The following is a 112,742-nucleotide window of genomic DNA, read 5'->3' as shown; positions in this document are numbered from 1 at the left end:
CACCACGGCGGCGCACCGCCGGGCCTGCGGCGCGGGCTTGAGCACGACCCCGCTGCCGGCGGCGAGTGCGGCGAGCACTCCCCCGGCCGCGATGGCGACGGGGAAGTTCCACGGGGGCGCGACCACGGTCACCCGGGCCGGGGTGAACACCGCTCCCGCGACGCGGTCGAGTTCCCGAGCGGTCGCCGCGTAGTAGTTCGCGAAGTCGATCGCCTCGCTCACCTCGATGTCAGCCTCGGCGAACACCTTGCCCGTCTCGGATGCGGCGACCTCGATGAGCGTTCCCCGACGCGCGGCGAGCACGCGGGCGGCACGGGCGAGAACCTCGCCCCGTTCTGCCGCGGGGCGCGCGCTCCATGCCGCCGCCGCATCCCGCACGCCCTCGATGACGGCGTCCAGTCCTCCGGCGTCGTCCACCCGCGCAGCCTGCACCGCGGCGTCACCGGCGGTCGAGCCGGCGACACGGGCGAGGATCGCCGCCGCCCATTCGCGGTTGGCCGGAAGCGCGGGATCGGAGTCGGCCGCGTTCCGGAATCCCGGAGCGCCCACCGCATCGGCCGTGCCCTCGCGCTCGGAGAACACCGCCGTCTCGACGAACGCCTCCCCGCCGAACAGCACCTGCGCGGGGCCGGTGTCGGCCGAGCGCGCGATCCCGAGGACGGCCTGCGTGAGACCTTCCTCGGCGGCGGGCGGGTCGCGGAGGATGCGGGGCGCATCCAGGTCGGGATCGGACTGGCGCTCCTGTTCGCGGTTCGAGCCGAGCGGCAGGCGCGGGTCGATGGCGCGCTCGAGAGAGGCGACGTACCGGTCGCGTTCCCGCGAGAGCAGCTCGGGATCCTCGGCGAGGTCGAACGCGGCGGAGAGGAAGTTCTCGCCGGACGCGTTCTCCTCCAACCGGCGCACGAGGTAGCTGATCGCCACGTCGAACTCGTCGGGGCGGACGACCGGCACGTACAGGAGCACGCGCCCGACTTCGCGCGCAACGGCGGCGACCTGACTCTGCGCCATGCCGAGGAGCATCTCGAACTCCACCGCGTCGCGGACGCCCCGCTCCCCGGCGAGCAGCCACGCGTGCGCGATGTCGAACAGGTTGTGCCCGGCGACGCCCACGCGCACGGCTGCGACCGACTCGGGCCGGAGGGCCTCGTCGAGGCAGCGCAGGTAGTTCGCGTCGGTGTCGAGCTTGCTGTCGTAGGTGGCCAGCGCCCACCCGTGGATGACCGCATCCACTCGCTCCATCGCGAGGTTGGCGCCCTTGACGAGGCGGATCTTGATGCCGGCTCCGCCCCCGGCGACGCGCTGCCGCGCCCAGGCGGTGAGCTGGCGGAGCGCGGGGAGCGCGTCGGGGAGGTAGGCCTGCAGCACGATGCCCGCGTCCAGGCTCGTCAGGCGCGGGTCTTCGAGCAGGCGCGTGAACACGGCGATGGTCAGGTCGAGGTCGCGGTACTCCTCCATGTCGAGGTTGACGAAGGTGCCGTCCGCGGCCGCGCTGAGGTAGAGCGGCAGGAGGCGCTCGGCGATACGGTCGACCATGTCGTCGAAGGCCCACAGCGACAGATGCGACGCGATCGCCGACACCTTGACCGACACGTAGTCGACGTCGGGGCGTCGGATGAGGTCGTGGATGCCGTCGAGCCGGCGCTTCGCCTCCTCCTCGCCGAGCACGGCTTCGCCGAGGAGATTGAGGTTGAGCCGCGCCCCCCTCTCGCGCAGCTTCGCCAGGGCGGGCCCGAGCTTGTCGGGTCGCGCGTCGACGACGAGGTGGCCGACCATGTCGCGCAGGGCCCGTCGCGCGATCGGCACGACGGGCGCCGGCAGCGCCGGGGCGATGATCCCGCCCAGGTGCACGGCCCCGCGCAGGTACCAGGGCAGGAAGTCGGGGACGAGCGGAGCGATGCGATGCAACTGGGATGCGGCGGCCGCGAGGCTCTCCGGCCGCATGACGCCATCGATGAACCCGACCGTGAACGGCAGCCCCTGCGGGTCGCGGAGCACACCCGCCAGCCGTGCGGCCGACGGATCGACCGGCTCGGCGGCCGCCTCGGCGACCCAGCGCTGGGCGAGCTCGACCGCGCGATCCGCGAGATCCGGAGGCAGCGCGGGCGCAGTCGTGCTCATGCCGATCAGCCTAGGCGCGGTCTCTCGCGCATCCCCGGATTCGGGCGCCGTGGCCGCATTCGGATGCTCGCCGCCATCCGAATCCGCGGTGTCCGATCACACGTCCCAGACGCTGGGTGCCGGGCGCCGTGTGGAGGGGAGAGCCGACCCTGCAGCCCAGTCGTGCACCCACGGCTCGACATCCGGGAGGCCGTCCGGCTGACCCATGGCGGCGAACAGCTCGTCGTGTGCGACCGTTCCGCCCTCGCGCTTGAGCATGCGCGCACGGATGATCGCGCGGGCGTAGATCTCGCCGCGGACCACCGCGCGGTGCTCGAGGTACAGCGCACGGTCGTCGTGCCCGAGGAGGCGGGTCTCCAGCTCGAACCGCTGCCACAGATTCAGCGACTTGCGGAACGTCACCGTCTCGCTGGACACCACCGGATACCAGCCCTGCTCGCGCATCTTGTCGGAGATGCCGGTGCGAACCATCAGGTCCCACCGGCCGAGGTCGAACAGCGACAGGTACCGGCCGTTGTTCATGTGGCGCAACAGGTCGATGTCGGTGGGCAGCGTCGTGAGGCGGATGCGGCCGACCTCGGTCAGGCCGAGGCGTCCGCCGGGACGGCGGGCGCGACGGCGGGCTCGGGCGAGGACGAGGAGGGTGCGCCAGAGGAGATTCACGATCCGCGATCGTAGCCGCCGGGCGCCAGGATGCCGCATCCGTTGGGCAGCTTCACAGCCCGCACCGACCTCGGCCGCCCCGAGGCTTCACCCGGCACAGGTCAGGCGACCGCGACGTCCAGCTGCACGACGGCCCAGGACAGCCGCGGGAGCGTCGCGCGCAGCACGCCGTCCTCGAGCCCGACGGAGCGCAGGGGCACGAGGCCCACCGAGTCCGGGGCATCCTGCGTGTTGGCGGTGTGCCGGTCGCCGCCCTCGGGGAGGGTCAGCACCTCCGCGTCGCGCACGCCGGTGACACCGAGTCCGCGCAGCTCCAGTGTCACCGCGGCGTCCTCGTCCATCGACCGGTTCGCGAGGAACAGCGCCACGCGACCGGACTCCTCGTCCCACGTGGCCGCCGCGTCCACCGCATCCACGTCTCCGAACTTCGCCGTCGCGACCTGCGTCGACTCGACGGCCAGGCGCAGGATGCGTCCGCGGGCGAGTTGCGCGATCCGCGCGAACGGCCAGAAGATCGTCTGCCGCCACGCGGGGCCGTTCTCCTCCGAGCGGATGGGCGCGATGACGTTGACCAGCTGCGCCTGGTTGGCGATGCGCACGCGGTCGCCGTGGCGCAGCAGGCTGTGCAGGAAGGTGCCGACCACGACCGCGTCGGTGACGGAGTACGTGTCTTCGATGAGACGCGGATGCTCCCGCCACTGCCGAGCGACCAGGTGCGGCTGATCCTCGCTCTGCAGCCCCTCCTGGTACCAGACGTTCCATTCGTCGAAGGAGATGTTCACCTGCTTGCGGTGCTTGCCGGCGGCCTTGACCGCGTCGATGGTGGACACCACGCCCTCGATGAAGGCGTCCATGTCGACGGCTTCGGCCAGGAAGGAGGCGGAGTCCTCGTCGCGCTCCTGGTAGTACGCGTGCATCGAGATGTAATCCACCTCCTCGTACGCGTGGGTGAGCACGGTGTGCTCCCATGAGCCGAAGGTCGGCATCTGCCGGTTCGACGAGCCGACGGCCACCAGTTCCAGGTCGGGGTCGACGAACCGCATCGCCTTCGCCGTCTCCTGCGCGAGCCGGCCGTATTCGTGCGCGGTCTTGTGGCCGATCTGCCACGGTCCGTCCAGCTCGTTCCCGAGGCACCACAGGCGGATGTCGAAGGGTTCGGATGCTCCGTTGCGCCGACGGAGGTCCGACCAGTACGTGCCGCCGGGGTGGTTGGCGTACTCCACGAGCGCCCGGGCCTCCTCGACCCCCCGGGTGCCGAGGTTGACCGCCTCCATCACCTCGACGTTCGCCTCCTTCGCCCAGTCGACGAACTCGTGCAGGCCGAACGCGTTGGTCTCGACGGTGTGCCACGCACCGTCCAGCCGCCGGGGGCGGTCGGCGACGGGACCCACGCCGTCCTCCCACAGGTACCCCGACACGAAGTTGCCCCCCGGATAGCGCACCACCGTGGGACCCATCTCCTTCACGAGCGCCAGCACGTCGCGGCGGAATCCGCGCTCATCCGCTTCGGGATGCCCCGGCTCGAAGATGCCCGTGTACACGCAGCGGCCCATGTGCTCGACGAACGAGCCGAAGAGGCGCCGGGGTACGTCGGCCACGGTGAAGTCGCGGTCGATGACGATGCGGGTGCGGGGCATGGTTCTCCTGTGCGGTGAGCGGAAAGATCTGTGCGGTGAGGGGAAAAAGGGGTCAGGTGCCGCCGAAGCCGGTCGTCGCGACGCCGCGGACGATCTGCTTCTGGAAGATCAGGAACAGGACGATCAGGGGCAGCGAGGCCAGCACCGCCTGCGCCATGATCTGGGCGTACTGCACGCCGTACGCGCTGATCACGGTCTGCAGACCCACGGGGAGGGTCATGAGGTTGGTGTCGTTGATGATGAGGAACGGCCACAGGAAGTTGTTCCACGCCGTGATGAACACGAAGATCGCGACGGCGGCGAGGATGCCGCGGGACAGCGGCAGCACCACCGACCAGAACACCCGGAGCCGCCCCGCGCCGTCGACGCGGGCGGCGTCCTCGAGCTCGATGGGCACCTGGTCGAAGAACTTCTTCAGGATGAAGACCATCGCCGGTGCGACCACCTGCGGGAGGATCAACCCGAGGGGCGTGTCGACGAGGTTGAAGGCGAGCATCTCGTAGAAGAGCGGGATGATCAGCACCTGCGGCGGGACCACGATCGAGGCGATCACCACGCCGTAGAGGAAGCTCTTGCCCCGGAACTCGAGGCGGGAGAACGCGTAGGCCGCCAGGGCCGAGATCGCCAGGGTGATCACCGTCACCGCCGCGGAGGTCCACAGGCTGTTGAACGCCCACACGTAGACGTTCCCCTGCGCGAGGATCGCCTCGTACGCGGCGGTGGTCGGTCCGGACGGGCCGATCCAGCTGCCGCCGGACGCCGCATCCGTCTCCGTCATGAACGAGGTGGCCGCCGCCCACAGGAAGGGCAGGAGCCAGCCGATCGCCATGAGGACGAGCGCGATCGAGGCGAGCACGTTGAGGGGCCCGAACCGGGTCCGGCCGGGCGGCCGGGGCCGACGGGGCTCGGTGCCCGCACCCTCCGGAGTGGCGAGAGGGGTTCTGACCTGAGCGGTGGTGGTCATGACTGCTCCCCTCGGCGGCGCAGGGCGAAGGCCTGGATGACTCCGATGATGACGATGATCGCGAAGAAGACGTAGGAGATGGCGGCGGAGTACCCGAAGCGGTAACCCACGAAGCCCGCCTCGTAGATGTACTGCACGATCGAGCGCGTGGTGTCGCTCGCGATGCCACCGAGCATCTGGTACGCCTGGTCGAACAGCTTCAGCGACGCCAGGATCTGCAGGATGACGATGAGCACCGTCACCTGCCCGAGCTGCGGGAGGGTGATCGACCACAGCTGCCGCCAGGGCCCGGCGCCGTCGAGGGCTGCCGCCTCGTACTGCTGGGCGGGGATGTTCTGCAGGGCGGCGAGGTACAGCAGGAAGTTGAAGCCGACGGTCCACCACACCGTGGCGATGACGATGCCGTACATGTTGGTGTCGGGATTCTGCAGCCAGGCCAGGGGTTCGAGGCCGAACCACGCGAGCACCCTGTTCGCGGCGCCGATCTGCGGGTTGAAGATCCACACCCAGATCTGCGAGATCACCGTCGAGGCCAGCAGGAACGGCATGAAGAACGACAACCGCCACAGCCACTGCCCCGGAAGGCCATGGTGCACCAGCAGCGCCATCACGAGCGCGAGCAGCACGAGCGGCACCGTGGACAGGACCGTGAACCAGGCCGTGTTCCCGAGAGAGCGCCACATGACCGGGTCGGTCAGCGCCTCGGCGTAGTTGGCGAAACCGACGAAGGCGCCGCCCGCGCCCGTGAGCGACTGATCGGTGAAGCTGAGGTAGAGACCGTGCAGCAGCGGCCACACCAGGAAGAGGGCGAAGGCGACGAGGAACGGCGCGAGGAACCCCCACGCCACCGCCTGTCCGCGGCGCTCGCCGGCGTGCTTGCCCGTGCCCGCGCTCGCGCCTCCGGTCACGACGGTGGTGGTCGACGTGGCCGGTGCTGTCGCGGTCATGCTGTGCCCCCCTGCGGATTGGCCGGGTTCGGCGTTCTCAGCTGCGTGTCGAGGCGGGAACGGAAGCGGTCGATCGCCGCGGACGGGTCGTCGCCGCTCAGCAGCACGTTCTGCACGGCCGAGCCGAACTCGGCCTGGAACCGGGAGCCGGAGCCGGTGAACCAGGCCGGCGGGTCGTAGCGGACGTACTCCGCGGCCTCGGCGTAGTGGGCCTGTGGGAGAAGGTCGGCGTACTCCGGGGCCTCGATGACGGGAAGGTAGGCCGGAATATGGCCGGCGCCGGCCCAGTCGGACGAGCCCGTCAGGATGTCGGCGACGAACCGGTAGACGAGGTCTCGGGTCTGCGGGTCGGGCGCGCTCTGGTGGGGCAGGGTGAACGCGTGCGAGTCGGCGTAGACGCTCGGTGTGCCGAACAGCGTCGGGATGACCGTGGCATCCAGAGGCAGGTCCTGCTCCTGGAGCGAACGCAGCTCCCACACGCCCGTGAGGAAGAGGCCGCTTCGCCCGGTGGCGAACTCGGCGATGGCCGACTGGTAGTCGTTCTCCCGGGCGGCGATCTCTCCGTCGAGGAGCTGCTGCATGAAGGTCAGCGAGGCGATCGCCGCGTCATCCTCCATCCCGGCACTCCCGCCCTCGGGAAGCTCGATCTCCAGTCCGTGCTGGGTGTAGAGCGTGTAGAAGAGCCGCCACATCTGCGGCCCGTCGCCCAGGTACCCGTAGGAGAGGCCGTGGCCTTCGGATTCCGCGGCCACCGCGCGTCCGAGTTCGAGGAACTCCTCCGGGGACGACACCGGACGCAGTCGTCCCTGACTGTCGAGCACCCCCGCCCGCTCGCAGATCTCCGTGTTGTACATCAGGACGAAGGGGTGGGAATCCAGCGCGACGCTGTACAGCCGGTCGCCCATGAACCCCTTCTCCCAGATCGCGGTCGAGAAGGTGCTCTCGTCCACGCCGAGTTCGGCGAGCCGGCCGATGTCCCACGAGTCCAGCAGCCCGCCGGGCGCATAGCCGGCGACGCGCGACGCGTGCATGACCGACACGTCGGGCGCCCGCCCGCCCGCCGCAGCCATGGCGAGCTTGGTGTAGTACGGCTCACCCCACGACAGGACGGTCGGGCGAACGGCGTACGTGCTCTGCGCCGCGTTCGCGGCGTCGATGAGGCCGGACATCGTCACGCCGTCCGCTCCGCTGAGCAGGTGCCAGAACTCGAGCGTCCGCGCGCCGGAGCCGGTGACGGCACCCGGGGTGCACGCTGCGAGGGCGGCCGTGCCTGCCAGGGCGGTTGCCATACCGAGGAATTGCCTTCGCGAGAAGGCGGGGGGTGCCGTCATCGCCACTCCTTCGTGACCTGTCCGTGCTGAGGATGACAGCATCCTTACATCGATGTAATGGTCGTGGCAAGAGGAAGTTGGGGCTGTCGGCCCTACTCCGGCGCCGGCGTCGTGCGGCCGGTCGAGCTCTCCCGCTCGACGACGCGATGCGGGACCGTCACGGCGTGCACAGGGTCGCCCGGGCGCTCGATGCGCTGAGCGAGAAGCCGCAGCGTCTCCTCCGCGAAGATGCGCCGATCGAAACTCACGGTCGTCAGCGACGGTGTCGTGAACCGCGCCATCTCGACATCGTCGAATCCGGCGATCATCACGTCCTCGGGTACGCGCATCCCGACATCCGACAGTTCACGGGCCGCCCCGACCGCGAGCGAGTCGGTGAAGGCGACCACGGCGTCGAAGGCCACCCCGCGGCCGAGGAGCTCCCGCATGGCGATCGCCCCGCCGCCCATGCTCCACGGCAGCACATTGACCTCGAGCGCGGGGTCGCGGGTGACCCCGGCCTCGGCGAGCGCGTCGCGGAACCCGGCAAGGCGCAGGCGACTGGTCGCCGTGGCGTTCCCGCCGCGATCGTCGCCGCCGATGGCCGCGACCGAACGCGCACCTCGAGCGATCAGCGAGAGCGTCACATCCTTGGCCGCCTGCCGGCTGTCGATGAGGACGTGGTCCGTGCGGTGGTGCTCGACCTCGCCGATCAGCACCACCGGCGGGAGGTCGTCGGACCGGTCGATGACGCTGTCTTCGAGACGGATGGGGTTGAGGATGAGACCGTCCACGAGGTGCGCGCGGGCGCGCGAGAGGAGGTCGCGCTCGCGCTGGGGGCGCGCGGCCGTCTCCTCGACGTGCACTGCGAAGCCCCGCTCGTGCGCGGCCTCGACGAGGTAGTGCAGGAGGTCGGCGGAGAAGGCGGTGGCAAGATCCGGGAGGGCGACGGCGATGACCCCCGAGCGGCCGCTGCGCAGCCCCCGCGCGCTGAGGTTGGGAACGAAATCCAGCGCGCTCATGGCCTGCTCGACGCGCGCACGCGTCTCCGGGCGGACGTGCACCGTCCCGGTCAGCACGTTGGATACGGTCTTCGGCGACACGCCGGCGAGCACGGCGACGTCTTTGACGGTCGCCCGGGGCGTACGCATCTGCTCAGGATAGGACCGCGACAGCGACGGGATGCTGCGCACACACGGCCCCCCGTTCACCTCTATGCTGACGCCGTGGACTCGGGGGAGCCTCAGGGCGAGGGCGGCACGTCGCCGTCCTCCGCGCCGGTCGGCCGGTTCCGGTGGGTGCACGCGGCCGCCGACCGCGTGCCCACCCGATGGTTCGGCGGGATGGGGGTGGCGGCGTTCCTCACCGCGAGCGCCGCGTTCGGTGGCCTGGCGACGGTGGCGGCCGAGCCGATCGCCGAGCTCTCCGCCGGGGACGAGCACGTCAACGACCAGCTCGCCATCACCGTGCAGCGGGCGGTGCTCATCGATGACCTCCCTGAGGCCGGCGTCGACGTCGAACTGTGGGAGCGGGTCCTCGTCGTGGTGGTCTCCGTGGAGAATCGCTGGACCGAGCCGCTCGCCACCGCAGGTGACGCCAGCGTGTCGCAGGCCCTGCGCATCCCGGAGCTCGGCGAGCGTGCACCGGACGCGGTCGTCCGCTTCGACGACACCACGCAGTCGCCCTGGCTGCAGCCGGACGTGCCGGCCGAGCTCGCCGTCGTCTGGACGGTCTCGGCGGGCCGTGTTGCGGAGGGGGACGAGCTCCTGCTGGACCTCCGCGACGCGAGCTTGCACACCGGCTCGTTCGTCACGGCCGGTCAGTCGTGGATCGATCCGGTCCTGGCCGCGCGCGTATCCGTCCCGGTGACCGACGTCGGCGCCGGCTCATCGGCGGGAGACGGGGAATGAAGCCGTGGCTCGCGTGGGCGATCGGCGTGGCCCTGCTCGCGGCGGCCTGGATCATCACGCTGGTGACACCGCCGGACGACGCGGCCGAAGCCCCCTTCCCCGTCGTGGCGACGATCGGCGAGGAAGTCGCCGCTCGCACGCTCGACGCGACGATCACCCAGGCGCGCGTCGCCGATGGCGTCACGGCAGGCGGGTGGCAGGCGGAGGGGACGTGGCTCGTCGTGGATCTGGAGATCGCCGCGCGCATCGACGAGCAGGGCGCGCGCCTGGGCGGTGCCACGCTCACCATCGACGACCGCACCTTCCGCGCCAGCGAGCGTCCGCCGTCGCTGTTCCAGTCCCCCCTGTCGGTCGGCATCCCCCTCTCCGGCAGCCTCGCGTTCGAGCTGCCCGCGGATGCCGCGGACGAGGTGGCGGTCCTGCGTCTGTCGGAGGATTCGGAAACGCGGCTCGATGCCCTCATCGAGGTGACCCTGGACCTGGCCTCTCTCGAGCACGTTCCCGGCGCCGACCTGCTCCCGACGGGGTGGGCGCGGTCATGACCTCCTCCTGGCTGCGCCGCAATGCGCTGGCCCTGACAGCGGCCGCTGTCCTCGTCCCCGCCAGCGTCCTCGTCATCGGCGGCAACGAGTGGTGGGGGTATTACTCCGGCCGCGAGGTGTTCCCCGTCACGGTCGAATCCGGCGAGACCGCCGACTTCGCCGGAGCGGTCTACGGGCCCGCACTGGTCTCCGAGGTGGCGGACGAGCCGGACTGGGAGCTGCCTCCGGGGGTGAAGGTCCTGGCCGCCGAGGTTCCGGTGCGACCCGGCGGGGAGCCCGCGCGCTGCGGCATGCCCACGCTGCGCGAGTTGTCCGGCGACGGCCGCCGCTGGCGAGAGGCGACGCGCACCGTTGATCTGCCGGACGATGACGGTGCACGGTGGTCATGCGACCCCGAGCGGACCGGCTCCTACACCGTCACCGTTCCGTTCCTCGTGCCCGACGACGTCTCCGGCCGTCTCGGCCTCGACTTCACGGTCGTGGACGAGCTCCCGCGCTTCCTGCGACTCGTCGTCGACGTGCCCTGACGACACCACCGGCGCGCCGATCAGAGCGCCGACCGTGGCGTCGTAGGCGCTGGCGACCAGGACCGCGCGCAGCGGCTCGATGACCAGCGGCACCGCGAGGAGGACGAGGGTGTCGGCCACGATCCAGAACGAGTAGAAGTCGTGCGGGCCCAGCGCGCGCGTGATCCCCAGCGTCAGGAGCTGCTCGCCCAACAGGAGGACGGTGTACAGCAGGACGTACCCGCCGACGAGGATCGGCCCTCCCCGCCACATCAGCACGAGCGCCCGCCAGATCGGCTGGAACCGCGAACCCAGGCCGGAGCCGATGTCGGCCAGTCGCCGGCGAAGGCGCTGCGGCAGGCTCGTGTACCGCCCGCGCACCTTCTCCACCACGGGCGCCCGGAAGTCGAGTCCCCGCGGTGACACCGCCTGCCCGTAGACCACTCCCGCGATCGTCAGCCATGCCAACGGCAGGAGCACGATGCCGCCGATCTGTCCGATCAGCCACTCGATCCCGTCCCACGCCCACGCGACCGGGGCCACCGCATCCGCCAGCCACCCGCGGATGTCGGCGAGCCACGCCATCGCCTGTCGCGTGTCGATCCATCCGGTCACCCAGCCGATGGCGTCGGACAGGAGGAACAGGGTGAGGAAGACCCACACCGCCTCGAGGTAGACCGCGGCGACCGCGGCCCCCCGCGGGAGGCGGGACGCCCAGCGCTTCCACGCCCATCTCCCCGCGAACGCCAGCACGATGACCGCGAGGGTCCACGGCTCGAACGCCAGTTCGAGCACGGTGCCGCTCGTGTCGATGTCGGCGCCGCCGGCCAGGCGGGTCACGATGATGCGTTCGGACTGCACCTCCAGGGCTCGACTCATATACGCCGTCACGTCCTCCCGCAGGAAACCCCACGCGGCGTAGACGGCGAAGAACGGCAGGATCGACGCCAGCAGAGCGTCGCGGAAGGCGATGCGGCGCGCTGCCCGCTCGGGCGGCACGGGCGCGAGCGCGGCGAGGCGGGCCATCCCGTCGCGCAGCACCAGGAACATGGCGACGAAGCTGATCAGGCGGGCCAGGCTCGCCAGCGGCAGGAGCAGAAAGCCGCCGATCGCGCTGTAGGCGCCGACGAAGCCGGCGACCTCGATCACGAGATAGCGGCCCAGGATGCCGGCGAGGAACCAGGAGATCAGGGCCGGCCAGTGGGCGGCGAGCAGCCGGCCACTCGTCGCCACGACCCTCCGCACGCACTCACAGTAGCGCCCGGCGCACCGGCGTGCGCAGTGTCCGACAGCGTCGAAATCATCGGCACTTCCCCCCGCGGCAACTGATTTCGCCCGCCGCAGTCGCGCGCGTAGAGTCTGGCCATGGATGCCGAAATGCAGACCGACATCGTCGTGCGGCCCGTCCGCGACGTGGATGCCGAAGCCCTCGGACGTGTGCACGCCACGTGCTGGCACGAGACGTACGACCATCTGATCAGCAAGGCCGCGCTGGAGAAGATCTCGCCCAAGCGCATGGCCGAACTCTGGACGCACTGGGCCGTCCAAGGACCGGATTTCACGATGCGCGCCGCGCTGGTCGGGGGCGAGATCGTCGGTTTCGCCGGCTCCGGGCCGGCGCGCGACCGGGATGCGCCGCGCAACCGGGAGCTGTACTTCATCTATCTGCTCGACGCGTGGCACGGCACGGGCATCGGTCAGCAGTTGTTCGACGCCGTCGTGGCCAAGGATGAGCCCCTCTACCTGTGGGTCGCGGAAGACAACCCCCGCGCGCACCGGTTCTACGCCCGCAACGGGTTCGTGCTCGACGGTGCGACGCACACCGAGCCCTTCCTCGGCGAGCAGCTCACCGAAGTCCGATTCATCCGCTGACGTGCTGCAGGTCTGGGCCCTGGAGGGCATCGGGGAGATCACGCCGGGGGTGGACCTCGTGTCGGTGATCGCGGCTGCGGCCGGAGGCGAACTCGTCGACGGCGACATCGTCGTGGTGACGAGCAAGATCGTGTCGAAGGCAGAAGGCCGCTTCGTCGTGGCGGATGACCGCGAGAACGCGATCACCGCCGAGACGGTGCGGCTCGTGGCGGCGCGCACCGCGCCGGACGGACAGGTCACCCGGATCGTGGAGAACCGTCTCGGGATGGTCTCCGCCGCGGCGGGGGTCGATGCCAGCAACACCCCCGCGGGAACGGTGCTGCTGCTGCCGGAGGACCCGGATGCGTCGGCACGCGCACTCGCGGCAGGCCTGCGGGAACGCACCGGCGCTCTCGTGGGCGTTCTCATCTCCGACACCCTCGGCCGCGCGTGGCGCGAGGGGCAGACCGACGCCGCGATCGGGGCGGCCGGGGTCCTCGTGTTCGAAGACCTCCGCGGACACGTCGACGCCGAGGGCCGCCCGCTCGTGGCGACGATGCCGTGCGTCGCCGACGAGCTGGCGTCGGCCGCCGACCTCGTCAAGGGCAAGGCCGCGCGCCTCCCGGTGGCCGTGGTGCGGGGCCGTGGCGACCTCGTCGGCTCCCTCGACCTCCCCGGTGCGCGCTCGATCGTGCGCCCGGCCGAGCGCGACATGTTCCGCCTGGGTGCCGACGAGGCGTACGCCGCCGGATTCGCCGACGGCGCCGCATCCCGCTAGATGCCGGCAGCGCGGAGCACTGCGCCGGAGGCGACGAAGTCGGTCGCCGCGGCGATCTCCGGGGCGAGGTAGCGGTCGGGGCCTGGGCCGGGCACGGTCTCACGCAGTGCCCCGACAACGCGAGCGGTGGCAGGGGCGGCGCCCTCGCCGCGCATCTCGATGCCGCGGGCCGCGGTGAGCACCTCGATCGCGAGCACCGTGGTCAGCCCCTCGATCGCCCGGCGGAGCTTCCGGGCCCCGTTCCATCCCATCGACACGTGGTCCTCCTGCATCGCACTGGTCGGTATCGAGTCGACGGATGCAGGCGCCGCGAGCCGCTTGAGTTCGCTGACGATCCCGGCCTGGGTGTACTGCGCGATCATGTGCCCGCTGTCGACGCCCGGGTTATCAGCGAGGAACGGGGGCAGCCCGTGGCTGCGCGTGCGGTCGAGGAACCGGTCGGTGCGCCGCTCGCTCATGCTCGCGACATCCGCCGCGGCGATCGCCAGGAAGTCGAGCACGTAGCCGATCGGGGCACCGTGGAAGTTCCCGTTGGACTCCACGCGATCATCGAGCGTCACGACGGGATTGTCGATGGCGCTGGCGAGCTCGCGGTCGGCGACGAGCCGCGCGTGGTCGAGGGTGTCGCGTGCTGCGCCGTGCACCTGCGGAGCGCACCGCAGCGAATACGCATCCTGCACGCGGGTGAATCCGGTGGTGCGATGCGCGGCGATGACCGGCGACCCGTCGAGCATCGCGCGCATCACGGCGGCGGAGGCTGCCTGCCCGGGATGAGGGCGGAGCGCGAGGAGGTCGGCGGCGAAGACGCCGTCGGTGCCCGCGAGGCCCTCGACGCTCATCGCCGCCGCGATGTCGGCGGTGTGGAGGAGCGCGTCGAGATCGGAGATCGCGAGCGCCAGCATCCCCAGCATCCCGTCGGTGCCGTTCATGAGCGCGAGGCCCTCCTTCTCCTGGAGCACGAGCGGGGCGATTCCAGCCTCGGCGAGGACGGATGCGGCGTCCCGGCGCGTGCCGGAGGAGTCGTGCACCTCGCCCTCGCCGATGGCGGCCAGGGCGCAATGCGCGAGCGGCGCCAGGTCTCCGGAGCATCCGAGCGAGCCGTACTCGCCGATGATCGGGGTGATCCCGGCGTTCAGCATCGCGGCGTACGTCTCCGCGACGATCGGGCGCACTCCGGTACGGCCGGTGGCCACGGTCGCCAGCCGCAGGAGCATCGTGCCGCGGACGACCTCCCGCTCGACCTCGGGACCGGCGCTGGCGGCGTGGCTGCGCACCAGGGAACGCTGCAGCTGCCGGCGGTCTTCGGCGGGGATGTGGCTGGTGGCCAGGGCGCCGAACCCGGTCGAGACGCCGTAGTGCGGCAGCGGGTGGCCGGCGAGACGCTCGATGACGGCGCGGGTGTGCCCCATCCGGCCCCGCGCGTCGGGGTCGAGGCGCACCGGCGCCGCGTCGCGCGCCACGGCCACGACATCGGCGATGCGGAGGGCACCCGCGCCCACGGAGACATCCGGCATGCCCTCAGTGAAGCCGCACGATCGCGGCGGCGCATCGGCTGCCGGCGGTATTATGTCTGAAATCTCAGACACGGAGGAGGGTCGTGGCGCACGTGCCGGCCGCCCGCAGCGCACTGCGGATGCTGCGCCTCCTCGCCGAGCGCACCGGCCCGGTGCCCGCATCCATCCTCGCGCGGGAGCTCGGCATCCCGCGCTCCTCGCTCTACCAGCTGGCGCGGGCGATGATGGATGAAGGGTTCCTCGTGCACTACCCCGAGGAGCGGGCCTACGGCCTCTCCGCTCTGGTGGCGGAGATCGGCGCCGGATCGCTGCAGACCGACCGGCTCCGGCGAATGGCGCACCCGCTGCTGGAGCGGCTGGTCGGTGCCGCGGCTGTGCCCGTCGTCGGGCACCTCGCGGTGCTGACCGGCGCGGAGGTGACCTACGTCGACCGCGTTTCCGCACCCCGCGCGCCGACGACGGTGTCGAACGTCGGCGTCCGCCTCCCGGCGCACCTGACGGCGACCGGCCGCGCCGCGCTCGCGGTGCTGTCGACCGACCAGGTGCGCGCGCTGTACCCGCACCGCCAGGCGCTGTACCGCCCCGTCGGGCCCGGGCCATCCACCCTCGGGGATCTCGACGGGCTGCTGCGCGCCGCTCGTCAGCGCGGCTGGGCCGACGAGGACGGCGACATCACCGCCGGGTACGCCTCGGTCGCGGCCGCCGCGGTGGACCGCAACGGCTACCCCGTCGCATCCGTCGGTGTCACCTTCCGCAGCCTCGCGGACGGGGATGCCGTGGCCCTCCTGGGCGCCGCCGCGCGGCAGGCCGCCGCCGCTCTCACCGCCCGCCTCGCCGGCCACTGACGCGCGCGGAGCCTGGCCGTGAGGTCGGACGATCGCGCCGATGTCGGAGCCTCTGGGGTGGATCCTCCGACGAGGGCGCGATGTTCCGACGGCGCATCGCGTGACGCCGTGGTCGAGCCGGGCTCAGCGGCCGCGGATGTCGCCGAAGAGGCGAGCGATGGGTGCGAGGATCAGCGGGCGCGCCGCCACCCAGGCCGCCGCGGTGACGGCGATGGAGGCGATGAAGATCCAGAACCCGGTCCAGTTCACCGCATCCTGCGCCGCGTACATGTGGTTGAGGTTGCGGAGGGCACCCGTCGCGAACACCAGCGCCACGTGGGCGATGATGAACAGGACGAAGTAGATCATCACCGGGAAGTGGATGCGGCGCGCCCACTCGAGCGGGTAGATCCGGTTCAGCGTGGTCGCATTCGCCGGCCAGATGCCGCTCATCCGCACTCCGGTGACGATGGCGAGCGGCGCCGCGAGGAACACGGTCGCGAAGTAGGCCAGCTGCTGCAGCGAGTTGTAGTTGACCCATCCGTTCTCGGTGGGCCAGTTCAGCGACACGTACTGCAGGCCCGCCGAGATGGCGTTGGGGAACACCTCCCATGACGTGGGCACGATGCGCATCCACTGCCCCGTGACGAACAGCAGCACGACGAAGATCACGCCATTGGCCACCCACAGGATGTCGAGCGACTGGTGGAACCACAGGGCGAGGCTGATCTTGCGCTTGGAGTCGCCGCGCGGAGACCAGAACACCGCGGGGCGCTTGTCTCGGCGCACCTGCAGGCCCGATCGGATGATGAGAACGATCAGGAACGCGTTGAAGAAGTGCTGCCATCCCAGCCACGCCGGGAACCCTACGGGGGCGCCGGAGGGCAGGTGGTACTCGCCGGGGTAGGCCGCGAGGAATCCGGCACCCCACTCGGTCGACAGCAGCCACCGCACGAGCGCGACAGCCATCCCCGCCGCAACCAGCAACCCGCCGCCGGCCACGATGACCGCGCCCGCCCACTGCACGCGGGTGAAAGGTCCGTACCGCTTCGGCTCCGGCCGCGGGGCGCGCGGCCCGGATGCCGCAGCGCCCGGCCACACCGCCGCAGTGAACGGCAGCGGCGGGCGCGGGCTCGCCGGCTCGACCAGGGCGGCGGTCGAGGGGGCCGGGGTGGGCGCGGAGGCCGAGGGGGGCGGGGTGGGGGCCGAAGCGGACGCGGGTGCAGCCGCATCGGTGGTGAACCGCGCAGGTGCGGGCGCGGGTGCGGACGGCGCGGCGGCGGCAGCGGTGGTGGACATGGACGGCGCGGGCTCGGTGGTGGATGGTACGGGCACGGTCGCGGACGGCGCGGGCGCGGCACCGGTCGACGCCGCGTTCACCACGGTGGAGACGGGAGGCCACGGCTCGCCGCCGGGCTCGCGCGGGAGCCCCCGCCGCACCGTCACACCCGCGGCGGACTCCAGCGCGGCCGCGCCGCGACTCGGGGCGGAATCCGTGCCCTGGGGCGGGATCGTCTCGCCCCGAAGAGCAGAATCCGCTCCAACCCCGACAGCCGGAGCACCCCGAAGCGGCTCCGGCGCAGGCGCCGCGGTAGCCGCGACGGTCGCTGCCGCAGCCGACACGGACGCCGCGGGTGCGGGTGAGGCGGCACCGGCCGCGGGTGCGGGTGAGGCGGCACCGGCCGCAGCGGCGGGCGGCCACGGTTCCCCGCCGGAGACGCGCGGGAGCCCGCGCCGCAGCATCGGCCTCGCCGCCGACGGCCTATCGGGGTGTGGGGCGGACCCGCCCGAACCTGCCGAACCCGCAGGCCCCGCCGACACCGCAGTCCCTTGCGAACCCGGCGAACCCGGAGTACCCGGGGAGCTCGCCGGGACCGGAACCGCAGGCTCACCCACAGGCGCGGCACCGACGGCACCGGTGACACCGGCGACACCCCCGGGCGCGGACTCCCCCGCCGCGGCACCGGTGACATCGGCGGCACCGCCGGGTACGGGGATATCCGCGGGCGGCCACGGCTCGCCGCCGCGGACGCGCGGCAGCCCACGACGAAGGGCGCGGGTCTCACTCACAGGCGGCCTATCCCTTGCGCTGCTCGAGCGCGGCGATCAGCTGCGGCACGACGGTGAAGACGTCGCCCACGACGCCGAAGTCGGCGATGGAGAAGATCGGGGCATCCCCGTCCTTGTTGATCGCGATGATGGTCTTGGCCGTCTGCATCCCCGCGCGGTGCTGGATGGCGCCGGAGATCCCCAGCGCGACGTACAGCTGCGGCGACACCGAGACCCCGGTCTGTCCGACCTGCGCCGAGTACGGGATGTATCCGGCGTCGACGGCGGCGCGGGATGCTCCGACCGCGGCGCCGAGCGCGTCGGCGAGCTGCTCGACCAGGACGAACTTCTCCGCTGATCCCAACCCGCGGCCCCCGGACACGACCTTGACCGCACCGCGCAGCTCCGGGCGGGACGATGTCGCCACGGCAGCCTCGTACCCGTGGACGGATGCGGCGGGCACGCCGGATGCGGGCACCTCCAGCCGTTCGATCAGCGGCTCCGCCACGGCCTCGGCCCTGGCGTCGATCGCGCCCTGCCGTACCGTCACCACGAGCGTGCCGAAGGTGGTGGCCGACTCGGTCGTGTAGGCACCACCGTAGACGGAGTGCTGCGCGAGAACGCCCTGCTCGTCACGGGTCACCCCGACCGCGTCCGCGGCGATCGCGAGCCGCAGGCGGGCGGCCAGCCGGCCGGCGATGTCGCGGCCCTCGATCGAGTTGGCCACGAGCACCGCGTCCGGTTGCATCGCGGTGACGGCCGCGGCGAGGGCGTCCACCACCGGCACCGTCAACTGCGAGGAAGCCGTGTCGAGTTCGGCGACGAGCACCCGCCCGGCGCCGAGGGAGGACGCCTCCTGCGCGGCCGCGTCCCCAGAACCGGGGCCGGTCACGACCACGGCGACGGGGTCGCCGACCGCTGCCGCAGCGCCGAGGAGGCCCGCAGCGGTGGAGACGACCGTGCCGTCGGGGGTGGTCTCGATCAGGACGAGGATCGGGTTCGAAGTCATGTGCGTCTCCTCACGCGAGCCGGTTGGAGATGAGGAACTCGGCCAGCTGCGTGCCCGCGTCACCCTCATCGACGATCTTCATGCCCGCCGCCCGCGCCGGTCGCTCGGCGACGGTCACCAGGATCGACCGGGGCACCGAGAAGTCCTCGGGGTCCACCCCGAGATCCGTCACCGTCACCGTCTCGTACGGTTTCTTCTTCGCCGCCATGATTCCCTTGAAGTTCGGGAAGCGCGCATCCGGGAGGGCCTCGGTGATCGAGATCACCGCCGGAAGAGGCGCTGACACCGACACCGCCCCGGCATCGGAGGCCCGGGTCCCCGACACGGATGCGTCGGCGATCTCGACACCGGTCAACGCCGTCAGTTGCGGCATCCCGAGGTGCTCCGCGAGCATGGCCGGGATCACCCCGCCGGTGCCGTCGGTCGAGAGGTTTCCTGTGATCACCAGATCCGGTTCGGCACGGCGCACCGCCGCCGCGAGCACTTCCGCGGTCAGGGACATGTCCGCGCCCCGCAGCGCGTCATCCGTGACATGCACCGCCGACGTCGCCCCCATCGCGAGACCCTTGCGCACCGTGGTCACCGCCGATGCCGGCGCCATGGTCACGAGGATGACCTCGGTTCCGGCATGCGCGTCGGCGTAGGTCAGCGCGACCTCGAGAGCACGTTCCCCGATCTCGTCCAGGACCGCGTCACTCGGGCCGCGATCGGCCAATCCCGTCTCCAGGTCGAGCTTGCGATCCCCGTACGTGTCGGGAACCTCCTTCACGAGCACCACGATTCTCATCGGTTCCGCTCCTCACGTCGGGTCGAGTCTAGGCGGCGCGCCCCCCGCGCCTTCGGCTCGCCCACCACGGACGGATACCGTGGCGGGGAGGGAGGCGTGATGCCCAGACGATTGCAGATGGACCCCATTGCCGAGGCCAAGCGCCAGTGGCATGCGCACGGGTGGGACGACGCGGCGGACGGGATGACCGCGGTCCTCTCCCTCATCCGCGCGCAGCAGTTGGTGATGGCGCGCATCGACGCGACGCTGCGCCCCCTCGGCCTCACGTTCGCCCGGTTCGAGCTGCTGCGCCTCCTCGCGTTCACGCACGAGGGGCGGATGCCGATGGGAAGCGCCGTGGCCCGGTTGCAGGTGCACGCCACCAGCGTCACCAACACGGTGGAGCGCCTGGCGCGCGACGGGTACGTCGTGCGCGAACCGCACCCCACCGACGGGCGCGCGGCGCTTCTCGTCCTGACCGACACCGGTCGCACCCACGTGGAGGAGGCCACCCGCGCGCTCAACGCGGTGTTCGCCGATCTGGGGTTCTCGGCCGACGACCAGGTCGAACTCGCGCGACTCATCGCGCGGTTCCGCAAGAACTCGGGAGACTTCTCCGACCCGGCGCCGCAGCCCGAGCCCCTCTGATCGGCGTCACCGGCCCGTGAACTCGGGGGCACGCTTCTCGCGGAAGGCCGCCATGCCCTCCTTCTGATCGTGCGTGGAGAACAGCGCCGAGAACGCGGCGCTCTCGTAGCGCAGGCCCTCACTGAGCGTGGTCTCCAGCGCAGCATCCAACGCCGCCTTCGCGGCGTAGAGCGACGGCAGCGACCTCGCCGCGATCGTGCCGGCGACCTCCTCCGCGACCGCGAGGAGGTCCCCCGCCGGGACGACGCGTGAGACGAGCCCCGCCCGCTCCGCCTCCTCCGCGGGCATCCGGCGCCCGGTGAGGACGAGGTCGGCGGCCTTGTAGTACCCGAGTGCGCGGACGAGCCGCTGCGTTCCGCCCATCCCGGGGATCACGCCGAGGCCGATCTCCGGCTGACCGAAGGCGGCCGTGTCGGCGGCGAGGATGACGTCGCACATCAACGCCAGTTCGCATCCACCCCCGAGCGCATAACCGGAGACCGCGGCGATGACGGGCGTGCGCACGTCGGCGAACCGGCGCCAGGCACCGAAGTGGTCATCGAGCACCATGTCGACGGAGGTCTTCCCCTCCATCTCCTTGATGTCGGCGCCGGCGGCGAACGCGCGTTCCGACCCGGTCACCACGATCGCTCCCACGCCGGGGTCGGCGTCGAACGCCTCGGCGGCTGCCACCACGTCCCGCATCGCCTGGGTGTTCAGCGCGTTGAGCGCGTCGGGGCGGTTCAGAGTGATCCATCCGACCCTTCCGCGCTGCTCGGTGAGGATGGTGTCGTAGCTGGTCACATCGGGCTCCTTACGGTGCACTGCCGGACGGATCGAGGGGTTGATCCCGGAGAAATCCTGCCCGGCGCCGTCGCCCTCTGCGAACTCTTTGTAGATTTCCCGCTCATGCTGCCGTCCCCAGGACGCTGCGTCCGACGACGAGGCGCATGATCTCGTTGGTGCCCTCGAGGATCTGATGCACGCGCAGGTCGCGCACGATCTTCTCGATGCCGTACTCGCTGAGATACCCCTACCCACCGTGCAACTGCAGCGCCTCGTTGGCGCGGCTCGCTCCTCGTCGCTGATGGCGACCGGTTCGAGCACCGGGACAGGGTGGCGTCCATGGCTCTCCTTCGTGCGGCGGCGTCGCTGCACACGACAGCTTAGTAGGGCTTCCTACTATTTCGATGGGCGTGCATGAATTGCTGCCCTCCGTCCCGCGTCCCTGCCTTGCACCGGCGCGCACGGGTCAGGCCCACGCTCCGCAGGAGTATGCGCAAGGCGTGGCCGTGTCAGCCGTCCCAGCGGCGGAGCAGCGCCGCCAGCGCCTGACCCCCGCCGATGCACATCGTCACGACGGCGTACTCCAGGTCGCGTCGGTGCAGATCCATCGCCGCACGCAGAGTGAGGATCGCGGCCGTCGCGCCGACCGGGTGCCCGAGGGCGATGGCGCCGCCGTAGGGATTCGTCTTCGCCGGGTCCAACCCGGCATCGCGGATGACGGCGACCGCCTGGGACGCGAAGGCTTCGTTGAGCTCGATCGTGTCCACGTCGCTCGGCGACATCCCCGTCTGCTGCCACAGTCGCTCGAGCGCGATCACGGGGGCATAGCCCATGATCTCCGGCTCGATGCCCGCGGTCACGACCGCCTCGATCGTCACCAGCCCCTTCAGCCCGCGCTCGCGGACATCGGACTCGCGCATGAGCACGGTTGCCGCGGCTCCGTCGTTGATGCCGGAGGAGTTGCCGGCCGTGACGCTGCCGCCCTCCGCGAACGCCGCCCGCAGTCCCGCGAGCACCTCCACCGTCGTGCCGGGGCGGGGATGCTCGTCGAGCGAGACCTCGAGCGGCTTCCGGCCCCCGGTGGTGACCGGCACGATCTCCTCCGCGAACGCCGCCCGCGCCGCATCCGATGTCGCCCGGCGCTGGCTCTCGGCCGCGAACTCGTCCTGAGCCCCCCGGCTCACGCCGTAGCGCGTGGCCACCGTTTCGGCGGTCGTGCCCATGTGCCGACCGGTGAACGGATCGGTGAGGATCGCGAGCGTGCCGTCCAGGAGCTTCCGGTCGCCCAGACGCGGGTTGGACCGCGCCTGGAAATCGAGGAAGGGCGTCCGCGACATGCTCTCGTCGCCGCCGGCGACCACGACGTCCACACCGCCCCACAGCAGCTCCTGCGCGCCTGACCAGATGGCCTGCAGGCCCGAGCCGCACAGGCGGTTGACCGTGAACGCGGGGATGCGGGGATGCAGCCCGGCCGCGAGCGCCACCCGCCGCGCGTTGTACGCGTCGGGGCCGTTCTGGGCGATGCATCCCATGACGACCTCCCCCACGTCGTCCCCGGAGACGCCGGCCCGCGCGAGCGCCGCGGTGACCGCGGTCGCGCCGAGCTCGTGTGCGGGGACGCTCGACAGCGACCCGGCGAAGCTGCCCACCGGCGTCCGCGCACCAGCGAGGAGCACGACCTTCTCGGACATCACCCCGCCGCCTCCTCCGGGCGCTCGGCCACGTCGAGCACCGCGGTGTCGGGCACATAGCCGGGGATGTGCCGCTCGTCCGGACCGTTGTACTCCGACAGCGGGCGGATCAGGGCATTGGATGCCTGCTGCTCCATGATGTGCGCGGTCCACCCGGTGATGCGGGCAGCGACGAACAGCGGCGTGAAGGTGAGGACGTCGAACCCGATGAGGTCGTACGCCGGCCCCGACGGGTAGTCGAGGTTCGGGTAGATGCCCTTGCGCTCCACGAACTCGCTCTCGAGGGTGTTGTAGAGCTCCGCGACGTCGGGCCGGTCGTAGTGGGCGACGAGGGTGTCCAGGGCGGCTTTCATCGTCGGCACGCGCGAGTCGCCACGCTTGTACACGCGGTGACCGAAGCCCATGATCTTGCGCTTCTCGGCGAGCGCCGTATCCAGCCACGGCCCCACGTTCTCGGCGGTGCCGATCTCCTCGAAGATGTGCAGCACGGCCTCGTTCGCGCCACCGTGCAGCGGCCCCTTCAAGGCTCCGATCGCCCCGACCACAGCCGAGTAGATGTCGCTGAGGGTCGAGGTGATGACGCGGGCGGTGAAGGTCGAGGCGTTGAAGGAGTGCTCGGCGTAGAGGATCATCGAGCGGTTGAACGCGTCGATGACCACCGGGTCGAGCGCGTCAGCGAAGGTCTGCCACAGGAAGTTCGCGGCGTAGTCCAGGTCGTCCCGGGGCTCGACGAGCTCCAGGCCCCGGCGACGGCGCTGCCCGTAGGCCACGATCGCCGGCAGCTGCGCGAAGAGGCGGATGCTGCGCTCGAGGTTCTCCTCGGGGGTGCCCACCGCATCCATGACGTTCGCGATCCCGGCGGTGTCCTGGGCGCCGATGACGCTCACGGCCGTTCGGACCTCGTCCATCGGGTGTGCGCTGGTGGGCAGGATGTCGATCGCCGCCTTCACGTCCGGATGCAGCGCCCGGTGCTGCCGCTCCGTGGCGCGCAGCTCCGCGAGCTGCTCCTCGGTGGGCAACTCGCCGTGCCACAGGAGATACGCGACGGCTTCGAACGGCTGGGTCGCCGCCAGCTCGTGCACGGGGTACCCGCGGTAAAGCAGGCTGTTGGTCTCCGGGTTGACCTTGCTGACGGCCGTGTAGTCCACGACGACGCCGGCGAGGCCCTTCTTGATGTCGGTGTCGGTCATTTCTCTCCTTCGAGTACTCCATGTCTCACTTTCCGCAGGTTTTGCTGATATTCCTGCGGAAAGTGAGACATGGATGGCGGGAACTGAGACATGGAGCGCGCGTCAGCGGTCGATCTGGAAGTTGAAAACGCTCGTGTCGAAGTGGTTGTAGCCCTCGTAGTCCATCAGGTCATAGAGGTCTGCGCGATGCTGCATCTCGTCGAGTTTCGAGGTGAGGTGCCCCTCGTCGACGAGAGTGTCGAGCGCACGGCCGGCCGCGCCCATCGCCATGCGCAGCAGGGAGACGGGCCAGATGACGATGTTCACCCCGACGTCGCGGAGCGAGTCGACGCTGAACAGGTCGCTCTTGCCGAACTCGGTCATGTTCGCCAGGATCGGCACGTCGACGGCTGCCCGCACGGCGGCGAACTCCTCCAGGGAGCGCATCGCTTCGGGGAAGATGGCGTCGGCCCCGGCATCCACGAGCGCCTTGGCGCGGTCGATCGCCGCATCCATACCGTCGATGGCACGGATGTCGGTGCGCGCCATGATGAGGAAGTTCGGGTCGCGGCGCGCGTCGACGGCGGCGCGGATGCGCTGGATGGCGGTGTCGGCATCCACGACCTGCTTGCCGTCCAGGTGACCGCACCGCTTCGGGTTGACCTGGTCTTCGATGTGGGTGCCGGCAAGCCCCGCATCCTCGAGGGTCTGGATGGTGCGGGCGACGTTCATCGGCTCGCCGAAGCCGGTGTCGGCGTCGATGATCGCCGGCAGCTCCGTCATCCGCGCGATCTGCTGCCCGCGGCCGGCGACCTCCGTGAGGGTCGTGAGGCCGATGTCGGGCAGGCCGAGGTCGGCCGACAGCACGGCACCGGAGATGTAGACGCCCTCGAAGCCCTTGCGCTCGATGAGCCGGGCCGACAGCGGGTTGAAAGCTCCGGGGAAGCGCAGCAGCTCGCCCGAGGCGAGGCGCTCGCGGAACAGGCGGCGCTTCTCGGCCGCGGGAGTCTTGGCGTACAGCATCAGAGTTCCCTCTTCCTCTCCGGTTCAGAATTCAGGAGACACGCCGCGTCGGCGCCGCTCCGGAGCATCCATCGGCCGGTTCGTCCTGAGTTTTGAACAGCCCGAGTCATCAGAACAGGCCCTTCGGGGCGGGGGCCATCGCCAGAACGCCGGGCTTCGCGGTGATGTTCAGCTGCAGCACCTCGGCGGCGGTCAGGTCGGGCAGGCGCTGGGCCAGGTCGAGGAACCGCTCGATCTCCTCCGGCAGCAGCACCGGCTCGGCGAGCAGGCGGAACTTGCGGATGTAGTCCTCCCGCGCGAACGGCCGCGCCCCCAGCGGGTGGGCGTCGGCGACGGCGATCTCGTCCTCCACCGTCGAGCCGTCGGTCAGCGTGATCACGACGCGACCGCCGAAGGCCTTCTCGTTCGGGTCCTCCGAGTGGTAGCGGCGGGTCCACTCGGCGTCCTCGGCCGTGGTGACCTTGCGCCACAGCTCCACCGTGTCGGGCCGGCCGGCCCGTTCGGGCGTGTACGACTCGACGTGGTGCCATGCGCCGTCCTGCAGGGCGACGGTGAAGATGTACGGAATCGAGTGGTCGAGCGTCTCGCGCGACGCGGTCGGGTCGTACTTCTGCGGGTCGCCGGCGCCCGAGCCGATGACGTAGTGCGTGTGGTGGCTCGTGTGCAGCACGACGGATGCGACGTTGTGCGGGTCGCGAAGGGCGGGATGCTGCGCCCCGAGCCGGCGCGCGAGGTCGATCCAGGCCTGGGCCTGGTACTCGGCGGAGTGCTCCTTCGTGTACGAGTCGAGGATGCCGCGCTTGGACTCCCCCTCGCCCGGGAGCGGTACGTCGTACGCGGCATCCTTGCCGTCGAGCAGCCACGCGATGACGCCGTCTTCGCCCTCGTAGATCGGGGACGGGCTGGTCTCGCCGCGCATCGCGCGGTCCACGGCCTCGACGGCCATCTTCCCCGCGAACGCGGGAGCGTGCGCCTTCCACGTCGAGATCTCGCCCTTGCGGGACTGCCGGGTGGCCGTGGTGGTGTGCAGCGCCTGGCCGATGGCCTGGTAGATCGTCTCGGTGTCGAGGCCCAGGAGCGTGCCGATCCCGGCCGCGGCCGAGGGGCCGAGGTGGGCGACGTGGTCGATCTTGTGCTTGTGGAGCGAGACGGCGCGCACCAGGTCGATCTGGATCTCGTAGCCGGTGGCAAGGCCTCGCAGCAGAGCCGCGCCGTCGCGCCCCGTGTGCTGGGCGACGGCGAGGATCGGCGGGATGTTGTCGCCCGGGTGGGAGTACTCGGCGGCGAGGAACGTGTCGTGGTAGTCGAGCTCGCGGACGGCGACCCCGTTGGCCCACGCCGCCCACTCCGGGCTCGAGCGCCGCTCCAGCGCGCACCCGAACACGGTCGCCCCGACGCCGCCGATCGACACGGCGTGGTCCAGCGCCTGCTGGCGCGCGGCGCTGACCGGGCGGCGGGTGAGGGATGCGGCGGCCACGGCCGCGTTGTCGATGACGCGGTTGATGATCATGTCGGCGACGTCGGGATCGACGGGGACCGGATCGGCGGCCACGCGCGCGATGGCCCAGGCCAGCTGCCCTTCCCGGGGGAGGTTCTCGTCGCTGCGGTGCACGCGGACGTGGTGGGTGATGGTCATGGCTGTTCCTCCGGGAGGGACTCGAGGATGGTCGTGAGGGCGTTGTGCAGGTGCACGTGGGTGGCGTGCGCGGCCAGCTCGGCGTCGCCGCCGGCGATCGCGCGGGCGATCAGTTCGTGCTCCCGCGCGGACTGTTCCAGCCGCACGGGATTGTCACGCGCCATTCGGCGTACCCGCACGAGGTGCGTACGGACAGTGCGCAGAGCGGACGTCAGGTAGTCGTTGCCGAGAGCAGCGTCGGTGGCCGCGTCGAAGCGCGCGATCAGCGCGTAGTAGGCGTCCGAACCGTCGGCCACGTCCGGGTCTGCCCGGGAGAACTCTTCGGCGAGGGCAGCGAAGGCATCGGCGTCGCCCCGCTCGGCGGCGATCCGGGATGCGGTCTCCTCGAGCGCGCGTCGGAGTTCGAAGAGCGCCCGGATGTCATCCGCGTCGATGTCGCTCACCACCGTGACGCGCGGGGAGAGCTGGGAGACCAGTCCGTCGCCGGCGAGACGGCTCAGCGCTTCGCGCAGCGGTGTGCGGCTCACGCCGAGGCGGGTGGCCTGCTCCACCTCGCCGAGAACGGCTCCGGGACGGAGGGCCCCATCCTGGATCTCGCGGAGGAGGGTCGCGTAGGCGCGATCACTGGCTCGCATCCTTCACCTCCTCGTGGTTCCCCTTATTGTATACATAGATTGGGAATGGCGGCATAATCTCCGGCATTGCGTGGCTTGTGGTATACATCCGGCGGAGCCGCAGAAGGGTACTGCGGCCACACCGTCATCGGCGTAGCGTCCCGCCTATGGAAGCTGTCATCCGTACCCGGGGGCTGCAAAAGCGCTACGGCCGCGTGCGGGCGCTCGATGGCCTCGATCTCGACGTGGCGCCCGGCGAGATCCACGGGTTTCTCGGCCCGAACGGCGCCGGGAAGTCGACGACGGTCCGGATCCTCCTGGGGCTCGCGCGCGTCGGCGGCGGCGAAGCATCCGTGCTCGGCGGCGATCCGTGGCGCGACGCGGTCCGGCTGCATCGCCGCATCGCGTCCGTGCCGGGCGACGTGAACGTCTGGCCGAACCTGTCCGGCGGCGAAGCGATCGACCTCCTCTGCCGCCTTCGCGGGGGCGGGCGTTCCGCCGCCTATCGCGACGAACGGGCGCGGCTCCAAGCGGCGTTCCAGTTCGATCCTCGCAAGAAGGGCCGTGCGTACTCCAAGGGCAATCGGCAGAAGGTCGCGCTCATCGCCGCGTTCGCCGTCCCCGCCGACCTGTACATCCTCGACGAACCGACGAGCGGGCTGGACCCACTGATGGAGGTCGTGTTCCAGCGCGAGCTGATGCGCGTGCGGGCGGCCGGAAGTTCCGTGTTGCTGTCGAGCCACATCCTGTCGGAGGTCGAGCAGCTGTGCGACCGGGTCAGCATCATCCGCGCCGGCCGTGTGGTGGAAAGCGGCACCCTGCGCGAGCTGCGCCACCTCACCCGCACGGACGTCTCGTTCGCCGAGCTCGACGGGGGCGTGCTCCCTCCCCTGCCAGAGGCTCACGACGTGGTCGTCAGCAACGGACGGGTGCGCTTCACCGTCGACAGCGATCGCGTGGCAGCCCTGCTGCCCGCTCTGGCCGATGCCCACGTTTCGGGGCTGCGCATCGAGCCACCCTCACTCGAGGAGCTCTTCCTCCGTCACTACGGTGACGACGTGACGGACCCCGAGGCGCTGCCGTGACGGGATTCCTCCTGCTCGTGCGGCACCGCGCGCGGCGCGACGTGATTCAGCTGGCGCTGTGGATTCTCGGCACGGCAGCCCTTGCTGCCGCCGCCTACGCCGGCGTGCGCGAGACGCTCGGGACCGAGCAGGATCGCACCGCGTTGCTCGCGACCGCGATCGCCAATCCGGTCATCCTGCTCTTTCGCGGACTGCCGTCGGGTTCCGCGGAGGGGTCGTTCATCGCCTTTGTCATTCTGCCGTTCCTCGCGCTTCTGGCAGCGTTGATGAGCAGCTTTCTGGCGGTGCGCCACACGCGAGCGGATGAGGAGTCCGACCGAGCGGAGCTCGTCGCGGCCACGCCCGCCGGACGCGTCGTTCCACTGGTCGCGACGGCGGCCCACGGCGTCGTGGCCAACCTGGTCCTCGCAGCCCTCGTGTGGGTCGTGCTGGTCGCGCTGGGCCTCGGCGCGAAGGGAAGCCTGCTCGTCGGCGCGGCCAGCGGCGTCACCGGCATCGCCTTTCTGGGCGTCGCGCTTCTTGCGGCGCAGCTCGTGCGCACTGCCCGCTCGGCAAACGCCCTGGGGGTGTGGGCGATCCTCCTCACCTATCTGCTCTGCGGCTTCGGCAACGCCGTGGGAACGCCCAGCGCCGACCTGCAGCGGGTGACGAGCGCACCACTCGCGTGGTTCTCACCGTTCGGGTGGGCCGAGAACACGCGGCCCTTCGACGCCGACGATCCGCGCCCGCTGGTGCTCGGCGCGCTGCTCGCGGTGGTGTGCGCCGCTGTGGCCGTCGCGGTGCAGGCGGGGCGCGACCTCGGTGGCAGCCTGCTGCCCGAGGGGCTGGGCCGCTGCACCGCCACCGTCGCCCTCTCCGGCCCGTGGGGACTGACCTGGCGATTGTCCCGGGGTGCCATCCTGGGGTGGGCCGTGGGCGGGCTGGTCGTCGGGGTACTGTCGACGCGCCTTTCCGATGCCATCTCGCAGATCGGTGACAGCATCCCCTCGGTGGATGCCCTCCTCGCCTCACTCGGCGCCGGTGGGAGCCTCGAGGAGGACACCGTGACGATCTTCTTCACCCTGGCGGGCGTCCTCGCCGCGTGCGCTGGGGTCCAGACGGTCGTCCGCGCACGCCACGAAGAAGTTCGTGGCACGGCGGAACCGGTGCGTGCGTCCGCCGTCGGCCCGGTGCGGTGGCTGGCGGGCTACCTTGCCATCGCGGGGGTCGGGATGCTGGCCACCCTGGTCAGCGCGATCGTCGGGGCGATCCTCGGCCTGTGGTCGCTGCCGGACCCGGATTGGTCGCTGGTGGACGTGACCCTCGTCGCGGGAGTCGGTCAGTTGGCTGCCGCGGCGGTCTTCCTGACGGCGGCGGCGGTGATCTTCGTCGTCGCGCCCCGCCTGACCATCGCCGCAGGATGGACGCTGATCGCGCTCGGGACCACCCTCGGCCTGTTCGGGCCGCTCTTCGGCTTTCCCGACGCCGTCGTGAACCTGTCGCCGATCGCCGTGACACCGACCCTGTCGGGGGGCGACATCGACCTCCGGGGGCTCTGGTGGCTGGTGCTGACCACCGGCGTCGGAATCAGCGTAACCCTCGCTCTCATGCGGCGACGGGAGCTGGCCCCCGCCGAGTGACCCACCCCGCGCGGTCGACTCGCCACAAACCGTCGCGATACGCGCCGAAACACAACGATTTGTGGCGAGTCGACGGCGTTTAGAGGGCCGTGAGGTGCGAGACGAGGGCATCCAGGGCGGGGCGCTGGCCCTTCACGAGTCGCTCGCGCGCCTCGTCGGGCGTGCACCACTCGACCCGGTCCACCTCGGGGAAGCGCACGGTCTTCCCCGAGCGGGGCGGCCACTCCAGGTCGAACTCGCCGAAGTCGAACTCCGTCTCCGTGAACGCCGCGCCGTCGCCGACGAACACGACGATCTTCTTGCCCGACGAGTACGGAAAGGTGCCGAGCTCGGCGTAGTCGACCTCGGGCGCGCCCACTCCGAGCTCCTCGCGGAACTCGCGGCGTGCCGCATCCAGTGCCCCCTCGGTATCGGGGTCGTACTCGCCCTTCGGGATCGACCACGCGCCGACGTCCTTCGACGCCCAGTACGGTCCGCCCATGTGGGCGAGAAGCACCTGCACCTTCCCGGCGCCGTCGAGGCGGTAGAGCAGGATGCCGGCGCTCCTCGCCGCCATGTCAGGCCGGCCGACTCTTCGGCGACACGGAGTACGTGTCCTCCGGGTCTCGCTGCACGGTGTCACCGAGCGCGGCGTCGATGGCCGTCAGGGTGTCGGCGTCCAGCGTCACCCCCGAGGCCTTGACCGTATCGGCCAACTGCTCGGGGCGGGACGCTCCCACCAGCGCCGCGGCGACGTTGGGATTCTGCAGCACCCACGCGATCGCCAGCTGCGGCATCGTCAGCCCCGCCTGCTCCGCGATCGGCTTCAGACGCTGGACAGCCGTAAGCACGTCGTCCTCCATGAACCGGCGGATGAAGCGTGCGCCGCTCTTCTCGTCCGTCGCCCGCGAGCCCTCCGGGAACGGCTGCCCCGGCAGGTACTTGCCGCTGAGTACGCCCTGCGCCATCGGCGACCACACGATCTGAGAGATGCCGAGCTCCACGCTGGCCGGGACCACCTTGCCCTCGATGACGCGCCACAGCATCGAGTACTGCGGCTGGTTCGAGATGAGCTGGATGCCGAGATCCTTCGCGAGAGCGGAACCCTCCCGCAACTGCTCTGCGGTCCATTCGGAGACCCCGATGTAGAGCACCTTTCCCTGGCGCACCAGGTCGGCGAACGTCTGGAAGGTCTCTTCGAGCGGCGTCTCGTAGTCGAAACGGTGCGCCTGATAGAGGTCGACGTAGTCGGTACCGAGCCGCTTCAGCGACCCGTGGATCGACTCGACGATGTGCTTGCGGCTCAGGCCGCCGTCGTTCGGGCCCTTGGGCCCCGTGGGGAAGTAGACCTTGGTGAAGATCTCCAGCGACTCGCGGCGCTGGCCCTCCAGCGCCTTACCGAGGATGACCTCGGCGGCGGTGTTCGCGTACGTGTCAGCGGTGTCGAAGGTCGTGATCCCCGCATCCAGGGCCGCATGCACCGTCTTCACTGCCGCATCGTCCTCCACCTGCGAGGCGTGCGTGACCCAGTTGCCGTACGTGATCTCCGAGATCTTGAGACCACTGTTTCCGAGGTACCGATAGTTCACCATGCCTCGACGCTAGCGGGGCGCGGGGACCCTCGGCCGGGGGTTGCGCACGCCTCACCCGTCGGAACCGTCGATGCTCAGGCCTGCGCTGCCGGCACCTCGTGGCTGGCGGCCGAGGCCTCCTCATCCGGGTCTGCGGCGGCCTGCTGGAACTGGGCCGTGTACAGCCGGTAGTAGGCGCCCTTCGCGGCGATCAGCTGCTCGTGCGTGCCCTGCTCGACGATCGCGCCGTCCTCCATGACGAGGATGAGGTCGGCGTCGCGGATCGTGGACAGGCGGTGCGCGATCACGAACGACGTGCGTCCCTCCCGCAGGGCCGCCATGGCACCCTGCAGCAGCAGCTCGGTGCGGGTGTCGACGGAACTCGTGGCCTCATCCAGGATCAGCACGCTCGGCTGCGCCACGAACGCGCGGGCGATCGTGATCAGTTGCTTCTCGCCGGCGGAGATGTTGGAGGCGTCCTCATCCAGCAGCGTGTCGTACCCGTCGGGAAGCGAGTGCACGAAGCGGTCGACGTACGTCGCGCGGGCGGCATGCAGGATCTCGTCGTCCGTCGCGTCGGCCCGGCCGTAGCGGATGTTCTCGCGAATGGTCCCGGCGAACAGCCACGGGTCTTGCAGCACCATCCCGGTCTTGGCGCGGATGTCACGCCGGGTGAGCTCCGCGATGCTCTGGCCGTTGAGCAGGATGCGGCCCCCGTCGAGCTCGTAGAAGCGCATGATGAGGTTCACCAGCGTCGTCTTGCCAGCGCCCGTCGGGCCGACGATGGCGACGGTCTGCCCCGGTTCGACGCGGAACGAGAGGTCGGTGATGAGGGGTCGCTCGGGCGAGTAGGAGAACGACACCGAGTCGAACTCGATCGTGCCGTCGCCGTCCACCGGCGCCGGGGCATCCTCGGCGTCGGGTTCCTGCTCGGGTTCGTCGAGCAGCTCGAACACGCGCTCGGCCGATGCCGTGCCGGACTGCACGACGGCGGCCATCCCGCCCAGCTCCGACAGCGGCTGGGTGAACTGCTGCGAATACTGGATGAAGGCCTGCACGTCGCCGAGGCGCAGCTGACCGCCCGCGACCATCAACGCGCCGAAGACCGCGATGCCCACGTAGGTGAGGTTTCCGATGAACATCATCGCCGGCATCATGATGTTCGACAGGAATTGCGCCTTGAACGCAGCCCGGTACAGCTCCTCGTTCTCCTCGCGGAACGCGTCGCGCGAACTCTGCTCGCGGCCGAACACCTTCACCAGCGCGTGCCCGGAGAACGACTCCTCGACGCGGGCGTTGAGGCGGCCGACCTTGCGCCACTGGATGCCGAACGCCTTCTGCGAACGCGGCCCGATGACGCCGAACAGCACCGCCATCAGCGGGAAACTGATCAGCACCACGAGGGTCAGCTGCCACGAGATCGACAGCATCATGACCAGCACGCCGACGACCGTGAGGACGCTGGTGATCGCCTGCGACAGCGACTGCTGCATCATCTGCGTGATGTTGTCGATGTCGTTCGTCACCCGCGAGATCAGCTCGCCGCGCTGGACGCGGTCGAAGTAGGCCAGCGGGAGAGCGTTGATCTTCTCCTCGACGCGCTCACGCAGCCGCCACATGGTGCGCACCATGATGATGTTGATCACGAACCCCTGCAGCCACGCGAGCACGGATGCGGCGATGTACAGCGCCATCACACCCGCCAGCACCTGGCCGAGGCGCGAGAAGTCGACACCCGCCCCGGGCTGGAAGTTCTGCATCGCCGCGACGATGTTCGCCAGGTCCTGCTCACCCGAGGCGACGAGCCCGTCGATCACCTGCTGCTTGGTTGCGCCGGCGGGTGCCATCTGCGACACGACGCCCTCGAACAGGACGTTCGTGGCCTCGCCGAGCACCCGGGGCGCGAGCACCGCGAGCAGCACGCCGACCGCACCCATCAGCGACACGAAGACGAAGGCGAGGGCATTCGGACGGAGCAACCCGATCAGCCGGCGGAACGACGGACCGAATCGGGCGGGCTTTCCCGGCGCCACCGCGCCGCTCCAATCGTCCGCGCCCACACGAGCCTCTTCGGCCCGCTCGAGCTCCCTCTTCTCCTCGTCCGTGGAATCGGTGTCGCCGCGCATCACGTGACCTCCGCCCCGAGCTGCGACTCCACGATCTCCCGGTAGGTGCGGCTCGCCGCCAGGAGTTCGGCGTGCCTGCCGAGCCCCACCACCCGGCCCTCCTCCAGCACGACGATGCGGTCGGCGTCGGTGATCGTGGAGATGCGCTGCGCGACGACGATCTTCGTCACGTGCGGCAATTCCCGCCACAGCGCGGCGCGCAACCGCGCATCCGTGGCGAGGTCGAGGGCGGAGAACGAGTCGTCGAACACCAGCACGTCGGGCCGGTGGACGATCGCGCGCGCGATCGCGAGCCGCTGGCGCTGGCCGCCGGAGACGTTCGTGCCGCCCTGGGCGATCCGCGCGTCGAGGCCACCCTCCATCTGGGCGACGAAGTCGCTCGCCTGGGCGATGTCCAGGGCGTGCCACAGCTCGGGATCGGTGGCCTCCTCGCGCCCGAATCGCAGATTGGATGCGACGGTGCCGCTGAACAGGAACGGCCGTTGCGGTACGAGTCCGATGGCGCCCCACAGCGTGTCGAGGTCGACCTCCCGCACGTCCACCCCGCCCACCAGGACCGCGCCGCCGGTGACGTCGAACAGGCGCGGGAGGAGGGAGATGAGCGTCGTCTTGCCGGCGCCGGTGGATCCCACGATCGCGACGGTCTCGCCGCGCTCGGCGGTGAAGGAGATGTCGGCGAGGATCGCCTCCTCGGCGCCCGGGTACGTGAAGGAGGCCTTGCGCACCTCGACCCTTCCCGGCGCGGGGAGCACGCGCTCGCCGTCGACCGGCCGCTCGAACGATGGCCGCGTCTCGATCACCTCACCGATGCGCTCGGCCGAGACCGCGGCGCGCGGGATCATCATCGTCATGAAGCTGGCCATCATGACCCCGGTCAGGATGATCATCACGTATTGCATGAACGCGAACAGCGTGCCGATCTGCACGTCGCCGCTGTCGACCTGCATCCCCCCGAACCAGATCACCCCGACGACGGTGAGGTTGAGGATCAGCATGACCGCCGGGAACAGCAGCACGAACAGCGACCCGACCTTGCGGCCGACGACCATGATGTCGGTGTTGGCGTCGCGGAAGCGCTGCTCCTCGATCGGCTCGCGCACGAATGCGCGGATGACGCGGATGCCGGTGAGCTGTTCGCGCATGATCCGGTTCACCGCATCCAGCTTCACCTGGAAGCTCCGGAACAGCGGCACCATGCGGCTGATCACGATCACGGCCACCAGGAGCAGGACGGGGACGGACACCGCGATGATCCACGACAGGCTGATGCTCTGCTGCAGCGCCAGCACGATGCCGCCGATGGCCAGGAGCGGTGCGGTCACCAGGAACGTCGCCGCCATCATGGCCAGCATCTGCACCTGCTGCACATCGTTCGTGTTGCGGGTGATGAGGGACCCGGCACCGAAGCCGGTGACCTCGCGCTCGGAGAACGCCGACACGCGCTCGAAGATGTCGTCACGCAGGTCGCGGCCCAGCCTCATCGCGGCTCGGGCGGCGAAGTAGGTGGCGACGATGGACGCCAGGATCTGACCGAGCGACACGGCGAGCATGAATGCGCCGGTGCGCCAGATGAAGGCGGTGTCACCGCGGGAGACGCCCTCGTCGATGATGTCGGCGTTCAGGCTCGGCAGGTACAGCGACGCCAGAGCCGATACGAACTGGAACACGAGCACGCCGACGAGGAGCCAGCGGGACGGCTTGAGATAGCGGATGAGGAGGGTGACGAGCACGGTTCGTCCGAACTGTGGGGGGCGCGATGATGCGTCCCACCCTGCCACGGACCGCTGACATCGGCACGGGGGTCGGCGACCACCGCGCGGCCGCGCGGGCCCGGCGGAGCCTGGTCAGCCCACGGGGGTCGCCGCGGCGGCGACTTCGTCCTCTGCGGTCGCCACCAGCTGACCGCAGGCGCCGTCGATCTCCTTGCCGCGGGTGTCGCGCAGGGTCGTGGGGATGCCGGCGGCGTTGAGCCGGCGGACGAACTCGTTCTGCACCGGCACCTCGGACGCCGTCCAGATCGACCCCGGGGTGGGGTTGAGCGGAATCGGGTTGACGTGCACCCAGCCACGACCGCGGGCGTTGAGCTTGTCGGCGAGCAGGTCGGCACGCCAGGCGTGGTCGTTCATGTCCTTGATGAGCGCGTACTCGATCGACACGCGGCGGCCCGTCTTCTCGAAGTAGTCCCGCGCTGCATCGAGCGCCTCATCGACCTTCCAGCGGGAGTTGACCGGAATGAGTTCGTCGCGCAGCCCGTCGTCGGGGGCATGCAGCGACAGCGCGAACGTGACGGGGATGTCCTCGTTCGCGAGCTTGGTGATGGCCGGGACCAGACCGACCGTGGAGACCGTGATGCCCCGCGCGCTCATCCCGAGCCCGTGCTCCTTGTCGACCATCACGCGCACGGCGTGCATGACCCTCGCGTAATTGGCGAGGGGCTCGCCCATGCCCATGAAGACGATGTTCGACACGCGCTCGGGCGTCTGTCCCGGACCGTCGGCCTGCCGCCGGGTCTTGCCGCCCAGACCGCCGGAGGCGATGAGCCGGTTGGCGCGCACGATCTGCTCGATGATCTCGGCCGCCGACATGTTGCGGGTCAGGCCCGCCTGCCCAGTCGCGCAGAACGGGCAGTTCATGCCGCATCCCGCCTGGCTCGACACGCACAGGGTGATGCGCCCGGGGTAGCGCATGAGTACGGATTCGACCAGTGCGCCGTCGTGGAGCTTCCACAGGAACTTGATCGTGTCGCCGCTGTCGGTCTCGAGGCGACGCACCTCGGTGAGCAGCGGCGGCAGCATCCCGGCGACCAGCTCCTCGCGACCCTCGGCGGGGAGGTCGGTCATCTCGGCCGGGTCGGAGGTGTAGTGCGTGAAGTAGTGCTTCTCGAGCTGCTTGGCGCGGAAGCCGGGGAGGCCCAGTTCTTTCACCTTGGCGACCCGCTCAGCGGCGGTGAGGTCGGCGAGGTGAACGGGGGGCTTCCCGCGCTTGGGGCTGGCGAACTGCAACAGCGGACGGCCCGCGTCATCCTTCTTCTGCGCCCAGCCCTCTGTTCGAGGCCGCACCTGCGGCGCGGCGGAGGCCGCAGGCGCCGTTCGAGGCCGCACCTGCGGCGCGGCGGAGGCCGCAGGCGCCGTTCGAGGCCGCCCCTGCGGCGCGGCGGCGGCCGCAGGCGCCGTTCGAGGCCGCCCCTGCGGCGCGGCGGCCGTCGCCGGGCGCACCTGACGGGGCTGGGTGGTGCGCACGGGGGGCTGATCGGTCATGGATTCCAGGGTACCCGGGTGCGGCTGCGCGGGAGCTGGCCGCGTCGGGTCCGCCCCGCCGAAGCCGCGAGACCGCAGCGTGTCGACGAGACCGCGGCATAATGCGGGGGTCTCGTCGACAGCGTGAAGTCTCGCGCGTCGAGGGACCGGGTCGGGGGATCGCGGGGGCGCCGGTCACGCGGATGCGGGGGCGCCCAGGTAGAGGGGGTTGCCGTCGGGGTCGCGGACCCGTGCGACCCGTTCGCCCCACGGCATGTCTCCCGGCGGCTCCTCGGAGGCTCCCCCGGCTTCCAGCACCGCGCGGTAGCTGTCGTCGACGTCGTCGACGTACAGCCAGATGGCCACGCGCTCGGAGGCGGCGACATCCGGTTCCACGCCGATGGCGATCACTCCCGAACCGACATCCAGGGCGACGTACACGTCGTCGTACCGGTAGCGCTCGATCGCGCCAAACACCCGCTCGTAGAACGATTGAAGGCTCTCCAGATCGGGCGTGCGCAGGATGGGGAACAGCGACTGCACCGTCATGCGCGACAGGGTACGCCTCCTCCCCCCAGCCGGACACCCCTCCCGCCGGGCAGGCGCGGGCGTTCGCATCAGCGATACTCGGCCGGCATCCAGACATGTTTCTTAGCATTCCGCGTGCTTTCCTATCGACGAACCGCCACCGGCGTGCTCGGCGGCCTTGTCGGTCTCCTTTCCCTGAGCGCGATCGCCGGTCTTCTCGTGGCCGCCGCTGTCACACCTGCGATCGCTCTCTCGGCGCGCGCGGCGACGGATGCGGTCACCCTCTTCGATCGCATGCCGAGCTATCTCGAGATCGACCCCCTCATGCTTCCCACGACCATCTATGCCCGTGACCCGGAGAACGGGCAGGACATCGAACTCGCGTCGTTCTACGACCAGAACCGCTCACCCGTGGAGTTCGAGCAGATCTCCCCCACGGTCTTCGACGCCATCCTCTCCTCGGAAGACCCGCGGTATTACCGCCACGGAGGGATCGACCTCATCGGCACGACCCGGGCCCTGCTCAGCAACGTCCAGGGCGGGGTCACGCAGGGCGGATCCTCCATCAGCCAGCAGTACGTCAAGAACGTCCTCATCCAGCGCTGCGAGCAGGACGCCGTCGCCTCCGAGACTCAGACGCGCGACGAAGTGCTGCAGAGCTGCTGGCTCGAGGCCACCAACGCCACGGGAGTGGAGGGCTACGAGCGCAAGCTGCAGGAGATGCGGTACGCCATCCAGCTCGAGCGGGAGTACTCCAAGCAGCAGATCCTCGTCGGCTACCTCAACATCGCGAACTTCGGTGGCACCACGTACGGGATCGAAGCGGCCGCGCAGTACTACTACGGCACGTCGGCCGCACAGCTGTCCGTCGCTCAGGCGGCGACGCTGGCCGGCGTTGTGCAGAACCCCAACACCTTCCGCTTCGACCGGCCGGACGGCTCGATCGTGGACGCCGAGGGCGTCGCCTACAACAGGGCGCCCGATGGGGCCATCGACGACGTGACGCCGGGCACCCTCGACGGGCTCGACGAGCTCCTGGAGGAGGGGCTCATCACGGACGAGCAGTACCTCGCCGCGGCCGACGGATACAGCGCGACGAAGGGACGCCAGCTCTACGTGCTCGATCGCATGCGGGAAGAAGGGCGCATCACCGAGGAGCAGCACCTGCAGGCCGCTCTGGAGCCCATCACTCCTGCGGTGCATCCACAGCAGACGGGATGCTCCGTGTCCGTTGCGCCGTTCTTCTGCCAGTACGTCGTCAACACCGTCCGCAACGACCCCGCCTACGCCGATGCGTTCGGCGCGACCCCCGAGGATCGCCAGCGCGCTCTGTCGCGCGGCGGTCTGCGCATCTACACGACCCTGGATCCCCGCCTGCAGGAGGCGTCTCAAGCGGCGATGAACAGGTACGCGCCGGAGACGGTGGCCGGGATGGACTTCGGATCGGCGGCCGTGAACATCGAGGCGACGACGGGGAGGATCCTCGCTATCGCGCAGAACAACCGCTTCACCGAAGACGCCGATGTGGCCGCTTCCGACCCGGCCTACACGTCGCTCGTCTACGCGGGCGACCGGGCGCACGGGGCGGCGAGCGGGTTCGCGACGGGCTCCACCTTCAAGCTGTTCACCCTGATCGACTGGCTCGAACAGGGCCACTCCGTCTACGAGAACCTCGACGGGACGGTGCGCCCGATCCCGCGCCTGGAACACAGCTGCGACGGGCCGTGGATCAACTACGGGGACGACACGGTGCTCAACTTCGGTGGCACCCCTGGCGGTCGCGGCACGCCCATGGACTTCGCCGCGCAGTCGTTGAACAGCGGCTTCCTCGCGATGGCGGAGCAGCTCGACCTCTGCGACATCGAGCAGGTCGCCACCCGCATGGGCGTGCACCGCGGCACCGGCGAGCCCGTCGAGGTGAACACGGCGTCCTCCGTCATCGGCACGAACAACATCGCCCCCGTGACGATGGCGTCGGCCTACGCGACCGTCGCCAACAACGGCATCTCCTGCGCACCGCACGCGATCGACCGCGTGCTCGACGCGGAGGGCGCCGAACTGCCCGTGCCGGGCAACGTGTGCGAGCAGGTCATCAGCCCCGAGGTCGCCGCGGCGGCCGCGCACGTCCTGTCGGGGGTCATGCGCCCCGGGGGCACCGGTGCCACGGGGAACCCGAACGACGGCACGCCGCTCCTCGGCAAGACGGGCACGCACGAGTCCTGGCAGACGTGGCTCGTGGAATCCAGCACGAGCGTGGCGACCGCCGTCTGGGTGGGCAACTCCATCGGCGAGGGCGACGTCTTCCGCGCCCGCCACAACGGGATGCAGCTGTCGAACGTCCGCACGCCCATGGCCCGTGACATCCAGCGCGCTGCCAACGAGCTGTACCCCGGTGCGTCGTTCGCGCAGCCCCCGGAGGAGCTCCTGCGTCGTCCGGCGCCGCCTGCCCCGCCGAGCCCGGACGCCGGCGGCGGCGCGCCGGAGCAGGCCGGCGGCGGAGCGCCGGAGCAGGGCGGCGGCCAGGGCCAGGGCGGCGGGCAAGGCCAGGGCCAGGGCCAGGGCGGCGGTGGCGGCCAGGGCGGCGGCGGCGAGGGCCCCGGCCAGGGCGGCGGGCAAGGCCAGGGCCAGGGCGGCGGGCAAGGTCCCGGCGGCGGATCGCCGGAGCAGGGCGGCGGCGGCCCCGGCGGCGGCCAGGGCCAGGGCGGCTAGCTAGCCCTCGCCGCCTTCCATGTCGCAGTTTCTGCAGGATCGGCACCCGATTTCTGCGGAAACTGCGACACGCCTTGCGGGTATTGCGACATGCGGCCCGGGCGGGTCAGTCGAGGAAGATGTCCGGGAACAGCGCCTCGTCGGGCGTGCCGGGAACCGCGGCATAGCGCGCGAAATCGGTGACGCCCGCCTCGGCGAGCACGTCCTCCACGATGAGCGTCTGCCCCGTCCTCTCCCCGGAGGGAGTCGTGAGCACGGCGTACGCGGCGTCGGCGTAGATCTCCGGGGTACGGCTGGCGGCCATGATGCGGTCGCCGCCGAGGATGTTCTGCACCGCCGCCGTCGCGATCGTCGTCCGTGGCCACAGGGCGTTGGCGGCGATGCCGGAAGCGGCGAACTCCTCCGCCAGCCCGAGCGTAACCATCGTCATCCCGAACTTCGCGAGGCTGTAGCCGGTGTGCGCGCCGAGCCACCGCGGCGTGATGTTCAGTGGCGGCGAGAGCGTCAGGATGTGCGGGTTCTCCGCCTCCTTCAGCATCGGCACGGCCGCGCGCGAGAGCAGGAACGTCCCGCGGACGTTGACGTCCTGCATGAGGTCGTACTTCTTCGTCGTGAGGTCGAGCGAGCCCGACAGGTCGATGACGCTGGCATTGTTCACGATGATGTCGATGCCGCCGAACTCACCCTGGGTCGTCAATACCGCCCCGGTGATGTCGTCTTCGTTCCGCACGTCGCCCACGATCGGCAGCGCCTTACCGCCCGCCTCGCTGATCGCCGCCGCAGCGGTGTGCACGGTGCCTTCCAGACGCGGATGCGGCGTGTCGGTCTTCGCGAGGATCGCGATGTTCGCGCCATCCCGCGCCGCCCGCACCGCGATGGCGAGCCCGATGCCGCGGCTCCCGCCCGACATGAGGATCGTCTTCCCGGCCAGGGTGTTGTCGGTCATGAGCTTCCCTTTCCCCGTGATGTCCCCCAAGTGCTGGTTTCCCGCGGCCGGAACCTGCGTGTGCGGGACATCACATGCGTTTCTTCGAGGATGCGGCGGCGAAGGCGGCCACGCGGGCCTTCGCGTCGGGCGTGCCGAATGCCGCCCCGATCGTGCGTGCCTCATCGTCGAGGTTCTCCGCGAAGGTGCGCGTGGCGCCCGTGCGGATGAGGCGCGAGGCCTGACCGAACGCCGCGGCGGCGCCCTCGAGCCAGAACCGTGCGACCTCGGCTGAGCGTGCGGCGACCTGGTCGGCGGGGACGACCTCGGCCACCAGGCCCCACTCGAGCGCCTCGGCCGCGGAGAGCGACCGGTCCTGCAGGAGCAGCTGCAGCGCCCGGCGCTGCCCGATCGCGGCCGGCAGGAGCGTCGTCACCCCGAGGTCGGGGGTCAGACCGATGTTGGCGTACTTGCTGACGAAACGCGCCTCGGCGGAGGCCACGACGTAGTCGGCGGTGAGCATCAGCCCGAGCCCTCCCCCGGCGACGGCGCCCTGCACCGCCGCGACCACCGGGACCGGCGCCTCCACGAGCGTGCGGATGCCCTCGTGGATGACGTGCGCCGTGGCGGTGAGATCGGCGCCGGATGCCCCGGACGTGGCCATCGCGAGCACGTCGCCACCCGCGCAGAACGCCGGCCCGGCAGCATCCAGGATCACCGCCCGCACGCCCGGAGCCGTGGCCGCGCGTGCGGCGTCGCGCCACTGCTCGGCCATGTCGAAGTCCATCGCGTTCAGCGATGCGGGTCGGTTCAGCGTCACGCGGGCAAGGCCCCCGTCCACCGAGACCAGGATGCTGTCGCTCACGCGCGCCCTCTTCTTTCCGTCGTGTGCTGCCGGGTCATTTCGGCGCCATCCTGATGGCGCCGTCGAGGCGGATCGTCTCGCCGTTGAGGTAGCCGTTGTCGATGATCGCGAGCACGAGGCGCGCGTACTCGTCCGCGACGCCGAGGCGGGCGGGGTACGGCACCTGCTGCCCGAGGGAGTCCTGCGCGGCCTGCGGCAGGCTGCGCAGCATCGGAGTCTCCATGATGCCGGGCGCGATCGTCGCCACGCGGATCGCGTACCGCGCGAGCTCGCGGGCGACGGGCAGCGTCATGGCGTGCACGCCCCCCTTGCTCGCCGAGTACGCCGGCTGGCCGATCTGCCCGTCGAACGCCGCCACGCTCGCGGTGGTCACGATCACGCCGCGGTCGCCGCTTTCGGCCTCCGGCTCGTTGCGAGCCATGACGGCCGCAGCCTGGCCGATGACGTTGTACGTGCCGATGAGGTTCACCCGCACGATCCGCTCGAAGGCATCCAGCGGCGTCGGGGTGCCGTCGCGGTCGAGGACCTTCCCCGGCGGCGCGATCCCGGCGCAGTGGACGACCACGCGGAGCGGGCCGGCCTCGGCCGCGGCGGCCGCAGCGGAGGCGATCTGACCGGAATCGGTGACGTCTGCCGCGGCGAACCGTCCGCCGATCTCGGCGGCGACCTCGGCTCCGGACGAGGACGGCAGGTCGACGATCGTGACGGCGGCGCCGGATGCAGCCAGCCGGCGGGCGGTCGCCAGCCCCAAGCCGCTGGCGCCGCCGGTGACGAGGGCGCTTGCTCCCGTGATGTCCATCCGCTGTCCGTTCGCCGTCGAATCAGAAATCCGGTCCCACCCTAACCGGGACTCAGATCCGCTCGCGCCGCCGCCCGGCATGATCCGTGCCACCACCCTGCCCCGGCGGCGGCAGGATGGGAAGGTGGGTGTGCACATCATTGACGTCGATCTGGACGATCCGCGCGGCCTCGCGCTGCGGGGCGAGCTGGATGAGGAGCTCGGCGCCCGGTACGCCTTCCTCACCGCCGACGAGCCGCCCGACGTGACGGCCGAGCGCGATGAGGCCCTGCGGGTGCATCCCGCCGATGTCGTGGCCACGCTGCTGGCCGTCGACGACGACGGCACGACCCTGGGGCATGTCATGCTGCGGCGGCTCGGCGACGAGTGGGAGCTCAAACGCCTCATCGTTCCTGCCGTCGCCCGCCGTCGCGGCATCGGCCGCGCGCTGACCGCCGCCGTGGTCGAGCGGGCACAGGCCGCCGGCGCCCACCGCGTGATCCTGCAGACCGGCGCACCGCAGCCGGAGGCGCTGCAGCTGTACACCGCAGCCGGGTTCCGCCCGATCCCGGTCTACGAGCCGTATGCCCGCTCGATGCCGAACTCGCTCTGCTTCGAGCTCGTCCTCTGAGCAGCATCCGAACCGTGCATCATGTCCCAGGTGCGCAGGCAATCCGGGCCGGAAAGCTGCAGAACCCGGACATGACCCCGGCGGGACGCAACCCGGGCCCGGCGAGCGGGCGGGGGATGATGGGGGGATGAGCCGGAGCGGGTCCGAGATGTGGGGGCCGGTGAACGTGCCGCCGGCCGGAACCCCGGTGCCGGCTCGCGTGCGCGACCTCGCGGAGGGTGCGACCCTCGAACCGGTGTGGGAGAACGAAATCGGCGGGCTGACGTTCCGCGCGAGCGCGGTCGACGGCATCCGGTACATCAAGTACGGTCCGCGCAACGAAGAGACCTCGATGGCGGGCGAGGCGGCCCGTCTGGCCTGGGCCGGAGACTTCACGCCCGTCCCCGCCGTGGTGACCTTCGGCGCGGACGCGACGCACGAGTGGCTGGTCACCGAAGCGGTGGAGGGCGAGAGCGCCGTCTCACCGCGTGGGCTCGCCGACCCGGCGACGGCGGTGCGGGCGATCGGCGAGGGCCTGCGGGCGCTGCACGACGCCCTCCCCGTCGCGGACTGCCCCTTCGACTGGCGCGTGCCGGCCCGCATCGCGAACGCCGAGGGGCGCGGCATCCACCTGCCGGCGGCGCTGCGCGAACCGCCTCCGATCGACCGGCTCGTGGTCTGCCACGGCGACGCGTGCGCGCCCAACACGCTCATCGGGCCCGACGGGCGCTGGCGCGCACACGTCGACCTCGGCGCCCTCGGAATCGCCGACCGGTGGGCCGACATCGCGGTGGCCGCGATGAGCACCGAGTGGAACTACGGCCCCGGCTGGCAGGACGCCGTGGTCGAGGCCTACGGCATCCGCCCCGACCCGGTGCGGATGGCGTTCTACCGCGCCCTGTGGAACGCCACCTAGTCCCCCAGCGAAGGCTCAGGGGACGGAATTCGTCGGGTCAGCCCCGCTCGAGCCGGCGGATGCTGTCCCCTGAGCCCCCAGCGGATACCCGGGTCAGGAGGGCCCGAGGATGAAGTTCCACGTGCCGAGAGCCGCCGCGGCCACGATGGCGGCGGTGGAGATGGCGGCGCCGATGAGCAGGAGCACGATATCGCCCCCGTGGAAGCGGGACGGCCGGGCCCAGGTCCGCTCCCCGGGCGCTCCGAACCCCCGCGCCTCCATCGCCGTGGCGAGCTTCGAGCCGCGCCGGATGGAGAGCACCAGTAGTGCGAAGGCCATGCCGACGAATCTCCTGACCCGCCCGCGGTCGGCGACACCGCGCGCCCGGCGTGCGAGCTCGAGGGCACGCCAGTCGTCCAGGAACAGCCCGACCATGCGCAGGCCCGCGAGCGCGCCGAGGACGAATCGGGCCGGGATGCGGGCGATCTGGCCCAGCGCGTCGGCCAGATCCGTCGGGTCCACCGTGACGAAGAGCACGACGGAGGGGAGTGCGATGGCCAGCACGCGGAAGAAGGTGGCCAGCGCCAGCTCGAGCGATCCATCGCTCACCCGCACCAGGAGCCACTCGACGTACACATGCCCGGATGCTTCGCCATAGAGCGCGATCGTGACCGCCGTCAGCGGCGCCGCCAGCCACACCGGCCACGTGCGCAGCCAGAACTCCCGCCACGTGAGACCGGCGAAGGGGAAGAGGAGGCACTCCAGCACGAGCGCCACCGCCGCCGAGACCGGATCGAGCGTGAGCACCAGGGGCAGAGCGATGAGAGCGCTGGCCGCCAGCTTCGCGAGCGGGTTGAGGCCGGCGACCGCGCCGGTGCGCGCACGGCTCTCCAGCAGCGTCATCCTGCAACTCCCGTGAGGACGTAGGGACGTGCGCGCAGCGCCCGCACGACGTCGGCGTCGTGGGTGATCGCCACGACAGCGACCCCGTCGTCGCGGATCTCGGCGAGAAGGGCCACGAGCTCTGCCCACGTGCGCGCATCCTGTCCGAACGTCGGCTCGTCCAGGACGAGCACCCGGGGCCGGGTCGCGAGTGCGGCGGCGACCGTGAGGCGGCGCTTCTCACCCCCCGAGAGCGTGTACGGGTTGGCCGCGGCGAGGTGGTCGAGCCGCAGGCGGGCCAGCAACTCGTCGATCCGCTGCCGATCCACCGCTCCCAGAGCCTTCGGACCCACCTCCAGCTCGTCGCGCACGGTGCGCGTGAGCAGCTGGTGCTCGGGGTCTTGGAAGACCGTGCCGACCCGCGGGAGCAGGTCACGGGACGACCACCGGATGGGCTCCGGCCCCGCCCCCGCGGCGAGCTCGTCCGACGCGGACAGCTCGCCCGCTGCCGGGCGGAGGAGGCCCGCGAGCGTGAGCCCCAGGGTCGACTTCCCCGACCCGTTCGGGCCGGTGACGGCCAGAGCCTCGCCGACGCGTACGGTGAGGTCGATCCCGGTGGCCACCGGTTGGTCCCGCACGCGCTGGACGGACAGGTCGCGCGCCTCCAGAAGCGCGGGGCCCGGCTCGGAGCGCGGGGCGGAGGGGTGGGCCGGGGGGATCCCGGGCACCCACACCCCCTCACGGGCCAGCCGCGCACCCGCATCGCGCAGCACCGTCGCCGGGTCACCGTCGGCGAGCACCCCCTCCTCACCGAGCACGATCACCCGGTCGACGATGGGGAGCCAGACGTCCACCCGGTGCTCGACGACGACGAGGGTCGTGCCCTGCGCCTCCACGCTGCGGAGCACCGACGCACGCACTTCCGCCACCCCCGCGGGGTCGAGGTTCGCGGTCGGCTCGTCCAGGAGGAGGAGCCCCGGCTGCATGGCGAGGACCCCCGCCAGCGCGAGGCGCTGCTTCTGCCCGCCCGACAGCGCCTTGGTCTGGCGGTCCAGCGGCACCTCGAGGCCGACCGCATCCAGTGCCGCACGCACGCGCCGCCAGATCTCGTCGCGAGGTACGCCCAGGTTCTCGCACCCGAAGGCGACGTCGTCACCGACGCGAGCGAGGATGACCTGCGAATCCGGGTCCTGCAGGACGAGGCCTGCGCGCCCCCGGACGTGCGCCGTCGGCACGCCGTCCAGCAGGAGGTCGCCGGCGGATTCGCCCTCCTCCTCGCCGCCGAGCACGCCGGCAAGGCCCGCCAGGAGCGTCGACTTGCCCGAGCCGGAGGCGCCCAGGAGCAGCACCCGCTCCCCCGGCGCGATGCGCAGTGACACGTCGCGCAGCGCCCACGCGCGGCGCGACGCGTGCCGCCACCCCCAGCCGCGGGCGACGACCTCCGCAGGCCTCTCCACGCGTCAGACGCGAGCGCGCACGGAGCGCCCCGACGCGAAGCGGTCGAGAGCCCCGGTTGCGGCGAGCCCGCGCGCGATCAGCCACGCGGCCAGGCCCGCCAGCACCGCGCCCGAGGCGGCGGTGCTGATGAGGTAGACGACGGTGAAGGCGGTGTCGGCGCCGGCGTACCACAGCACGAGGTTGTTGATTCCGCCGGCCAGGGCCGCACCGATGCCGGCGAGCACGGCGACGCCGACGTTCCAGCGGCGGTAGAAGAAGAGCAGGAAGACCAGTTCGGCTCCCAGGCCCTGAACCAGGCCCGCTTCGAGGGTGAGGAACCCGCCCCACTGGTTGCCCACGAGGGCCGAGACCACGGCGGCCAGGGTCTCGGTGTAGATCGCCGCACCGGGCTTGCGGATGATGAGGGCTCCGAGCACACCGGCGAACAGCCACGGTCCGTCCAGGAGCCCCTGCAGGCCGGGGAGCAGCGGCTCGAGCAGCGTCTTCGGCCCCAGGTACGCGACGTTCCACAACAGGAAGATCAGCCCGGCCGCGACGCCGATCACGCTCGCGACGACGATATCGACGACCCGCCACCGGAAGCGGCGGGTTCCCGCCGTGACGGGCGCGGATGTGGACGTGGAAATAGTCATTTCTCTCCTCCCTGCGCTGGCATGACCCAGATCAGGTTCGACGGTCGAAGCGTGGATCGCTTCCTCTCAGCCCGGCTCACCGGACTCCCGTGGTTGTCGCGGATGAGTATATCGCCGCGTGGAGGTACGTTAGGCGGGTGACCCCGGATGCGTCTCCGCCCACGCGGCGCGACCAGCGCGACGGGGAAGACGGCTCCGGCGAACACCCCGTGCCGGACGGGGACACGCCATCCCCCGACCCGGATGCCCCCGGCACTCTCGTCATGCAGCAGCCGGCCGACCCGCCGATGACGGTCGCCGCCTCCGGCCCCGTGGCGCTGGCCTGGGTGGATGAAACCCGCTTCCCCATTCCGGCGCCTCCGACCATCCACTCGGATGAGTCACCCCGGCCCGCCCCCGACCTTCTCACCGGCGCCCGCCGGCGCTCCCCGTGGCGGCCGGCGGGCCTCATCCCGGCCGGCCTGCTCGTCCTGGTCATCGCCGTGTACACCGCCACGATGCTGCTGTGGCCGCTGCACGCCGTCGCGCCCCGCATCGAGCCGGTCGCCGTCCAGACGATTCCGGCGCCGGCCTCAGCGCCGGCGTGGCCGGCGGAGGGAAGCGCAGCCGTCACCGTCGCGGGGGTCCCGGGGGCGCTGGCCTCCTCGGGCGAACCGTCGTCGATCGCGAGCATCGCGAAAGTGGTGACGGCGCTGCTCGTGCTGGATCGGATGCCGCTGGCCGTCGGCGAGAGCGGGCCCGAGTATCGCTTCGCCGCAGCCGACCGCACGCTGTACTGGCAGTACCGCACCAACGGGGAATCCGCGTTGGACGTCCCCGTGGGCGGCTCCCTCACGCAGTATCAGCTGCTCGAGGGGATGCTGATCGGCTCGGCGAACAACTACGCCGACCGCCTGGTCGACGATCTGTGGCCCTCCGACGCGGTCTACGCGGCCGCGGCGCGCTCGTGGCTGGATGCGCACGGAGTGGCCGGCATCACGATCGTCGACCCCTCCGGAATCGGGTCGGGCAACGCCGCCAGCCCCGAAGCGCTGCTCGCCCTCGCCGAGCGCGCGATGGCCCATCCCGTGATCTCCGAGATCGTGCGCAAGACCTCGACCGAGCTGCCCGGCGCGGGAACCGTGGAGAATTCCAACCCGCTCCTGGCCGACCCGGGGATGGTGGGAATCAAGACGGGGACCCTCGGCAGGTACAACCTGCTCACCGCGAAGGACGTCGCCCTGGGTGACACGTCGGCGCGGGTGTACGTCGCGGTGCTCGGACAGCCCGATTCCGCCGCACGCGACACCGCGACGCGGGCCCTGTTCGACCGGACCGAGCAGGAGCTGCAGCCGCAGACGGCGGTGGCCGGCCGCACGCTCGCCGGACGGGTCGTGACCCGGTGGGGCGAACCCGTCGACGTCGTCACCGCCGAGGAGGCCTCGGTCATCGGATGGAACGGGGCCGCCGGAAGCGCGACATCCGAGTTCTCCCTGCGCGACGACCCGGCCGAGGGTGACGTGGTCGGCACCCTCGCCGTGACGGGACCGCTCGACAGCACGAGCGTGGACCTCGAGCTGGCGGAAGACCTCGAGGGCCCGAGCGCCTGGTGGCGCCTGACGCACCCCCTCGCCCTCCTGGGCCTCGGCGGCTGACCCGGCGTCAGAAGGGCCACACCAGCGGGACGTAGCCGACCGCGAAGGCGATGAAGACCACCGCCAGGGGCGCCCCGAGCCGCCAGTAGTCACCGAAGCGATAACCGCCCGGCTCCATCACCATGAGGTTCGCCGGGGTGGCGATCGGTGTGAGGAACGAGGCGGCGCCGACGACCGTGATGGCGAGGATGAACGGCACGACGCCGGTGACCAGGGAGGCCGTCGGGCCTCAGACGTGGGTGACGCGCTGCTGCAGCCGGCTGCGGATGTCGAACAGCTCGGTGCCGCCGATCTCCCGCGCGCCGGCCACGCCCTGGCGCAGCAGCGTCGACAGAGAACTCTGGGATGCCACCGCGACGGGTGTGCCGCGCACCTTCCCCAGCTGCGTGATCGCGTCGAGGGTGTCGCCGTCGGGAAGAACGACGATGGCGCCGCTGAAGCGCACCCCGGCCGCGCGGGCGATCACCCGCAGCCGTCCGACGAGCTGGGACACGGGCGATCCGATGACGTGGGGGCCGACGACCTCCCCGCGGCGGAAGCCGACGGGCCCGCCGAAGTCCTCCGACAAAACCGCGTACAGGCCGCTCGGCCCCAGCACGACGTGGTCGACCTTCTCGTCCGGGCTGCCGTCGCGGGACGCGGCCACATCGTGCCACACGGTGTATCCCATGCCGAGGTCGGCGACGATGCGGGCGGTGGCCTCCTCGGCGAGCGCATCGGCCAGCAGCCGCCGCAGCTCGTGGGGGGCCGAGCGCACCAGCGACGGCTCGTACGGGTCGGGAATCTCCACGCCTCGGCCGACCCATTCCCGGATGAGCGTGAGGTACCGCTCCCGCCGCCACCCGCCCGGCTGTCCATACGTGCGGGCGCGGGGACGCGTGTCGGGACGAGCGCTGGCGGTCGGGGGTCCCGACCATTCGGGCGCCGACGAGCCGCGGCCGCGGTCGTACGCGGCGCGGGCCTCAGGGGTGCCGATGAGCTCCCATGCCCGCTGCACCTGGATGAACACGGCCGCATCGCCGCCGGCATCGGGATGCGTCTGCCTCAGCCGCAGGCGGTAGGCGCGCCGAAGCGTCTCGTCGTCGGCGGCAGGCTCCACGCCGAGCACCTCGTACGCCGATGCGGACACCGGGCTGTCGAACACGAATCCTCCCCCGCGCGCCATGGGGCGCAGCATCCTCAGGCTAATCGGCCCGCGATGGGTGAGGGCTGCCGTTCGCTGTGGGCTACGCCCGGAACTGCGGTGAACCCAGCACGCGCTCGACGGTGATCTCCAGGACGACGCGCTCGGGGTTCGCGGAGGGCTGCCGATACCGGGCGGTGTACAGCGCGACGGCATGCGCGACGGCGGCGGGGTCCTCGTTCACGCGCGCCCGGCCTTCGAAGCTGATCCACCGGCGGCCGTCGACCGTGTTGACGCTGGCGCGGCCCGTGCGCTGCACGTTGACGAATTTCTGCGAGCCGCGGCTGCCGATCACCCGCACGACGCCGTTCTCGTACGTGACGCCCACCGGCACCGAATGGATGCGGCCTTCCCGGCCCAGGGTCGACAGCGTGGCCAGGTGGTATTCGCCGAGGAAGGACAGTGCTTCGGGGGTGATCACTCATTCCTCCCACAGCGGCAGGGGCGGGGAGAAGGCGAACGCCTCGTCCACGATCCCGGCCGCGACATCGGACGTCCAGCGGGGGGAGCGGTCCTTGTCGATCACCTGTGCGCGGATGCCCTCGACCAGATCGGGCTGCGACGTGACGAACCACATCACCAGCCCGTACTCCTGGGCGAGAGCCGCCTTCAGATCCGGCAGCGTCCGCGCGCGGCGTACGGCCTCGAGGGTCACCGCGAGCGACGTGGGAGAGAGGGACGCGAGCGTGTCGGCGGCCTCGGATGCCTCGGGCTCGCGTCGCGCGCGCAGCCGGTCGATGATGTCGCCCACGGTGGCGCCGGAGAAGGCGTCGTCGATCCAGACGCGGGCCTCTGCCAGGCGCGAGGGTGCAGGCGTGTCGTCGAAGAGGAGCACGAGTTCGGCCGGGGCGGTGGGGGCGGTGCGCCCGGACAGCGCGTCGCGCAGCGCGTCGAGCCGGTTCACCGGCACGAGGTGGTCGGCGAACCCGGCGTAGATGGCGTCGCCGGAATCCATGGATGCGCCGGTGAGCGCCAGGTATTCGCCCAGCCGCCCGGGCGCCCGGGCCAGCAGCCATGACCCTCCGACGTCGGGGGTGAACCCGATGCGCGTCTCGGGCATCGCCAGGCGCGAGCGCTCGGTCACCACCCGGATGGCGGCGTGCCCGGCCAATCCGATTCCGCCGCCCATCGTGATTCCGTCGGCCAGGACCACCAGGGGTATCGCCGAGGATGCGATGGCGGCGTTCATCCGGTACTCGTCACGGAAGAACCTTGCGGTGCCGGCCGTATCGCCGCCGACGATCTGCTCGTAGAGCTGGCGGATGTCGCCGCCCGCGCAGAAACCGCGCTCTCCCGCGGCGTCGAGCAGGATCACGTCGACGCCCGGTCCGGACTGCCACGCCTCCAGCGCCGAGGCCAGCTGGGTGATCATCCCGTGACTGAGCGCATTGAGCGCGCGAGGACGATTGAGGGTGAGCCGCCCGAGGCTTCCGGCAACCCGTACGAGTACGTCCGCGTCCGCCGCATCCACCGTCCTGGCCACGACGCCACGTTACCGCCGACGCACCCGGGGACGGCGACCTCCCGTCCAAACCAGGGGAATCCGGGAAGATAGGGGGAATCGCACAACGATGAGAGGTTCGGCATGCCCGAAGGACAGGTGCTGGAATTCTCCGGCGTCACCAAACGCTTCGGCTCCGTCACCGCCGTGTCCGATCTGACCGCCCGGGTCGAACCCGGCCAGGTGACGGGCTTCCTCGGCCCCAATGGGGCGGGGAAGACGACGACCCTGCGCATCCTGCTGGGCCTCGTGCGCCCGACGGAGGGGACGGCCACCATCGGCGGCGTCGCCTACGAGAAGCTCCGCCGACCGCTGCAGTCGGTGGGCGCGGTCCTGGAGGCCTCGAGCTTCCACCCTGGCCGCACGGCGGCGAACCACCTGTCGGTGTACGCACAGGCGGCGGGCATCGCACGCTCGCGCGTGGACGAGGTGCTGGGGCTGGTCGGTCTCGCCGATGCGGCCGGCCGCAAGGTCGGCGGGTTCTCCCTCGGGATGCGCCAGCGCCTCGGGCTGGCCTACGCGCTCCTGGGCGACCCCGGTGTGCTCGTGCTGGACGAGCCGTCCAACGGGCTCGATCCCGAGGGCATCCGGTGGATGCGCGGGCTCCTGCGCAGTCTCGCCGGCGAGGGCCGCACGGTTCTCGTGTCGTCGCACATGCTCAGCGAGGTGCAGCAGACCGTGGACGGGCTGCTGATCATCGCGCGCGGGCAGCTGGTATTCCAGGGTGGGATCGAGGATCTGGCCGAGGCATCCGATCACGCGACCGTCGTGGACGCGCCCGACCGCGCGGCGCTGGAGGAGGCGCTGACGGCGGCGGGGCATCCGTTCGAGGTGCTGCGCAACGGCCTGACCGTACGCACGGCCGAGCCCGTCGACGTGGGCGCGCTGGCCGCCTCCGCCGGCATCGCCCTCTCAAGTCTCCAGCGTCGCGGCGCGACGCTCGAGGACGTCTTCCTCGAGCTCGTGAGCGGCGAGCGGGTGCACCTCGGCGCGGCCCCCGCCGCCGGCCCCGCGGAGGCGGAGTCGGAGCCGGGAGAGTCGCCCGGGGCGGCGCTGGAGACTGTGCCCGCGGCGGAGCCCGAGCCGCGGGTCGCGCCGGAGCCCCAGCCGCGGGTCGCGCCGGAGCCCGAGCCGGCCGCGGTCACCGCATCCTTCGCCGTCGCCTCCACCGGCGTGATCGACATCGTGGTCCCCCCCGACCGGCACACACCCGGCGATGCCCCGCATGCAGAGGAGGGTGGCCAGCGATGAGCCTTGTCGCCGCCAGCCGTTCCGAGCTGACCAAGCAGTTCACCACCGCCGTCTGGTGGATCCTCGGTCTCGTCCTCGTCCTGTACATCGGCGTGACCGCGACCGGGTTCGGCTTCCTCCTCGCCTCGCTGGCCACCGGCGCCCTCGGCCCGACCGCCGAAGGGCCCCAGGTGCCGCCGGAGACGCTGCCGCCGGTCATCTACAGCATCGCGACCTCGTTCGGCTACGTCTTCCCTCTGCTCGTGGGCACGCTGATGGTGACCACGGAGTTCCGCCACAAGACCCTCACCCCGACCTTCCTCGCGACTCCGCGCCGCGGCGTCGCGCTCGCGGGCAAGGTCGTCATCGGCGTGCTCATGGGGCTGCTGTTCGGCGTGCTCGGCCTCATCGCAGCCGTCGTGCCGGGTGCGATCATCCTGTCCGCCAGCGGCCTGGAAACGGGGCTCGACTCCTCCGACACGTGGGCGCTGGCCGGGCGGATGCTCCTGGCCTTCGTGCTGTGGACCCTCATCGGCATCGGGGTGGGCTCTGTCGTGCGCAACCAGGTCGTCGCGATCGTGCTGGTGCTCGCGTTCACCCAGTTCATCGAACCCATCGCCCGCGTCGCCGGCGGGTTCGTGGAGGCCCTGGAGCCGGTCGTGCGAGTGCTCCCGGGGGCGGCCAGCGATGCCCTCGTCGGGGCGAGCGCCTTCTCGATCAGCATGCCCATGGCGACCGATCCCCTCGCATGGTGGGTCGGCGGGCTCGTTCTGCTGGGCTACGCGGTCGTGTTCCTCGTGATCGGGCAGTTCACCAGCTGGCGCCGCGACGTCAACTGACCGCCCCGGCATCCGGGGCCGCATCCGCGGATCGAGGACATCCCGCGGATCGAGGGCATCTCGCTAATCGAGGACATCTCGCGGATCGAGGACGTAACCGCGCCGCTCGCTCCTCGATAGAGCGGATCTCCTCGATCGCGGCGTCGACTGACGGCCCGAGCGCCCGTGTCCCCGGTGTCAGCCGATACCGGGCACCACGACCGGCCGCTTGGGCCGGAGCTTCTGCCGGCCGGGCCGGGCCAGGACGGCGACATCCTCCGCCTCATCGGCGACCTCGAGCCTCAGTGCCTGCAGCAGCGCGACGCCGTGGCGGGTCGTGAGGACGAGCCGCTCGAACTCGTCGTGACCCGACAGGTCGATGACGACGCTCGGGCGGCGACGCCGGATGACCGCGAAGTCGTTGCCGGACGCCGATTTCCACGTGCCCATCGCCACCGCCGCCGGCACGTACGTTCCGGGGCTGGGGACGCCTCGCAGCCACGTCCACGCGTCGTCTGTCAACTGGGCTCGGACGATCTGCTCGCGCGGGACGAGCACGTTGCGCCGACGGAAGGACAGGGTGCGCTCAACGGGCGAAAGCACGACCTCCAGCTGCGTCGAGTCGAGCAGCAGGGTCACCATAGACATAGTCTGCCAGCGGCATGCAACCGGCATGCCCCCGATTGCTCACAGGTCCGCAACGATCCGCCCGTGTCGGCGCCGCCGGAGATCCGCCGCCATCGTCTTGCCCGCAGCGAGCCCCGGTGCCGTGGGCGGGGGATAGCCTGAAGGCATGACGACCGGCAGCGCCATGCCGCAGGTGAGGCCGGGGAGCCTCTCGACCCGGCAGGTTTCCGACGTGCTCGCTCGGTCGGCGGCGGGTGCCCGGCTGGACGCCGAGGACGCGCACGCCCTTCTGACCGCGACGGGCGACGACCTCGATGCGCTCCTCCACGCCGCCGGAGCGCTGCGCGACGTCGGCCTGGTTGAGGCCGGCCGGCCGGGAGTCCTCACCTACTCGCGCAAGGTGTTCGTGCCGCTGACCACCCTGTGCCGCGACCGCTGCCACTACTGCGTCTTCGTCGATACCCCCGGGCAGCTGTTCAAGAAGAACAAGCCGGCCTTCATGTCGCCCGAGCAGGTCCTTGCCGTCGTGCGGCAGGGCCAGGCCCTCGGGTGCAAGGAGGCGCTGCTGACGCTGGGCGACCGGCCCGAAGACCGCTGGCCCGAGGCGCGCGCGTGGCTGGACGAGCACGGGTACGCCTCCACGCTCGAGTACGTCGGCGCCATCGCGCGCCTCATCACCGCCGAGACCGGGATGCTCGCGCACCTGAACCCCGGCGTCATGAGCGCCGACGAACTGCGGATGCTGCGCCCCACGGCCCCCTCGATGGGCATGATGCTCGAGACGACCTCGACCCGCCTGTTCCTCGAGCCCGGCCAGGTGCACTTCGGCTCCCCCGACAAGGATCCGGCCCTGCGCCTCGCGGTGATCGAAGACGCCGGCCGCGCCCGCATCCCCTTCACCACCGGCATCCTCGTCGGCATCGGCGAGACGCTCCTCGACCGCGCCGAGTCGCTGATCGTGCTGCGCGACCTGCACGAACGGTACGGGCACGTGCAGGAGGTGATCGTGCAGAATTTCCGCGCGAAGCCGCACACCGCGATGCAGGGGGCGCCCGACGCCGACCTCCTCGAATACGTCGCTGCGGTCGCCACCGCGCGGCTCGTGTTCGGGCCGGGCATGCGCATCCAGGTTCCCCCGAACCTGTCGGATCCGGCCGAGTTCTCCCTGCTCATCCGCGCGGGCGCCGACGACTGGGGCGGGGTTTCGCCCTTGACCGCCGACCACGTCAACCCCGAGCGGCCGTGGCCGCACCTCGACGACCTCACGCGGTTCACCGCCGAGTCCGGCTTCGAGCTGCGCGAGCGGCTCACGGCGCATCCGGAGTTCGTCCGCGAACCCGGCGCGTGGATCGACCCGGCGCTGCACGCCGCCGTCGCGGTGCTGGCCGACCCCGACGGCCTGGCCGCCGATGCGCATCCGGCAGCGCCTCCCCGTGTTCAAAACTCAGGAGACACGCCGAGTCCGGGGGCCGCCAACGCCTCCGGGGGCCCGGATCTCCTGAATTCTGCGCACACGACGGAGGTGCAGCGACTGGTCGAGCGGGCAGCCGGGGATCCGCTCACCCTCGACGACGCCGAGTGGGAGACGCTGCTGCGGGCCGCCGGCCCCGACCTCGACCGCCTGACCGCCACCGCGGACGACGTCCGCCGCTACACGGTGGGCGAGACCGTCAGCCTCGTCGTCAACCGCAACCTCACCTCCACCGGGTACCGCGCCGGCGGACGGGATGCCGCGGGCACGTTCGGCCTCGCCGATGTCGCCGCCATCGCCGCGGACGCGGCGGACCTGGGCGCCACCGAGCTGTGCATCCAGGGGCGACTCGCCGACGCGGAGGACCCCCGGGCGTACCTCGACATCGTGCGCGCCGCGACCGCGTCGGCGCCGGGCCTCCACATCCACGCCTACCGTCCGCAGGATGTGTGGGACCTCGCCGAGCGCGGCGGCCTGGGGCTGGACGGCGCCCTCGACGCCCTCCGCGACGCCGGCGTCGACACGGTGCCGGGCACCGGCGTCAAGGTGCTGAGCGAACGGGTGCGCGAGCTCGTCGCCCCGGGCGATCTCGACATCGACCGGTGGACCGAGGGCATCACCGCCGCCCACCGCGCGGGATTCCGCTCGACGTCGGTGCTGTTCTACGGGCACGTCGAGACCGCGCGCGAGCGTGTCGCGCACCTCCGCGCCCTCCGCGGCATCCAGGACGCGACGGGCGGCTTCACCGAGTTCGTCCCCATTCCGCTCCCCGGCCACGGCACGCCCCTGGTCGCCGGCCGCGCGCCGCTGGACGAGCACCGCGCCATGGTCGCGGTGTCGCGGCTCCTGCTGTCGGGCAGCATCTCGCACATCCAGATCCCGTGGACCCGCGTGGGAAGGGATGCTGCCGCCGTGCTGCTGCGCGCCGGGGGCGACGACCTCGGCGGCGCTCTCCTGGACGGCCGCGTGCTCCCCGACACCGGCATCGAGCACGGGCGGGAACTCCCGGTCGCCGACGCCGAGCGCATGGCGGCCCGCCTGTTCCGCCCGTTCCGCCGGCGCACCACCGACTACCGCACCCTTCGACCGGCTCAGGGGCCGGGACGATGATCCGCACGTCGGTCGCCATCGTCGGAGCTGGGTTCGCAGGGCTCGGGATGGCGATGGCCCTGCGCCGCGCCGGCCGCGACGACTTCGTCATCCTCGAGCGAGGAGCATCCGTCGGGGGCACCTGGCGCGACAACACCTATCCCGGCGTCGCGTGCGACGTGCCGTCGCACCTGTACGGCTTCGCCGCGCATCCCAACCCGCGGTGGTCGTCGGTGTTCGCGCCCGGCCCGGAGATCCACCGCTACCTCGCCGAGGTCGCCGAGCGCGAGGACCTCGGCGACCGGCTGCGCCTGCGCACCCCCATGCTGGGCGCCGACTGGGATGCCGGCGCGGCGGTGTGGCGCATCGACACGGGCGGCCGGCCCGTGATCGCCGACGCCCTCGTGCTCGGCTGCGGTCGCCTCACCGAGCCCGACGTCCCCGCCATCGCGGGGCTGGAGACCTTCCCGGGCCCCATCTTCCACTCCGCCCGCTGGGACCACGACGTGCCGCTGGAGGGCGCGCGCGTCGCCGTGGTGGGCACGGGCGCGAGCGCCGTGCAGATGGTGCCGGAGCTGGCCCGCGTGGCGGAGCACGTCACGCTCTTCCAGCGCACGCCCGCGTGGATCGTGCCGCGCGGCGGCGCGCGCTACAGCGACGACGAGCAGCGCCGCTTCGCCGAGCACCCCGGAGAGCTCGCCCGGCTGCGCGCCGAGCTTTACGCCGATGGCGAGGCGCGTTTCGCGTCGCGGTCGGGGGATGCCGCAGCCTCCGCCGACGCTCGCGACGTGGCCTCCGCCCACCTGGCGGCGCAGATCGACGACCCGGCGCTGCGTGCCGCGCTCACCCCGGACTACTCCTTCGGCTGCAAGCGCGTGCTCCTCTCGGACGACTTCTACCCGGCCGTCGCCTCGGACACGGTCACCCTGGAGCCGTCGGCGCTCGCAGCGGTCGAGGGGTCGACCCTCGTCTCGGCCGGCGGTGCACGGTTCGATGCGGACGTGCTCGTGCTGGCCACCGGATTCGCCGCATCCCGCCAGCCGTACGCCGATCTGGTCCGCGGCGAGGGTGGCGTGAGTCTCGGCGAGCACTGGTCGACCGGGATGAGCGCGTTCGCCTCCACGGTGGTCGCGGGCTTCCCGAACCTCTTCGTCCTGAACGGCCCCAACGCGAGTCTCGGTCACAACTCGTCCGTGCTGATGATCGAGGAGCAGGCCACGTACGTCGTCCGCTCCCTCGCCCGGCGCGACCGGCAGCCCGGTGCGGTACTGCACGTGCGGCCCGAGGCCGAGCGGGCCTACACCGACGAGATCGCCCGGGCCGCCGCATCCACGCCGTGGATGACCGGCGGATGCAGCAACTGGTACGTCGACCAGCGGTCAGGGCGGCTCACGCTGCTGTGGCCCGGAACGGTGCAGGCCTTCCGTGAGCGGCTGGCCGCCGCGGACGGCTCGGAGTTCGTGTGCGTGCCCGCCCCCGTCCGGGGCGGGCGAACAGGAGGAGAGACATGACCGTTCCGCAGGATCAGGGATCCGGGATCCGCTTCGGGTACAAGGCGTCGAGCGAGCAGTTCGGTCCGACCGAGCTGCTGGACTTCGCGGTGCTCGCGGAGGAGATGGGGTTCGACTCGGTCTTCCTCTCCGACCACCTGCAGCCGTGGATGCACGAGGGCGGCCACGCGCCCGCCGCACTGCCGTGGATGGGCGCGCTCGGACAGCGCACCTCGCGCATCCTCATGGGCACGTCCGTCCTCACCCCCACGTTCCGTTACCACCCCGCCATGGTCGCGCAGGCCTTCGCGACGCTCGGGGTGATGTACCCCGGCCGGGTCATCCTCGGGGTGGGTACCGGGGAGGCGCTCAACGAAGTGACCCTCGGGTTGACGTGGCCCGACCCGCCGGAGCGGTTCCAGCGGCTCAAGGAGGCGATCACCCTCATCGAGAAGCTGTGGGACGGGGAGCGGGTCACCTTCGACGGCACGTACTACTCCGTCAAGGACGCCACGATCTACGACCGCCCGTCGGCCGAACACCGGGTGCCGATCTACATCGGAGCGTCGGGTCCGGCCGCCACCCGCCTGGCGGGGCGCATCGCCGACGGGTACATCACCACCAGCGGCAAGGCGCCCGAGCTGTACACCGACACGCTCCTCCCCGCACTGAAGGACGGTCTGCAGAAGGCCGGCCGCGGAGATGACGCCGTCGACACGATGATCGAGGTGAAGGTCTCCTACCATCCCGACGCGGACACGGCCCTGGAGAAGACCCGCTTCTGGGCGCCGCTGGCCCTCTCGGCCGAGGAGAAGATGGGCGTCCACGACCCCATCGAGATGCAACGCCTCGCCAACGAGCTGCCCATCGAGCGCGCCGCATCCCGGTTCATCGTGTCGACCGACCCCGACGAGCACGTCGAGAAGATCGCGCGGTACGTCGAGCTCGGCTTCCGCCACCTCGTCTTCCACGATCCCGGCGCGGACCAGGCCGAGTTCCTCCGGATGTACGGCGCGGAGATCCTCCCGCGCCTGCGCGCGCGCTTCTCCTGAGCACCGTCGTCCGCGACGCGGCGTGCAGGGCGGACTGTAGTCCCCCTCCGCCCCCCGCCGTCTCCGCCCACCCTTCGCGCACAACTCCTGCAGAATTGGTTGCCATGACCCCGCCACGCCACCCGGAACCGGTTCCGCCCTCCCACATGCAGGAGTTGCGCACGGATGGATGGACCGTGATCGTCCCGGTCAAGGGGGCGGACACCGGCAAGTCCCGCTTGACCGACGCCGGCGGCGACCGGGCGGCGCTGGCCCGCGCGATCGCCCTCGACACGATCGCCGCCGCCACCGGTGCCGCGCACGTCGCGCGCGTGATCGTGGTCACCGACGACGCCGAGGTCGCCGCCGCCGCCGCGCGCATGCGGGCCGTGGAGGTGGTGCGCGAAGGCGGCAGCGAGGGTCTGGACGCCGCCGTCGCCCTCGGGGCTCAGGCGGCGGGCACGGCGGTGCCACGTGCCGCGCTCCTCGGCGACCTCCCGGCCCTCCGTACGGCCGAACTGGATGCCGCGCTCGAGACGGCCGCGACCCTGGAACGCGGGCTCGTCACCGATGCCGAGGGCACCGGCTCGACGCTCGTCACCGCGCGGGCGGGCGCGGTGTGGACCTCCGCGTTCGGCGAGGGATCGGCCGAGCGCCACCGGCTCCTCGGCTGCACCGACATCGACCTACCGGAGGACTCGTCGCTGCGGCGCGATGTCGACACGTCGGCGCAACTGGACGCCGCTGCATCCCTGGGTCTGGGCCCGCGCACGGCCGCTTTGCTGTCCGCCCCCTCCGTCGCCTGACCCGCGGTCAGGCTGCGGCGGCGAGGGCGGCGTCGACGATCGCCGCGGACGCGGCCTCGTCGGTCATCCACAGCGGAGCCACCACGGGCCGGACGCCGGATGCCTGAACCGACACGGCGGCGGCGGCATCCTCCTCGGCGAGCAGCCACGCGTCGAGCACTCCCCCGGCGCTGCGAGCACCATAGAGGGCGGCCACCGCGGCGGCGGAGGTCTCGACCCCGATCGCGGTGAGGCAGACATCGGCCATTCCCCGCACGACGCGCCCGCCGATGATCGGTGAGACCCCCACGACGGCGGATGCTGCCGCCAGCGCCGCGCGGATCCCGGGGACGGCGAGGATCGGTCCGATCGACACGACGGGGTTCGACGGCGCGAGGAGCACGACGTCGGCCTCCGCGATCGCCTCGACGACGCCCGGCGCGGGGGCGGCCTCGGCGATGCCCGGATTGTCGAAGCGCAGCGGGGTGAGCGCGGCGCGGTGGCGCGTCCACCACTCCTGGAAGTGCATGCGGCGCTCGGCGCCGTCGTCGTCCTGCACGGTGACGATGGTGTCGACCTCGGCGTCGGTCATCGGCAGCAGTCGCGCGCCGAGGGGCCAGCGCCAAGCCATCCGCTCGAGCACCTGCGTGGGGGTGAGGCCCTCGCGGAGCCACCCCGTGCGGGCCACGTGCGTGCCGAGGTCGAGATCGCCGAGTGTGAACCACGGCCAGCCCGCGCCCCACGCCTGCAGCTCCTCGTTCACGCGCTCGGTGTCTCCGGCGCGTCCCCACCCGCGCTGCGTGTCGTTGACGCCGGCGAGCGCGTACGTGATCGAGTCGACGTCGGGTTGCAGGCGCACGCCCGACAGCCACAGGTCATCGCCGGTGTTGACCACCACGGTGGCCTCCGGCGCACCGCGGGCGGCGAGGGCTGCACGCACGCCGAGCGTGAACTTCGCTCCGCCCACTCCGCCGGCCAGCACCACGACGCGCGGCCCGCTCATGCCGCATCCCCGCCCAGCGGCCGCACGCTCACGGCGCGACCGCGGATGCGGCGGCCCGCGCCGCGGCGGGGAGGGCATCCAGCACGCGGCTCACGGCGTCGTCATCGTGGGCGGCGGTGAGGAACCAGGCCTCGTACACGCTCGGTGGAAGCGAGACTCCCGCACCGAGCATCGCGTGGAAGAAGGGCGGGTACCGCCACGACTCCTGCGTGAGCGCCGTGGCGTAGTCGTGCGGCACCTCGGGGAGGAACGCCACGCCGAACAGCGATCCCGCCCGCGGCACGGCGTGGACGACGCCGGCCCGGGTGAGGGCGTCCGACAGCGCATCGGCGACCGTGGATGCCGCGGCATCCACCCGCGCGTACACCTCGGGTGTCGCGAGACGGAGGGTGGCGAGGCCGGCCGCCACCGACAGCGGGTTGCCCGACAGAGTGCCCGCCTGATACACCGGGCCGGCGGGGGCGAGCGCATCCATCACGTCCGCTCGGCCGCCGAGGGCCGCCAGCGGCATCCCGCCGCCCACGACCTTGCCGAAGGTGAAGAGGTCGGGCGCATACTGCTCCCCCGCTGCCGCCTGCAGTCCCCAGAAGCCGGCGGGGTGCACCCGGAAGCCGGTGAGCACCTCGTCGAGGATCATCAGCGCGCCGTGCGCGTGGGCGATGTCGGCCAGCGCGGCGTTGTAGCCCGGCAGCGGCGGGACCACGCCCATGTTCGCCGACGCGGCCTCGACGATGATCGCCGCGATCTGGTCGCCATACGTGGCGAAGGCCTCCCGCACGGCATCGAGGTCGTTGTACGGCAGGACGAGGGTCTGCGCCGCGATGGGCGCGGGGACGCCCGCCGATCCCGGCAGCGCGAGGGTGGCGACGCCGGAGCCGGCGGCGGCGAGGAGCCCGTCAGAGTGGCCGTGGTAATGGCCGGCGAACTTCACGAGCAGGTCGCGGCCGGTGACGCCGCGCGCCAGGCGGATGGCGGTCATGGTCGCCTCGGTGCCCGTGGACACCAGCCGCACCTTCTCCACCGGGCGGGTGCTCCCGGACACCACGCGTGAGGCGATGAGGTCGGCGAGCTCGACCTCGGCCGACGTGGGCGCACCGAATGACAGGCCGCGGGATGCGGCATCCTGCACCGCCGCGACGACCTCCGGATGCGCGTGCCCCAGGAGGGCCGGACCCCACGAGGCGACGAGGTCGACATAGGTGCGGCCCGCCTCGTCCGTCACGGTGGCCCCGCGGGCCGAGGCGACGAACCGCGGCGTGCCGCCGACGGACCCGTACGCGCGCACAGGCGAGTTCACGCCACCCGGGATCACGGCGCGGGCTCTGTCGAACCACTCATCGTTCCGGTCAGTCATCCGGTCATCCTCTTCTCACCATGTCTCACTTTCGGCGCCCCGTGTCTCACTTTCGGCGCACCATGTCTCACGAACTGCAACAAACGGGGCCCAAACTTGCCGAAAGTGAGACATGCGAGGGCTGGTTGGGCGGAGCTGGCCGGGCTGGCTGGCTGGGCTGGCCAGCCGGCCAGGGCTGGCTGGGCTGGCCGGCCGGGGCTGGCCAGGTCGGCACGGGCGGAGCTGACTGGCACGAGGGGTCAGGATGCGGCGCGCAACCAGCGCGCGGCCTCGGCGGCCCAGTAGGTCAGGATGGCGTCGGCTCCGGCACGGCGGATCGACAGCAGGCTCTCTTCGATGGCGCGGCGCCGGTCGATCCACCCGTTCGCCGCGGCGGCCTCGACCATCGCGTACTCGCCCGACACCTGATAGGCCCACACCGGCACGTCCACGGCGGCGCGCACATCGGCCAGCACATCGAGGTACGGCAGGGCCGGCTTGACCATGACGACGTCGGCACCCTCGTCGACGTCGAGCAGCGCCTCGCGCACGCCCTCACGGCCGTTCCCCGGGTCGAGCTGGTAGCTGCGACGGTCTCCGGTCAGCTGGGAGTCGACGGCCTCGCGGAACGGTCCGTAGAACGCTCCGGCGTACTTGGCCGAGTACGCCAGCAGCAGCGTGTCGGTGAAGCCTTCGGCATCCAGCGCCGCGCGCACGTAGGCGACCTGGCCGTCCATCATCCCGGACAGCCCCAACATCACGGAGCCGGCGCGGGCCTGCGCGAGCCCCATGTCGGCGTACCGCTCCAGCGTCGCGTCGTTGTCGACGCGCCCGCGCCCGTCGAGCACCCCGCAATGGCCGTGGTCGGTGAATTCGTCCAGACACAGGTCGGTCTGCACGACCAGCGCGTCGCCCACTTCCGCGACAACGGCCTCGGTGGCGACGTTGAGGATGCCCCGGGGGTCATCTGCGCCGGAACCCCGGGCGTCGCGCACCGCCGGCACACCGAACAGCATCACTCCGCCCACGCCGGCCTCCGCCGCATCCGCAGCCGTGCGGCGCAGCGAGTCGAGCGTGTGCTGGTCGACGCCGGGCATCGAGGAGATCGGTGCGGGCTCGCCGATGCCCTCGCGCACGAACAGCGGAAGAACCAGTTGCGAGGGAACGAGGTGCGTCTCGCGCGCCAGGCGCCGGACCGCGGGGGTCTGGCGGAGACGCCGGGGGCGATGCTGAGGGAAGCTCACGGCTGCAGTTCGTCGGCGGCGTGCGGAAGGGGGAAGCGCGAGACGGCGTCGATGAGCGCGTCGACGGTCTGCTGGTCGGCGATCACGTCGACGCTCAGCCCCGTGCGGCGGGCGTCCTTGGCCGTCCGCGGCCCGATCGCGGCGATCACCGTCGAGTCGGGGATCGAGGGGAACTGCGCGTGCACCTGCTCGGCGACCGAACCGCTCGTGACCAGGATGGCGTTGATACGGCCCGATGCGACGTCCAGCGCGATCCGCTCGGTCACCGGCACACCGACCGTGCGGTACGCCACGACGCTGCGAACGCGATGTCCGGCCTCGCCCAGTAGACGCGTCAGCACGGGTTTGGCGATCTCGCTGCGGAGGGTGAGCACGTCGCGCGTCTCCGCCTCGCGCGCGATCATCTCCTCGGCCAGCCCGGCCGCGGAGTTGTCACGCTCGGGAACGAGATCGACGCGGTACCCGACCGCCTGCAGCGCCGCGGCTGTCGTCTCACCGACGGCGGCCACCTTGGTGCGGGTGGGGATGACGGCGCGGTAGGCGTAGAGCACGTCGACCGTCGTCGCGCTGGTGACGGTGAGCCAGTCGAAAACCCCGGCGGCCAATTCGGCCAGCGCCTGCTCGAGCGCTGCCTGATCGTTGGTGGGTGCGAAATTGATCAGCGGCGCGATGACCGGCACCGCGCCCTGCTGACGAAGCGTGGCGGCCACTCCGTCACCCCACGGTCCTCCACGCGGCACGAGCACCCGCCAGCCCGCAAGGGGCTTCTCGGATGTCGCCGTGTGCCGGGAGGTGTGATTCATGGGGTCGACTCTCGTGGTACCAGGTCGGCCGCCCCACGTTCGAGCAGCCGACGTGCAATGTCGTCCCCGGTGCGCGTGGCTCGCGCGATCGGGTCCGCGCCGTCGGCAGCATTCGCACCATCGCCGCTGCCTACAATTCCACCATACTCCCGGTCGGCCCGCAGAAGGGGCTCCAACCGCACGGTGCGGTCCACGCCGACCCGGTGCGCTCCGTCCAACGCATACACGATCGCGCGAACCCGCAGGTCTCCCCCGACCACCTCGGCGTGCGCGCCCACGGGGGCCGAGCAGCCCGCATCCAGACCCGACAGCACGCGGCGTTCCGCCGTGACCGCGATGCGGGTCTGCAGGTCGTCCAGGGCCGCCAGCGCCGCCAGCAGCCCGGCGTCGGCGTCCGTCCGCGTCTCCACGGCCAGTGCCCCCTGGCCCGGTGCCGTCGGCCAGTCGGCGAGTCCGAGGGGTTCGGCGTGCAGAGACCCCAGATCGCCGCCCAGCCGCGACAGCCCGGCCGCAGCGAGGATCACGGCATCCAGTTCGCCGTCGCGCACGCGACCGAGGCGCGAATCGACGTTGCCGCGCAGATCCTGCACGCGCACCCTCGGGTTGCGTCGCCGCACCTGCGCGATGCGTCGTGGCGACCCCGTCCCCACGACCGCACCCTCCGCGAGTTCGAGCAGGGGCGTGCCCGTGCGCGTGATGACGACGTCCCGCGCGTCCTCACGGGCCGGCGTGGCAGCGAGGAGGAACTCGGCAGGCTGGGCCGTGGGCAGATCCTTCAGCGAGTGCACCAGCAGGTCGCAGCGGCCGGCGAGCAGGGCGTCGCGCAGGGTCGTCGCGAAGACGCCGCGGCCACCGATCTCCGAGAGCGACGCGCGCGACACATCGCCTTCGCTGACGATGGGCACCAGCTCGACGTCCTCGCCGGATGCGGTGGCAAGCGCGTCGGCGACCCGCTGCGACTGGGCGAGGGCCAGAGCGCTGCGCCGGGTTCCCAGACGGAGAGTCATCGGCGGCTCACTGAAGCACCTCGGGCACCTCGTGCGGATGGATGCGTCGCCCGGTGAAGAACGGGACCTCTTCGCGGACGTGGCGCCGGGCCTCGGTGTAGCGGAGTTCGCGCATCACGTCGACGAGATCGGTGAGGACGTCGGCCTCCATCGGCAGCAGCCATTCGTAGTCGCCCAGTGCGAACGAGGCGACGGTGTTGGCGGTCACCCCGGTGAACGCGGCGCCCTTGCGGCCGTGGTCGGCGAGCATCGCGCGGCGTTCCTCATCGGGCAGCAGGTACCACTCGTAGCTGCGGACGAACGGGTACACCGTGAGCCAGGACTTCGCGGGCACCCCGCGCAGGAACCCCGGCACGTGGGCCCGGTTGAACTCCGCATCGCGGTGCACGCCCATGGCGTTCCACACCGGCAGCAGCGGCCGCAGCAACTCCGTCCGCCGGAGGCGCCGGAGGTCGCGCTGAAGGACCTCGGCGTCTGTCCCGTGCATCCAGATCATCAGGTCGGCGTCGGCGCGGAGACCACTGACGTCGTAGAAACCGCGGATGGTCACCCCGCCGCCCTCGATCAGCGCGACGATGTCGGCCAACTCGGTGGCGTCCGGTTCCGCGACGGGGTTCTCCGGGTCGCGGCGGAACACGGCCCAGAGAGTGAACACGGATGCAGGGGACTCCTCGGACATACCCCCAGTCTCCCCCGACGGCCGCGCGCGGCCAAACGCGCTCAGCGCGTGTAGGCCCGCACGGCGAGCCAGACGAGGCCGCCGACCGTGGCCGCCACCCCGACTACGGCGGCAGCCGCCCCGGTGGGGTTGGTCCGGCGGAACTCGCGCGCTCGCGCGACCGCACGATCGACCCCGTGACCCAGGCGGCGGGGCACATTGGCCTTGATCTCGATGGCGGCCAGCGTCGCCTTCAGCTCGGCGCGTGCCTTCTCCACCGGGTCGGAGATGCCCAGGGCGATCCCCGTACGGGGGACGGGGATCGGACGATCAACGCTCATCGCCAGCCTCCTTCACGATCCGGATGTCTTCGGCCACGGCTTGACCGGGGTTCTCTCCCGAGCTGAGCTTGCGGAAGCGCATGATCCCGAGGACCGCGAGAATCGCGACGATCACCAGCATCACGCCGAACACGACGAGTGCCGAGAGCCATACCGGCCACCACGACGAGAGCCCGGCGATCACGAACGCGAAGAACACCGGCAGGGACCAGAAGAGCACGAAGAGCGCTCCGACGAACCAGCCGGCGCCGATTCCGGCGTCTTTCGCGGTCTTGGCCAGCCACTTCTTGGCGGCGTTGATCTCCGCGACGACGAGATTGCGCACGAGGTCGGGGATGTCCCCGACCAGGGTGAACAGGCTCTCGTCGGCGCGGTCGCGGAAACCGCGCGGCGTCGTCATGTCATCAGCTCCCGGCGCTGGCGGCGCCCTTGTTGTCGCCGGAACCGTTCGTAGCGCCGTTGGAAGCGCTCTTGGACGCGCCGGAGGCCTGATCGGCTTCCTCGAGCGAGTCGCCGACAGCGTCCGCGACGTCCTTCGCGGCCGACTTCGCGGAGGCGGCGGCGCGCTGCGCCTTCTCCTGCACGGTGCCCGAGCCGCTCGCGGCGCTGGTGACGCGCTTCGCGCCGTCCCACAGGGCGCCGGGGACGACCTTGGCGGCCGAAGACCCGAAAGCCTTGGCCTTGTCGACCTGCTTCTGAACCGGGTCGGTGTTCCACACCTTCGCGGCCTGTTCCTTGATCTGCTCGTAACGGTCGTGCCCTGCGCGACTGCCGAGTACGTATCCGGCGGCGAGGCCGATGACGATTCCTACTTTGCCCTTCATGGGGCGCTCCTCACGATCGATGATGGGAGGTACGATTCCGTCCAGAGTAGCCCTGTATTCCGTCTGCGGCATTCGCCCTTGACATCGCCGCGCGGGCGGGGCAGGGGTCAGGCCCCCGGAAGCTCCGACCGCCAGAGCAGGGCTGAACGGATGCGGTCGGCCTCCGCTCGCGCGTCGGGGACGACCTGCGCGAGGCCGGTGCCCGACAGCCACGCGCCGACGGCGCCCAGGCCCGGCACCGCGGAGATCGCCCCCCGCGCCGCGGCGGTCGCGGCCGCACGCCCGATGGTGGCGGCCGGCTGCGCCTGGGCGAAGCGCTCGCGCCGCGCACCCCGGAGGTGCGCAGCATCCAACGTCACCCCGAGCAGCGCGGAGGCCTCGTCCAGAGCGAGCAGCGCCGCGGCCGCATCATCCAGCGCCGCCGTGGCGGGTTCCTCTCCCTGGGCACCGAACGACACCCGCAGGACGTGGCGGCCGGGGCCCGCCTCGCGCGCGACCCAGTCCCACTTCGCCGTGGAGTGCGTGAGCGCCTTCGCCGCGTACGCCCCCGGGACGGTGAGCACCCCGGACCCGCGCGGGAAGGCGTCCAGCTCGGCGCTCTGGACGACGAGCGTGACCACCTCCACGACCGGGGCCTCCGCCGTATCGCGCTCCATCGTCGGCACCACGGGAGCCAGCAGCGCCCGGGCGACACGTTCGGGCGCCGCCACCAGAACCGCGTCGGAGCGGACCTCCTCCTCGCCCGGCTCCTCGCCCGGTGCGTCCAGGAGCACGGTCCACGCGCCGTCCTCCGCGCGCAGCCCGGTCACGCCGACACCTGTGCGCACCTCGCCGCCGAACTCGCGCACCCGGGCGGCGAGCGCATCCACGAGGGTCGCCATGCCGCCCACGAGCCCCTCCACCGCCCCACCGGGGGCCGAGGTGCGGCCTCCCCGGAGGTCGGCGACGGCGCCGCTGAGCGAGCCGGTGCGGGTGAGGGCGGCGTTGAGCCCGGGCGCCGCCAGATCCACGTCGATGTCGTCGGGCCGCGCGGAGTACACCCCTGCGGTGACCGGTGCGACCAGTCGCTCCAGAACCTTGGCGCCCATGCGGGTGCGGACGAGGGCACCGAGGCTGTGCCGGTGGCCGATCGTCAGGGGCGGGCGCACCCGATCGAGGTAGGCGCGCCACGCACCCGCCCAGCCGATGACGCGGCGCACCTCGGGCGCCCAGGGGTTGTCGGGGATGCCCAGGACGCCGCCGCGAGGAAGCGGCGCCGCGGCACCTCCCGGGAGGCCGGCGACCCACGCCCCGCCCTGGTTGGGCGCGGTGACGGCCTCGCCCAGCCCGAGTTCGTCGATGAGCGCACGCACCGTTCCGCCGCGGGTGGCGTAGCTCTCGGCACCGACGTCGAGCACGAGGCCGTCGATCTCGGCCGACCGCACGACGCCGCCGGGGCGCTCGTCCTGTTCGAGCACCGTGACGCGCACGCCGACCTTGGCGAACTCCAGAGCCGCGACCAGGCCGGCGATGCCGCCGCCCACGATGGCGACGTGCGCCCGGCTCGCCTGCGCTGCGAGTCGGTCCAGATCCGGTTCGCTCACGCCGCTTCTCCGTGGGCTGCCGCCACGATGCGGGTGAGCACGCCCGGGTCGGTGTCGGGCGGGACGCCGTGACCGAGGTTGAGGACGTGCGCGCGCGCCGCGCGGCCGCGGGCGAGGACGTCGTCCACGTGAGCGAGGAGCACATCCTCGGGCGCTGTCAGCAGCGCCGGGTCGATGTTTCCCTGCACGGTGGTGTCGGGACCGAGGATGGCTGCCGCCTCGTCCAGGGGAAGGCGCCAGTCGACCCCGACCGCGTCGGCAATGCCCCCGAGGCGCATGTCGGCGAGGAACGGTCCGGTTCCGACGCCGAAGTGGATGCGGGGCGCCTCGATGCCCTCGAGCGCCGCGCGGGCGTGCGGGGCGGCGAACGCGCGGTAGTCGGCGGCCGAGAGCGACCCGGCCCACGAGTCGAACAGCTGGACCGCTGCAGCCCCGGCCTCGGTCTGGGCCCGCAGGAACGCCGCTGACACCGCCGCCAGCCATCCGGCCAGTCGATGCCACGACGCGGGGTCGGCATGCATCATGGCGCGCGCCCGCAGGTGTTCTTTCGACGGGCCGCCCTCGACGAGGTAGGCGGCGAGGGTGAAGGGGGCCCCGGCGAACCCGATGAGCGGGGTGGCGCCGAGTTCGGCGGTGACGATCCGGACGGCCTCGCGCACGGGACCTGCCGCCTCGGCGACGGCGGACGGATCGATCGCCGTGACGCGCTCGACATCGGATGCGGTGCGCACCGGATCGGCGAACACCGGACCGCGCCCGGGTTCGATCTCCACCTCGACGCCGGCGAGACGGAGGGGGATCACGATGTCGCTGAAGAAGATGCCGGCGTCCACGCCGTGCCGGCGCACCGGCTGCAGCGTGATCTCCGCCGCGAGATCCGGCGTGAGGCAGGCGTCCAGCATCCGCGTTCCCACGCGCAGCTCGCGGTACTCCGGAAGCGACCGGCCGGCCTGCCGCATGAACCACACCGGGGTGCGCTCGGGGCGATCGCCACGGAGGGCGCGGAGGAGGGGTGCGTCAGGAGAAGCCACGGTTCCCATCCTCCCACCCGCCGTCCGGACGCCCGCTGGGTGGCCGTGCGGGCCCGGACTACGCTTCCCGCGGGGGCAGGGCGAGGCCCTCGACGACTTCGGCATGCGGCAGCGCGGCCAACACCGCCCCGGGAAGGAACAGCTTGGCGCCGCGGGCGCCGGCTCCCACCACCACGTCCGGTGAAGCGGCGACCGCCGCATCCACGAAGACCGGCCAGTCCGACGGCAGCCCCAGCGGGGTGATGCCGCCGTACTCCATTCCCGTGAGCTCGACCGCCTCGGCCATCGGCGCGAAGGAGGCGCTCCGCACATCCAGGCGCCGTCGCACCGTGCCGTTGACGTCGGCGCGTGTCGTGGCGAGCACGACGCACGCGGCATAGCGGATGTCGCCTCCCCGCTTGCCCTTGATCACGACGCAGTTCGCGCTCTGGTCCAGCGGCGAGCCGTACCGCGCGCAGAACGCGGCCGTGTCGGCGAGCTCGGGATCGATCTCGGCTACGCCGACCAGCGGCGCGCGGTCCGGGTCCAGAGCGATGAGGGCCGCTCCCACCGGATGCGGCAGCAGATCGAGTCGATCGAGGGCGGGAACGGGCTCGAGCGAGCCGGCGGAAGACCACTGCACGGCCCCAGTTTACGAAGGCGCGGCGGCCGGTTCGCTCGCCGTCGAGGCAACTCGCCAAGGCGCCGCACACCACCGGTAGAATCTTGTCTCGTGCTGCTGTGCGTCTCCGCGAGTCATAAGACCGCCTCCTTCGAGCTTCTGGAGCGCCTCAGCGTCCCCTCCACCCCCATCGCCCCCCTTATCGCCGCACATGCGGAGGGGGTGCAGGGCGCCGTCGTGGTTGCCACCTGCAACCGTTTCGAGGCGTACGTCGACATGGACGAGCCGGTCACCACGGTCGGCGTGGAGGCGACCCTCGCCGCGATCGAGGCCGCCACCGGCGTCCCGGCCGGCGAGCTCACGGGGTCGTATGAGGTGCTGGGCGGCGACGAGGTCGCCGAGCATCTGTTCGCCGTCGCATCCGGTCTCGAGTCCGTCGTCGTCGGCGAAGGCGAGATCGCCGGACAGGTGCGCCGATCGCTCACGGAGTCCCGCCGACTCGGCACCACGTCGGGTGATCTGGAGCGGCTGTTCCAGCGGGCCTCCGAGGCGCAGCGCGGAGTCAAGAACGCCACGGCGCTCGGCCGGGCCGGGCGGTCGCTCGTGCGTCTGGCCCTCGACCTGGCCGGCAGCCGCATCATCGACTGGTCGGCGCAGCGTGTGCTGCTGGTGGGAACGGGCTCCTACGCCGCAGCCACCGTCGCCGCACTGCGCGACCAGGGCGCCGAGGACATCTCGGTCTATTCGCCGTCCGGCCGCGCCGCGAAGTTCGCGACGAAGCACGGGCTGCACCCGATCGCCGCCGAGCGCTTTCCCTCCGTCGCCGCGCAGGCTGACCTCATCATCACCTGCACGACCGCAGAGCACGCCGTCCTCAGCGCCGCGACGTTCACCGCCGGCGCCTGGGAACCCACTCCCTCCGCCAGGCGACGGATGGTGATCGATCTCGGTCTGCCCCGCAACGTCGACCCCGACGTCGGGACCGTCGCCGGTGTCCAGCTCCTCGACCTCGAGACCATCCGCCTGCACGCACCGCTCGAGGAGCTGCAGGCCACGGATGCGGCGCGCGAGGTCGTGCGCGACGCCGCACGCCGTTTCGCCGTGCGCGGCGAGCGACGCAACGTGACACCGGGGGTCGTGGCGCTGCGCACCCGCGCCTTCGCCGCCCTCGATGCGGAGATCGCCCGCGCGCGCGCCCGCGGTGACGACGACGGGCGCACCGAGCAGGCGCTGCGTCACCTCGTCGGCGTCATCCTCCACACGCCCACGGCGCGCGCGCACGAACTGGCCGAACTCGGCCGCGGCGACGAGTACCTGGCCGCCCTGACGACGCTGTTCGGAATCGAGGTGGCCGAGGAGGACCTCCGGGCCACCGACGCGGACTCCGGCGTGGCCTGAGGTCTTTCCCCCGCCGGAACGTCGGCGCGGGGCCCGGGCTCAGTTCCCGGGTGCCCCGGGTCCGGGAGAGAACGCCTTCGGCGCTCCCACGATCACCGGGCCGAGGTAGAACCGCGCCCACGACACCAGGCCGTCCTCGTCTGTGCGCCAGATCACCGTGCCGGCCAGCGTGTCCGGCCCGCCATCGCTCGCCGTGCCGGACATCCTCCACTCCGACCAGACCTCGTCATCCTGCACCGCCCAACGCAGCAGCTCGGCGTTCAGGTCGGGCAGTCGCCCGAGGATCGCCTGCCAGTTCCGCTCGACCTGCGCGCGACCGGTGAAGGCCAGGTCGGGATCCCTCGGAGTCTCGACGGAGTAGTCCTCCGCGAAGTTGGCCGCGATCCGGGTCGCCTCGTGGGCGTTGATGGCATCGCGGAGGCGGTGGAGAGCACGGAGATGGTCCATGCTCCCAGCCTAAGTCGCGGTCTCGCACCCACGGCGGTGGACCTCGGGTGCGAGGCCCGCCCCCGGTGCTCGGTGGGGGCGGGTGGGAGGATGTCGGCATGACTCTGCACATCACCGACGACCCCGAGGCCGACGCGTTGCTGGGCGACGACCCGCTGGCGCTGTTGATCGGGATGCTGCTGGACCAGCAGATCGCGATGGAGACCGCGTTCACCGGCCCCCTCAAGATCCGCGACCGCGTCGGCTCGCTGGACGCCGGCGCCCTCGCGCACTACGACACCGACGCGTTCGCCGAGGCGTTCCGGACGCCACCGGCCGTGCACCGCTACCCCGGGTCGATGGCCGGCCGCGTCCAGGCGCTCTGCGCGGCAGTCGAGCAGGAGTGGGGCGGCGACGCATCCGCGATCTGGACACGCGACGCCCCCGCGGGACCGGAGGTGCTCAAGCGCCTGAAGGCGCTCCCCGGCTTCGGCGAGCAGAAGGCGAAGATCTTCCTCGCGCTCCTAGGCAAGCAGCGCGGCTTCGACGGGGAGGGCTGGCGCGAAGCATCCGCCCCCTACGGCGAGGACGGATCGTTCCGCTCGGTCGCCGACATCACGAGCCCGGAGTCGCTCGCGAAGGTCCGCGAGCACAAGCGCGCAATGAAGGCCGCCGCCAAGGAGAAGTGACGTGAACATTCCCGCCGATGTGCAGGCATTCCTCGACCGGGTGGAGCCGGCCACGCGCCGGCGCGACGCGGAGACGCTCCTCGAGCTGTGCGCCCGCGTGACCGGCGAGGACCCGACCCTGTGGGGGTCGATCATCGGATTCGGCTCGCACCACTACACATACGACAGCGGGCGCGAGGGCGACACCGCCGCGGTCGGCTTCGCCCCGCGGAAGGCGGCCACGACCGTCTACCTGGTCGACGGCGTCGACGCCCACGCCGCCGAGCTGGAACGGCTCGGCCCGCACACGACCGGTGTCGGGTGCCTGTACGTGAAGGATGCCTCCACCGTCGACCTGGACGTGCTGGCGCAGATCATCGGCGACTCCTACCGCGCCACCACCCGCTGACCCCCGCCCGCTCGCCCCGGGGAGTCAAGAGATCCGCCGGAATCACGACCGAACCGCAGCCGAGCGGCCTGAGTCCGGCGAATCTTCTGATTCGCGGGCCGGCGCCGGGCGCGGCATCCCGTTGGCCGCGTGTATCCCGCCCGTGCACAACGGCGGATATCGCCTCCCACACGCCGGGCAAGGGCCCCAACGCCCGGCGCGTCACCCAGGATCTCCGCCGTTGTGCACCCCGCGGGGCCGCCGGGATGCTGCCGAGCGGCTCAGGCGCCGGATGCCGGGCCTGCGCCGGGGGCGCGGGCCGGGCGCTGGGCGCCGCATCCCGCCCGTGCACAACGGCGGATATCGCCTCCGACACGCCGGGCAACGGCCCCAACGCCCGGCGCGTCACCCAGGATCTCCGCCGTTGTGCACGCCGCGGGGCGGCCGGGATGCTGCGGAGCGGCTCAGGCTCCCCGGAGCCGGTCGGCCAGGTAGGTGTGCAGGGCGTCGAGGGGCACCCGCTCCTGGGCCATGGTGTCGCGGTCGCGAACGGTCACGGCGTGGTCGTCGAGCGAGTCGAAGTCGACGGTGACGCAGAACGGCGTGCCGATCTCGTCCTGGCGGCGGTAGCGGCGGCCGATCGCACCGGCGTCATCGAAGTCGACGTTCCACAGGCCGCGGAGACCGTCGGCGACCTCCCGCGCGAGCGGGGAGAGCCGCTCGTTGCGCGAGAGCGGCAGCACCGCGACCTTGACGGGAGCCAGGCGCGGATCGAGCCGCAGCACCGTGCGCTTGTCGGTGCCGCCCTTGGCGTTGGGCACCTCCTCCTCCTCGTACGCGTCGACGAGGAACGCCATCATGGCGCGCGTCAGGCCGAAGGAGGGCTCGATGACGAACGGGGTGTACTTCTCCCCGGAGGCCTGGTCGAAGAACGTCAGGCTCTGACCGGATGCCTCGGAGTGGCTCGTGAGGTCGTAGTCGGTGCGGTTGGCGACACCCATGAGCTCGCCCCACTCCTTGCCGGGGAATCCGAAGCGGTACTCGACGTCGATGGTGCCGGCGGAATAGTGCGCGCGGTCCTCGACGGGGACGTCGTAGCGGCGCATGTTCGCGGGGTCGACGCCGAGGTCGATGAACCAGTTCCAGCACGCCTCGACCCAGTGGTCGAACCATTCGTCCGCCTCGGCGGGGGGCGTAAAGAACTCGATCTCCATCTGCTCGAACTCGCGGGTGCGGAAGATGAAGTTTCCGGGCGTGATCTCGTTGCGGAACGCCTTGCCGACCTGGCCCACACCGAACGGAGGCTTGCGGCGCGACGCCGTGAGCACGTTGCTGAAGTTCACGAAGATGCCCTGCGCCGTCTCGGGCCGCAGGTAGTACAGGCCACTCTCGTCGTCGACGACGCCGAGGTAGGTCTTCACGAGACCGGAGAACGCCTTCGGTTCGGTGTACTGGCCCTTCGTGCCGCAGTTGGGGCACGGGATGTCGGCAAGCCCGTTCTCGGCGGGGCGGCCCTTGCGCGCCTCGTAGTCCTCGATCAGCGTGTCGGCGCGGAATCGCTTGTGGCAGTGCAGGCACTCCACGAGCGGATCGGTGAACGTCGCGACGTGACCGGATGCCTCCCACACGCGCTTGGGCAGGATGATCGACGAGTCCAAGCCCACCATGTCGCCACGCCCGCGGACGAACGTCTGCCACCACTGGCGACGGATGTTCTCCTTCAGTTCGGTGCCGAGGGGGCCGTAGTCCCATGCCGAGCGAGAGCCGCCGTAGATCTCGCCCGCCTGGAAGACGAACCCGCGGTGGCGGGCGAGGGCGATGACCTTATCAAGGCGGGACTGTTCGGCCACGGTGGCTCCAATGGTCGGAAAGAGGGTGGGATGCCGCGGAAATCGCGGTACCTCGATTCTATCGAGCGGCGCCGGCGGCCCGGCTCACGCGCCCGCCGGCCGCCGCCGCGCGGGAAAGGCCCGGCTCACGCCCCCGTGTCGCGGAGGGCCGACGGTCCGACCTCGGAGACCGCCGTAAAACCGGCCAGCCCCAGGGTGATGTCGAGCTCGGCGAGGACGTTTCGGACCACCTCGCGCACGCCTGCCTGCCCGGCGACCGCCAGCGCGTACGCGTAAGGCCGCCCAACCGCGACCGCCGTCGCGCCGAGTGCGAGGGCGGTGAAGACGTCAGACCCCTGCCGCACACCCGAGTCGAAGATCACCGGAACCGCCCCGCCGACACGGTCGGCGACGGCGGGAAGAGCGTCCAGCGTCGGCACCGACAGGTCGATCTGCCGGCCGCCGTGGTTCGACACCCACACCCCGTCTGCGCCGGCATCCATCGCGCGGGAGGCGTCGTCGGGATGGACGATGCCCTTCAGCACGATCGGCAGAGAGGTCCACTCGCGCGCGCGGGCGAGGTCATCCCAGGTGAGAGAGGGAGTCGAGAAGACGTCGAGGAACGTCTCCACGGCCGCGCGGGGCAGGGGCGAGCGCAGACCTTCCCGGACCCCGCCTCCGGTCAGCGCCGAGCCCTTGCGGGCGATCGTGATCCCCGCGGCGATGGCCTTCGGGGTGATGCGCACGCCGGGCGCGTCGGCGGCGTGCCGGGTGCCGGCACGTTCGGCGACCATCCGCCGGAACACCGGATCGGAGGTGTACTGCGCGACGCCGAGCCCACGCGTGAAGGGCAGGTAGGCGAGGTCGAGGTCGCGCGTGCGCCATCCCAGCAGATGGGTGTCGAGCGTCACCACGATGGCGGAGCATCCCGACTCCTCTGCCCGGCGGAGCAGCGACGCGTTCAACTCGTCGGACGACGACCAGTACAGCTGGAACAACCGCGGGGCGCCCGGCGTCGCGGCAGCGACGGCCTCCATCGCGACGGATGCCTGATTGCTGAGCGTGTACGGCACGCCCAGTTCCGCCGCGGCGCGGGCCACCGCCAGATCGGCCTCGCGATGGGCCAACTCCATCACACCGAGCGGCGCGAGAAGGAGCGGCGTCGGCAGGCGCCGGCCGAACAGCTCGACAGATAGATCGCGCGTGGCGACATCGCGAAGCGGCCGCGGCCACACCTGCCACCGCTCGAACGCCGCGCGGTTCGCCGCGACGGTGCGCTCCGCCCCCGCGCCACCGGCGAGATAGGCGAAGGCGGCGGCGCTCAACCCGCGTCGCGCAGCATCCTCCAGCGCCGTCGCGTCCACCGGCACCTGCGGCCGGGTTCCGCTGATCCCGGCGCGGTAGATGTCCGACTGCGTGAGCCGGGAAATACCCCGCGCGGCGGCGGCCGGGTCGAGCGGAGCGATGTTCCCCTGGTCCATGGCGACAGCGTACGGATGCGTCCGCGCCGCGTCATCCGTGCGCGCCGACCCGGCACCACCGACCCACGAGGGCATCCGCGCTTTCATGGGCGCCGGCGCGGCCCGACGCTGCGGGGTCCCGTCGGCGAGGATCACGGCCCCGCGCTGGTGTGAATCGGGAACGCTAACGCCGTGATGAGCGGATGTAAAGGGTGTCTGCGCGATGTCCCGATGCTCGTACCGTCGAGCCATGAATACCGATGACTTCTCCCCCCGTCACGCGATCGTCACCGGCTCCGACTCGGGCATCGGCGCCGCGTGCGCCGTCGCCCTGGCCGAAGCCGGCATGGACGTGGGCATCACGTGGCACTCCGACGAGGAGGGCGCGCAGCGCACCGCCGAGGCCGTTCGCGCCCGCGGCGGGCGCGCGGTCGTGAGCCACTTCGACGCGACCGACCTGGAGACCGCCGGGGGCGTCCTCGACGCCCTGGCCGAGGAGCTCGGCGGGGTGGACGTGTTCATCAACAACGCCGGCGGTGGCGCAGGCGGTCACGTGCTCGATCTCGACCTGGCCGGCTGGCGCCAGGACGTCGGGCTCAATCTGGACGCCGCCTTCGTCGGCATGCAGGCCGCCGCGCGGCGGATGGCCGCTGCCGGCGCGGGCGGCCGGATCATCGCGATCTCGAGCGTGCACGAGCACCAGCCGCGCGTGGGGAGCGCCGCGTACGTCGCCGCCAAGCACGGCCTCGGGGGCCTCGTGAAGACCATGGCCCAGGAGCTCGGCGCGCAGGGCATCACGGTCAACGCCGTCGCCCCCGGCGAGATCGCCACGCCACTGAACGACATGGATCCCGAGGAGGCCGAGAAGACGCATCGCCCCGGAATCCCCCTCGGCCGTCCCGGACGCCCGGAAGAGATCGCGGCCGTCGTCGCGTTCCTCGCCTCCCCGGCGGCGTCGTACGTCACGGGCGCGAGCTGGGTCGTAGATGGTGGGATGCTGCAGATGGGACCTCAGGCCGGATCGCACCTCACCAGCGACGAGTGGCGCACCGCCTGACCCGAACCCGACCCTTGGAGATGCCATGAGCGACCCCCAGACCGACGACGAGAAGCGCACCGATCAGCTGACGGCGGCGCCCGATGCGACCGAGGCGGACGCGGCGCCGCGCATCAACGTCACGCACCGTGCGGGCGTGACGCGGGTCGACATCCGCGATGACGCCGCCGTGCGCCCCGGCCCGGGCCAGGGCGACCCCGCCGCCGAACACGAGTAGCGCGCCTAACTCAGGGTGAAAGCGGCGCGACACCGGTGTCTTTCCCGACCAGGGCGCGCTCAGGCTGAGTTAGGCACGCTCGGGCGGCCTCAACGCGGCAAACCCACGCGCCAGCTCCGGGCCCGCCCGTACGGCCAACATCCCGCAGCCGGATCCCCGCCCTCCCCTCCCCGCCCCGCCCCAACGCGACCCCGCCGCCAGCCGCACCGCGACCCGGCCGCCGAAGCCGCCGCCGCCGGCGCCGCGCAGCGTGACCGCCGCATGCCGCAGCCTGATCCCGCCGCGTAACACGGTGTAGCGGGCCTAACTCAGCAAGAACCCGCCCCGACACCGGTGTCTTCCCCCACCCGGGCCGATTTGGGCTGAGTTAGGCACACTCCGGGGACAGCCTCCGAGTTGGGCACGCCCGAGTGTGCTCAGTTCGGCACGCCCGAGGGTGCCACCTGGGCACGCCCGAGGGTGCCACCTGGGCACGCCCGAGTGTGCAAGTTCGGCCGGCCGAGTGTCCTCAGTTCGGGCACTGGGGCGGGGTAAGTGCGCGAGCGCGGCGAACGCGCGCACGGGGAACGTGCCGAAGCCCTCGACGGCGGGGGGAGCCGCGGCCTCTCGTCACGGCTCGGGCGACCGCCATCGCCCGCACGATTCCCGCCGATGCCGCGGAGTGGGTCAGGTGGTTGCCACCGGAGCGAGGTGGTTGGCGATCACGTGGCGGGCGATGGCGATCGAGCTGGTCGCCGCGGGTGACGGGGCATTCCGCAGCAGCGTCACGGCCCCAACCTGGTCGACCTTGAAGTCGTCCAGCAGTTCGCCCGCGCTACCCCACGCTTGCGCGCGGACACCTGCCGCGGTTTTGTGGGTGAGGTCCGCCATCCGCAACTCCGGAACGAACCGGCGAGCCTTGCGATAGTAGAGCGGCTTCAGAAGCGATCCGCTGATCTCGTCGACGCCCATCCGCCAATGCTGCTTGGCGAGCGGCCACGCTCCCGGCCACTTCAGCGACTCCCACGTGTCACGTGCCGACACCTGGAGCCACGTGTATCCCTCGCGGGCCAGAGCGGGCACGGCGTTCGGACCGACGTGGACGTTGTCGTAAACCCCCCGCGTGAAGTGCACGCCCAGGAAGGGGAACCGCGGGTCGGGGACGGGATAAATCATGCCTCGCACGAGGTCCGTGCGCTCGGGCGCGAGCTCCCAGTACTCACCTCGGAAGGGCAGGATCTTGGGCGCCGGGTCGGCGCCGACGAAGCGCGCGACGACGTCGGACTGGAGACCGGCGCACACGATGACGCGGTCGAACACGTCCTCGGAAACATTCGTGAGGACGCGCACCGTGGCGCCTTCCGCGCGGATGCCGGTGACCTCGTGCCCGAGCCGGATGATGCCGCCGCCCGCCCGGACGTCCTGCGCCATCGCCTCGGTGATCGCGGCGTAATCGACGATCGCGGTGTGCGGCGAGTGCACGGCCGCGACTCCAGCGACGTGCGGTTCGATGTCGCGCATCCGGGATTCGTCATCGATGCGGGCGAGGTCGGGTACACCGTTCGCGATCGCCCGGCGCTCGATCTCTGCGAGGGCTGGCAGCTCACTCTCATCCACGGCGACGACGAGCTTGCCCACTTCGCGGTAGGGCAGCCCCTTCTCCTCGCAGAATTCCCGCATAGACACGCGGCCCGCTGCGCACAGCTGAGCCTTCAGCGACCCCGGCGTGTAGTAGAGCCCCGCGTGAACGACTCCCGAGTTGCGCCCGGTCTGGTGCTGGGCGAGCCGCTTCTCCTTCTCCAGGACCGTCACCTGGTCGCCCCGTGCGCTCAACTCGCGCGCGAGCGCGACGCCGACGATGCCTCCACCGACGATCCCTACGCGGTCACCCATGGGCGTGAACCGTCGCGCCGGTTCCCGATGCTCGCGCCGTGAGCGGCGCGCGGCATCTGGCTGATGCGGACAGAACTGTGTTCATGAACTCCCCCAAGTTGCGCGTGTCTGCAGCGGTCCCACCCGCGTCGCGCTCTCCCAGCATCGCCGGGGAACCGTCTATCCGCAAGCTGCGTCAGTCGCCGGCGACGAGGAGGTAGCCCCGCTCGTCGTCGAAGCCGCCGATGCGGAGACCGTCGTCGAGGTGGCGGAGAAGGGTGCCGCGCACGACGGTCCGCCAGGCCGCTGCGGCGGCAGGGGTCTCCCGCCGGATCGCCTCGATATCGGCGGGGATCATCACCTCCGCCTCGACCGCCGCCCCGTCGGGGGTGCCCGCGGGCGGCTCAGCGAGGTCCCACGACACCAGCAACCGGTCGGAGGCGACGGCCCGACCGGCCTCGTCGTTGATCGGGCCGTACTGGTCCACCAGGTACGCCGTGGTGCGCGCGCCGAGAACCCGCAGGTTGAAGTGGGCGTTACGGGCGATCAGCGGGTCGAACGTCCACGTGATGTGGCCCACCCCGTGTGCGAAGGCCCAGTCACGCTGATGCTGTTTGAGGGCACGCCCCACCCCGCGGCTCTGATACTCCGGCACGATGCCGGTGATGTGCGAATGCAGCGTCCGCGCCGAAGGGGACCCGAACCACGCGGCGGATGCTCCCACCATCCGCTCGTCGGCGTAGACCCCGACGACGTAGTTGCCGGAGTACTGCAGAGCACGCAGCGCATTCGCGGGCATGGCCTGCCGGTCACCCGGCCACACCGTGGCCAGCAGGGCCGCGCCCTCGTGCACCTGATCGGTGCCGGCCAGTTCGCGAATCTCGATGCCGGGCGGCTCGTCACTCACCCCCTCAGTCTTGCACCGACCACGCCCTCATGACCCGGGTGCCTTCCCAGCGGCGATAGCCTGAGATGGTGGCGGTGAAGGACGGCAGGAAGCGCCTGACCCGCATCCCCCCGCCCATGCTCGTCGTCGCGGTGCTCGCGCTCGCCGGGTTGAGTTCGTCGTTCATGTTCACGCTGGTGGTGCCGATCCAGGCGCAACTGCCGGAACTGCTGGATGCTCCCCGCGAAGACACCGCGTGGGTGGTGACGGCCACGCTGCTCTCAGCCGCCGCAACGACGCCTATCGCCGGGCGCCTGGGCGACATGTACGGCAAACGCCGCATCGTGCTGGTGCTGCTGGCACTGATGGTGATCGGCTCTGTCATCGCCGCGCTGTCCACCGACATCGTGGGAGTGATCGTCGGTCGCGCCTTCCAGGGCGCGGTCACCGGTGTCGTCCCCCTGGGCATCTCGATCCTGCGGGATGTGCTCCCCGAAGACCGCATCGACGCCGCCATCGCGCTCATCAGCGCGACGCTCGGCGTCGGCGGCGCCCTGGGCCTGCCCATCAGCGCGGTGATCGCCGACCGGGCCGATTGGCACCTGCTCTTCTGGATCTCCGCCGCTCTGGGCGTCGCGGTCTTCGCGCTCGTGCTCTGGATCGTGCCCGTCAGTGTGCTGCGCACGGCCGGCCGATTCGATTTCGTCGGTGCCGCGGGCCTGGCCGCGGGACTGCTGTGCGTGCTGCTCGCCATCTCGCGCGGAAGCGATTGGGGGTGGACGTCGCCGCTCACCCTGGGTCTCGCGGCCGGCGGGGTCGTCGTGCTGGTCGCATGGGGATTCTTCGAATTGCGCGTGCGTGACCCGCTCCTGGATCTGCGCGTCGCCGCCCGCCGTCCTGTTCTTCTCACGAACCTCGCCTCGGTGGCGATGGGCTTCGCACTGTTCAGCTCGCAGATCTCGTACCCGCAGATGCTGGAGCTGCCGGTGTCCACGGGCGTCGGATTCGGGCTCTCGCTGTTGGCCGCGAGCCTCGTGATCATGCCGTCCGGCCTCATCATGATGGTGCTCTCGCCCCTCTCCGGACGCCTGGCACGCGTCGTCGGCCCCCGCGCCCTGCTGGTCGCCGGGGCGGTGTCGCTCGCGCTCGCGTACGGTTTCTCCCTCGTGTGGGCGAGCGAGGTCTGGCACCTCGTGGTGGCGAACATCCTCATCGGCTTCGGGATCGGCTTCGGCTACGCCAGCATGCCGATGCTGATCATGCGCAACGTGCCGCCCAGCGAGACCGGCGCATCCAACGGCCTGAACGCGCTGTCCCGCTCGCTCGGAACCAGCACCGCCGGCGCCGTCATCGGGGCGGTGCTCGCGGGGATGTCGACCTCACGCGAGGGGGTTCAGATTCCCACGGCCGGCGCTTTCCAGATGTCTTTCGCGCTGGGGATCGGAGCCGCCCTCGTGGCGCTGGTGCTCGCGCTGTTCCTCCCGTCGCGTCCGAGCCCGCGCGAAGGGCGCCCCTCCCTCCCCGACGTACCGCGCCGCTAGCGACCGGACCGCGGCCGCCGCGGGCGTTCCAGCCCGAGATGGATGCGGGTGCGCTTGCGCTCGATCACGATCATCGTCGCGCCCAGGAGCCACAGCGGCACCTGCGTGAGGAAGGCCACACGGAAGGCGTCGAGCGTGTAGGTGCCGGGCGTGCCGGCACCCTGGACGTCCATCGCGACGCCGATGAAGAGGATCGCCAGCAGCCCCGCGAGGAACCCGCCGCCGTTCACAATTCCCGTCGCGGTGCTCAGGCGGTGGCTGGGGTTGTAGGCGCGGGCGTGATCGAAGGCGATCATGGATGCCGGTCCCCCGGTGCCCAGGGCGAAGGCCAGGAGGAGCAGCAGCCACAGCGGTGCCGGCCCGGGCCACGCGATCACCGCGAGCCACGCCGCCGCCTGGACGCCGATGGCCGGCAGCACCAGCAGGCGCGAGCGTCGCATCGGGTTCCGTGCCGACAGTGCACCGATGATCGGCCCCATCACGATCAGGGAGAGGATGAACGAGGTCACCACCAGCGAGGCCGTCGCCGGGCTCAGCCCCTCCCCCGCGGTGAGGAAGGGGAATCCCCACAGCAGCCCGAACGCGGTACCCGCGAACGGTGTGGCGAAGTGCGACCAGAAGGCCAGGCGCGTCGCGGGGTGCGCCCACGAGTCGCGGAATCCCTCTCGGAGATCTGCGGCCGAGCGCACGACCTGGATCGCCCCGGTGTCGGTGTCGACCGCCACATCCATCGTCCGCCCCGGTGGCCGGCTGCGGATCACCGCGAACACGAGGACGGCGAAGAGGGCCCCGAGCCCCGCCAGGCTTCCGAATGCGATCGACCACGACGTCGCGTGCAGCAGCAGCGCCAACGGGATCACCGACAGGATCTGCCCGAACTGGCCGATCGTCGAGGTGAGCTGGACGAGCACGGGAGCGCGTTGCGCCGGGAACCACAGGGCGATCACCCGCAGCACGCTGGGAAACACCGCGGCATCCCCCGCTCCGATCAGGATGCGGGCGAGGAGGCCGATCCCGACATCGGAGGCCATCGCCATGACGCCCTGTCCGACGGCCATGAGCACCATCCCGATCGTGACCATCGGTCGGGCGCCGTACCGGTCGAGCAACAGCCCGACCGGAATCTGCAGGCCGCCGTAGACGGCCAGCTGCACGACGGCGAACATCGACAGGGCGGATGCGTCGGCGTCGAAGCGCACCGCCGCATCCACGCCGACGGCCGAGAGCGAGCTGCGGTTGGTGACCGACAGCATGTACGCACCGACCCCCACGGCCCACACGAGCCACGTGCGCCAGCCAGGTGCAGAGACAGGCGCGGCGAGGGTCACGGCATTCCGGGGTCGAGGACCGAGCGGCGCGGGTCGGCCGTCGCGTCCAGCGTAGCCGGGCGCGCGAAGCCCCCGAGGGTTAGCCTGGTCGCATGCCGGACTCACCCCCCGCCGGCGCCGACCCCCTGGGCGCCGCGCCGCCCGCGCAAACGGGCGACGCCGACACGCGATTCTTCGGGCAGCCGTGGGCGCTCGCACACGTGTTCGGCGTGGAGATGTGGGAGCGATTCAGCTTCTACGGCATGCAGGGGATCCTGCTCATCTACATGTACTTCACCGTCACCGAGGGCGGCCTGGGCATGGACCGGGCCGTGGCCACCGGGATCGTCGGCGCATACGGCGGAACGGTGTACCTCTCCACGATCCTCGGCGCATGGATCGCCGACCGCCTGCTCGGCTCCGAGCGGGTGCTGTTCTCCAGCGCGGTCGTCATCATGGCGGGTCACGTCGCCCTCGCGCTCCTCCCCGGCTTCTGGGGCCTGGGCGTGGGCCTGGTCCTCGTCGCCGTCGGCTCCGGCGGCTTGAAGGCGAACGCGACCTCGGTCGTGGGGACCCTCTACACCGCCGACGATCCGCGCCGCGACGCCGGGTTCTCGCTCTTCTACCTCGGGATCAACCTGGGCGCGTTCTTCGGCCCGATCGTGACCGGCGCCCTGCAGTCGACCGTCGGGTTCCACTGGGGGTTCGGGGCCGCCGCGGTGGGGATGGCGTTGGGGCTGCTGCAGTACAGCTTCGGCCGCAAGCAGCTGCCCGCATCCGCCCGCGCCGTTCCCCATCCGCTGCCCGCGAACCGGCGCATCCTCGTGATCGGCGTCGCGCTGGCGGGAATCGTGCTCATCGTCGTGCTCGTCCTGGCCGGGGTGATCCGCCCGGAGAACCTCGCCGTCGTGGTCATCCTGGTGACCGTCGTCGCCGCCATCGCGTACTTCGTCGTGATCGTCGCCTCGAAAGCGGTCAGCCCGGACGAACGCTCGAGGGTCTTCGGGTTCATCCCGTTGTTCGTGGTCAACGTGGGCTTCTGGTCGCTGTACCAGCAGCAGTTCACGGTGCTCACGATCTACTCCGACCAACGATTGAACCGCGACATCTTCGGGTGGGTGATGCCGGTCTCGTGGGTCAACTCGATCAACCCGATCTTCGTCATCATCCTCTCCGGCGTCTTCGCGGCCGTCTGGACGAAGCTCGGGCGACGCCAGCCGTCGACACCGGTGAAGTTCTCCCTGGGCGCGATGATCATGGGCGTCGCGTTCCTGCTCTTCCTGGTGTGGGCCAACGGCGGGGCCAACTCCACCCCGTTGCTCGGGATCGTCGGCATCCTGCTGGTGTTCACCATCGCCGAGCTGTTCATCTCACCCGTCGGGCTCTCGGCAACCACCAAGCTCGCGCCGCGCCGCTTCCACACGCAGATGGTGGCTCTGTACTTCCTTTCGGTGGCGCTGGGAACGGCGATCGCGGGGTGGGCTGCGGAGTTCTACGACCCCCGCAACGAAGTCCCGTACTTCGCGATCCTGGGTGCCATCGCGATCCTGCTGGGCATCGCCCTCCTCCTCGCGGTCAAGCCGGTGCTCGCCCTCATGCGGGGCGTGCGCTGACCGTTCGCGGCAGGGGTGCAGGCCGCCACGCCCGTCCTTTCATGACGCACCGTGTCATGCGAATGCGCGGCCGTCGCGGACGACCGATAGGTTCTCGGTGGCATCCCCGAACCGCAGGAGTAGCGCGCATGACTGAGATCCAGACGACCACCGCCGGCAGCCTCCCCCGCACCGACGCCCTCATCGCCGCCAACGCGGCGCGCCGCTTCGCGGAGGACGGGTTCACCTTCGTGCCCGATCCCGCCGTGGAGGCGCTCACCGACGAGGCCGTGGCCGACGTCGTACGCCGCCAGCGCGAGGCGGGGATCACCCAGCCGGGCGACGGCGAGTTCGGCAAGGCCATGTCCAACGCGGTGGATTACGGCGCGTGGTGGTCGTACTCGTTCCAGCGCGTGAGCGGCCTCTCGCTGACCGAGGTCAACGCCTTCAACGAGCCTCCCGTGCGCTCCGAGCCCGGGGCCGTGCGGCTCACATCGTTCCTCGACCGCCGTGACCGCACGATCTTCGCCGAGGCCTATGCCGATCCCGACAGCGGGATCGCCACCGGAAAGAACGCCACGGCCTTCCCCAGCACCACCGGCCCGATCATCTACCGCGGGCAGGATGCCGTGGCCGCGGACATCCGCCACCTCACGGGCGCGCTCGGCGAGGGCCGGACCGGGTTCCTCACCGCGATCGCGCCGGGAAGCGCCGCCCGGGTGCGCAACGAGTACTACGCCACCGACGAGGAGCACCTGTGGGCGTGGGCCGAGGCCCTCCGCGAGGAGTACCGCGCGATCGTCGAGTCAGGCCTCATCCTGCAGCTCGACGACCCCTCGCTCGCGGAGAGCTGGGACCAGATCAACCCCGAGCCGTCCGTGGCCGACTACCAGGCCTTCACCCGCATCCGCATCGAGGCGCTCAACCATGCGCTGGAGGGGCTTCCGCGCGACCGCGTGCGCCTGCACCTGTGCTGGGGGTCGTGGCACGGCCCGCACACCACCGACATCGAGCTGCGCGACATCCTTCCCGCCGTGCTCGAGGCCAACGTCGGACAGATCTCGTTCGAGGCCGCCAACGTCCGCCACGAACACGAGTGGGCGGTGTGGCGGGATGCCCCGATCCCCGACGACCTCGTCCTCGTGCCCGGAGTGGTCAGCCACGCGACGAACGTCGTCGAGCATCCCGACCTCGTCGCCGAGCGGATCGCCCGCTTCGCCGCGATCGTCGGGCCCGAACGCGTGACGGCCGCAACCGACTGCGGGCTCGGCGGCCGCGTGCATCCCCAGATCGCGTGGGCGAAGCTCGAGTCGCTCGGCGAGGGCGCACGCCGGGCCGCATCCCTGGTCTGAGCGGCTGCCGACCGGCGCTCTGCGGGGCCGACGGCCCCGCAGAGCGCCGGTCGGCCCGTCGAACGGAGCATCCACGGCACGGCAGAATGAAGGGATGGCCGCGCACAGCCCTCATCTGCATCCCGACCACGCCTGTCTGATCGTGCACGGGCGTGACCAGCCGGGGATCATCGCCGCCGTGTCGGCACTGATCACGCGCAACGGCGGCAACATCGTCGCGTTCGACCAGTACTCCGACGACCCGCGCGGCGGTGCGTATTTCCAGCGCGTCGTGTTCTACCGGGCCGACCTGGCCGCCGCGATCCCGGCGATCGAGGCCGACCTCGCGCAGACGCTGGGCGGCGGGTTCGACCTGGAGTGGTCGATCACCGACCAGTCGGTACCCAAGCGCATGGCGATCCTCGCATCCAAGCAGGACCACTGCCTCCTCGACCTGCTGTGGCGCCACCGCCGCGGCGACCTCCCGGTCACCGTGCCCATGGTCGTGTCGAACCACACCACGTCGGCCGACGACGTGCGCTCCTTCGGCGTCCCGTTCTTCCACGTGCCCTCCGCCCCTGGACCGGACAAGAGTGCATCCGAGGCGAAGATCCTCGAGCTGCTCGTGGGCAACGTCGACTTCGTCGTGCTCGCGCGCTACATGCAGATCCTCTCCGGCGACTTCCTCCAGAAGCTCGGCGTTCCCGTCATCAACATCCACCACTCCTTCCTGCCGGCCTTCATCGGCGCCGAGCCGTACAAGAAGGCCAAGGAGCGCGGGGTCAAGCTGATCGGTGCGACCTCGCACTACGTCACCGACGACCTCGACGAGGGCCCCATCATCGAGCAGGACACCGTGCGAGTCACCCACGGCGATTCCCTCGAGGAGCTGGTGCGCCGGGGTGCCGACGTGGAGCGGCAGGTGCTCTCCCGCGCCGTGCAGTGGCACGCCCAGGACCGCGTCATCCGCAACGGCAACCACACGATCGTCTTCTGAGACCCGGTCGCGCTCGGGCGGCGCGCCGGACGCTTCGACAAGCCCAGCGACCGGGGCCGGGCGGGCCGCTCAGCGACCGGGGCTTGGCGGAGCTCAGAAGACGTACTCCATGAGCTCGAGGCCGAGCACGCGGAAGGCGTCGTGGGCGCGCAGCCGGTGCGCGATCGACAGGTCGTCGAAGTTGACGATGAGCGCGTACGACACTCCCGCGCGCGGTCCGGCCAGCACTCCGGCCTCGGCCCGTACCCCGTTGGCGCGCCCCGTCTTGTTGATGAAGAGCAGTCCGTGGTCGTCGTTGTCGTGCGCGAACGGGTCGAGTCCGGTGGCAGAGGCGACGAGGCTCAGGTCAGTGTTGAGGCTCAGCCATTCCGCGACCTGCGCGCTCACCCGCGCATCCACGGCCCGCGAGTTCACCAGCGCCGAGAGCAGCGTCGACAGCTCGCGCGCCGAGGCCAGCGCCACCTGAGGCGCATCGTCGGGGCCGCGGCGGTCGCGGAAGCGATCGAGGAGCGCCGAGCGCTGCAACCCGAGCGCCTCGATGCGTGCCCGCACCGCGGGCAGGCCCACGCGCGCGAGCAGGGCGTTGGCGGCGAGCGCGTCGCCGGTGGATGCGGCGAGCGCCGCGAGGTCGATGAGCGGCAGAGCAGGCGCCTTCATCTGGTGCCACACACCGGAGACCGTCACGGCGTCCAGGCCGGATCGGTCGATGATGTCGAGCGGATTCAAGCGCCCGTCCTCGAATCCCGCCGCCACCTCGATGAGCAACGGGACGATGCCGACGCCCCCCACCGGAAGCATGTCGTTGTCGTCGCCGGCGAGCACCGTCGTCCCGCGGTCGAGGTCGTCCACATGCACGGCGACGCGAGCGCCGGAGGCCGCCAGCTCGTCGAGCGATCGCAGGGTCGAGGTGAACGAGCGCCGGCCGGCCCCGGTCCGCCGCGGCGGGCGGCGACTCCCCGAGCGACCCGCGCCCCGCAGCGGGGCGGTGTCACGGGGGGTGTCGGGGAACGTACCCACGGCGATGCTCCTCGGAGGTTCAGGCGCTCAGTCGAGCACGTCCGGGTGACCGATCGGGAACTACCAGATGGTCACGCGCTGACCGGGATCCAGCCACAGGCCATCGGATGAGGTCACCCCGAACGCGTCGTAGAACGCGTCGATGTTGCGGACGATCTGGTTGCAGCGGAACTCGTTGGGCGCGTGCGGATCGATGGTGAGGAGGCGGATGGTCTCGGCATCCCGGCCCTTCTGCTGCCAGACCTGCGCCCAGCTCAGCAGCAGACGCTGGATGCCGGTGAACCCGTCGATCACCGGGGCGTCGGCGCCGCGCAGCGACAGCCGATAGGCCTTGATCGCGATGCCGAGTCCCCCGAGATCACCGATGTTCTCGCCGATCGTGAGCGCACCGTTGACCGTGTGCTCCTCCGACAGGCCGCGTGGCACGAGGGTGTTGTACTGCTCGATGAGCACCGACGTGCGCTCCTCGAACGCGGCGCGGTCGGCTTCGGTCCACCAGTCCCGCAGCGACCCGTCACCGTCGAAGCGGCTCCCCTGGTCGTCGAAGCCGTGCCCGATCTCGTGTCCGATGACAGCGCCGATGCCACCGTAGTTGGCCGCAGCATCCCGCTCGGCGTCGAAGAACGGATACTGCAGGATCGCCGCCGGGAAGACGATCTCGTTCATCAGCGGGTTGTAGTACGCGTTGACCGTCTGCGGCGTCATGTGCCATTCGTCGCGGTCGATGGGCTGCCCGACCTGCGCCAGTTGACGGTCGTGCTCCCACACGTGGGCGCGGCGGACGTTTCCGACGAGATCTCCCGCGTCCACCTCGAGGGCGGAGTAATCCTTCCACTTCACCGGGTAGCCGATCTTCGGCGTGAAGGCGTCGAGCTTTGCCAGGGCGCGCTCCCGGGTCTCCGGGCTCATCCACTCCAGATCGGAGATGCTCTCGCGGTACGCCTCGACGAGGTTCGCGACGAGCTCGTCCATCGCGACCTTGGCTGCCGGCGGGAAGTGGCGCTCGACATAGACGCGGCCGATCGCCTCGCCCAGGGCGGCCTCGACGAGGCTCACTCCGCGCTTCCATCGTTCGCGGTTGACCGGGACGCCGGTGAGCTGGGTGCCGTAGAAGGAGAAGTTCTCCGCGACGAAAGCTTCCGAGAGGAAAGCGGCGGCGCTGTGCACGACCTTGAAGCGCAGCCACGCCTTCCAGTCGTCGAGGCGTTCCGGGCTGAGCAGGCGGGCGAAGGACTCCAGGAAGCTCGGCTGGTACACGACCACCTCGGCGAGCGCGTCGGGGTAGCCGGGCGCCACCGCGTCGCGCCACGGGGCGAGGTCGATGCCGGTGAGCGCGACAGTGTCATCCCACGAGCGGAGGTTATAGGTCTTCACCGCATCGCGGCTTTCCTCCCGGCTCCAGTGGTGCGTGGCGAGGTCGGTCTCCAGCGCGAAGATGCGGTCGGCGGACGCGGCGGCATCCGCAACGCCCGCGAGGTCCAGGATGCGCTCGATGTGACCGCGGTAGGCCGTGCGCGTGTCCTCGAAGTTCTCCAGGCGGTAGTAGCTCTCATCCGGCAGCGACAGGCCCCCCTGGTAGAGCACGGGGAGGTAGCGCTGCGGGTTGCCCGGGTCGGGCTCGACGAACAGGGAGATCAGGCCGCTCACGCCGTCGCGCTCGAGCTCCCCGAGCGTGCGGAGGAGGTGCGGGATGCTGTCGACCGCGTCCACGCGCGCGAGCTGGTCGGCCAGCGGAGCCGCGCCGAGTTCTTCGACGCGTGCGGTGTCCATGAAGCTGGTGAACAGGTCGCCGATCTTGCGGGTCTCCGTGCCCGGCTCGGCGTCCTGCGACTCCTCGACGATCGCTCGGACATCCTTCTCGGCCTGCTCGGCGATCAGGTGGAACGACCCCCAGCGGGCCTTGTCATCGGGGATCTCCGTCCGGTCCAGCCAGCGGCCGTTCACGTGGCGGAAGAGGTCGTCCTGCGGTCGGATCTCGTCGCTGAGCTCTTCGATCGCGAGGCCGGAGCGGGCGTTGTCGGTCATCCCTCAAGGATATGCACGGCGCCTGGGGATGCGGAGGAAAGGGCCCCGACGGGCCCTAGGCTCGACGCGTGACGACCCGGCGTGCCTCGCTCAACCGCGACATCCTGCGACTGGCCGTCCCCGCCCTCGGCTCCCTCATGGCCGAGCCGCTGTTCCTGCTCGTGGACTCCGCGCTGGTGGGTCACCTCGGCGTCGCTCCGCTGGCGGGCCTGGGCATCGCCGGCGCCGTGCTGCAGACGATCGTCGGGCTCATGGTCTTCCTCGCCTATTCCACGACTCCCGCCGTCGCGCGCCGGTTCGGAGCCGGCGACCCCACCCGGGCGGTGTCGGTCGGCATCGACGGGATGTGGTTGGCCCTCGGCATCGGCGCGGTCCTGGCGCTGGCGGGGTCGCTGGCCACGCCGTGGCTGGTGGGCGCGTTCGGTGCAGGGCCCGACGTCACCGGGCACGCCGAGGTGTACCTGGGCATCTCGATGTGGGGCCTTCCGGCGATGCTCATCGTGTTCGCCGCGACGGGGCTCCTGCGCGGCATGCAGGACACCGTCACGCCGCTGTGGATCGCCGGCATCGGCTTCGCCGCGAACGCTCTGCTCAACGTCGTCTTCATCTACGGCTTCGGATGGGGCATCGCCGGCTCGGCCGCGGGCACCGTCGCCGCCCAGTGGGGGATGGTCGCCGCCTATGTGGCCGTCGTCGGACGGCTGGCCCGCACGCACTCCGCCTCCGTGCGCCCTCAGCGCGAAGGGGTGCGGGGCTCGGCGCGCTCTGGGGGATGGATGTTCCTGCGGACCCTGAGCCTGCGCGTCTCCCTCCTGGCCACGGTCGCGGTCGCGACTGGACTCGGTACGGACGAACTGGCCGGATGGCAGGTGGTCTTCACGATGTTCTCCGCTGCCGCCTTCGCGCTGGACGCCCTCGCCATCGCCGCCCAGGCGCTCGTCGGCAAGGGCCTCGGCGCGGGTGACGAGGCCCAGGTGCAACGGGTGCTGCGGCGGACGACCGCGTGGGGCCTGGCGTTCGGCGTCGTCGTCGGCGCGCTCATCGCGGCGCTGTCGGGCGTCATCGGCCTCGTATTCACCGGCGACGCGCGCCTGGCGGCCCTGGTGCAGCCGGCCCTGCTCGTGCTCGCGGTGGCACAGCCGGTGTCGGCGGTCGTCTTCGTGCTGGACGGCGTGCTGATCGGCGCCGGCGACGCCCGGTATCTCGCGCTCGCGGGCGCGCTGAACCTGCTCGTGTTCGTGCCCGCTCTCGTCCTCGTCGCCATCCTCGGCATCTCCGGCGCGGGCGGGCTGGCGTGGCTGGCTGCCACGTTCTTCGGCGCGTACATGCTGGCGCGGCTCGCGACACTCGGATGGCGCGTGCGCGGGCAGAAGTGGATGACCGCGGGGGCCTGAGGTCGCAACGGGCACGGGCTACGCCGCGACCCGGGCAGGCGCCGGTGCGCCGGCTTCCGTCCCCAGGCGGACGGCGGGACCGCGCAGAGCCCGGAGGGCGTACAGGATCGTCGTGAGATCGACCAGCTCCTGCACGAGCGCGCCCACCACGGCGGGGATGACCCCCGTCGTCGCGACGAGCATGAGCCCGATGCTCAGCCCGATGCCGATCCAGATCGCCGTCAGCGCGACGCGCAGGGTGTGCCGACCGATCTCGACGGCGTCGACCACGCGCGAGAGCGTGTCGACGACGATGACGACGTCGGCCGCATCCCCCGCGGCCGTGGCGCCCTTCGCGCCCATCGCCACGCCGATATCGGATGCAGCCAGCACTGGGGCGTCGTTCACCCCGTCGCCGACCATCATCGTCGGACGCGGGCTCAGCCGGGCCGCCAGATGCACCTTCTCGGCCGGGAGGAGTTCGGCATGGACGTCTTCGATCCCCACCTCCCCGGCAACCGCCTCCGCGGTGGCGCGCGCATCGCCGGTGAGCATCGCCACGCGCTCGACGCCGTGCGCGCGAAGCCACTCGATGACCTCCGCCGACTCCGGACGCACCGCATCGGCGAGGATGAGCGCGCCGACGAAGGCTCCGTCGACGGCCACGTAGGCGGCGGCCTGCCCGGCGACCAGCGTCGCGCGCGTCAGATCGGGGGCGACAGAGGCGATGTAGGCCGGCTTGCCGACGACGACATCGTGCCCGCCGATCCTCGCGGCCACCCCGTTGGTGGCGACTTCACCGGCCCGTTCGGCGGGAATCAGCTCGACGCCGCGGGCCTCCGCCGCCCGACGGATGCCGTCGGCCAGCACGTGGGTGGAGTATTGCTCGGCGGAGGCGGCCAGACCGAGGACGGTGTCGGCGTCGAAGCCGCCCGCGGGGCGGATCTCGACGACCTCGGGACGGCCCTGGGTGAGAGTGCCGGTCTTGTCGAAGCAGGCCGAGCGCACCCGGGCGAGCTGCTCGATCACGGCGCCGCCCTTCATGATGACCCCGGCCTTCGCCGCCCGCGACAACCCGCCCAGGAACGCGACGGGCGCGGCGATGAGGAGTGGACACGGCGTGGCGAGGACGAGCACCTCGGCGAAACGCACCGGGTCGCCCGACAGCGCCCATGCCGTGCCGCCCAGCACGAGCGAGGCGGCGGTGAACGGCACGGCGAACCGGTCGGCGAGCCGCACGATGGGCGCGCGCGACTCCTGCGCCTCCCGCACGAGCGCGACGATCTGCTGGTATTGGCTGTCCGCGCTGCGCCGAGTCGCCCTCATGCGCACCGCGAGCGTTCCGTTCACCGCCCCCGACAGCACTTCTCCCCCTGCGGTGCGCGTGACCGGCATGCTCTCGCCGGTGAGCGAGGACTCGTCGAACGTTCCGCTGTCGCTGACCAGAACGCCGTCCACCGGGACGATCTCCGCGGGGCGTACGAGAAGCAGGTCACCGGGCGTCACGTCGTCCACCACGGCATCCTGGATCTCATCGGAACCCGACCACTGCGGATGCACGAGCACGTGGGCGATGCGAGGCGACCGATCCAGCAGCGCGGTGAGATCGCGCCGCGCGCGCTGGGCGGCGAAATCCTCCAGGGCCTCGCCCCCGGCGAGCATCAGCACGATGATCAGCGAGGCGATGTACTCGCCCACGGCGAGCGTGGCGATCATCGCGACCACCGCGAGGATGTCCAGCCCCACGTGTCCGCGGAGCACATCGCGCACCATCCGCGCGATCGTCCACACAATGAAGACGGAGACGTAGGCCGTAGCCAAGGCCTGTCCCGTGCGCGGCCCGTTCGCCGTGTGCAGGGAGAGGACCACGGCCAGGACGACGATCGTGACGGTGATCGCGGGGTACCGCCGGATCGCGCCGAGTGCGCTCATGTCGCCAGCCTGTCCTGCCCCCTACCCCGCGCCCAGGGCCCTATGACCCCATCCACGGCGTTCCCAGGGTCGCGGCCTACCGTGTGCGCATGACGAGGCTCCCCCGGGCAGTCGTCGCCGTCCTGCCGGCGGCGGCGCTGCTGTCCGCCTGCGCAGCGGGGCCGACCGCCACGCCGTCACCGAACGATGGACCTCGACCCGCGCCCTCGCTGTCGGCGTCGAGTCCCGCAGCATCTGACGCCCTGCCGCACGCCGGCGACGACGTGACCGCGTGGGCGGAGATCGCCCTTCCGGAGAACCACCCTGGCGGTGGCGGCTTCCTCACCCGCTCATCGGGCGCGGTCGCGCCCGACGGGGTGGCCATCGAGCTCCCCACCGATGCCGGCTTCTGGGAGTTCGTGGTCACCTGCCAGAGCGAGGACGGCTCGCCCCTCGTTCTCCGCCTCGAATCCGCGATCGCCCCGCCCGAGGCCACCGCGACCGAGCTGGAGTGCTCAGCACCCGGCGAACCCCAGCCGGCCACGGCCACGATCCTCTTCGAGGGCGGCGGGGAGGGGAGCATCCGGGTCGACGCGACCGCCGACGCCGTCTACGCCTACGAGATCCGTCCGCACGACCAGCCACTCACATGAGGCGCGAATTCGTGCCGACGCCATCTCGACCGTCAGCGTGAAAGCTTCTTGGCCGGGCTATCGCGCGACGGCTCTGAAGTGCGTCCACCAGCTCGCGAGAGGCGTGTCGTATTCCGTCCGAAACTTCTCGCTGAGCTCCCCGACGAAGCGGATGTCGAGGAGCTCCGTGGATTCTCCCCAGGCCTTCTGGCCTTCCGCGGTCACTTGGAGATGTTTGACGATCGCGTCCTCGTTCTCGTAGCGCTCGTGCTGCAGCACGATGCCGTCGGCACCGCGCGCCATCTCGTACTCGAGCACGTAGGGTTCCTCGCGTTCGGTGAGGGGGAGCACGATCGCGAGGTAGTCCGCGTACCGCGCGTCGTCGATGATGCGGTAGCGGAAGTACATGTCGATCCGAGCTGTCATCTGCTTCGTCCTTGCCTTATCAGGGTGCGGTTATAGGAGGGGTCGGTGATGGGAGGACGGCGGTCCCGTGCATTCGTCATGCGAGGCGTCAGGTGCCGTCGAAGTGCGCAAGTCCGGCGGTCTCACCACCGTCAATGACGAACTCGGCGCCGGTCGCGAAGCTCGATTCGTCGCTTGCGAGAAAGACGACGACATCCGAGATCTCACTGGCACGCCCGATTCGGTGCAACGCCACGTGACTCTGCAATGGATCGATATCCCCGAGCATGGGCGTTCTCACCATTCCCGGGTGGACGGAGTTGACCCGGATGCCGTAGCGGCCGAGATCGAGAGCCGCAGCCTTGGTCAGGCCTCGGATTCCGAACTTGGATGCGGTGTATGCCGGCAGCGATTCGTAGCCCATCAGACCGGCGCTGGACGAGATATTGATGATCGATCCCTGGCCGCGCAGCTTCAGCGCGCTCACGGCGCTGCGGATCCCGTAGAAGGTGCCGCTGAGGTTGATCGACATCACCCGATGCCACGAGTCCACGTCGAGTTCGTCGATGGGAGCGAAATGGACGATACCCGCATTGTTGACCAACACGTCAAGGCCGCCGAAATGCTCGACCGCCGCGCGAACCGCCCTCTCCCACTGGGCGACAACGGTGACATCGAGCGGAACGAAGAGCGCACGATCGCCCAGCTTCTGGCTCAGAGCGCGACCTTCGTCCTCGAGGACATCCGCGATCACGACGCGGGCACCCTCTTCCAGAAGTGCGGTCGCATGAGACGCGCCCATTCCGCGGGCTCCGCCGCTGATGAGGACCACTTTGCCGTCGACGCGTCCCATCAGGGAACCTCCCTCAAGCGTCGAGCGCTGTCGGCGCTGTATGGGTCACTCATCACGCGCATCTCCAGAATGAGGTTCTTCATCGGAGTTCCTCCGCATCAGGGACTGTCTCCTTCGTCATAAGAGTCCATCGACTCGGTACGGCTCAGCTGAGCAGGTTGACCTGGTCGTCGCTGGCGAAACCGACCAGGATCGGCTCCCCGATAAGAATCGAGGGCATGTCAGCGAAGCCTTCGCGCGCGTGATCGGACGCCATGTGTGCCTCCAGATCCTCGCGGGACTGCCACACTTCGATGGAGTAGAACTGCTCGGGATCGTCGAGGCTCTGGGCCCAGTCGTACGAGACGCATCCGGGTTCGGCCCGCGTCGCGATCAGCAGCGGCGCCAACGTGGCACGCAGGTCCTCGAGCGCATCGAGTGGGATACGGAATGACCCATGCACGATAAACATCGTCAGCACTCCGATTAGGCGGTGGGTACCGGGCCGAGCAGCAGCCCACCGTCCGCGACGAATTCGGCGCCCGTGATGAAGGACGCCTCGTCCGAGGCGAGGAACAGCACCATGTTGGTGATCTCGCGCGGCTTCCCGAGACGCGGAATCGCGAGACCATGCGGCGAGTAGTTCGCCGTGACCGCCGGGACCCCGGGCGCCATCGGCTCCGTGATCAGCGGCGTGTTGATCGGTCCCGGGTTCACGGCGTTGACACGGATGCCGTCCTGCGCGAGTTCCATGGCGGCCGTCTTGGTGATCCCGCGCACTGCCCACTTGCTGGCGTTGTACGGCGAGAACATCGCATCACCCTGCATCCCCGAGATCGAGGCGGTGTTCACGATGACACCCCCACCTGCGCGACGCAGCGACGGAGCCACCGTGTGCATGCCCAGCCAGGTGCCGTAAAGGTTGGTCTCGATCACGCGTCGAAAATCTGCGAACTGCCCGGCTTCGATGGAGGCCGGAAGCGACACGACACCGGCGTTGTTGATGAGAATCGAGATGGGTCCGAAATGCTTCTCCGCCTCTTCCACGGCAGCGGCCCACTCGGTCTCGCTGCTCACGTCGAATCCGACGAAATGCGCGTTCTCCCCGAGTTCGTTCGCGAGTGCGCGCCCCTCGTCCTGACGCTGATCGGCCACGACCACGCGGGCACCTTCCTCGATGAACGCGTGCGCGTGCGAGGAGCCGATGCCGCCTGCGGCGCCGGTGATGAATACGGTCTTCCCTTCAAAGCGTTTCACTTTGATCACCCTTCATTGATTGCGTATCCCCCACAGTAATTACTTACTTACCAAGTGTCAAGCAGACGGCCGGTGGCGCCCGAGCTGTGGCCTGGGCGGTGCGCTACCTAGCGCACGATGTCAGAAGGTACGCACTCGATGCCGGGCAGCTAAGCCCACCGTCGGCACCACTCGTACATCACCACGGCAGCGGCCGCCGACGCGTTGAGCGACCGGGTCGAGCCGTACTGCGTGATCTCCACGACACCGGATGCGGCGGCCACCGCCTCGGGCGACAGCCCCGGGCCCTCCTGACCGAACAGCAGCACACAGTTGCGGGGAAGCTCGGCGCGGTCGACGGGTAGGGCGCCGCCGACGTTGTCGACCGCGATGATCGGCAGCCCCGCCGCATCCGCCCACGCGACGAACGCCGCCACATCCTCGTGATGGCGGACGTGCTGGTAGCGGTCGGTGACCATCGCGCCGCGGCGGTTCCAGCGACGGCGCCCGATGATGTGCACCTCCGCGGCGAGAAACGCGTTGGCGCTGCGGACGATGGACCCGATGTTCATGTCGTGCTGCCAGTTCTCGATCGCCACGTGGAACGGGTGCCGTCGCTGATCGAGGTCCGCGACGATCTCCTCCATTCGCCAGTAGCGGTACGCATCGACGACATTGCGCCGGTCGCCGTGCGCGAGGAGCTCCGGGTCATAGCGTTCGTCCGCGGGCCAGGCATCCGGACCGCCCGGCCACGGCCCGACCCCGTGGGGAAGTACGGCCTCCCCCGTCTCGCCGTCGCCCATCCCGGCGGTGTCGTCGCGCTCTCCCACGTACTCACGCTATCCCGCGGGTCGACTCGCCAGCATCCGTCGCGATTCGGCCCCATATGTCGCGGATGCTGGCAAGTCGACGGGTCGGTAGCCTGAAGCCGTGGCATCCCCCGCCGTCGACGACTACCTCAAGACGATCTACCACCACACCGAGTGGCAGGACGAGCGCATCACCCCGTCGCAGCTGGCGAGCGTGCTCGGACTCGCGCCCTCCAGCGTGACCGAGATGGTGCAGAAACTCGCCTCCCAGGGCCTGGTCACGCACCGCCCCTACGGCCCGGTCTCCCTCACCGCATCCGGCGAGCGGCGCGCAGCCGCGGTGGTGCGCCGGCACCGCCTCATCGAAACCTGGCTCGTGAAGGAGTTCGGCTACGGCTGGGACGAGGTGCACGACGAGGCCGAGGTGCTCGAGCACGCCCTCAGCGATCGCCTCCTCGAGGGGATCGACGAGCGGCTGGGCCGGCCACGGTTCGACCCGCACGGCGACGCCATCCCGGATGCCGAGGGCGCGGTGCACCGCGAGGCGTTCGTGCTCCTCGCCCATGCGACGCCGGGGCACACCGGAAGCGTCCTGCGGGTGAGCGACCGCGACCCCGAGTTGCTCCGGGCACTCGTGGATGCGGGGGTCGACGTGGGGCACACGGTGGAGGTCGGTCGTGCCGGGACGGCGCGAGTGGATGGCGTGGCGATCACACTTCCGGACGGCGCGGCATCCGCCGTCTGGTTGTCGGCCTGATCCCGGCCGTCCGCGACGCCTTCTCGAACGGCCATCGCACCGCCATGGCCTCCTCGCACGTCCGCCACAGCCGGGCCATGAGCTCGGGGTTGCGGGTCAGAGCGGCGGGCGTTGCCCTGTGCGGGACGCCGCGGATTGCGAACCGCGGCCCCCACACCTCGCCGCCGCGTACGTCGGGATCGGTCAGCGCGCGGACCAGCGGTGCCGCGCCGACCTCCTTAGACTGAGCGACGGGGGACTGCAGGTTGTCGACGAAGCGCTTCGCCCGGGAGGGTTCGTTGATGCCGCGGATGGCGGCGGTGCGGCCGCTCTTGGAGTACCCGGGGTGCGCGACGACGCTCGCCACCGGGACGTCGGCCTCACGCAGACGCCGGTCGGCCTCGAGACCGAGGGCGGTGGTGGCCACCTTGGACTGCACGTAGGCGCGCCACGGCGTGTAGCCGTCCACCAGCTGAGGGTCGACGGGGTCGTAGCGCCACAGCGAGCTCGAGACGCTGCCGACCCACACCATCCGTCCCGACGCCGCCGCGAGCGGCTGCAGCAGCTCGCCGGCGAGCGCGAAATGCCCGAGCACGTTGGTGGCGAAGACGAGTTCGTTGCCGTCGGCGGTCTCACGGGTTCTGGGCGGATGGACCATGCCGGCGTTCATGAGCAGCCCGTCCAGCCGCCCACGCGCGCGAACGGTCGCGGCAGCGGCGCGGACAGATCCGAGCTTGCTCGTGTCCAGCAACAGCGTCTCGATCGAGGCATCCGGCACCCGCGCCAGCAGCGCGACCTTCGCCGCCGCCAGCCTGTTCGGGTTGCGGCCCGTGACGATGACGTGCGCACCGGCGCGGGCGAGCTGGTCGGAGGAGAAGAATCCGAGCCCGGCAGTGGCTCCGGTGACCAGGTACGTCCGGCCGGACAGGTCGGGCGGGGTCCCGGGAGCCTCCGCCGCGCGCGTCATCCTCACACGGTACCGCCCACGGCGCCGCCGCACGCGTCTTATGCCGATCTCGGCATAAGACTGGTAGGAAGGACGGGTGAGCTCTCCCTCTCCCGCTCCGCCGGCCCGATCACGCCGGGCGCGGGTCATCTCTATCGTCCTGTCCGTCGTGGTCCTGGGCGGCTTCGGCCTCTTCGTCGCCCAGGCCTATATCCCGCTCCCGGGCGTCACCGATTGCACGGTGACGGACATCATCGAGGAGGACGGGCGGCGCGGGAACCAGATCACCCTGTACGTCACCTCGTGCGGCGACTACTACTCCGATTTCGGCGACGGCATCGAGATCGGCGAGACGTACGACTTCGCTCTGCGGGGCCTGTTCAAGACCAACATCACCGACTGGACGCCGTCCTCCTGACCGAGGCGCGCGTCTGGTCCCGGGCATAGGGTGGGGCCATGCGCACCCGGGCCGATATCGAGTGCTGGCTGACGGACATGGACGGCGTGCTCGTCCACGACAACACCCCGATCCCCGGCGCCGCCGAGCTGCTCGAGCAGTGGCGAGACGACGGGACGCCGTTCCTGGTGCTGACGAACAACTCCATCTTCACGCCGCGCGACCTCAGTGCGCGCCTGCGCGCGTCGGGCCTGATCGTGCCGGAGGAGTCCATCTGGACCTCCGCACTCGCGACCGCCGACTTCCTCGCCTCGCAGATGCCCGACGGCACCGCGTTCGTCGTCGGAGAGTCCGGCCTCACGACGGCTCTTCACGAGGCGGGCTTCGTCATGACGGAGACCGACCCCGACTATGTCGTGGTCGGCGAGACGCGCAACTACTCGTTCGAAGCGATCACGAAGGCGATCCGCTTCATCGGGGCGGGGTCCCGCTTCATCGCCACCAACCCGGACGCGACCGGCCCGTCTGTGGAGGGCGTGCTCCCGGCGACGGGGGCGATTTCCGCCCTCATCACCAAGGCCACCGGCAAGGAACCGTACGTCGTCGGAAAGCCGAATCCGATGATGTTCCGTTCTGCGCTCAACCGCATCGGCGCGCATTCGGAGAACACGGGCATGATCGGCGACCGGATGGACACCGACGTCGTCGCCGGCATCGAGGCCGGGCTGCACACGGTGCTCGTGATGACCGGCATCAGCGACGAGGCGGAGATGAACCGCTACCCGTTCCGACCCGACGAGGTGCTGGGGTCGGTGGCCGAGCTCGTGCGCCCCGATCCGGTCGAGTCGGAGCTCCCGGATGCGGACCCGTCGCGAGGGCTGTGATGGGCGCCCTGGATGACCGTCCGCGGATGGAGTTCGCCGACGCGGCCGCGTGGCGGGCATGGCTCGAGCAGAACCACGCCACATCCAGCGGCGTGATCGTGCTGCGCGCCCGTGCGGGCGTGGACCGTCCGCTGATCACCTACCTGGATGCGGTGCGCCAGGCGCTGTGCTTCGGCTGGGTGGACGGCACCGTCAAGCCGCACGACGAGGAGACGATCGGCATCTGGTTCTCCCCCCGCCGCCCGAACAGCGGCTGGGCGGCGACGAACAAGCAGCGCGTCCTCGAGCTCGAAGCATCCGGCGAGATGACCGACGCCGGCCGCCGCGCGATCGCAGCAGCCCAGGCCAGCGGGATGTGGGAGGTGCTCGATGGCCCGGAGGCCGGCATCGAACCGCCCGAGCTGACCGCGGCGCTTGATGCGGTGCCGGCGGCGCGAGCGAACTGGGACGGGTTTCCCGCCTCGGCGAGAAAGATGGGGCTGACCTTCATCGCGATGGCCCGCCGCCCGGACACGCGCACGGCCCGCATCGGGAAGATCGTGGCCGACGCGGCCGAGGGACGCCGGCCCTGACATGGACGACCGCACGCTCGTATTGCTCGTGTCACTGGTCACGGTGTCGGGGACGCTCGTCGCCTTCATCGTGCAGTTCGTGCGCTCCCGTCGCCGCGACCGCGACTGACCCGGCCGCGCGGGGGTGTCAGGCGCGCCGTAGAACTCCCAGTGCCACGCCTCGTCAGGACCGCTGCCGCCCGGGCGGGCCCACGGGGGATTAATCCACCCGTACCGGCCGGCGTTCTCGCTGAGCCACCGGTAGGTTGCGCTGCCAAACGAGATGCGGGCGTGGGTGAATGTGCCGGGGAACGGTGGTCAGTGACCAGCCGATGCTCTCGTCGTGTTCGAGGGTGAGTCCGAAGCTCTCGGCAATCTCGCGGAACTTGGCGTCGTGGTAGCGGCCCTGGCGGCTGGTGTCTTTGACCGCGCGGCTGTTGGCGGCGCCGTGTGCTACCTCGTGTAGCAACGTGCCCAGCACGCCCACACCGCCCCGGGAGAGGCCTTCGCCGCCGATGAATAGCTCGTGCACGACGTCCTCGCCCCGCACCCATCGATCGGGCGCGAAATGACCTAGGTTCATGCCCTTGACCGTGCGGCCAGATGCGAGCGTCACGACGCCTCCGGAACGTCGGCCTGACGCTCTTGGATCGCCGCGAAAAGTCTCGGGGGAGCCGGTCGGCGTAGCCGCTTGCATGGAGGGTGGCCGACCGTATGCTGCCGAAGGCTTCACGGCAAAAGAACTCGCCCGTAGGGCGTGTCGGTTGACTGGCCCTATGCGGCGGCGCCGCGGTCGTTCGGTACCCAGTCGACGAACAGAGGATGAACATTCTTGGAGTGGTCTTCGCATGCGCGTCTCAGCGCGCCCAGGCTGAGCCCTGCCTGAGAAATCTCAGGCAGCCATCCCCCTGGACAAAGGAAAGCCAACGATGCGTCTCAAACCAGCCCGATTCGCCAGACCGGCGTTTCTTGCGATCGCCGTTATCGCCGCGGTCGCGTTCCCGACAGCGGCGCATTCGGCGCCGGTCGAGCAGACCGCGGAGTGCACTCCCCGAACGGTCGATCAAACGGAGCTTGATGCAGCCAAGGCGACCGGATGTGACCTCGAAGGGTGGACAGTCGTGCTGGATTCCGGCGCGTCGCTGGTGGTCCCTGCTCCCGGTGTCGTCGTGAGCGGCGGCGCTCATGGCGACGGAACCGCCGAGACCCCGGCAGATATCGCCCTCTATCACTCGGCGGCCGGAGACATCGCAGTCCTGATCGAGGGTGACCATCCCTTCGGGACCAGCGCAGCGGCTGCCAACGAATTGGGAAGCCTCGAGGAGCGAACCGACCCCGCACCCACGGCCTTACTCGCGGACAAGTGTTCTGAGTCCGCTCCGTACGTCCTCGGTGCAATGTGGGCGAGCCACGTGTACGGATATTTCTACAACAACAGTGGCGCTCCGAACGCCAACGATTGGGGGACCAGGCTGGCGACCGCCGGGGGTTTCAATATCGAAAACTCTTACAGTGTCGAATGCGGGTCCTGGGACATCGACCTGAACATCGCCTACGCGGGCGTTACCTCCGGCGCCCCCGGGGTCACCGCTACCCCTGGATGCACCAGCGCTGACGGCAATAACATCGCCGGATGGGGCGCGCTCAACGGAAGCACCCTCGGGTACTACTGCTCCTGGAACACGATCGCTGGATTTAAGCAGGAGGCCGATATCAAGTTCGACAGCTCTTCGCGCTCGTGGTGGTATCCGACCGCCATCGCCGGATGCTCGGGGACTACATACGACTTTGAGTCAGTAGCCACTCACGAAATGGGGCACGCCGTCGGGCTCGGGCACGTCGACGACAACACACAAATCATGCGCACCACCACGTCGGCCTGTGACATCTCCGGCCGTAGCCTCGGTCGCGGCGACCAGAAAGGGCTGATCGCTCTGTACGGGCTCCGATGAACGATCCGGCTCGCCTCCGCAAACTCCGCTTCGCCTTGATCATCGCTGTCTCCATCCTGGTCTTGGCATCGATCGTCTTCGTCGCGGGCTTCAGGACCTGGGAAGGCTGCGCATCACGAGAAACCGGAAGCGCCTCCGAGGAATGCGAACGAGGCTGGGAGTGGAGCCTGTGGTGAGGCCGCTCCCGCCCGCCCCCTAGGGAGCTAGCCACACGTAGTAACAACAAGCGAGAGAGGCGACCCCCGGCATCGGGGGTCGCCTCTCTCCTAAGCAGCGTGTCCCGGATGCGTTCGTTGCGGCGGGTGCCGATCCTCTCGACGGTTGCCGTGAGGCTGCTCAGCTGCGTTTGGTCCCGCACGTGGTCCTGCGGGTCCGCCAGCCGGGTGAACAGGTCACGCATCCCCGTCAGGGGTGCGTGCGCCTGGATCGCGCGTAGAGCCTGCTCTGCCTCACGGCGGTAGAACGCCCCGTCTCCCGTGCTGAGCGGGATCGTGCGGAGAATCTTCGTGGTGATCTGAGACACCGTGCCGGTGAACAGATTCCACGGTTCACCGATTCGCACCGTGTGTCCGAGGGAGCGCGCGAGGTTGGCCAGCTGATCGGCATCCTCCGGGTCGCCCTTGGCGTCGATGAACGTCACAGGCCACCCCCTGCGCAGCACCTCGACGATCGCGTGATGCATCAGAACCGTCTTGCCGCTGCCGCTTTCGCCCAGCTGCATCACGCGGATCGCGCCGGCCGACGCCGGCAACATGACGAACCGCCCCGCCGGGTCGGTCCAGTCGGAGATCTGTCGCCGGTCGGTGAACCTCTCAGCGATCGACACCGTGGCACGGCTCACGAGCGCGATCGCGCCCGCTGGCGCATCGAGACCACCGCCTTTGCCGGCCGACGGCGCGCCGTCCGGGGGTCCAGCTGGACCCCGAGCCGGCGCGCGCTCACCACGTCGGCTGCGCGCTTCCTCGCGCTCTCGATGTGTTCCTGAGTGAGCACATCTGGGATGGTGCGGCGCCGCACCATTTCCGCGATCCGTCGACGTCGGATCGACCACGTGACCGGCAGCAGCAGAAGCCCCAGAGAAAAGTTCACCAGGAGCCAGGGCCAGATCGTGGCCCAGACCGTCCCCAACCACCCGTCGGTGTCGAGGAGCGCGCTAGCGGTCCCCGACGCGACCCACTCGACGATCCGAGCCGTCTCGTACGCGAGAACGGCGACGACGATGAGAACGCCGATCGTGTTTACGACCCACTGCCAGCGGTAGGTGATCCAGAAGGCATGCCGCTTCGCGAGTGCGTACCCGGCGATCCCCGTGACCAGCCAGGGGATCGCGAGGGGCAGGTAGCTGGACATTCTCCACAGACTGGCGATCGCCACCTACGGCGGCGGGGGAGTGTCGTGGACGATAGCCGGCTGGCATCGTCAGGGCCCTCGTCGAGGGCCTCCATCAGCTGTCGCGCACGCTGCACGGTCTTGGCGCTCATCCCGAGCCGTGCAGCGACCGTTTCGTGCGCCGTGGCCACGCCGCGCCCGGTGGACTAATCTGCGGCCGTGCGGTCGGCGTATGCGACGCGCAGCAGTTACTGCGGCTGCAGGCCGAGGTCGTCGAGGTCGATCGCGGCGAGCCACTGCAGGCCCTCCGCCTCCACAGCGCCCTGCGCGCCGGTCTTGCGGTCGACGATCACCGCGACGGCGACGACCTCCGCACCCTCGCGGCGCAGCGCCTCGACGGCCTTGAGCGCCGACTGGCCCGTGGTCGAGGTGTCTTCGACCACGACGACGCGCTTGCCCGCGACATCCGCGCCCTCGATCTGCCGGCCGCGGCCATGGTCCTTCGGCTCCTTGCGTACGACGAACGCGTCGAGCGGGGAGCCCGCGCGAACCGACTCGTGCAGGATCGCGTTCGCGATGGGGTCGGCACCGAGCGTCAGCCCGCCGACGGCGACGATGCCGTCGAGGTCGCGGATGAGGTCGAGCATGATGCGGCCGATGGCGGGGGCGGCGCGGTGATCGAGCGTGAGCTTACGCATATCGACGTAGTACGTCGCCTTCTTGCCGCTGGAGAGCGTGAAGTCGCCGTGGAAGACCGCCTCCGCGGTGATGAGGTCGATGAGGGCCTGCCGGTCGGCTTCGAGCTCGGGCGTGGAGGCGATCGTCATGGGCTCGAGTCTATGGGCGGCGGTGGGGCGGGTCAGATCCAGCCGCGGCGGGCCGCCTGCGCGCCGGCGTGGAAACGATTCGTCGCCTCGAGATCGTCGAACAGGTCGCGGATGCGGCGGCGCACGGTGCGTGTGGACATGCCGAGCTGGCGTGCGATCGCCTCGTCCTTGACGCCGCCTGCGACGAGGGTGAGGAGTTCGCGTTCGGCCGCCGTCGGCTGACGTGCCCGATCCTTGCGGTCGCTCCCCCGCCACATCATGGCGGTATCCGCGGTGACGGGCACGCCGCGGCGCCATTCGGCCTCGAACAGCGCGATCATCGACTCGAGAAGCTGGGGCGACTCCGTGATCAGCGCCTCCGGTGCGGACGCCGAAAGATTGAGAGCGATCAGCCCGACCGACCCGTCGGCGAGCGCCATCTTGGACGGAAGCGTCTCGATGATCCGCGCCTCTTCGCCGTCCGCCACATTCCTCCGCAGGCGCTCGAGCCCGCCGTCGACGTCGAGGCTCGATGCCGCGTACACGGCGCGCCACCGCACACCCCGGGCGATCGATGCTCCCTCTATCGCGGTCGTGGTGGCCAGCACATAGGGCGGCATGTCGAAGGACAGCAGTTCCCGCGTCGCACGGAACGCGATGCGGTAGTACCAGTCCGACACCGCGGCCGTTCCCCGCACGATCCGCGTCACGGAGCCGGTCTCGGCGCTGCTTCGCGCCTGCTCGAAGATCTCGGCCAGCGCAGGAATGCCCGCCCGGACGCGTCCCAGACGCGCCTCCTGCTCATCCGCGAGCAGACGCAACGCGTAGCGCGGATCGACAGCGGCGTAGTCGCCGGTGCCGGCTTGATTGACGAGTCCGCGTGAACGCAGGGCCTGCAGTGATGCCTCCGCTGCGGTGACCGGCACGCCGAGCGCGGCGGCGATCTCCTCGGCCGAGAACTCTCTCCGGGTCAGCGCGAGGCGGTAGATCTGCTCCTCCTGCGCATCCAATGACCACAGCGAGAGGAGGCCGGATTCCACTGCTCCATTCTCCCCTCGTTCCGCGGGGCCGGGTCGGCGCGGGCACCGCACTGCCTGCCCCATGCACGTTGCGCCGGGGAGGCGGTGGGGCCGCTCAGCCGTGCACGCGACCCCGTCGGATGCGGCGCACCACGAGGATGCCGGCCAGCAGCAGCACGAGCCCCACCGGGACCAGGCCGAGCGCCATCCCGCCGCCCGTCGCGGACAGCCATCCGTCCGGCGCCGCCTCGCCCCCGTCGGGCTCATCACCCGGTCCGGTACCCGGCATTCCGGGGTCGCCGGGGTCGCCCGGCATTCCGGGGTCGGCGGGCGTTCCGGGATTTCCCGGCTCGTCCGGCGTCCCCGGGTCTTGGGGGCTGCCCGGTGCCGCCACGTCGGCGATCGTCAGGGGCGGGAGCACCAGGCGGCGCATCGCCTGGTAGTGGATGTCGGGTCGCGAGACCTCGTAGGTCGCCACGAACCAGGATGCCTGAGCCTCGGGCACCGCGATCGTGCGGTCGATCACCGGCCCGGGCGTGGTGATCACGGGGGTCGGGATCTCCTCGGCGTAAACCTCCTCGCCCTCGTAGTGACGCGCCCCGAGTCCTGCGACCAACGTGAATCCGCCGCTGTACTCGGCGTACCGATTGGAGACGGTCATCGCCATCGGCCGTGCCGGGTCGGCGGGTGCATCCGACCTCCGAGCGGTGACCCAGTAGTCCAGGCCGAGGTCTACCGTCCCGCGGCAGTCCGCTGCGGGGTTCTCGTAGGAGGCGAGCGTGTCGCCGTCCAGCGCGACCGTCAGCCATGCGACTCCCGCGAGGGGGAAGGAGTCGCTGCTCGATGTCGCCGCATCCGCCCAGAAGGTCGAGAACACCGCGCCCTCGTCGCACCGCTGGAAGCGCAGCTCCGGCTCGTACGGGTCGCCCGAGCGGTTGTCGATGGTCAACAGCGCCGCCCCGTCCGCCGCGGGATCCGCCCCTAGGGAGATGGCGCTCGCCTCACCGCCGACCGCCTCATAGTCGATGCTGAGGGGAGTCCCTCTGGCACCGTCCGGTGCGATCGGCGTGACGGTCGCCGTCATCGCCCCCTCCGCGGTGGACACCGTCCTTGATCGGTCGTAATTGCTGGCATACGAGGGCGGTGTCCACGCGTCGCGCGTCTCATCCAGGTAGACGGTGCCATCGGCATCCGTGAGTACGGTCTGTATCGCCCCCTCGCCGGAGAACGTCGTCTGAAGCGAGACCGCGGGGCTGCCGTCGAACGCGACGCTCGTCCACGGCTCGACCGACAACACGATGAGGGCGGCGACAGCGAGGGGAGCTCGCGCTTCCTTCCCCTGCGACCGCAGGGTCACGGTGTGCTCTCCTTCCGCGACCGAGTCCGGCAGCACCAGCCAACGCGCAGCCTCACCCTGATCGTCAGCCCGTCCCGATGCGAGGGGCGTCTCGTCGTCGAGCACGAACTCGTACTCCGCACCGCTGGCCAGACCCGAGCCGGTCCCGGAGAAGCCGGTCGCCGGCCGCACGGCGGATGCGCCCAGGCTCAGCGCGAGCTCGCCGCCGGGAACGGCCTCCCCGGCCTCGGTCGTCACGCTGATGACCGTGGACAGGCCGGTGTCGCCGTACTCGACGCGTCCGAGATAGCCGGAGGCGTCGGTCAAACCGGACCACGACACGGTCGCCGTGGAGGTCTGGCCGACGTGCGTGCGGACGACGGTCGGATCCACCCGGAGCGCACCCAGGTCGCTGGCCTCGGTGAGGACGCTGGAGGTCAGGACGAAGGGCACGTCCCCGGGACCCGAGTACGCATCGACCTCGATCACCCACGTTGCATCGAACGGGTACTGCACGTCGATCCGCTCGTCGGGTCCGGATGACGCAGACGTGCCGGCGTCCACCAGGGTGCCGTCTGGCAACTGCCGGTGGGCGTACAGGTCGAGGTCGGCGGTGTCATCCAGGCTGTCGACGTCGAAGCGCGCGAAGCTCGCGCCGGCAGGCACCTGGACCACGAACCGCTGCTGTGTGCCCGGGGCGATGCTGCCCTCAGTCGCACGGCCGCGCGTAAGACCACTGAGCCGGAGGTCGACGTCGGCGTCATCCCCGCCCAGGAGATCCACCTGAACCGACCCTGCCGAGCCCTCGCCCCCGATCTCCGTGGCCACCGCGAGAGCGACCGGCCGGACGGCCAGGGGGATGCGGACGCGCTCTTCGCCGTCCACCCAGGACAGCTGGCCGATGGCGAATTCGCCGAGCGGCGCGTCCGTCCTGACGAACTCCACGGTGTAGTCGGCCGAATCGCCGGCGGCGGCGAACGTCAGCGTCGCGGGGGTGACCGTCACGTCCACGCCGGGCATGGAGACCGGCGCCACCGCATACGTTCCGGCGCGGGTGGCGGTGACCGTCCGCGTGACCGTCTGACGGCCGGGAAGCGACCCGATCGCGATGGACGGGATGTTGAGGTCGCTGCCGTCGATCGGAGCCACGCCGTAGTCGGCGAGGCCTTCGCCCTGCAGGTATGCCTTCCAGTCGTCGACGCCGTTGAGGTACAGCAGACCCGCGTCGAGATAGCGCGTCGGGTCGACCTGCCCGGCGCCCTGCGCGAACGGGTCGGTGAGGGGCGACCCATCGGCCGCGAACGTGTCGTACGCCGTCGTCATGAGGGCGGACTTGATCTCGGCCGGACTCGCGCTGGGCCGCGCGCCGAGGTACAGCGCGGCGAGCCCCGCCGCGTGCGGGGATGCCATCGACGTTCCCGACATCGCCGCCCACTGCGGCGTGCCGCCTTCGGCATTGGCGGTGGCGGCGAAGATGGAGACCCCGGGGGCGGCAATGTCGGGCTTCAGCACGTCGCTGCCCCCTCCCTCGACAGGTCCACGGGAGGAGAAGCCCGCGACCTGCGGCACCGGCGGCGAGGGGATCGCAGTGGTGTTGCCGCCTTCGAGGCTGACGGTGGCGCCGCTGGTCGCGGCGTAAGCGTGCAAGCCGGCCCAGGCGTCCGCATCCAGGTGGATGGTCGGGATCGAGTGGTCGTCGAGATCGATCGCACTCGGCGTCGGGTTCACGAGCACCATGCCGATGCCGCCCGCGCGCTTCACCTCCGCTGACTTGGCCACGCGGTCGACCTCGCCCCGATCGCACAGCACGATCATTCCCGCGGCTTTGGCCGGATCAAGCGCGCCGGGACCGCACAGCGCAGGATCGGGTGCTCCGGAGAGGACCGCGGATGCGGCGTCGATGAACGGCCCGGTGACGGCCGAGTCGCCGAGCACCGCGCTGCCACCCAGGTAGTTGTGGCCGTCACCGAGGCGCACCGTCGCTTCGGGGAAGGGGATGGTGCTGGCCGCGACGGTCGTGATCCACGGCGATGCGTTGTCGAGCGTCGAGGGGTCGGGGCCGCTGTTGCCGCCGGCGGCCGCGACGAAGATTCCGGCGGTGGCGGCGGCCATGAACGCCCGGTCGGTGAGCTCGTTCGTGGTCGTTGCCGCACCACCGCCGATGGAGAAATTGATCACATCGACGTTGTCGCTCACGGCCGCGTCGATCGCCGACAGCAGGTCACCGGTGGCGCAGCCGTCATCGGTGAGACCGGTCCAGCACACCTTGTACGCCGCGATACGGGCCGCCGGCGCCACGCCGGAAATCGTGCTCTCGAACGTTCCCCACGTCGCGTCGACGGCGTTGTTGCCCGCAGCCGTGCCGGCAGTGTGGGAGCCGTGCCCGCTCCCATCACGCGGAGAGGAATACTCCCCGGCGGATGCGTCGGCGTGCTCCCCGAAGCTCGCATCGAAAAACCGTGCCCCGACGATCTTGGTCGAGCAGTCGTCGGCGTCGAACTGCTCACCGGTCTGACACGTGCCCGTGAAGGTGCTGCCGTCACTCTTGGCATAGGTGATGGTCGTGCCGTCGAGGTAGGGCTCGTTGCCCGGCGTGGTGCCGAGCGCATCCCCGCCGAACGAGGGGTTCTCGGGTGCGATACCGCTGTCGATCACGCCCACCACCACGCCGGCACCGGCTGCTTCGATGCCGCCGAGCTCGCCCCAGACCCCGCCGTCACCCTCAAGCCCGAGAAAGTCGGTGCTCGTCTCGACCGCCTGCGGCTTCAGCAGTTCATCGGGCGCGACCACGGCCACACCGGCCATCGACGCCAGGTCGGACGCCTGTTTCGCGGTGAGCTCGGCCGCGAATCCGTTGGTCGCGAGGGTGTACGAGGCGTCGACGGTCGCGCCCACCGCCTCGGCGAGGTCGTTCTGCCGGTCCGCGAGGTAGTCGACGTAGGTCTGCACCACTCGACGTTGAACCTGCAACGGCTCGCCCTCGACCGGCGTCGTGGGCGCGAGGCCGTCCACACCGCCCGCGTACGTCGCCGCGGGGTCGTCCCGGAGCGTCACGATGTACCGGCCCGGCTCCCACTCGGTCGTCAGGGCGACCTCGGCTGCTGCCGCATCGAATGCCGCGGCATCCTGAGCGGGGCGGTCCATGGGCCCCGGTGACGCGGTCGCGTTCGCTGCGACGGGGATGCCGAAGACGAGGGTGGCGAGCAGCACCGAGGCGATGAGCTGTGACACGGGGCGGGCGGGACCCCACGAGTGGGAGGGTCGCAGGGCGGGTGCGGGCACGGGAGTCCTTTAGTTGGGTGCGGCGCGCGGCCGGCGTGAGCCCGGACGGTGAGTGACACCGGAGGGCGGGTGAGCGACACCCGGGCGCACTGTCATTGCTAGCCGAGCCGGTCGTCAGCCGGCGTGTCAGGCGGTGTCCACTTGCGGACACGGGATCCGGTGCGGACAGGACTGTTACACGGCCGACACAGGACGGCGCGTTCACCCCGCCGGTGGACGTCCGGCCGCATCCTCGCCCTCGGGCGGCGGCGGGGCGTCGGCGGGCGGCGGTGGGGCGGGTCAGATCCAGCCGCGGCGGGCCGCCTGTGCGCCGGCGTGGAAACGATTCGTCAGGCGCCCGTCGCGCGCCGTGCCCATGTCTCAGCATCCGCGCACCATGTCTCAGCATCCGCGGTCCATGTCTCCCTTCCTGCAGGAATCGACCCGGATCCTTGCAGGAAGTGAGACATGGAGGCCAGGATGCGGCGGCGGGGCGTCGGCGGGCGACCATAGGCTGGACGCATGCGCTTGGCCACCTGGAACGTCAACTCCATCCGCGCCCGCCTCCCCCGCATCCTCGACTTCGCGGTGCGCGAGCACATCGACGTGCTGGCGATGCAGGAGATCAAGTGCAAGAGCGAGCAGTTCCCGACCGAGGCGTTCGAGGAGGCGGGCTACCACGTCGCCGCTCACGGACTGGACCAGTGGAACGGCGTCGCCATCGCCAGCCGCGAGCCGCTCACCGACGTCGAGATCGGCTTTCCCGGGATGCCGGGGTTCGCGAAGGGGCACGAGGGCCCGGATGCTCCGCAAGAAGCCCGCGCGATCGGGGCGACCGTCGGCGGGGTGAAGGTGTGGAGCCTGTACGTGCCGAACGGGCGGTCACTGGGCGACCCGCATTACTACTACAAGCTCGACTGGCTGAGCGCGCTGCAGCAGTACACCTCCGACACCCTTACCCGCACGCCCGATCTCGCGTTCGCGCTGACCGGCGACTTCAACATCGCCCCCACCGACGCCGACAACGGTGTGCCCCAGATGGTGCAGGGTTTCTCGACCCACATCTCACCGCCGGAGCGTGAGGCTTTCGCGGCGCTCGAGGCCGCCGGGGTCGCCGATGTCGTCCGGCCGCTCATTCCCACCGGGTACACCTACTGGGACTACAAGCAGCTGCGCTTCCCCCGCAACGAGGGGCTGCGCATCGATTTCATCCTGGGGTCCCACGCCTTCGCGGAGGCGGTCACCGGTGCGCAGATCCACCGCAACGAGCGCAAGGGCGAAGTGCCCAGCGACCACGTGCCCGTCGTCGTCGACCTCGATCTCACGAGCACCGAGGAGGACGACGACCGGCCCATGATCTTCGGCTGATCCGATCAGCCCGCGTACGCCTCGGCCCCGGCGGCGAGACGCTCGAGCTGGGGAAGCACGTCGTGCAGCCCGATCTGGATGCGGCTGTACACCTCGGCGTTGAGCACTGTCCCGCCGTCGATGTCGCCGGCGTTGACGTAGAAGGCGACGGGCATGACCGCCGCCTGGAAGAACCCGAAGAGGGGGCGCAGCTCGTGCTCCAGCACGAGCGCGAACCGCTCGGATCCGCCGGTGGCCGCAAGGATCACCGGCTTGTTCGCCAGCGCGTATTGGTCGACGAGGTCGAAGACGTGCTTGAACATGCCCGGGTAGGAACCACGGAACACCGGGACCGCCACCACCAGGACGTCGGCCTCCTCGATCGCGCGAAGTTCCGCCTCGACGTCGGCGCTCACCTCGTCCCGTTCGGTCGCCCCGGTGAGCCCCGGCCCGAGCCGGTAGACGTCCACGCGACGAACCGAGATGGACAGGAGTTCACCGAGGGTCCCGGTGATGAGGCCGGCGAGCGCCATGGTCTTGGACGGCTCATGGGGACTGCCGTTGACGACCACCACGTTCAGGCTCATACGATCCTCCCGAAGGCGTCGACCCGCCCGGTCTCGCGGCGGAGGACCGGGGCGACCTCGGTCCCGATGCGCTCGATGGCGGCCAGATGGTCGGCCTGCGACAACCCGCCGTAGCCGATCTGGAAGGTGACGCGGCTCGCACCGTACGCCTCGCGGTAGGCCATGAGCTTGTCGATGATCTCCTGCGGGCTCCCCACGAGCAGCCCGCCGGCAGCCGTGGACTGCGCGTCGAACGCCGCGCGCGGCAGGGGGAACCCGGCCCCGCGCTGGTGGTTGTTCTCCAT

At 70.9% G+C, this 112,742-nt stretch carries 105 protein-coding genes, 1 pseudogene and 1 riboswitch (2 of these 107 cut by a window edge); of the genes and pseudogenes, 35 read left to right on the top strand and 71 right to left on the bottom strand.

Translation table 11 applies throughout. The features are described 5' to 3' along the window. The 7 genes from AC2DGY_RS01080 to AC2DGY_RS01050 all read right to left on the bottom strand — a co-directional run. Positions 1-2,118 carry the 5' portion of a proline dehydrogenase family protein gene (locus tag AC2DGY_RS01080; RefSeq protein WP_484507850.1) on the bottom strand. The gene continues 1,563 nt to the left of window position 1, outside the view, so only the first 2,118 of its 3,681 coding nucleotides appear in the window; it begins with the start codon at positions 2,116-2,118; its stop codon lies beyond the left edge, outside the window. 96 nt (positions 2,119-2,214) lie between these two features. Then, on the bottom strand, positions 2,215-2,781 hold the full coding sequence (locus tag AC2DGY_RS01075; protein ID WP_484507849.1) for an acyl-CoA thioesterase: 567 nt from the start codon (positions 2,779-2,781) through the stop codon (positions 2,215-2,217). Between the two features lie 101 nt (positions 2,782-2,882). Then, positions 2,883-4,418 (bottom strand): arabinosylfuranosidase ArfA, encoded by a 1,536-nt coding sequence (gene arfA / locus AC2DGY_RS01070; protein ID WP_484507848.1) that lies wholly within the window; start codon positions 4,416-4,418, stop codon positions 2,883-2,885. Positions 4,419-4,470: 52 nt separating this feature from the next. Next, complete coding sequence (locus AC2DGY_RS01065; RefSeq protein ID WP_484507847.1) at positions 4,471-5,382, bottom strand: carbohydrate ABC transporter permease; 912 nt, start codon at positions 5,380-5,382, stop codon at positions 4,471-4,473. Next, entirely contained in the window at positions 5,379-6,329 is a 951-nt protein-coding gene (locus AC2DGY_RS01060) for a carbohydrate ABC transporter permease (protein ID WP_484507846.1), read from the bottom strand. The genes AC2DGY_RS01065 and AC2DGY_RS01060 overlap by 4 nt, the downstream gene beginning before the upstream one ends. Beyond that, positions 6,326-7,660, bottom strand: a complete 1,335-nt coding sequence (locus tag AC2DGY_RS01055) for an extracellular solute-binding protein (protein ID WP_484507845.1) — start codon at positions 7,658-7,660, stop codon at positions 6,326-6,328. The genes AC2DGY_RS01060 and AC2DGY_RS01055 overlap by 4 nt, the downstream gene beginning before the upstream one ends. Positions 7,661-7,752: 92 nt before the next feature. Continuing rightward, positions 7,753-8,790, bottom strand: coding sequence for a LacI family DNA-binding transcriptional regulator (locus tag AC2DGY_RS01050; RefSeq protein WP_484507844.1), 1,038 nt, complete (start codon positions 8,788-8,790; stop codon positions 7,753-7,755). 75 nt (positions 8,791-8,865) lie between these two features. Between AC2DGY_RS01050 and AC2DGY_RS01045 the strand changes: the two genes are divergently transcribed. Together AC2DGY_RS01045 and AC2DGY_RS01040 are read left to right on the top strand one after the other, a co-directional pair. Next, a complete protein-coding gene (locus tag AC2DGY_RS01045; protein ID WP_484507843.1) occupies positions 8,866-9,549 on the top strand; it encodes a hypothetical protein in 684 nt (227 codons plus the stop codon). Further along, a complete protein-coding gene (locus AC2DGY_RS01040) occupies positions 9,546-10,091 on the top strand; it encodes a hypothetical protein (RefSeq protein WP_484507842.1) in 546 nt (181 codons plus the stop codon). Before AC2DGY_RS01045 ends, AC2DGY_RS01040 begins: the two co-directional genes overlap by 4 nt. Positions 10,092-10,474: 383 nt before the next feature. Here AC2DGY_RS01040 and AC2DGY_RS01035 read toward each other — a convergent pair whose 3' ends face one another. Continuing rightward, on the bottom strand, positions 10,475-11,842 hold the full coding sequence (locus tag AC2DGY_RS01035; protein WP_484507841.1) for a hypothetical protein: 1,368 nt from the start codon (positions 11,840-11,842) through the stop codon (positions 10,475-10,477). Positions 11,843-11,962: 120 nt separating this feature from the next. Between AC2DGY_RS01035 and AC2DGY_RS01030 the strand changes: the two genes are divergently transcribed. Together AC2DGY_RS01030 and cofE are read left to right on the top strand one after the other, a co-directional pair. Continuing rightward, the gene (locus AC2DGY_RS01030; RefSeq protein WP_484507840.1) at positions 11,963-12,469 is read left to right on the top strand and encodes a GNAT family N-acetyltransferase; all 507 of its coding nucleotides are present in this window, start codon (positions 11,963-11,965) and stop codon (positions 12,467-12,469) included. Position 12,470: 1 nt separating this feature from the next. Continuing rightward, positions 12,471-13,226 (top strand): coenzyme F420-0:L-glutamate ligase, encoded by a 756-nt coding sequence (gene cofE, locus AC2DGY_RS01025; RefSeq protein WP_484507839.1) that lies wholly within the window; start codon positions 12,471-12,473, stop codon positions 13,224-13,226. On the opposite strand, the gene hutH is transcribed toward cofE, so the two are convergent. Further along, the gene (gene hutH / locus AC2DGY_RS01020) at positions 13,223-14,740 is read right to left on the bottom strand and encodes a histidine ammonia-lyase (protein ID WP_484507838.1); all 1,518 of its coding nucleotides are present in this window, start codon (positions 14,738-14,740) and stop codon (positions 13,223-13,225) included. The two genes, cofE and hutH, sit on opposite strands and share 4 nt — an antisense overlap. Positions 14,741-14,823: 83 nt before the next feature. Here hutH and AC2DGY_RS01015 point away from each other — a divergent pair, with 83 nt between their 5' ends. Beyond that, positions 14,824-15,585, top strand: a complete 762-nt coding sequence (locus AC2DGY_RS01015) for an IclR family transcriptional regulator (RefSeq protein WP_484507837.1) — start codon at positions 14,824-14,826, stop codon at positions 15,583-15,585. Positions 15,586-15,708: 123 nt separating this feature from the next. Here AC2DGY_RS01015 and AC2DGY_RS01010 read toward each other — a convergent pair whose 3' ends face one another. The 3 genes from AC2DGY_RS01010 to AC2DGY_RS01000 all read right to left on the bottom strand — a co-directional run bounded on the left by AC2DGY_RS01010 (position 15,709) and on the right by AC2DGY_RS01000 (position 19,409). After that, a complete protein-coding gene (locus AC2DGY_RS01010) occupies positions 15,709-16,863 on the bottom strand; it encodes a cytochrome b/b6 domain-containing protein (protein WP_484507836.1) in 1,155 nt (384 codons plus the stop codon). 778 nt (positions 16,864-17,641) lie between these two features. Continuing rightward, positions 17,642-18,622 carry an electron transfer flavoprotein subunit alpha/FixB family protein gene (locus tag AC2DGY_RS01005; protein WP_484507835.1) on the bottom strand — a complete coding sequence of 327 codons (981 nt, stop codon included), beginning with the start codon at positions 18,620-18,622 and terminating at the stop codon, positions 17,642-17,644. A 10-nt stretch (positions 18,623-18,632) separates the two neighbouring features. Beyond that, positions 18,633-19,409, bottom strand: coding sequence for an electron transfer flavoprotein subunit beta/FixA family protein (locus tag AC2DGY_RS01000; protein ID WP_484507834.1), 777 nt, complete (start codon positions 19,407-19,409; stop codon positions 18,633-18,635). 117 nt (positions 19,410-19,526) lie between these two features. Here AC2DGY_RS01000 and AC2DGY_RS00995 point away from each other — a divergent pair, with 117 nt between their 5' ends. Continuing rightward, positions 19,527-20,036 (top strand): MarR family winged helix-turn-helix transcriptional regulator, encoded by a 510-nt coding sequence (locus AC2DGY_RS00995; RefSeq protein ID WP_484507833.1) that lies wholly within the window; start codon positions 19,527-19,529, stop codon positions 20,034-20,036. A gap of 6 nt (positions 20,037-20,042) precedes the next feature. On the opposite strand, the gene AC2DGY_RS00990 is transcribed toward AC2DGY_RS00995, so the two are convergent. From AC2DGY_RS00990 to AC2DGY_RS00960, 7 genes and pseudogenes are all read right to left on the bottom strand, one after another. Next, a complete protein-coding gene (locus tag AC2DGY_RS00990; RefSeq protein ID WP_484507832.1) occupies positions 20,043-20,819 on the bottom strand; it encodes an enoyl-CoA hydratase-related protein in 777 nt (258 codons plus the stop codon). A 103-nt stretch (positions 20,820-20,922) separates the two neighbouring features. Next, a pseudogene (locus AC2DGY_RS00985) lies at positions 20,923-21,093 on the bottom strand (acyl-CoA dehydrogenase family protein); the annotation flags it as partial. 217 nt (positions 21,094-21,310) lie between these two features. After that, positions 21,311-22,492 carry a thiolase family protein gene (locus AC2DGY_RS00980; RefSeq protein WP_484507831.1) on the bottom strand — a complete coding sequence of 394 codons (1,182 nt, stop codon included), beginning with the start codon at positions 22,490-22,492 and terminating at the stop codon, positions 21,311-21,313. Then, positions 22,492-23,682: a bifunctional 2-methylcitrate synthase/citrate synthase gene (locus AC2DGY_RS00975; RefSeq protein WP_484507830.1), complete on the bottom strand. Its 1,191-nt coding sequence runs from the start codon at positions 23,680-23,682 to the stop codon at positions 22,492-22,494. Before AC2DGY_RS00975 ends, AC2DGY_RS00980 begins: the two co-directional genes overlap by 1 nt. A gap of 102 nt (positions 23,683-23,784) precedes the next feature. Then, the gene (gene prpB, locus AC2DGY_RS00970; RefSeq protein ID WP_484507829.1) at positions 23,785-24,684 is read right to left on the bottom strand and encodes a methylisocitrate lyase; all 900 of its coding nucleotides are present in this window, start codon (positions 24,682-24,684) and stop codon (positions 23,785-23,787) included. A gap of 109 nt (positions 24,685-24,793) precedes the next feature. Beyond that, the gene (locus tag AC2DGY_RS00965; RefSeq protein ID WP_484507828.1) at positions 24,794-26,320 is read right to left on the bottom strand and encodes an MmgE/PrpD family protein; all 1,527 of its coding nucleotides are present in this window, start codon (positions 26,318-26,320) and stop codon (positions 24,794-24,796) included. Continuing rightward, positions 26,317-26,955 (bottom strand): GntR family transcriptional regulator, encoded by a 639-nt coding sequence (locus AC2DGY_RS00960; RefSeq protein ID WP_484507827.1) that lies wholly within the window; start codon positions 26,953-26,955, stop codon positions 26,317-26,319. The genes AC2DGY_RS00965 and AC2DGY_RS00960 overlap by 4 nt, the downstream gene beginning before the upstream one ends. Before the next feature lie 146 nt (positions 26,956-27,101). On the opposite strand from AC2DGY_RS00960, the gene AC2DGY_RS00955 reads away from it, so the two are divergent. Beyond that, positions 27,102-28,019, top strand: coding sequence for an ABC transporter ATP-binding protein (locus AC2DGY_RS00955; protein WP_484507826.1), 918 nt, complete (start codon positions 27,102-27,104; stop codon positions 28,017-28,019). After that, positions 28,016-29,638, top strand: coding sequence for an ABC transporter permease (locus AC2DGY_RS00950; RefSeq protein ID WP_484507825.1), 1,623 nt, complete (start codon positions 28,016-28,018; stop codon positions 29,636-29,638). Before AC2DGY_RS00955 ends, AC2DGY_RS00950 begins: the two co-directional genes overlap by 4 nt. A gap of 79 nt (positions 29,639-29,717) precedes the next feature. Here AC2DGY_RS00950 and AC2DGY_RS00945 read toward each other — a convergent pair whose 3' ends face one another. The 6 genes from AC2DGY_RS00945 to AC2DGY_RS00920 form a co-directional block, all read right to left on the bottom strand. Next, entirely contained in the window at positions 29,718-30,194 is a 477-nt protein-coding gene (locus AC2DGY_RS00945) for an NUDIX hydrolase (protein WP_484507824.1), read from the bottom strand. A 1-nt stretch (position 30,195) separates the two neighbouring features. Then, positions 30,196-31,209: an aldo/keto reductase family protein gene (locus AC2DGY_RS00940; RefSeq protein ID WP_484507823.1), complete on the bottom strand. Its 1,014-nt coding sequence runs from the start codon at positions 31,207-31,209 to the stop codon at positions 30,196-30,198. A 74-nt stretch (positions 31,210-31,283) separates the two neighbouring features. Then, entirely contained in the window at positions 31,284-33,314 is a 2,031-nt protein-coding gene (locus AC2DGY_RS00935) for an ABC transporter ATP-binding protein (protein WP_484507822.1), read from the bottom strand. After that, positions 33,314-35,044 carry an ABC transporter ATP-binding protein gene (locus tag AC2DGY_RS00930; RefSeq protein ID WP_484507821.1) on the bottom strand — a complete coding sequence of 577 codons (1,731 nt, stop codon included), beginning with the start codon at positions 35,042-35,044 and terminating at the stop codon, positions 33,314-33,316. Before AC2DGY_RS00930 ends, AC2DGY_RS00935 begins: the two co-directional genes overlap by 1 nt. Positions 35,045-35,158: 114 nt before the next feature. After that, complete coding sequence (rlmN, locus tag AC2DGY_RS00925; RefSeq protein ID WP_484507820.1) at positions 35,159-36,571, bottom strand: dual-specificity RNA methyltransferase RlmN; 1,413 nt, start codon at positions 36,569-36,571, stop codon at positions 35,159-35,161. A gap of 174 nt (positions 36,572-36,745) precedes the next feature. Further along, the gene (locus AC2DGY_RS00920; protein WP_484507819.1) at positions 36,746-37,099 is read right to left on the bottom strand and encodes a VOC family protein; all 354 of its coding nucleotides are present in this window, start codon (positions 37,097-37,099) and stop codon (positions 36,746-36,748) included. A 114-nt stretch (positions 37,100-37,213) separates the two neighbouring features. Here AC2DGY_RS00920 and AC2DGY_RS00915 point away from each other — a divergent pair, with 114 nt between their 5' ends. Next, a complete protein-coding gene (locus tag AC2DGY_RS00915) occupies positions 37,214-39,787 on the top strand; it encodes a transglycosylase domain-containing protein (protein WP_484507818.1) in 2,574 nt (857 codons plus the stop codon). 106 nt (positions 39,788-39,893) lie between these two features. Here AC2DGY_RS00915 and AC2DGY_RS00910 read toward each other — a convergent pair whose 3' ends face one another. The 3 genes from AC2DGY_RS00910 to AC2DGY_RS00900 all read right to left on the bottom strand — a co-directional run bounded on the left by AC2DGY_RS00910 (position 39,894) and on the right by AC2DGY_RS00900 (position 42,376). Then, positions 39,894-40,733 carry an SDR family oxidoreductase gene (locus AC2DGY_RS00910; RefSeq protein ID WP_484507817.1) on the bottom strand — a complete coding sequence of 280 codons (840 nt, stop codon included), beginning with the start codon at positions 40,731-40,733 and terminating at the stop codon, positions 39,894-39,896. Between the two features lie 70 nt (positions 40,734-40,803). Next, positions 40,804-41,577: an enoyl-CoA hydratase/isomerase family protein gene (locus AC2DGY_RS00905; protein ID WP_484507816.1), complete on the bottom strand. Its 774-nt coding sequence runs from the start codon at positions 41,575-41,577 to the stop codon at positions 40,804-40,806. Between the two features lie 34 nt (positions 41,578-41,611). Beyond that, positions 41,612-42,376: an SDR family NAD(P)-dependent oxidoreductase gene (locus tag AC2DGY_RS00900; RefSeq protein ID WP_484507815.1), complete on the bottom strand. Its 765-nt coding sequence runs from the start codon at positions 42,374-42,376 to the stop codon at positions 41,612-41,614. Positions 42,377-42,500: 124 nt separating this feature from the next. Here AC2DGY_RS00900 and AC2DGY_RS00895 point away from each other — a divergent pair, with 124 nt between their 5' ends. Then, positions 42,501-42,986: a GNAT family N-acetyltransferase gene (locus tag AC2DGY_RS00895; RefSeq protein WP_484507814.1), complete on the top strand. Its 486-nt coding sequence runs from the start codon at positions 42,501-42,503 to the stop codon at positions 42,984-42,986. Between the two features lie 127 nt (positions 42,987-43,113). Next, a complete protein-coding gene (locus AC2DGY_RS00890; protein WP_484507813.1) occupies positions 43,114-43,881 on the top strand; it encodes a phosphotransferase in 768 nt (255 codons plus the stop codon). A gap of 93 nt (positions 43,882-43,974) precedes the next feature. On the opposite strand, the gene AC2DGY_RS00885 is transcribed toward AC2DGY_RS00890, so the two are convergent. From AC2DGY_RS00885 to AC2DGY_RS00875, 3 genes are all read right to left on the bottom strand, one after another. Next, positions 43,975-44,763, bottom strand: a complete 789-nt coding sequence (locus tag AC2DGY_RS00885; protein WP_484507812.1) for an energy-coupling factor transporter transmembrane component T family protein — start codon at positions 44,761-44,763, stop codon at positions 43,975-43,977. Continuing rightward, positions 44,760-46,130: an ABC transporter ATP-binding protein gene (locus AC2DGY_RS00880; protein ID WP_484509958.1), complete on the bottom strand. Its 1,371-nt coding sequence runs from the start codon at positions 46,128-46,130 to the stop codon at positions 44,760-44,762. The genes AC2DGY_RS00885 and AC2DGY_RS00880 overlap by 4 nt, the downstream gene beginning before the upstream one ends. Positions 46,131-46,202: 72 nt before the next feature. Beyond that, entirely contained in the window at positions 46,203-46,832 is a 630-nt protein-coding gene (locus AC2DGY_RS00875) for an ECF transporter S component (RefSeq protein WP_484507811.1), read from the bottom strand. After that, positions 46,824-46,933, bottom strand: a riboswitch (TPP riboswitch). It overlaps the preceding gene by 9 nt. A 36-nt stretch (positions 46,934-46,969) precedes the next feature. On the opposite strand from AC2DGY_RS00875, the gene AC2DGY_RS00870 reads away from it, so the two are divergent. Next, positions 46,970-48,466, top strand: a complete 1,497-nt coding sequence (locus tag AC2DGY_RS00870) for a D-alanyl-D-alanine carboxypeptidase family protein (protein ID WP_484507810.1) — start codon at positions 46,970-46,972, stop codon at positions 48,464-48,466. 7 nt (positions 48,467-48,473) lie between these two features. On the opposite strand, the gene AC2DGY_RS00865 is transcribed toward AC2DGY_RS00870, so the two are convergent. The 4 genes from AC2DGY_RS00865 to AC2DGY_RS00850 form a co-directional block, all read right to left on the bottom strand. Continuing rightward, positions 48,474-48,665 (bottom strand): hypothetical protein, encoded by a 192-nt coding sequence (locus AC2DGY_RS00865; RefSeq protein WP_484507809.1) that lies wholly within the window; start codon positions 48,663-48,665, stop codon positions 48,474-48,476. A gap of 30 nt (positions 48,666-48,695) precedes the next feature. Beyond that, positions 48,696-49,610, bottom strand: a complete 915-nt coding sequence (locus tag AC2DGY_RS00860; protein ID WP_484509957.1) for a DnaJ domain-containing protein — start codon at positions 49,608-49,610, stop codon at positions 48,696-48,698. 82 nt (positions 49,611-49,692) lie between these two features. Continuing rightward, complete coding sequence (locus tag AC2DGY_RS00855) at positions 49,693-50,070, bottom strand: PPOX class F420-dependent oxidoreductase (protein WP_484507808.1); 378 nt, start codon at positions 50,068-50,070, stop codon at positions 49,693-49,695. Beyond that, on the bottom strand, positions 50,071-51,132 hold the full coding sequence (locus AC2DGY_RS00850) for an enoyl-CoA hydratase/isomerase family protein (protein WP_484507807.1): 1,062 nt from the start codon (positions 51,130-51,132) through the stop codon (positions 50,071-50,073). A gap of 102 nt (positions 51,133-51,234) precedes the next feature. On the opposite strand from AC2DGY_RS00850, the gene AC2DGY_RS00845 reads away from it, so the two are divergent. After that, positions 51,235-52,401: an ATP-binding cassette domain-containing protein gene (locus tag AC2DGY_RS00845; protein ID WP_484507806.1), complete on the top strand. Its 1,167-nt coding sequence runs from the start codon at positions 51,235-51,237 to the stop codon at positions 52,399-52,401. Next, positions 52,398-53,219, top strand: coding sequence for an ABC transporter permease (locus tag AC2DGY_RS00840; protein WP_484507805.1), 822 nt, complete (start codon positions 52,398-52,400; stop codon positions 53,217-53,219). Before AC2DGY_RS00845 ends, AC2DGY_RS00840 begins: the two co-directional genes overlap by 4 nt. A 177-nt stretch (positions 53,220-53,396) precedes the next feature. Here AC2DGY_RS00840 and AC2DGY_RS00835 read toward each other — a convergent pair whose 3' ends face one another. Beyond that, entirely contained in the window at positions 53,397-53,840 is a 444-nt protein-coding gene (locus tag AC2DGY_RS00835; RefSeq protein ID WP_484507804.1) for a hypothetical protein, read from the bottom strand. Between the two features lie 151 nt (positions 53,841-53,991). Here AC2DGY_RS00835 and cofG point away from each other — a divergent pair, with 151 nt between their 5' ends. From cofG to cofC, 4 genes are all read left to right on the top strand, one after another. After that, positions 53,992-56,406 (top strand): 7,8-didemethyl-8-hydroxy-5-deazariboflavin synthase CofG, encoded by a 2,415-nt coding sequence (gene cofG / locus AC2DGY_RS00830; RefSeq protein WP_484507803.1) that lies wholly within the window; start codon positions 53,992-53,994, stop codon positions 56,404-56,406. Further along, entirely contained in the window at positions 56,403-57,896 is a 1,494-nt protein-coding gene (locus tag AC2DGY_RS00825) for a flavin-containing monooxygenase (RefSeq protein ID WP_484507802.1), read from the top strand. Before cofG ends, AC2DGY_RS00825 begins: the two co-directional genes overlap by 4 nt. After that, entirely contained in the window at positions 57,893-58,927 is a 1,035-nt protein-coding gene (fgd, locus tag AC2DGY_RS00820; RefSeq protein WP_484507801.1) for a glucose-6-phosphate dehydrogenase (coenzyme-F420), read from the top strand. Before AC2DGY_RS00825 ends, fgd begins: the two co-directional genes overlap by 4 nt. Positions 58,928-59,031: 104 nt before the next feature. Then, entirely contained in the window at positions 59,032-59,712 is a 681-nt protein-coding gene (cofC, locus tag AC2DGY_RS00815) for a 2-phospho-L-lactate guanylyltransferase (protein ID WP_484507800.1), read from the top strand. Positions 59,713-59,719: 7 nt separating this feature from the next. On the opposite strand, the gene cofD is transcribed toward cofC, so the two are convergent. From cofD to AC2DGY_RS00755, 12 genes are all read right to left on the bottom strand, one after another. After that, entirely contained in the window at positions 59,720-60,694 is a 975-nt protein-coding gene (cofD, locus tag AC2DGY_RS00810) for a 2-phospho-L-lactate transferase (protein WP_484507799.1), read from the bottom strand. A 28-nt stretch (positions 60,695-60,722) separates the two neighbouring features. After that, positions 60,723-62,048, bottom strand: coding sequence for a glutamate-1-semialdehyde 2,1-aminomutase (gene hemL / locus AC2DGY_RS00805; RefSeq protein ID WP_484507798.1), 1,326 nt, complete (start codon positions 62,046-62,048; stop codon positions 60,723-60,725). Positions 62,049-62,287: 239 nt separating this feature from the next. Then, positions 62,288-63,271 (bottom strand): porphobilinogen synthase, encoded by a 984-nt coding sequence (gene hemB, locus AC2DGY_RS00800; protein WP_484507797.1) that lies wholly within the window; start codon positions 63,269-63,271, stop codon positions 62,288-62,290. Next, positions 63,268-64,074 carry a uroporphyrinogen-III synthase gene (locus tag AC2DGY_RS00795; RefSeq protein WP_484507796.1) on the bottom strand — a complete coding sequence of 269 codons (807 nt, stop codon included), beginning with the start codon at positions 64,072-64,074 and terminating at the stop codon, positions 63,268-63,270. The genes hemB and AC2DGY_RS00795 overlap by 4 nt, the downstream gene beginning before the upstream one ends. Continuing rightward, entirely contained in the window at positions 64,071-65,081 is a 1,011-nt protein-coding gene (hemC, locus tag AC2DGY_RS00790; RefSeq protein ID WP_484507795.1) for a hydroxymethylbilane synthase, read from the bottom strand. Before hemC ends, AC2DGY_RS00795 begins: the two co-directional genes overlap by 4 nt. 7 nt (positions 65,082-65,088) lie before the next feature. After that, positions 65,089-65,760 (bottom strand): hydrogen peroxide-dependent heme synthase, encoded by a 672-nt coding sequence (hemQ, locus tag AC2DGY_RS00785; protein ID WP_484507794.1) that lies wholly within the window; start codon positions 65,758-65,760, stop codon positions 65,089-65,091. A 41-nt stretch (positions 65,761-65,801) separates the two neighbouring features. Beyond that, a complete protein-coding gene (locus tag AC2DGY_RS00780; protein WP_484507793.1) occupies positions 65,802-66,080 on the bottom strand; it encodes a hypothetical protein in 279 nt (92 codons plus the stop codon). Further along, a complete protein-coding gene (locus tag AC2DGY_RS00775) occupies positions 66,070-66,480 on the bottom strand; it encodes a phage holin family protein (protein ID WP_484507792.1) in 411 nt (136 codons plus the stop codon). Before AC2DGY_RS00775 ends, AC2DGY_RS00780 begins: the two co-directional genes overlap by 11 nt. A gap of 4 nt (positions 66,481-66,484) precedes the next feature. Then, positions 66,485-66,904: a hypothetical protein gene (locus AC2DGY_RS00770; RefSeq protein WP_484507791.1), complete on the bottom strand. Its 420-nt coding sequence runs from the start codon at positions 66,902-66,904 to the stop codon at positions 66,485-66,487. A gap of 107 nt (positions 66,905-67,011) precedes the next feature. Further along, positions 67,012-68,487 carry a protoporphyrinogen oxidase gene (hemG, locus tag AC2DGY_RS00765; RefSeq protein WP_484507790.1) on the bottom strand — a complete coding sequence of 492 codons (1,476 nt, stop codon included), beginning with the start codon at positions 68,485-68,487 and terminating at the stop codon, positions 67,012-67,014. Further along, positions 68,484-69,527, bottom strand: coding sequence for a uroporphyrinogen decarboxylase (gene hemE, locus AC2DGY_RS00760; RefSeq protein ID WP_484507789.1), 1,044 nt, complete (start codon positions 69,525-69,527; stop codon positions 68,484-68,486). Before hemE ends, hemG begins: the two co-directional genes overlap by 4 nt. A 49-nt stretch (positions 69,528-69,576) precedes the next feature. Continuing rightward, a complete protein-coding gene (locus AC2DGY_RS00755) occupies positions 69,577-70,140 on the bottom strand; it encodes a YbaK/EbsC family protein (RefSeq protein ID WP_484507788.1) in 564 nt (187 codons plus the stop codon). A gap of 90 nt (positions 70,141-70,230) precedes the next feature. Here AC2DGY_RS00755 and AC2DGY_RS00750 point away from each other — a divergent pair, with 90 nt between their 5' ends. Continuing rightward, a complete protein-coding gene (locus tag AC2DGY_RS00750; RefSeq protein ID WP_484507787.1) occupies positions 70,231-71,517 on the top strand; it encodes a glutamyl-tRNA reductase in 1,287 nt (428 codons plus the stop codon). Between the two features lie 39 nt (positions 71,518-71,556). Here AC2DGY_RS00750 and AC2DGY_RS00745 read toward each other — a convergent pair whose 3' ends face one another. Next, complete coding sequence (locus tag AC2DGY_RS00745; protein WP_484507786.1) at positions 71,557-71,964, bottom strand: nuclear transport factor 2 family protein; 408 nt, start codon at positions 71,962-71,964, stop codon at positions 71,557-71,559. A gap of 98 nt (positions 71,965-72,062) precedes the next feature. Here AC2DGY_RS00745 and AC2DGY_RS00740 point away from each other — a divergent pair, with 98 nt between their 5' ends. After that, positions 72,063-72,632 (top strand): HhH-GPD-type base excision DNA repair protein, encoded by a 570-nt coding sequence (locus AC2DGY_RS00740; protein ID WP_484507785.1) that lies wholly within the window; start codon positions 72,063-72,065, stop codon positions 72,630-72,632. A gap of 1 nt (position 72,633) precedes the next feature. Continuing rightward, complete coding sequence (locus tag AC2DGY_RS00735; RefSeq protein WP_484507784.1) at positions 72,634-73,020, top strand: DUF1801 domain-containing protein; 387 nt, start codon at positions 72,634-72,636, stop codon at positions 73,018-73,020. Positions 73,021-73,463: 443 nt separating this feature from the next. On the opposite strand, the gene AC2DGY_RS00730 is transcribed toward AC2DGY_RS00735, so the two are convergent. Next, the gene (locus AC2DGY_RS00730) at positions 73,464-74,849 is read right to left on the bottom strand and encodes a glycine--tRNA ligase (RefSeq protein WP_484507783.1); all 1,386 of its coding nucleotides are present in this window, start codon (positions 74,847-74,849) and stop codon (positions 73,464-73,466) included. 125 nt (positions 74,850-74,974) lie between these two features. Next, positions 74,975-76,309, bottom strand: a complete 1,335-nt coding sequence (locus AC2DGY_RS00725; RefSeq protein ID WP_484507782.1) for an alpha-hydroxy-acid oxidizing protein — start codon at positions 76,307-76,309, stop codon at positions 74,975-74,977. A gap of 229 nt (positions 76,310-76,538) precedes the next feature. Here AC2DGY_RS00725 and AC2DGY_RS00720 point away from each other — a divergent pair, with 229 nt between their 5' ends. Further along, positions 76,539-77,345 carry an SDR family oxidoreductase gene (locus AC2DGY_RS00720; protein WP_484507781.1) on the top strand — a complete coding sequence of 269 codons (807 nt, stop codon included), beginning with the start codon at positions 76,539-76,541 and terminating at the stop codon, positions 77,343-77,345. Positions 77,346-77,370: 25 nt separating this feature from the next. Further along, positions 77,371-77,562 carry a multidrug transporter gene (locus tag AC2DGY_RS00715; protein ID WP_484507780.1) on the top strand — a complete coding sequence of 64 codons (192 nt, stop codon included), beginning with the start codon at positions 77,371-77,373 and terminating at the stop codon, positions 77,560-77,562. Positions 77,563-78,228: 666 nt separating this feature from the next. On the opposite strand, the gene lhgO is transcribed toward AC2DGY_RS00715, so the two are convergent. Both lhgO and AC2DGY_RS00705 read right to left on the bottom strand, forming a co-directional pair. Further along, positions 78,229-79,434 (bottom strand): L-2-hydroxyglutarate oxidase, encoded by a 1,206-nt coding sequence (lhgO, locus tag AC2DGY_RS00710; protein ID WP_484507779.1) that lies wholly within the window; start codon positions 79,432-79,434, stop codon positions 78,229-78,231. 175 nt (positions 79,435-79,609) lie between these two features. After that, positions 79,610-80,320: a GNAT family N-acetyltransferase gene (locus tag AC2DGY_RS00705; RefSeq protein WP_484507778.1), complete on the bottom strand. Its 711-nt coding sequence runs from the start codon at positions 80,318-80,320 to the stop codon at positions 79,610-79,612. Between the two features lie 116 nt (positions 80,321-80,436). Between AC2DGY_RS00705 and AC2DGY_RS00700 the strand changes: the two genes are divergently transcribed. Continuing rightward, on the top strand, positions 80,437-81,840 hold the full coding sequence (locus AC2DGY_RS00700; RefSeq protein WP_484509956.1) for an MFS transporter: 1,404 nt from the start codon (positions 80,437-80,439) through the stop codon (positions 81,838-81,840). On the opposite strand, the gene AC2DGY_RS00695 is transcribed toward AC2DGY_RS00700, so the two are convergent. Beyond that, positions 81,837-83,168: an MFS transporter gene (locus AC2DGY_RS00695; RefSeq protein ID WP_484507777.1), complete on the bottom strand. Its 1,332-nt coding sequence runs from the start codon at positions 83,166-83,168 to the stop codon at positions 81,837-81,839. The two genes, AC2DGY_RS00700 and AC2DGY_RS00695, sit on opposite strands and share 4 nt — an antisense overlap. A gap of 92 nt (positions 83,169-83,260) precedes the next feature. Here AC2DGY_RS00695 and AC2DGY_RS00690 point away from each other — a divergent pair, with 92 nt between their 5' ends. The 3 genes from AC2DGY_RS00690 (at position 83,261) to purU (ending at position 87,067) form a co-directional block, all read left to right on the top strand. Beyond that, entirely contained in the window at positions 83,261-84,760 is a 1,500-nt protein-coding gene (locus AC2DGY_RS00690; protein ID WP_484507776.1) for a peptide MFS transporter, read from the top strand. A gap of 128 nt (positions 84,761-84,888) precedes the next feature. After that, positions 84,889-86,091: a cobalamin-independent methionine synthase II family protein gene (locus AC2DGY_RS00685; RefSeq protein WP_484507775.1), complete on the top strand. Its 1,203-nt coding sequence runs from the start codon at positions 84,889-84,891 to the stop codon at positions 86,089-86,091. 94 nt (positions 86,092-86,185) lie between these two features. Continuing rightward, the gene (purU, locus tag AC2DGY_RS00680) at positions 86,186-87,067 is read left to right on the top strand and encodes a formyltetrahydrofolate deformylase (protein WP_484507774.1); all 882 of its coding nucleotides are present in this window, start codon (positions 86,186-86,188) and stop codon (positions 87,065-87,067) included. Between the two features lie 93 nt (positions 87,068-87,160). Here purU and AC2DGY_RS00675 read toward each other — a convergent pair whose 3' ends face one another. Both AC2DGY_RS00675 and AC2DGY_RS00670 read right to left on the bottom strand, forming a co-directional pair. Then, positions 87,161-88,084: a serine hydrolase gene (locus AC2DGY_RS00675; RefSeq protein WP_484507773.1), complete on the bottom strand. Its 924-nt coding sequence runs from the start codon at positions 88,082-88,084 to the stop codon at positions 87,161-87,163. 60 nt (positions 88,085-88,144) lie between these two features. Further along, positions 88,145-90,109 carry a M13 family metallopeptidase gene (locus tag AC2DGY_RS00670; protein WP_484507772.1) on the bottom strand — a complete coding sequence of 655 codons (1,965 nt, stop codon included), beginning with the start codon at positions 90,107-90,109 and terminating at the stop codon, positions 88,145-88,147. A 68-nt stretch (positions 90,110-90,177) separates the two neighbouring features. Between AC2DGY_RS00670 and AC2DGY_RS00665 the strand changes: the two genes are divergently transcribed. Beyond that, positions 90,178-91,503, top strand: a complete 1,326-nt coding sequence (locus AC2DGY_RS00665; protein WP_484507771.1) for an MATE family efflux transporter — start codon at positions 90,178-90,180, stop codon at positions 91,501-91,503. Positions 91,504-91,521: 18 nt separating this feature from the next. Here AC2DGY_RS00665 and AC2DGY_RS00660 read toward each other — a convergent pair whose 3' ends face one another. Further along, positions 91,522-93,414, bottom strand: coding sequence for a heavy metal translocating P-type ATPase (locus AC2DGY_RS00660; protein ID WP_484507770.1), 1,893 nt, complete (start codon positions 93,412-93,414; stop codon positions 91,522-91,524). 89 nt (positions 93,415-93,503) lie between these two features. Here AC2DGY_RS00660 and AC2DGY_RS00655 point away from each other — a divergent pair, with 89 nt between their 5' ends. After that, positions 93,504-94,046, top strand: coding sequence for a hypothetical protein (locus AC2DGY_RS00655; RefSeq protein WP_484507769.1), 543 nt, complete (start codon positions 93,504-93,506; stop codon positions 94,044-94,046). Positions 94,047-94,103: 57 nt separating this feature from the next. Here the strand turns inward: AC2DGY_RS00655 and AC2DGY_RS00650 are convergent, their stop codons facing one another. The 5 genes from AC2DGY_RS00650 to AC2DGY_RS00630 form a co-directional block, all read right to left on the bottom strand. Continuing rightward, on the bottom strand, positions 94,104-94,451 hold the full coding sequence (locus AC2DGY_RS00650; RefSeq protein WP_484507768.1) for a hypothetical protein: 348 nt from the start codon (positions 94,449-94,451) through the stop codon (positions 94,104-94,106). An 88-nt stretch (positions 94,452-94,539) separates the two neighbouring features. After that, positions 94,540-95,283 (bottom strand): glucose 1-dehydrogenase, encoded by a 744-nt coding sequence (locus AC2DGY_RS00645; protein WP_484507767.1) that lies wholly within the window; start codon positions 95,281-95,283, stop codon positions 94,540-94,542. Positions 95,284-95,428: 145 nt separating this feature from the next. Then, on the bottom strand, positions 95,429-95,725 hold the full coding sequence (locus AC2DGY_RS00640; RefSeq protein WP_484507766.1) for a putative quinol monooxygenase: 297 nt from the start codon (positions 95,723-95,725) through the stop codon (positions 95,429-95,431). A gap of 23 nt (positions 95,726-95,748) precedes the next feature. After that, complete coding sequence (locus tag AC2DGY_RS00635; protein WP_484507765.1) at positions 95,749-96,519, bottom strand: SDR family NAD(P)-dependent oxidoreductase; 771 nt, start codon at positions 96,517-96,519, stop codon at positions 95,749-95,751. Between the two features lie 149 nt (positions 96,520-96,668). Next, on the bottom strand, positions 96,669-97,301 hold the full coding sequence (locus AC2DGY_RS00630) for a TrmH family RNA methyltransferase (RefSeq protein ID WP_484509955.1): 633 nt from the start codon (positions 97,299-97,301) through the stop codon (positions 96,669-96,671). A gap of 127 nt (positions 97,302-97,428) precedes the next feature. Between AC2DGY_RS00630 and AC2DGY_RS00625 the strand changes: the two genes are divergently transcribed. After that, entirely contained in the window at positions 97,429-98,064 is a 636-nt protein-coding gene (locus AC2DGY_RS00625; RefSeq protein WP_484507764.1) for a metal-dependent transcriptional regulator, read from the top strand. Here AC2DGY_RS00625 and AC2DGY_RS00620 read toward each other — a convergent pair. Then, positions 98,018-99,010, bottom strand: a complete 993-nt coding sequence (locus AC2DGY_RS00620) for an SDR family NAD(P)-dependent oxidoreductase (protein WP_484507763.1) — start codon at positions 99,008-99,010, stop codon at positions 98,018-98,020. The two genes, AC2DGY_RS00625 and AC2DGY_RS00620, sit on opposite strands and share 47 nt — an antisense overlap. A gap of 76 nt (positions 99,011-99,086) precedes the next feature. On the opposite strand from AC2DGY_RS00620, the gene AC2DGY_RS00615 reads away from it, so the two are divergent. The 3 genes from AC2DGY_RS00615 to AC2DGY_RS00605 are packed head-to-tail and all read left to right on the top strand — an operon-like array spanning position 99,087 to position 100,842. After that, positions 99,087-99,407 (top strand): hypothetical protein, encoded by a 321-nt coding sequence (locus tag AC2DGY_RS00615; RefSeq protein ID WP_484507762.1) that lies wholly within the window; start codon positions 99,087-99,089, stop codon positions 99,405-99,407. Positions 99,408-99,445: 38 nt separating this feature from the next. Then, a complete protein-coding gene (locus tag AC2DGY_RS00610; RefSeq protein ID WP_484507761.1) occupies positions 99,446-100,270 on the top strand; it encodes an HAD-IIA family hydrolase in 825 nt (274 codons plus the stop codon). A gap of 26 nt (positions 100,271-100,296) precedes the next feature. Then, on the top strand, positions 100,297-100,842 hold the full coding sequence (locus tag AC2DGY_RS00605; RefSeq protein WP_484507760.1) for a YdeI/OmpD-associated family protein: 546 nt from the start codon (positions 100,297-100,299) through the stop codon (positions 100,840-100,842). Between the two features lie 199 nt (positions 100,843-101,041). Here AC2DGY_RS00605 and AC2DGY_RS00600 read toward each other — a convergent pair whose 3' ends face one another. Beyond that, entirely contained in the window at positions 101,042-101,437 is a 396-nt protein-coding gene (locus tag AC2DGY_RS00600; protein ID WP_484507759.1) for a hypothetical protein, read from the bottom strand. 313 nt (positions 101,438-101,750) lie between these two features. Between AC2DGY_RS00600 and AC2DGY_RS00595 the strand changes: the two genes are divergently transcribed. After that, positions 101,751-102,773, top strand: a complete 1,023-nt coding sequence (locus AC2DGY_RS00595; RefSeq protein ID WP_484507758.1) for a matrixin family metalloprotease — start codon at positions 101,751-101,753, stop codon at positions 102,771-102,773. On the opposite strand, the gene AC2DGY_RS00590 is transcribed toward AC2DGY_RS00595, so the two are convergent. The 5 genes from AC2DGY_RS00590 to AC2DGY_RS00570 form a co-directional block, all read right to left on the bottom strand. Then, a complete protein-coding gene (locus tag AC2DGY_RS00590) occupies positions 102,679-103,614 on the bottom strand; it encodes a type IV secretory system conjugative DNA transfer family protein (RefSeq protein ID WP_484507757.1) in 936 nt (311 codons plus the stop codon). The genes AC2DGY_RS00595 and AC2DGY_RS00590 overlap by 95 nt on opposite strands. Continuing rightward, on the bottom strand, positions 103,611-104,123 hold the full coding sequence (locus tag AC2DGY_RS00585; protein ID WP_484507756.1) for a hypothetical protein: 513 nt from the start codon (positions 104,121-104,123) through the stop codon (positions 103,611-103,613). The genes AC2DGY_RS00590 and AC2DGY_RS00585 overlap by 4 nt, the downstream gene beginning before the upstream one ends. Positions 104,124-104,350: 227 nt before the next feature. Further along, complete coding sequence (gene pyrE / locus AC2DGY_RS00580; protein WP_484507755.1) at positions 104,351-104,929, bottom strand: orotate phosphoribosyltransferase; 579 nt, start codon at positions 104,927-104,929, stop codon at positions 104,351-104,353. A gap of 32 nt (positions 104,930-104,961) precedes the next feature. Next, positions 104,962-105,948: a helix-turn-helix transcriptional regulator gene (locus tag AC2DGY_RS00575; RefSeq protein WP_484507754.1), complete on the bottom strand. Its 987-nt coding sequence runs from the start codon at positions 105,946-105,948 to the stop codon at positions 104,962-104,964. A gap of 94 nt (positions 105,949-106,042) precedes the next feature. Beyond that, positions 106,043-110,545 carry a S8 family serine peptidase gene (locus AC2DGY_RS00570; RefSeq protein ID WP_484507753.1) on the bottom strand — a complete coding sequence of 1,501 codons (4,503 nt, stop codon included), beginning with the start codon at positions 110,543-110,545 and terminating at the stop codon, positions 106,043-106,045. 501 nt (positions 110,546-111,046) lie between these two features. Here AC2DGY_RS00570 and AC2DGY_RS00565 point away from each other — a divergent pair. After that, positions 111,047-111,892: an exodeoxyribonuclease III gene (locus AC2DGY_RS00565; protein WP_484507752.1), complete on the top strand. Its 846-nt coding sequence runs from the start codon at positions 111,047-111,049 to the stop codon at positions 111,890-111,892. A 5-nt stretch (positions 111,893-111,897) separates the two neighbouring features. On the opposite strand, the gene AC2DGY_RS00560 is transcribed toward AC2DGY_RS00565, so the two are convergent. Both AC2DGY_RS00560 and AC2DGY_RS00555 read right to left on the bottom strand, forming a co-directional pair. Then, positions 111,898-112,458, bottom strand: a complete 561-nt coding sequence (locus tag AC2DGY_RS00560; protein WP_484507751.1) for an NAD(P)H-dependent oxidoreductase — start codon at positions 112,456-112,458, stop codon at positions 111,898-111,900. Continuing rightward, positions 112,455-112,742, bottom strand: partial view of an LLM class flavin-dependent oxidoreductase gene (locus AC2DGY_RS00555; RefSeq protein ID WP_484507750.1) — the final stretch only. The gene runs 786 nt beyond the window's last position; the window shows 288 of its 1,074 coding nt (coding positions 787-1,074); the start codon falls outside the window, past its right edge; its stop codon occupies positions 112,455-112,457. The genes AC2DGY_RS00560 and AC2DGY_RS00555 overlap by 4 nt, the downstream gene beginning before the upstream one ends.

This window comes from Microbacterium sp. Z6_144, from assembly GCF_057197625.1.
The sequence above is the reverse complement of the archived record's forward strand: the minus strand, read 5'-3'. Positions and strand labels throughout refer to the sequence as shown.

Excerpts from the sequence above, each read along its gene's own strand:
- arfA (WP_484507848.1), bottom strand. The coding sequence starts at position 4,418 with ATGCCCCGCACCCGCATCGTCATCGACCGCGACTTCACCGTGGCCGAC.
- AC2DGY_RS01065 (WP_484507847.1), bottom strand. The coding sequence starts at position 5,382 with ATGACCACCACCGCTCAGGTCAGAACCCCTCTCGCCACTCCGGAGGGT.
- AC2DGY_RS01060 (WP_484507846.1), bottom strand. The coding sequence starts at position 6,329 with ATGACCGCGACAGCACCGGCCACGTCGACCACCACCGTCGTGACCGGA.
- AC2DGY_RS01055 (WP_484507845.1), bottom strand. The coding sequence starts at position 7,660 with ATGACGGCACCCCCCGCCTTCTCGCGAAGGCAATTCCTCGGTATGGCA.
- AC2DGY_RS01050 (WP_484507844.1), bottom strand. The coding sequence starts at position 8,790 with ATGCGTACGCCCCGGGCGACCGTCAAAGACGTCGCCGTGCTCGCCGGC.
- AC2DGY_RS01040 (WP_484507842.1), top strand. The coding sequence starts at position 9,546 with ATGAAGCCGTGGCTCGCGTGGGCGATCGGCGTGGCCCTGCTCGCGGCG.
- AC2DGY_RS01030 (WP_484507840.1), top strand. The coding sequence starts at position 11,963 with ATGGATGCCGAAATGCAGACCGACATCGTCGTGCGGCCCGTCCGCGAC.
- hutH (WP_484507838.1), bottom strand. The coding sequence starts at position 14,740 with ATGCCGGATGTCTCCGTGGGCGCGGGTGCCCTCCGCATCGCCGATGTC.
- AC2DGY_RS01010 (WP_484507836.1), bottom strand. The coding sequence starts at position 16,863 with ATGTCCACCACCGCTGCCGCCGCCGCGCCGTCCGCACCCGCGCCCGCA.
- AC2DGY_RS01005 (WP_484507835.1), bottom strand. The coding sequence starts at position 18,622 with ATGACTTCGAACCCGATCCTCGTCCTGATCGAGACCACCCCCGACGGC.
- AC2DGY_RS01000 (WP_484507834.1), bottom strand. The coding sequence starts at position 19,409 with ATGAGAATCGTGGTGCTCGTGAAGGAGGTTCCCGACACGTACGGGGAT.
- AC2DGY_RS00995 (WP_484507833.1), top strand. The coding sequence starts at position 19,527 with ATGGACCCCATTGCCGAGGCCAAGCGCCAGTGGCATGCGCACGGGTGG.
- AC2DGY_RS00980 (WP_484507831.1), bottom strand. The coding sequence starts at position 22,492 with ATGTCCGAGAAGGTCGTGCTCCTCGCTGGTGCGCGGACGCCGGTGGGC.
- AC2DGY_RS00975 (WP_484507830.1), bottom strand. The coding sequence starts at position 23,682 with ATGACCGACACCGACATCAAGAAGGGCCTCGCCGGCGTCGTCGTGGAC.
- prpB (WP_484507829.1), bottom strand. The coding sequence starts at position 24,684 with ATGCTGTACGCCAAGACTCCCGCGGCCGAGAAGCGCCGCCTGTTCCGC.
- AC2DGY_RS00965 (WP_484507828.1), bottom strand. The coding sequence starts at position 26,320 with ATGACCATCACCCACCACGTCCGCGTGCACCGCAGCGACGAGAACCTC.
- AC2DGY_RS00960 (WP_484507827.1), bottom strand. The coding sequence starts at position 26,955 with ATGCGAGCCAGTGATCGCGCCTACGCGACCCTCCTCCGCGAGATCCAG.
- AC2DGY_RS00955 (WP_484507826.1), top strand. The coding sequence starts at position 27,102 with ATGGAAGCTGTCATCCGTACCCGGGGGCTGCAAAAGCGCTACGGCCGC.
- AC2DGY_RS00945 (WP_484507824.1), bottom strand. The coding sequence starts at position 30,194 with ATGGCGGCGAGGAGCGCCGGCATCCTGCTCTACCGCCTCGACGGCGCC.
- AC2DGY_RS00940 (WP_484507823.1), bottom strand. The coding sequence starts at position 31,209 with ATGGTGAACTATCGGTACCTCGGAAACAGTGGTCTCAAGATCTCGGAG.
- AC2DGY_RS00935 (WP_484507822.1), bottom strand. The coding sequence starts at position 33,314 with ATGCGCGGCGACACCGATTCCACGGACGAGGAGAAGAGGGAGCTCGAG.
- rlmN (WP_484507820.1), bottom strand. The coding sequence starts at position 36,571 with ATGACCGATCAGCCCCCCGTGCGCACCACCCAGCCCCGTCAGGTGCGC.
- AC2DGY_RS00920 (WP_484507819.1), bottom strand. The coding sequence starts at position 37,099 with ATGACGGTGCAGTCGCTGTTCCCCATCCTGCGCACGCCCGATCTGGAG.
- AC2DGY_RS00910 (WP_484507817.1), bottom strand. The coding sequence starts at position 40,733 with ATGACCGACAACACCCTGGCCGGGAAGACGATCCTCATGTCGGGCGGG.
- AC2DGY_RS00900 (WP_484507815.1), bottom strand. The coding sequence starts at position 42,376 with ATGGACATCACGGGAGCAAGCGCCCTCGTCACCGGCGGCGCCAGCGGC.
- AC2DGY_RS00890 (WP_484507813.1), top strand. The coding sequence starts at position 43,114 with ATGAGCCGGAGCGGGTCCGAGATGTGGGGGCCGGTGAACGTGCCGCCG.
- AC2DGY_RS00885 (WP_484507812.1), bottom strand. The coding sequence starts at position 44,763 with ATGACGCTGCTGGAGAGCCGTGCGCGCACCGGCGCGGTCGCCGGCCTC.
- AC2DGY_RS00875 (WP_484507811.1), bottom strand. The coding sequence starts at position 46,832 with ATGACTATTTCCACGTCCACATCCGCGCCCGTCACGGCGGGAACCCGC.
- AC2DGY_RS00845 (WP_484507806.1), top strand. The coding sequence starts at position 51,235 with ATGCCCGAAGGACAGGTGCTGGAATTCTCCGGCGTCACCAAACGCTTC.
- AC2DGY_RS00840 (WP_484507805.1), top strand. The coding sequence starts at position 52,398 with ATGAGCCTTGTCGCCGCCAGCCGTTCCGAGCTGACCAAGCAGTTCACC.
- AC2DGY_RS00835 (WP_484507804.1), bottom strand. The coding sequence starts at position 53,840 with ATGGTGACCCTGCTGCTCGACTCGACGCAGCTGGAGGTCGTGCTTTCG.
- cofG (WP_484507803.1), top strand. The coding sequence starts at position 53,992 with ATGACGACCGGCAGCGCCATGCCGCAGGTGAGGCCGGGGAGCCTCTCG.
- AC2DGY_RS00825 (WP_484507802.1), top strand. The coding sequence starts at position 56,403 with ATGATCCGCACGTCGGTCGCCATCGTCGGAGCTGGGTTCGCAGGGCTC.
- fgd (WP_484507801.1), top strand. The coding sequence starts at position 57,893 with ATGACCGTTCCGCAGGATCAGGGATCCGGGATCCGCTTCGGGTACAAG.
- cofC (WP_484507800.1), top strand. The coding sequence starts at position 59,032 with ATGACCCCGCCACGCCACCCGGAACCGGTTCCGCCCTCCCACATGCAG.
- cofD (WP_484507799.1), bottom strand. The coding sequence starts at position 60,694 with ATGAGCGGGCCGCGCGTCGTGGTGCTGGCCGGCGGAGTGGGCGGAGCG.
- hemL (WP_484507798.1), bottom strand. The coding sequence starts at position 62,048 with ATGACTGACCGGAACGATGAGTGGTTCGACAGAGCCCGCGCCGTGATC.
- AC2DGY_RS00795 (WP_484507796.1), bottom strand. The coding sequence starts at position 64,074 with ATGAATCACACCTCCCGGCACACGGCGACATCCGAGAAGCCCCTTGCG.
- hemC (WP_484507795.1), bottom strand. The coding sequence starts at position 65,081 with ATGACTCTCCGTCTGGGAACCCGGCGCAGCGCTCTGGCCCTCGCCCAG.
- hemQ (WP_484507794.1), bottom strand. The coding sequence starts at position 65,760 with ATGTCCGAGGAGTCCCCTGCATCCGTGTTCACTCTCTGGGCCGTGTTC.
- AC2DGY_RS00780 (WP_484507793.1), bottom strand. The coding sequence starts at position 66,080 with ATGAGCGTTGATCGTCCGATCCCCGTCCCCCGTACGGGGATCGCCCTG.
- AC2DGY_RS00775 (WP_484507792.1), bottom strand. The coding sequence starts at position 66,480 with ATGACGACGCCGCGCGGTTTCCGCGACCGCGCCGACGAGAGCCTGTTC.
- AC2DGY_RS00770 (WP_484507791.1), bottom strand. The coding sequence starts at position 66,904 with ATGAAGGGCAAAGTAGGAATCGTCATCGGCCTCGCCGCCGGATACGTA.
- hemE (WP_484507789.1), bottom strand. The coding sequence starts at position 69,527 with ATGGGAACCGTGGCTTCTCCTGACGCACCCCTCCTCCGCGCCCTCCGT.
- AC2DGY_RS00745 (WP_484507786.1), bottom strand. The coding sequence starts at position 71,964 with ATGGACCATCTCCGTGCTCTCCACCGCCTCCGCGATGCCATCAACGCC.
- AC2DGY_RS00740 (WP_484507785.1), top strand. The coding sequence starts at position 72,063 with ATGACTCTGCACATCACCGACGACCCCGAGGCCGACGCGTTGCTGGGC.
- AC2DGY_RS00725 (WP_484507782.1), bottom strand. The coding sequence starts at position 76,309 with ATGGACCAGGGGAACATCGCTCCGCTCGACCCGGCCGCCGCCGCGCGG.
- AC2DGY_RS00720 (WP_484507781.1), top strand. The coding sequence starts at position 76,539 with ATGAATACCGATGACTTCTCCCCCCGTCACGCGATCGTCACCGGCTCC.
- AC2DGY_RS00715 (WP_484507780.1), top strand. The coding sequence starts at position 77,371 with ATGAGCGACCCCCAGACCGACGACGAGAAGCGCACCGATCAGCTGACG.
- lhgO (WP_484507779.1), bottom strand. The coding sequence starts at position 79,434 with ATGGGTGACCGCGTAGGGATCGTCGGTGGAGGCATCGTCGGCGTCGCG.
- AC2DGY_RS00700 (WP_484509956.1), top strand. The coding sequence starts at position 80,437 with ATGCTCGTCGTCGCGGTGCTCGCGCTCGCCGGGTTGAGTTCGTCGTTC.
- AC2DGY_RS00690 (WP_484507776.1), top strand. The coding sequence starts at position 83,261 with ATGCCGGACTCACCCCCCGCCGGCGCCGACCCCCTGGGCGCCGCGCCG.
- AC2DGY_RS00685 (WP_484507775.1), top strand. The coding sequence starts at position 84,889 with ATGACTGAGATCCAGACGACCACCGCCGGCAGCCTCCCCCGCACCGAC.
- purU (WP_484507774.1), top strand. The coding sequence starts at position 86,186 with ATGGCCGCGCACAGCCCTCATCTGCATCCCGACCACGCCTGTCTGATC.
- AC2DGY_RS00670 (WP_484507772.1), bottom strand. The coding sequence starts at position 90,109 with ATGACCGACAACGCCCGCTCCGGCCTCGCGATCGAAGAGCTCAGCGAC.
- AC2DGY_RS00660 (WP_484507770.1), bottom strand. The coding sequence starts at position 93,414 with ATGAGCGCACTCGGCGCGATCCGGCGGTACCCCGCGATCACCGTCACG.
- AC2DGY_RS00655 (WP_484507769.1), top strand. The coding sequence starts at position 93,504 with ATGACGAGGCTCCCCCGGGCAGTCGTCGCCGTCCTGCCGGCGGCGGCG.
- AC2DGY_RS00650 (WP_484507768.1), bottom strand. The coding sequence starts at position 94,451 with ATGACAGCTCGGATCGACATGTACTTCCGCTACCGCATCATCGACGAC.
- AC2DGY_RS00645 (WP_484507767.1), bottom strand. The coding sequence starts at position 95,283 with ATGGGACGCGTCGACGGCAAAGTGGTCCTCATCAGCGGCGGAGCCCGC.
- AC2DGY_RS00630 (WP_484509955.1), bottom strand. The coding sequence starts at position 97,301 with ATGGGCGACGGCGAGACGGGGGAGGCCGTACTTCCCCACGGGGTCGGG.
- AC2DGY_RS00620 (WP_484507763.1), bottom strand. The coding sequence starts at position 99,010 with ATGACGCGCGCGGCGGAGGCTCCCGGGACCCCGCCCGACCTGTCCGGC.
- AC2DGY_RS00610 (WP_484507761.1), top strand. The coding sequence starts at position 99,446 with ATGCGCACCCGGGCCGATATCGAGTGCTGGCTGACGGACATGGACGGC.
- AC2DGY_RS00605 (WP_484507760.1), top strand. The coding sequence starts at position 100,297 with ATGGAGTTCGCCGACGCGGCCGCGTGGCGGGCATGGCTCGAGCAGAAC.
- AC2DGY_RS00595 (WP_484507758.1), top strand. The coding sequence starts at position 101,751 with ATGCGTCTCAAACCAGCCCGATTCGCCAGACCGGCGTTTCTTGCGATC.
- AC2DGY_RS00585 (WP_484507756.1), bottom strand. The coding sequence starts at position 104,123 with ATGTCCAGCTACCTGCCCCTCGCGATCCCCTGGCTGGTCACGGGGATC.
- pyrE (WP_484507755.1), bottom strand. The coding sequence starts at position 104,929 with ATGACGATCGCCTCCACGCCCGAGCTCGAAGCCGACCGGCAGGCCCTC.
- AC2DGY_RS00565 (WP_484507752.1), top strand. The coding sequence starts at position 111,047 with ATGCGCTTGGCCACCTGGAACGTCAACTCCATCCGCGCCCGCCTCCCC.
- AC2DGY_RS00560 (WP_484507751.1), bottom strand. The coding sequence starts at position 112,458 with ATGAGCCTGAACGTGGTGGTCGTCAACGGCAGTCCCCATGAGCCGTCC.